General features: G+C 71.6%; 105 protein-coding genes, 1 tRNA gene and 1 other RNA gene (1 of these 107 only partly in view). 35 read left to right on the top strand and 72 right to left on the bottom strand.

What is annotated here, in order from left to right; genetic code table 11:
- The 3 genes from ACIBTX_RS16120 to ACIBTX_RS16110 form a co-directional block, all read right to left on the bottom strand.
- Positions 1-481: the 5' portion of a helix-turn-helix domain-containing protein gene (locus tag ACIBTX_RS16120; RefSeq protein WP_355051970.1), read on the bottom strand. Its footprint begins 77 nt before the window's first position; 481 of the gene's 558 nt are visible here — the first part of the coding sequence; the start codon lies at positions 479-481; its stop codon lies off the left edge, out of view.
- A gap of 134 nt (positions 482-615) precedes the next feature.
- Entirely contained in the window at positions 616-1959 is a 1344-nt protein-coding gene (locus ACIBTX_RS16115) for a class I SAM-dependent methyltransferase (RefSeq protein ID WP_357127921.1), read from the bottom strand.
- On the bottom strand, positions 1956-3353 hold the full coding sequence (locus ACIBTX_RS16110) for an FAD-binding oxidoreductase (protein ID WP_357127924.1): 1398 nt from the start codon (positions 3351-3353) through the stop codon (positions 1956-1958). The genes ACIBTX_RS16115 and ACIBTX_RS16110 overlap by 4 nt, the downstream gene beginning before the upstream one ends.
- Before the next feature lie 93 nt (positions 3354-3446).
- On the opposite strand from ACIBTX_RS16110, the gene ACIBTX_RS16105 reads away from it, so the two are divergent.
- Positions 3447-3917, top strand: a complete 471-nt coding sequence (locus ACIBTX_RS16105) for a YbaK/EbsC family protein (RefSeq protein WP_357127927.1) — start codon at positions 3447-3449, stop codon at positions 3915-3917.
- A gap of 62 nt (positions 3918-3979) precedes the next feature.
- Complete coding sequence (locus tag ACIBTX_RS16100) at positions 3980-4690, top strand: RICIN domain-containing protein (RefSeq protein ID WP_357127929.1); 711 nt, start codon at positions 3980-3982, stop codon at positions 4688-4690.
- On the opposite strand, the gene ACIBTX_RS16095 is transcribed toward ACIBTX_RS16100, so the two are convergent.
- Positions 4687-6042, bottom strand: coding sequence for an MFS transporter (locus ACIBTX_RS16095; RefSeq protein WP_357127932.1), 1356 nt, complete (start codon positions 6040-6042; stop codon positions 4687-4689). The genes ACIBTX_RS16100 and ACIBTX_RS16095 overlap by 4 nt on opposite strands.
- Before the next feature lie 19 nt (positions 6043-6061).
- Between ACIBTX_RS16095 and ACIBTX_RS16090 the strand changes: the two genes are divergently transcribed.
- Complete coding sequence (locus ACIBTX_RS16090) at positions 6062-7051, top strand: GlxA family transcriptional regulator (protein WP_396832651.1); 990 nt, start codon at positions 6062-6064, stop codon at positions 7049-7051.
- Between the two features lie 97 nt (positions 7052-7148).
- Here the strand turns inward: ACIBTX_RS16090 and ACIBTX_RS16085 are convergent, their stop codons facing one another.
- The 7 genes from ACIBTX_RS16085 to ACIBTX_RS16055 form a co-directional block, all read right to left on the bottom strand.
- Entirely contained in the window at positions 7149-7652 is a 504-nt protein-coding gene (locus ACIBTX_RS16085; RefSeq protein WP_396832650.1) for a hypothetical protein, read from the bottom strand.
- A 78-nt stretch (positions 7653-7730) separates the two neighbouring features.
- Entirely contained in the window at positions 7731-9683 is a 1953-nt protein-coding gene (locus ACIBTX_RS16080; RefSeq protein ID WP_357127939.1) for a VWA domain-containing protein, read from the bottom strand.
- 2 nt (positions 9684-9685) lie between these two features.
- Positions 9686-11182, bottom strand: a complete 1497-nt coding sequence (locus tag ACIBTX_RS16075; protein ID WP_357127942.1) for a sigma 54-interacting transcriptional regulator — start codon at positions 11180-11182, stop codon at positions 9686-9688.
- 66 nt (positions 11183-11248) lie between these two features.
- A complete protein-coding gene (locus tag ACIBTX_RS16070) occupies positions 11249-12325 on the bottom strand; it encodes a hypothetical protein (protein ID WP_396832649.1) in 1077 nt (358 codons plus the stop codon).
- Positions 12326-12450: 125 nt separating this feature from the next.
- Positions 12451-13101: a response regulator transcription factor gene (locus tag ACIBTX_RS16065; protein WP_357172851.1), complete on the bottom strand. Its 651-nt coding sequence runs from the start codon at positions 13099-13101 to the stop codon at positions 12451-12453.
- Positions 13098-14342 carry a histidine kinase gene (locus ACIBTX_RS16060; protein WP_357172848.1) on the bottom strand — a complete coding sequence of 415 codons (1245 nt, stop codon included), beginning with the start codon at positions 14340-14342 and terminating at the stop codon, positions 13098-13100. Before ACIBTX_RS16060 ends, ACIBTX_RS16065 begins: the two co-directional genes overlap by 4 nt.
- Positions 14343-14397: 55 nt before the next feature.
- Entirely contained in the window at positions 14398-14895 is a 498-nt protein-coding gene (locus ACIBTX_RS16055) for a hemerythrin domain-containing protein (RefSeq protein WP_357172845.1), read from the bottom strand.
- Between the two features lie 103 nt (positions 14896-14998).
- Between ACIBTX_RS16055 and mgrA the strand changes: the two genes are divergently transcribed.
- The gene (gene mgrA, locus ACIBTX_RS16050; protein ID WP_357172842.1) at positions 14999-15994 is read left to right on the top strand and encodes an L-glyceraldehyde 3-phosphate reductase; all 996 of its coding nucleotides are present in this window, start codon (positions 14999-15001) and stop codon (positions 15992-15994) included.
- A 24-nt stretch (positions 15995-16018) separates the two neighbouring features.
- Here mgrA and ACIBTX_RS16045 read toward each other — a convergent pair whose 3' ends face one another.
- Positions 16019-16921: a lytic polysaccharide monooxygenase gene (locus ACIBTX_RS16045; RefSeq protein ID WP_396832648.1), complete on the bottom strand. Its 903-nt coding sequence runs from the start codon at positions 16919-16921 to the stop codon at positions 16019-16021.
- Between the two features lie 139 nt (positions 16922-17060).
- On the opposite strand from ACIBTX_RS16045, the gene ACIBTX_RS16040 reads away from it, so the two are divergent.
- Complete coding sequence (locus tag ACIBTX_RS16040; RefSeq protein WP_030490864.1) at positions 17061-17183, top strand: 50S ribosomal protein L36; 123 nt, start codon at positions 17061-17063, stop codon at positions 17181-17183.
- A 150-nt stretch (positions 17184-17333) separates the two neighbouring features.
- Positions 17334-18632: a hypothetical protein gene (locus ACIBTX_RS16035; RefSeq protein WP_357172836.1), complete on the top strand. Its 1299-nt coding sequence runs from the start codon at positions 17334-17336 to the stop codon at positions 18630-18632.
- A gap of 56 nt (positions 18633-18688) precedes the next feature.
- Here ACIBTX_RS16035 and ACIBTX_RS16030 read toward each other — a convergent pair whose 3' ends face one another.
- Positions 18689-20071 (bottom strand): fatty acid--CoA ligase family protein, encoded by a 1383-nt coding sequence (locus tag ACIBTX_RS16030; protein ID WP_357172833.1) that lies wholly within the window; start codon positions 20069-20071, stop codon positions 18689-18691.
- A complete protein-coding gene (locus ACIBTX_RS16025) occupies positions 20061-21599 on the bottom strand; it encodes an NAD(P)-binding domain-containing protein (protein WP_357172830.1) in 1539 nt (512 codons plus the stop codon). The genes ACIBTX_RS16030 and ACIBTX_RS16025 overlap by 11 nt, the downstream gene beginning before the upstream one ends.
- Before the next feature lie 63 nt (positions 21600-21662).
- Here ACIBTX_RS16025 and ACIBTX_RS16020 point away from each other — a divergent pair, with 63 nt between their 5' ends.
- From ACIBTX_RS16020 to ACIBTX_RS15990, 7 genes are all read left to right on the top strand, one after another.
- Positions 21663-23180, top strand: coding sequence for an aromatic amino acid ammonia-lyase (locus ACIBTX_RS16020; protein ID WP_357127973.1), 1518 nt, complete (start codon positions 21663-21665; stop codon positions 23178-23180).
- The gene (locus ACIBTX_RS16015; protein WP_396832712.1) at positions 23173-24735 is read left to right on the top strand and encodes an FAD-dependent oxidoreductase; all 1563 of its coding nucleotides are present in this window, start codon (positions 23173-23175) and stop codon (positions 24733-24735) included. The genes ACIBTX_RS16020 and ACIBTX_RS16015 overlap by 8 nt, the downstream gene beginning before the upstream one ends.
- Before the next feature lies 1 nt (position 24736).
- Complete coding sequence (locus ACIBTX_RS16010; RefSeq protein ID WP_357127976.1) at positions 24737-25726, top strand: alpha-hydroxy acid oxidase; 990 nt, start codon at positions 24737-24739, stop codon at positions 25724-25726.
- A gap of 5 nt (positions 25727-25731) precedes the next feature.
- Positions 25732-26976: a cytochrome P450 gene (locus ACIBTX_RS16005; RefSeq protein WP_357127979.1), complete on the top strand. Its 1245-nt coding sequence runs from the start codon at positions 25732-25734 to the stop codon at positions 26974-26976.
- Entirely contained in the window at positions 26973-28232 is a 1260-nt protein-coding gene (locus ACIBTX_RS16000) for a cation:proton antiporter (protein WP_357127982.1), read from the top strand. The genes ACIBTX_RS16005 and ACIBTX_RS16000 overlap by 4 nt, the downstream gene beginning before the upstream one ends.
- Before the next feature lie 70 nt (positions 28233-28302).
- Positions 28303-28959 (top strand): response regulator transcription factor, encoded by a 657-nt coding sequence (locus tag ACIBTX_RS15995; protein WP_357127985.1) that lies wholly within the window; start codon positions 28303-28305, stop codon positions 28957-28959.
- Positions 28956-30209, top strand: a complete 1254-nt coding sequence (locus ACIBTX_RS15990) for a HAMP domain-containing sensor histidine kinase (protein ID WP_357127988.1) — start codon at positions 28956-28958, stop codon at positions 30207-30209. Before ACIBTX_RS15995 ends, ACIBTX_RS15990 begins: the two co-directional genes overlap by 4 nt.
- A 41-nt stretch (positions 30210-30250) precedes the next feature.
- On the opposite strand, the gene ACIBTX_RS15985 is transcribed toward ACIBTX_RS15990, so the two are convergent.
- Positions 30251-30323: transfer RNA gene (locus ACIBTX_RS15985), tRNA-Ala, on the bottom strand.
- Positions 30324-30410: 87 nt separating this feature from the next.
- Positions 30411-31001, bottom strand: a complete 591-nt coding sequence (locus ACIBTX_RS15980) for a YqgE/AlgH family protein (protein WP_357127995.1) — start codon at positions 30999-31001, stop codon at positions 30411-30413.
- Between the two features lie 172 nt (positions 31002-31173).
- On the opposite strand from ACIBTX_RS15980, the gene ACIBTX_RS15975 reads away from it, so the two are divergent.
- Both ACIBTX_RS15975 and mdlC read left to right on the top strand, forming a co-directional pair.
- On the top strand, positions 31174-31974 hold the full coding sequence (locus ACIBTX_RS15975; RefSeq protein WP_396832647.1) for an S-methyl-5'-thioadenosine phosphorylase: 801 nt from the start codon (positions 31174-31176) through the stop codon (positions 31972-31974).
- Between the two features lie 123 nt (positions 31975-32097).
- The gene (mdlC, locus tag ACIBTX_RS15970) at positions 32098-33693 is read left to right on the top strand and encodes a benzoylformate decarboxylase (protein ID WP_396832646.1); all 1596 of its coding nucleotides are present in this window, start codon (positions 32098-32100) and stop codon (positions 33691-33693) included.
- Between the two features lie 18 nt (positions 33694-33711).
- On the opposite strand, the gene ACIBTX_RS15965 is transcribed toward mdlC, so the two are convergent.
- From ACIBTX_RS15965 to pruA, 10 genes are all read right to left on the bottom strand, one after another.
- Complete coding sequence (locus ACIBTX_RS15965; RefSeq protein ID WP_357128004.1) at positions 33712-34671, bottom strand: hypothetical protein; 960 nt, start codon at positions 34669-34671, stop codon at positions 33712-33714.
- Between the two features lie 44 nt (positions 34672-34715).
- Positions 34716-35189 carry a hypothetical protein gene (locus ACIBTX_RS15960; protein WP_396832645.1) on the bottom strand — a complete coding sequence of 158 codons (474 nt, stop codon included), beginning with the start codon at positions 35187-35189 and terminating at the stop codon, positions 34716-34718.
- Between the two features lie 155 nt (positions 35190-35344).
- A complete protein-coding gene (locus tag ACIBTX_RS15955; protein WP_357172819.1) occupies positions 35345-35977 on the bottom strand; it encodes a hypothetical protein in 633 nt (210 codons plus the stop codon).
- A gap of 83 nt (positions 35978-36060) precedes the next feature.
- Positions 36061-36436: a transfer-messenger RNA gene (gene ssrA / locus ACIBTX_RS15950) on the bottom strand.
- A 104-nt stretch (positions 36437-36540) separates the two neighbouring features.
- Complete coding sequence (smpB, locus tag ACIBTX_RS15945) at positions 36541-37020, bottom strand: SsrA-binding protein SmpB (RefSeq protein WP_124775313.1); 480 nt, start codon at positions 37018-37020, stop codon at positions 36541-36543.
- Positions 37021-37324: 304 nt separating this feature from the next.
- On the bottom strand, positions 37325-38200 hold the full coding sequence (gene ftsX, locus ACIBTX_RS15940; protein WP_355052001.1) for a permease-like cell division protein FtsX: 876 nt from the start codon (positions 38198-38200) through the stop codon (positions 37325-37327).
- A 68-nt stretch (positions 38201-38268) separates the two neighbouring features.
- Positions 38269-38949, bottom strand: a complete 681-nt coding sequence (ftsE, locus tag ACIBTX_RS15935; RefSeq protein WP_007455859.1) for a cell division ATP-binding protein FtsE — start codon at positions 38947-38949, stop codon at positions 38269-38271.
- Between the two features lie 118 nt (positions 38950-39067).
- Complete coding sequence (gene prfB / locus ACIBTX_RS15930; protein WP_396832644.1) at positions 39068-40189, bottom strand: peptide chain release factor 2; 1122 nt, start codon at positions 40187-40189, stop codon at positions 39068-39070.
- Positions 40190-40361: 172 nt separating this feature from the next.
- The gene (locus ACIBTX_RS15925) at positions 40362-40877 is read right to left on the bottom strand and encodes a PadR family transcriptional regulator (protein ID WP_266249116.1); all 516 of its coding nucleotides are present in this window, start codon (positions 40875-40877) and stop codon (positions 40362-40364) included.
- 177 nt (positions 40878-41054) lie between these two features.
- Entirely contained in the window at positions 41055-42683 is a 1629-nt protein-coding gene (gene pruA, locus ACIBTX_RS15920; RefSeq protein WP_357134758.1) for an L-glutamate gamma-semialdehyde dehydrogenase, read from the bottom strand.
- A 634-nt stretch (positions 42684-43317) separates the two neighbouring features.
- On the opposite strand from pruA, the gene ACIBTX_RS15915 reads away from it, so the two are divergent.
- Positions 43318-44409 (top strand): hypothetical protein, encoded by a 1092-nt coding sequence (locus ACIBTX_RS15915; protein WP_396832643.1) that lies wholly within the window; start codon positions 43318-43320, stop codon positions 44407-44409.
- A 15-nt stretch (positions 44410-44424) separates the two neighbouring features.
- On the opposite strand, the gene ACIBTX_RS15910 is transcribed toward ACIBTX_RS15915, so the two are convergent.
- Positions 44425-44934, bottom strand: a complete 510-nt coding sequence (locus ACIBTX_RS15910; RefSeq protein WP_357134755.1) for a DUF6912 family protein — start codon at positions 44932-44934, stop codon at positions 44425-44427.
- A gap of 203 nt (positions 44935-45137) precedes the next feature.
- Between ACIBTX_RS15910 and ACIBTX_RS15905 the strand changes: the two genes are divergently transcribed.
- A complete protein-coding gene (locus tag ACIBTX_RS15905) occupies positions 45138-45365 on the top strand; it encodes a helix-turn-helix domain-containing protein (protein WP_357134753.1) in 228 nt (75 codons plus the stop codon).
- A gap of 212 nt (positions 45366-45577) precedes the next feature.
- A complete protein-coding gene (locus ACIBTX_RS15900) occupies positions 45578-46159 on the top strand; it encodes an Rv3235 family protein (protein ID WP_357134751.1) in 582 nt (193 codons plus the stop codon).
- Positions 46160-46328: 169 nt separating this feature from the next.
- Here ACIBTX_RS15900 and secA read toward each other — a convergent pair whose 3' ends face one another.
- Positions 46329-49256 carry a preprotein translocase subunit SecA gene (gene secA, locus ACIBTX_RS15895; protein ID WP_357134749.1) on the bottom strand — a complete coding sequence of 976 codons (2928 nt, stop codon included), beginning with the start codon at positions 49254-49256 and terminating at the stop codon, positions 46329-46331.
- Between the two features lie 168 nt (positions 49257-49424).
- Between secA and ACIBTX_RS15890 the strand changes: the two genes are divergently transcribed.
- Complete coding sequence (locus ACIBTX_RS15890) at positions 49425-50576, top strand: GNAT family N-acetyltransferase (protein WP_357134747.1); 1152 nt, start codon at positions 49425-49427, stop codon at positions 50574-50576.
- Positions 50573-51688 carry a GNAT family N-acetyltransferase gene (locus ACIBTX_RS15885; RefSeq protein WP_396832642.1) on the top strand — a complete coding sequence of 372 codons (1116 nt, stop codon included), beginning with the start codon at positions 50573-50575 and terminating at the stop codon, positions 51686-51688. The genes ACIBTX_RS15890 and ACIBTX_RS15885 overlap by 4 nt, the downstream gene beginning before the upstream one ends.
- A gap of 62 nt (positions 51689-51750) precedes the next feature.
- Here the strand turns inward: ACIBTX_RS15885 and hpf are convergent, their stop codons facing one another.
- The 8 genes from hpf to efeU all read right to left on the bottom strand — a co-directional run bounded on the left by hpf (position 51751) and on the right by efeU (position 61172).
- Positions 51751-52377 carry a ribosome hibernation-promoting factor, HPF/YfiA family gene (hpf, locus tag ACIBTX_RS15880; RefSeq protein WP_357134743.1) on the bottom strand — a complete coding sequence of 209 codons (627 nt, stop codon included), beginning with the start codon at positions 52375-52377 and terminating at the stop codon, positions 51751-51753.
- A gap of 247 nt (positions 52378-52624) precedes the next feature.
- Positions 52625-53332, bottom strand: coding sequence for a ComF family protein (locus ACIBTX_RS15875; RefSeq protein WP_357134741.1), 708 nt, complete (start codon positions 53330-53332; stop codon positions 52625-52627).
- 4 nt (positions 53333-53336) lie between these two features.
- Complete coding sequence (locus ACIBTX_RS15870; RefSeq protein WP_357134739.1) at positions 53337-55154, bottom strand: LpqB family beta-propeller domain-containing protein; 1818 nt, start codon at positions 55152-55154, stop codon at positions 53337-53339.
- Positions 55151-56902: an MtrAB system histidine kinase MtrB gene (gene mtrB, locus ACIBTX_RS15865; RefSeq protein WP_357394341.1), complete on the bottom strand. Its 1752-nt coding sequence runs from the start codon at positions 56900-56902 to the stop codon at positions 55151-55153. The genes ACIBTX_RS15870 and mtrB overlap by 4 nt, the downstream gene beginning before the upstream one ends.
- Before the next feature lie 12 nt (positions 56903-56914).
- Positions 56915-57604, bottom strand: a complete 690-nt coding sequence (gene mtrA / locus ACIBTX_RS15860; protein ID WP_355052014.1) for an MtrAB system response regulator MtrA — start codon at positions 57602-57604, stop codon at positions 56915-56917.
- Between the two features lie 121 nt (positions 57605-57725).
- The gene (gene efeB, locus ACIBTX_RS15855) at positions 57726-59003 is read right to left on the bottom strand and encodes an iron uptake transporter deferrochelatase/peroxidase subunit (protein WP_357172804.1); all 1278 of its coding nucleotides are present in this window, start codon (positions 59001-59003) and stop codon (positions 57726-57728) included.
- 25 nt (positions 59004-59028) lie between these two features.
- A complete protein-coding gene (gene efeO, locus ACIBTX_RS15850; protein WP_357172801.1) occupies positions 59029-60162 on the bottom strand; it encodes an iron uptake system protein EfeO in 1134 nt (377 codons plus the stop codon).
- A 23-nt stretch (positions 60163-60185) separates the two neighbouring features.
- Positions 60186-61172, bottom strand: coding sequence for an iron uptake transporter permease EfeU (gene efeU / locus ACIBTX_RS15845; protein WP_357134731.1), 987 nt, complete (start codon positions 61170-61172; stop codon positions 60186-60188).
- 169 nt (positions 61173-61341) lie between these two features.
- On the opposite strand from efeU, the gene ACIBTX_RS15840 reads away from it, so the two are divergent.
- Positions 61342-61491: a hypothetical protein gene (locus tag ACIBTX_RS15840; protein WP_357134730.1), complete on the top strand. Its 150-nt coding sequence runs from the start codon at positions 61342-61344 to the stop codon at positions 61489-61491.
- Positions 61492-61824: 333 nt separating this feature from the next.
- On the opposite strand, the gene ahcY is transcribed toward ACIBTX_RS15840, so the two are convergent.
- From ahcY to ACIBTX_RS15800, 8 genes are all read right to left on the bottom strand, one after another.
- Positions 61825-63324, bottom strand: coding sequence for an adenosylhomocysteinase (gene ahcY / locus ACIBTX_RS15835; protein ID WP_357174835.1), 1500 nt, complete (start codon positions 63322-63324; stop codon positions 61825-61827).
- 263 nt (positions 63325-63587) lie between these two features.
- Complete coding sequence (gene manA / locus ACIBTX_RS15830) at positions 63588-64751, bottom strand: mannose-6-phosphate isomerase, class I (protein WP_396832641.1); 1164 nt, start codon at positions 64749-64751, stop codon at positions 63588-63590.
- 4 nt (positions 64752-64755) lie between these two features.
- A complete protein-coding gene (locus ACIBTX_RS15825) occupies positions 64756-65763 on the bottom strand; it encodes a cation diffusion facilitator family transporter (RefSeq protein ID WP_357129874.1) in 1008 nt (335 codons plus the stop codon).
- Positions 65764-65821: 58 nt separating this feature from the next.
- The gene (locus tag ACIBTX_RS15820) at positions 65822-67018 is read right to left on the bottom strand and encodes an SIS domain-containing protein (protein WP_357129876.1); all 1197 of its coding nucleotides are present in this window, start codon (positions 67016-67018) and stop codon (positions 65822-65824) included.
- On the bottom strand, positions 67015-67200 hold the full coding sequence (locus tag ACIBTX_RS15815) for a Trm112 family protein (protein ID WP_007455824.1): 186 nt from the start codon (positions 67198-67200) through the stop codon (positions 67015-67017). The genes ACIBTX_RS15820 and ACIBTX_RS15815 overlap by 4 nt, the downstream gene beginning before the upstream one ends.
- A gap of 60 nt (positions 67201-67260) precedes the next feature.
- Entirely contained in the window at positions 67261-68646 is a 1386-nt protein-coding gene (locus ACIBTX_RS15810) for a phosphomannomutase/phosphoglucomutase (protein ID WP_357129880.1), read from the bottom strand.
- Positions 68647-68715: 69 nt separating this feature from the next.
- On the bottom strand, positions 68716-69783 hold the full coding sequence (locus ACIBTX_RS15805; protein ID WP_396832640.1) for a hypothetical protein: 1068 nt from the start codon (positions 69781-69783) through the stop codon (positions 68716-68718).
- Positions 69784-69888: 105 nt separating this feature from the next.
- Positions 69889-70542: an endonuclease V gene (locus tag ACIBTX_RS15800; protein WP_396832639.1), complete on the bottom strand. Its 654-nt coding sequence runs from the start codon at positions 70540-70542 to the stop codon at positions 69889-69891.
- 28 nt (positions 70543-70570) lie between these two features.
- Between ACIBTX_RS15800 and ACIBTX_RS15795 the strand changes: the two genes are divergently transcribed.
- The gene (locus ACIBTX_RS15795; protein ID WP_396832638.1) at positions 70571-70708 is read left to right on the top strand and encodes a hypothetical protein; all 138 of its coding nucleotides are present in this window, start codon (positions 70571-70573) and stop codon (positions 70706-70708) included.
- On the opposite strand, the gene ACIBTX_RS15790 is transcribed toward ACIBTX_RS15795, so the two are convergent.
- The 8 genes from ACIBTX_RS15790 to ACIBTX_RS15755 all read right to left on the bottom strand — a co-directional run bounded on the left by ACIBTX_RS15790 (position 70705) and on the right by ACIBTX_RS15755 (position 78056).
- Positions 70705-70956: a hypothetical protein gene (locus ACIBTX_RS15790; RefSeq protein ID WP_357129892.1), complete on the bottom strand. Its 252-nt coding sequence runs from the start codon at positions 70954-70956 to the stop codon at positions 70705-70707. The genes ACIBTX_RS15795 and ACIBTX_RS15790 overlap by 4 nt on opposite strands.
- An 83-nt stretch (positions 70957-71039) precedes the next feature.
- A complete protein-coding gene (locus ACIBTX_RS15785) occupies positions 71040-71696 on the bottom strand; it encodes a tetratricopeptide repeat protein (RefSeq protein ID WP_357174844.1) in 657 nt (218 codons plus the stop codon).
- Positions 71696-72289, bottom strand: coding sequence for a DinB family protein (locus ACIBTX_RS15780; protein WP_396832637.1), 594 nt, complete (start codon positions 72287-72289; stop codon positions 71696-71698). Before ACIBTX_RS15780 ends, ACIBTX_RS15785 begins: the two co-directional genes overlap by 1 nt.
- A 139-nt stretch (positions 72290-72428) precedes the next feature.
- The gene (locus ACIBTX_RS15775) at positions 72429-72809 is read right to left on the bottom strand and encodes a hypothetical protein (RefSeq protein ID WP_357394357.1); all 381 of its coding nucleotides are present in this window, start codon (positions 72807-72809) and stop codon (positions 72429-72431) included.
- Between the two features lie 116 nt (positions 72810-72925).
- Entirely contained in the window at positions 72926-73216 is a 291-nt protein-coding gene (locus ACIBTX_RS15770) for a hypothetical protein (RefSeq protein WP_357394360.1), read from the bottom strand.
- On the bottom strand, positions 73188-77288 hold the full coding sequence (locus ACIBTX_RS15765; RefSeq protein ID WP_357394362.1) for a toxin glutamine deamidase domain-containing protein: 4101 nt from the start codon (positions 77286-77288) through the stop codon (positions 73188-73190). The genes ACIBTX_RS15770 and ACIBTX_RS15765 overlap by 29 nt, the downstream gene beginning before the upstream one ends.
- 16 nt (positions 77289-77304) lie before the next feature.
- Complete coding sequence (locus tag ACIBTX_RS15760; protein WP_357129907.1) at positions 77305-77637, bottom strand: hypothetical protein; 333 nt, start codon at positions 77635-77637, stop codon at positions 77305-77307.
- Positions 77634-78056 carry a YbaB/EbfC family nucleoid-associated protein gene (locus ACIBTX_RS15755; RefSeq protein ID WP_357174850.1) on the bottom strand — a complete coding sequence of 141 codons (423 nt, stop codon included), beginning with the start codon at positions 78054-78056 and terminating at the stop codon, positions 77634-77636. Before ACIBTX_RS15755 ends, ACIBTX_RS15760 begins: the two co-directional genes overlap by 4 nt.
- 78 nt (positions 78057-78134) lie before the next feature.
- Here ACIBTX_RS15755 and ACIBTX_RS15750 point away from each other — a divergent pair, with 78 nt between their 5' ends.
- Positions 78135-79370 (top strand): SUKH-3 domain-containing protein, encoded by a 1236-nt coding sequence (locus tag ACIBTX_RS15750; RefSeq protein WP_357394364.1) that lies wholly within the window; start codon positions 78135-78137, stop codon positions 79368-79370.
- On the opposite strand, the gene ACIBTX_RS15745 is transcribed toward ACIBTX_RS15750, so the two are convergent.
- On the bottom strand, positions 79367-80806 hold the full coding sequence (locus ACIBTX_RS15745; protein WP_357129916.1) for an aldehyde dehydrogenase family protein: 1440 nt from the start codon (positions 80804-80806) through the stop codon (positions 79367-79369). The genes ACIBTX_RS15750 and ACIBTX_RS15745 overlap by 4 nt on opposite strands.
- A gap of 142 nt (positions 80807-80948) precedes the next feature.
- Here ACIBTX_RS15745 and ACIBTX_RS15740 point away from each other — a divergent pair, with 142 nt between their 5' ends.
- Positions 80949-82385 carry a gamma-aminobutyraldehyde dehydrogenase gene (locus ACIBTX_RS15740; RefSeq protein ID WP_357129919.1) on the top strand — a complete coding sequence of 479 codons (1437 nt, stop codon included), beginning with the start codon at positions 80949-80951 and terminating at the stop codon, positions 82383-82385.
- Between the two features lie 3 nt (positions 82386-82388).
- Positions 82389-83660: a 4-aminobutyrate--2-oxoglutarate transaminase gene (gene gabT, locus ACIBTX_RS15735; RefSeq protein ID WP_363660147.1), complete on the top strand. Its 1272-nt coding sequence runs from the start codon at positions 82389-82391 to the stop codon at positions 83658-83660.
- A 40-nt stretch (positions 83661-83700) separates the two neighbouring features.
- On the opposite strand, the gene ACIBTX_RS15730 is transcribed toward gabT, so the two are convergent.
- Positions 83701-84366 carry a hypothetical protein gene (locus ACIBTX_RS15730; RefSeq protein ID WP_357129925.1) on the bottom strand — a complete coding sequence of 222 codons (666 nt, stop codon included), beginning with the start codon at positions 84364-84366 and terminating at the stop codon, positions 83701-83703.
- Positions 84367-84608: 242 nt separating this feature from the next.
- Between ACIBTX_RS15730 and ACIBTX_RS15725 the strand changes: the two genes are divergently transcribed.
- Complete coding sequence (locus ACIBTX_RS15725) at positions 84609-85061, top strand: hypothetical protein (protein WP_396832636.1); 453 nt, start codon at positions 84609-84611, stop codon at positions 85059-85061.
- Between the two features lie 667 nt (positions 85062-85728).
- Here ACIBTX_RS15725 and ACIBTX_RS15720 read toward each other — a convergent pair.
- Genes ACIBTX_RS15720 through ACIBTX_RS15695 form a run of 6 tightly spaced genes read right to left on the bottom strand, consistent with a single transcriptional unit; the run spans position 85729 to position 92557 of the window.
- The gene (locus ACIBTX_RS15720; RefSeq protein ID WP_357129930.1) at positions 85729-86919 is read right to left on the bottom strand and encodes a saccharopine dehydrogenase C-terminal domain-containing protein; all 1191 of its coding nucleotides are present in this window, start codon (positions 86917-86919) and stop codon (positions 85729-85731) included.
- Positions 86919-88481: an FAD-dependent oxidoreductase gene (locus ACIBTX_RS15715; RefSeq protein ID WP_363660149.1), complete on the bottom strand. Its 1563-nt coding sequence runs from the start codon at positions 88479-88481 to the stop codon at positions 86919-86921. Before ACIBTX_RS15715 ends, ACIBTX_RS15720 begins: the two co-directional genes overlap by 1 nt.
- Positions 88478-89314: an ABC transporter permease gene (locus tag ACIBTX_RS15710; RefSeq protein ID WP_396832635.1), complete on the bottom strand. Its 837-nt coding sequence runs from the start codon at positions 89312-89314 to the stop codon at positions 88478-88480. Before ACIBTX_RS15710 ends, ACIBTX_RS15715 begins: the two co-directional genes overlap by 4 nt.
- Positions 89311-90219 (bottom strand): ABC transporter permease, encoded by a 909-nt coding sequence (locus ACIBTX_RS15705; RefSeq protein WP_357174871.1) that lies wholly within the window; start codon positions 90217-90219, stop codon positions 89311-89313. Before ACIBTX_RS15705 ends, ACIBTX_RS15710 begins: the two co-directional genes overlap by 4 nt.
- Positions 90216-91367, bottom strand: a complete 1152-nt coding sequence (locus ACIBTX_RS15700) for an ABC transporter ATP-binding protein (protein WP_357174875.1) — start codon at positions 91365-91367, stop codon at positions 90216-90218. Before ACIBTX_RS15700 ends, ACIBTX_RS15705 begins: the two co-directional genes overlap by 4 nt.
- A gap of 5 nt (positions 91368-91372) precedes the next feature.
- Positions 91373-92557 carry a spermidine/putrescine ABC transporter substrate-binding protein gene (locus ACIBTX_RS15695; RefSeq protein ID WP_357129945.1) on the bottom strand — a complete coding sequence of 395 codons (1185 nt, stop codon included), beginning with the start codon at positions 92555-92557 and terminating at the stop codon, positions 91373-91375.
- Between the two features lie 214 nt (positions 92558-92771).
- Here ACIBTX_RS15695 and ACIBTX_RS15690 point away from each other — a divergent pair, with 214 nt between their 5' ends.
- From ACIBTX_RS15690 to ACIBTX_RS15680, 3 genes are all read left to right on the top strand, one after another.
- A complete protein-coding gene (locus tag ACIBTX_RS15690; RefSeq protein WP_355053574.1) occupies positions 92772-93284 on the top strand; it encodes an Lrp/AsnC family transcriptional regulator in 513 nt (170 codons plus the stop codon).
- Positions 93285-93553: 269 nt separating this feature from the next.
- Complete coding sequence (locus ACIBTX_RS15685) at positions 93554-94900, top strand: aspartate aminotransferase family protein (RefSeq protein WP_357129950.1); 1347 nt, start codon at positions 93554-93556, stop codon at positions 94898-94900.
- Positions 94885-96279 carry an FAD-dependent oxidoreductase gene (locus tag ACIBTX_RS15680; RefSeq protein WP_357129953.1) on the top strand — a complete coding sequence of 465 codons (1395 nt, stop codon included), beginning with the start codon at positions 94885-94887 and terminating at the stop codon, positions 96277-96279. Before ACIBTX_RS15685 ends, ACIBTX_RS15680 begins: the two co-directional genes overlap by 16 nt.
- A gap of 10 nt (positions 96280-96289) precedes the next feature.
- On the opposite strand, the gene ACIBTX_RS15675 is transcribed toward ACIBTX_RS15680, so the two are convergent.
- Entirely contained in the window at positions 96290-96658 is a 369-nt protein-coding gene (locus ACIBTX_RS15675; RefSeq protein WP_355239687.1) for a DUF3499 domain-containing protein, read from the bottom strand.
- Between the two features lie 153 nt (positions 96659-96811).
- Here ACIBTX_RS15675 and ACIBTX_RS15670 point away from each other — a divergent pair, with 153 nt between their 5' ends.
- The gene (locus ACIBTX_RS15670; RefSeq protein ID WP_396832634.1) at positions 96812-97261 is read left to right on the top strand and encodes a metallopeptidase family protein; all 450 of its coding nucleotides are present in this window, start codon (positions 96812-96814) and stop codon (positions 97259-97261) included.
- Between the two features lie 52 nt (positions 97262-97313).
- Here the strand turns inward: ACIBTX_RS15670 and ACIBTX_RS15665 are convergent, their stop codons facing one another.
- The 6 genes from ACIBTX_RS15665 to ACIBTX_RS15640 form a co-directional block, all read right to left on the bottom strand.
- Complete coding sequence (locus ACIBTX_RS15665; RefSeq protein WP_007455784.1) at positions 97314-97571, bottom strand: WhiB family transcriptional regulator; 258 nt, start codon at positions 97569-97571, stop codon at positions 97314-97316.
- 458 nt (positions 97572-98029) lie between these two features.
- Positions 98030-98359 carry a phospholipase gene (locus tag ACIBTX_RS15660; protein WP_357129956.1) on the bottom strand — a complete coding sequence of 110 codons (330 nt, stop codon included), beginning with the start codon at positions 98357-98359 and terminating at the stop codon, positions 98030-98032.
- 20 nt (positions 98360-98379) lie between these two features.
- A complete protein-coding gene (locus tag ACIBTX_RS15655) occupies positions 98380-99774 on the bottom strand; it encodes a DUF4331 domain-containing protein (protein WP_357174882.1) in 1395 nt (464 codons plus the stop codon).
- 71 nt (positions 99775-99845) lie between these two features.
- On the bottom strand, positions 99846-100124 hold the full coding sequence (locus tag ACIBTX_RS15650) for a hypothetical protein (RefSeq protein ID WP_357129962.1): 279 nt from the start codon (positions 100122-100124) through the stop codon (positions 99846-99848).
- Between the two features lie 158 nt (positions 100125-100282).
- Entirely contained in the window at positions 100283-102826 is a 2544-nt protein-coding gene (locus ACIBTX_RS15645; protein ID WP_357394379.1) for a bifunctional FO biosynthesis protein CofGH, read from the bottom strand.
- A gap of 246 nt (positions 102827-103072) precedes the next feature.
- Positions 103073-104104: a hypothetical protein gene (locus ACIBTX_RS15640; protein ID WP_357129968.1), complete on the bottom strand. Its 1032-nt coding sequence runs from the start codon at positions 104102-104104 to the stop codon at positions 103073-103075.
- 98 nt (positions 104105-104202) lie between these two features.
- On the opposite strand from ACIBTX_RS15640, the gene cofD reads away from it, so the two are divergent.
- Together cofD and ACIBTX_RS15630 are read left to right on the top strand one after the other, a co-directional pair.
- Positions 104203-105174 carry a 2-phospho-L-lactate transferase gene (gene cofD / locus ACIBTX_RS15635; RefSeq protein WP_357129971.1) on the top strand — a complete coding sequence of 324 codons (972 nt, stop codon included), beginning with the start codon at positions 104203-104205 and terminating at the stop codon, positions 105172-105174.
- Positions 105171-106259 (top strand): coenzyme F420-0:L-glutamate ligase, encoded by a 1089-nt coding sequence (locus tag ACIBTX_RS15630; protein WP_357129974.1) that lies wholly within the window; start codon positions 105171-105173, stop codon positions 106257-106259. The genes cofD and ACIBTX_RS15630 overlap by 4 nt, the downstream gene beginning before the upstream one ends.
- A 122-nt stretch (positions 106260-106381) precedes the next feature.
- Here the strand turns inward: ACIBTX_RS15630 and ACIBTX_RS15625 are convergent, their stop codons facing one another.
- Positions 106382-107380 (bottom strand): winged helix-turn-helix domain-containing protein, encoded by a 999-nt coding sequence (locus ACIBTX_RS15625; protein WP_357129977.1) that lies wholly within the window; start codon positions 107378-107380, stop codon positions 106382-106384.
- A gap of 338 nt (positions 107381-107718) precedes the next feature.
- Between ACIBTX_RS15625 and ACIBTX_RS15620 the strand changes: the two genes are divergently transcribed.
- Positions 107719-108303 (top strand): NUDIX hydrolase, encoded by a 585-nt coding sequence (locus ACIBTX_RS15620; RefSeq protein ID WP_396832711.1) that lies wholly within the window; start codon positions 107719-107721, stop codon positions 108301-108303.
- Positions 108304-108352: 49 nt separating this feature from the next.
- Here ACIBTX_RS15620 and ACIBTX_RS15615 read toward each other — a convergent pair whose 3' ends face one another.
- Together ACIBTX_RS15615 and ACIBTX_RS15610 are read right to left on the bottom strand one after the other, a co-directional pair.
- The gene (locus tag ACIBTX_RS15615; RefSeq protein WP_357129983.1) at positions 108353-109444 is read right to left on the bottom strand and encodes a sugar phosphate nucleotidyltransferase; all 1092 of its coding nucleotides are present in this window, start codon (positions 109442-109444) and stop codon (positions 108353-108355) included.
- A gap of 64 nt (positions 109445-109508) precedes the next feature.
- A complete protein-coding gene (locus ACIBTX_RS15610; RefSeq protein ID WP_357129986.1) occupies positions 109509-110654 on the bottom strand; it encodes a glycosyltransferase family 1 protein in 1146 nt (381 codons plus the stop codon).
- A gap of 152 nt (positions 110655-110806) precedes the next feature.
- Between ACIBTX_RS15610 and ACIBTX_RS15605 the strand changes: the two genes are divergently transcribed.
- Positions 110807-111496: a TIGR03089 family protein gene (locus ACIBTX_RS15605; protein ID WP_357129989.1), complete on the top strand. Its 690-nt coding sequence runs from the start codon at positions 110807-110809 to the stop codon at positions 111494-111496.
- Between the two features lie 323 nt (positions 111497-111819).
- Here the strand turns inward: ACIBTX_RS15605 and ACIBTX_RS15600 are convergent, their stop codons facing one another.
- Both ACIBTX_RS15600 and ACIBTX_RS15595 read right to left on the bottom strand, forming a co-directional pair.
- Positions 111820-113790: an acetoacetate--CoA ligase gene (locus ACIBTX_RS15600; protein WP_357174891.1), complete on the bottom strand. Its 1971-nt coding sequence runs from the start codon at positions 113788-113790 to the stop codon at positions 111820-111822.
- A gap of 197 nt (positions 113791-113987) precedes the next feature.
- Positions 113988-114506, bottom strand: coding sequence for a hotdog domain-containing protein (locus tag ACIBTX_RS15595; protein ID WP_355048801.1), 519 nt, complete (start codon positions 114504-114506; stop codon positions 113988-113990).
- Positions 114507-114529: 23 nt separating this feature from the next.
- On the opposite strand from ACIBTX_RS15595, the gene ACIBTX_RS15590 reads away from it, so the two are divergent.
- Positions 114530-115195 (top strand): hypothetical protein, encoded by a 666-nt coding sequence (locus ACIBTX_RS15590; RefSeq protein WP_357129996.1) that lies wholly within the window; start codon positions 114530-114532, stop codon positions 115193-115195.
- Positions 115196-115343: the final 148 nt, after the last annotated feature.

The following is a 115343-nucleotide window of genomic DNA, read 5'->3' as shown; positions in this document are numbered from 1 at the left end:
TGAACAGGTCCTGAAGTGCGGTTTGCAGGTCGTGCAGGAACTCCTGGCGCTGCTCGGCGGGCACCCGGATCTCGCCGGAGACCCCGATCGAGGGCAGCTCGGGCGCCGCCCGGTCCAGGGCGGCGATGTCGGCCTGGACCTCCTCCATCAGGTCGAGCAGGTAGCCCAGGCTCAGCTCGTCGCGGGCCCGGCGCAGCCCGATGCGGCCGACCAGCCGCGGCGAGAGCCAGTAGGACCGGGCGGCGGCCTGGTAGATGCCCTCGGTGATCCCGCGAACCTTGCGCTCGTTGACCAGCTCGACCAGGCCGGCCGCGACGAGCTGCTTGACGTGGTAGTAGACGCGCTGCGGCGTCTGGTCGAGTCGGGCCGCGACCTCGGTGCAGGTGCGCGGCTCGGCCAGTTGCCGCAGCACCTCCACGCGCTGCGGCTTGAGCAGGACCTCGGCCTGCTCGATCTGCTCCAGGTACAGGACGTCTCTCATGGCAAAATCAGTTTGTACGTACAAAACTTGTTTGTCAATCGCTTCGCGAGAAGCCGCGCCGACTTTCTCGACGCGGCTTCCGGCGACGCTCAGCTTCAGGCGACGCTCACCCTCAGGCGACGCTCAGCGGATGATCAGGGCAACCAGTCCGGTCGCAGCGGATAGCCGTTCACGCCGTCCGGGCCGTTGTGGGTGGCCAGCACCTGGTGCAGTTGGATGCCGTTGCGCTCGAACGCCATCCGCGAACCGGCCATGTAGAGACCCCACACCCGGGCCGTCCCGGTGCCGACCTCCGAGACGCAGAAGTCCCAGTGCTCCACCAGGTTGCGGCACCAGGCGGCGAGGGTCAGCGCGTAGTGCTGGCGCAGGTTCTCCTCGTGGTGCACCTCCAACCCGGCGTCGTGCACCTCGCTGATCAGCCGACCCGGGCCGGCCAGCTCGCCGTCCGGGAAGACGTACCTGTCGATGAACGCGCCCGAGCGGTGCGGCGCCCGGTTGTCGGCGCGCGTGATCGTGTGGTTGAGCAGCCGTCCACCCGTGCGCAGGCGCGACCGCAGCGCCCCGAAGTACGACGGGTAGTTGCGCACGCCGATGTGCTCGGTCAGCCCGATCGAGGAGATGGCGTCGAACTGCTCCGCGGGCGCGTCCCGGTAGTCGAGGTGTCGCACCTCGGCCAACTCGCTCAGCCCTTCCCGCTCGATCGCGGCCTGCGCCCACTGCGCCTGCGCCTTCGACAGGGTCACCCCGAGCGCCTTGACCCCGTACTCGCGCGCGGCGTGCCGGACCATGCCGCCCCAACCGCAGCCCACGTCCAGCAGCCGCATGCCCTTCTTGAGTGCCAGCTTGCCGGCGACCAGGTCGTACTTCGCCACCTGGGCCTGCTCCAGGGTGTCGGTCGGGGACCGGAAGACCGCACAGGTGTACGTCATGGACGGGCCGAGCACCTTCTCGTAGAAGGCGTTCGAGACGTCGTAGTGGTGCGAGATCGCCGTGCTGTCGCGGACCCGGGAGTGCCGCAGCCCGTTCATCACCCGCTTCCAGCGCGGCTGGGCCTCCTGCGGAGGCGCCGGCGGCGGCATCAGCCGCTCCCAACCCAACCCCCGCACCAGCGCGACGCCGTCGGCCACCGACGGCGGGCGCAGCCGCAACTCGTCCTTGAGCACCCGCAACGCCTCGTACGGGTCACCCGGGTGCACCCCCTGCAACGCCAGGTCGCCGCTCACGTACGCCCGGGCCATGCCCAGGTCGCCGGGGGCGGTGAGCAGGTACGACAGACCCCGCTCGGTACGGATCGCCAGGGTGATGCCGGCATCGGTCGGGCCGACGGCGCTGCCGTCGTACCCGGTGATGCGGATCGGCAACGGCCCGGCGGTGACCGCGCGGACGACGTCCGCGACGGTCGGGCCGGTGCGCCGGCCCCCCGCCGGCGGGGTGGCGGGGACGCTCGCCGCCCCCTGATCTCGGTCGGTCAGGCTCATGCTCGTGCTACCGCCTTTTCGTACAGTCCCGTCAGCCGGTGGTCCGGGTCGTAGCGGTCTTTCACCGCGCGCCAGGTCTCGCCGCCGTAGAGGCGATCGAAGGCGTCCCGGTCGTAGTACGCGTCGGAGTAGAGCGACTTGTGCCCACCCAGCTCCGACACCCTGCGTTCGATCGTGCGGTTGACGTCGCCGTCGGCGGCGCCGGACGCGATCGGCACGCTCCCCCAGAAACCAATGTTGACGTAGTCCTGCCCCGGGTGGAGCGGATACAGCGGCCACGACCGCGCGGAACCGGGCCCCTCCGGCTCGCGCAACCGCAGCGGGCAGAGCCACACCGGGGTCATCCCCACGTCGGCCGCGAACCAGCGCAGGAAGTCGGCCATGCGGTCGAGCGGGATCTCCACGTCCTGCACGACCCGCTCCCGGGCCGGCTGGCCCCGCAGCCGGTCGATCCGGGCCGCCACCTGGTGCCGGTGTTCGAGGCGGACCAGTCGGTGGTAGACGTCGCTGCGTCGGTAGCGCGCCGGCCAGAGCCGGCGCACGACCGGGTGCTGCGCGCCGAACGCCGCCGAGCACCAGAACCAGTCGGTGTCCCAGCGCCACAGATAGTCGTACGCGGTCAGCACGTCGCGGGTGCGCTGACGCAGCGACCGGTAGTAGATCGCCTGGCCGGTGTAGTCGCTGGGCGGATCGGCGGTGTCGGTGAAGGTCCCCAGCACCAGGTACGCCTCACCGGGGCTGAACATCACGCCGTCCAGCACGTCGACCGGCTGGCCGGCCCACGACCGGGTGGCGCTCACCTCGGCGATCGCGTCGGTGAGCGCCTCCAGTTGGGTGAACCGGATGTTGCGCAACGCCACGTACCGGCCGACCGGCTGCAACTCGATGCGCAGCCTCGTCGCGTAGCCGAGGCTGCCCAGCGAGTTGGGGAACGCGCGGAACAGGTCGGCGTGCTCGGAGTCCGGGCGGGCGGTGACGATCGCGCCGGAGCCGGTGAGGATGTCCATCTCGCGTACCGACTCGTGGGGCAGTCCGTTGCGGAAGGACGTCGACTCGATCCCGAGGCCGGTCACCGCGCCGCCCAGGGTGATGGTGCGCAGTTGCGGCACCACCAGCGGCATCAGCCCGTGCGGCAGCGTCGCGTCGACCAGGTCCTCGTACGTGCACATGCCCTGCACATCGGCCGTACGCCCGGCCGGATCGACCGAGAGCACCCCGTTCAGGCCACTCACGTCGAGGCCCGGGGTGCGGGGAGCGGATCGGGGGCGGAACAGGTTGGAGGTGCGTTTGGCCAGCCGGACAGGCTCGCCCGTGGGCACCGCGGCGTACGACCGCCGCAACGTGTCCACCGCTTGATCATGGTCAATTGGGTGATCCACACGCTCAGCGCGCATGTGATCACCTTACGCCTGCACCCGGGAAATCGTGGGATGTCCTCGCCTGCCGTTTCCCGTCCGACAGCAGGCCCGGCGGTTACCGTGGCGGACATGCCGTCGCCCGCGATCGCCGCCCTGGACTCCGCCGGACTGCCGTACCGGTTGGTCAGTCACGGCGCGGTCGGCAGCCTCGCGGAGGCCGCCGCCGCCCGTGGTGTGGCCATCCCGGACGTGGTCAAGACGATCGTCGTCCGCCGTGGCGCGGACGACCACCTGTTCGTGCTCACCCCTGGTGACCGGGTCATCTCCTGGCCCAAGCTGCGCGCCCTGCTCGGGGTGCAGCGGATCTCCATGCCGGACGCGGCGGGCGCGCTGACCGCCACCGGGTACGAGCGCGGCACCATCACCCCGTTCGGCGCGAGCACGGCCTGGCCGGTGATCGCCGACGAGCGGCTACGGGGCCGGCAGATCACCCTGGGCGCGGGCGAGCGGGGTCTCGCCGTGGCGGTCGACGCCGACGCCGCGATCGCCGCCCTCGACGCCACTGTGGCCGACGTCACCGACCCGCAGCCCACCCGCTGAAACTCCGCCGCTGCCGTCGTCCGGCTGGCTCCGGCCCGCCGCCGTGGGTGAGGATGGCGGCTATGCCCGCCCCCGAGGAACGCCCCGACCCCGTCGGCACCGTCTACGGCGGCCGACGCCGAGCCAACTCGGGCCCGCTGGCCGACCCGCTGCTGCGGGTGGCGTTGGCGGTCGGGCTGGTGGGCGTACTCCTCGGTGTGGTCTTCGCCACCGGCCTGCTCGACGGGGACGACGAGCCGGTGGTGCCGGCGGCCGTCGGCACGCCGTCCAGCGCCGCCGAGCCGACCACCCCGGCGGCCGAGCCGACCCCGACGCCCTCGGTCGAGCCGTCGCCGACCCCGTCGGCCACCCCGGCCGTTCCCACCAGCGGCGCCCACGTGCTGCGGTCGCCCACCGGGCTCTGCCTCGGGCTCGACGGCGACGACGAGAAGGCCGAGGCCGAACTGGCCGCCTGCACCGGCGGCCCGGAGCAGCAGTGGATGGTCAACCCGGTAGCGACGGGAGCGGTGACGATGACCAACGCCGCCCACGGGCAGTGCCTCGATGTCGAGGGCGGCAGCGGTGACGACGGCGCGCGGTTGCAACAGTTCCCGTGCCACGGTCAGGCCAACCAGCAGTGGCGGCTGACCCCCACCGGCGCCGGCCCCGTGCTGCTGGTCGCGGTGCACAGCGGTAAGTGCGCGCAGGCCGACGACGACGGCGTCGAGGCCGGCAACGACATCCGGCAGCGGCCCTGCGACGGCCGGCCCGCCCAACAGTGGACGGTCGGCTAACCGCGGTAGCTCCAGGCGCGGGGTGCGGTCGCGGCGACGAGGACGGCCTCCGGCACCGGTCGACCCGGCCGTCGGCGCAGCAGCAGCGACAGCCCTGCCGCGCCGATCGACAGCGCACCGGCCACGTACCAGGCCACCGCGTAGTCGCCGAGTCGGTCGCGGACCAGCCCCGCGCCGGTGGCCGCGAGCGCCGCCCCGAACTGGTGGGCGGCGAACACCCAGCCGAACACGACCGCGCCCGCGCCACCGAAGTACTCCCGGCACAGCGCAACGGTCGGCGGCACGGTGGCCACCCAGTCCAGGCCGTAGAAGACGATGAACACCAGCATGCTCGGCTCGGCGGTACCCGCGAACAGGCTGGGCAGCACCAGCAGCGACAGCCCGCGCAGCGCGTAGTAGGCACCGAGCAGCAGCCGGCTGTCCACCCGGTCGGTCAGCCAGCCGGAGGCGATCGTGCCGACGATGTCGAAGAGCCCCACCAGCGCGAGCAGTCCCGCCGCCGTGGTCTCGGCCATGCCGTGGTCGTGCGCGGCCGGCACGAAGTGCGTACCGACGAGGCCGTTCGTGGTCGCTCCGCAGATCGCGAACCCGCCGGCCAGCAGCCAGAACGGCCGCGTCCGGGCCGCGGCGGCCAACGCGCCGAGCGCCCGCGTCGCCGCGCCGCCGGCCGGCGGCGGCGCCGCGACGACCTCGGTCGCGCCGTAGGCGGGCAGGTCGAGATCCGCCGGGTGTTCGCGCAGCAGCCACACCACCAGGGGTACGACAGCCAGGGCGGCACCGGCCACGACGAGTGCCGCCGTGCGCCAGCCGTGGTCGCGTACCAGCACGGCGATCAGCGGCAGGAAGATCAGTTGCCCGGCGGCCCCGCCCGCGGTCAGCACGCCGGTGACCAGGCCCCGACGACGGACGAACCAGCGCCCGGTGACGGTCGCCACGAAGGCGAGCGCCATCGAGCCGGTGCCCAGGCCGACGAGGACGCCCCAGCACAGCAGTAACTGCCAGCTCGCGGTCATGAACACCGTCAGACCGCTGCCGGCGGCGACCAGCAGCAGCGCCACCGAGACGACCCGGCGGATGCCGAACCGGTCCATCAGCGCGGCGGCGAACGGCGCGGTGAGCCCGTAGAGGAGCAGGTTGACCGAGACGGCCGCGGAGATGGTGGCCAGCGGCCAGCCGAACTCCGCGTGCAGCGGGTGCAGCAGCACCGACGGCGTGGCGCGGAACCCGGCCGCGCCGACGAGCGCCACGAAGGCGACACCGGCCACGAGCCAGGCGGGGTGCAGGCGACGATTCTTGCTCACGCGACCAGTCTGGGCCGCGCCTCCGGCTAGGACGAGTGGCCGGAAAGCCATCGTACGCAATAATCGGGCCATGAGTAGTGGCCCGCACCGGATCGCCGTCCTCGCCCTCGACCAGGTCGTCGGCCTCGACCTCGGCACCCCGTCCCAGGTCTTCAGCACCGCCCGGGGCGCCGACGACGCGTACCGCTACGACGTCCGGGTGTGCACCCCGGGCGGCCGGCCGGTCCGCAGCACCGCCGGCTTCCAGGTGCTCCCGGACCACGGGTTGGAGCTGCTCGACACCGCCGACACGGTGATCGTCCCGGGCATCCACGCCGGCGCGGCGCTCACCTCGGGCACCGTCGAGCCGGAGGTGGCCGAGGCGCTGCGGTCGGCGTACCAACGGGGCGCCCGGATCATGTCGATCTGCACCGGCGCGTTCGTGCTGGCCGCGGCCGGCCTGCTGGACGGACGCCGGGCGACGACCCACTGGGCGTACGCCGAGCGGTTCCGCCGCCTGCACCCCCGGGTGGACCTCGACCCGGACGTGCTCTTCATCGTCGACGACCGGGTGCTCACCTCGGCCGGAGTGGCCGCCGGCATCGATCTCTGCCTGCACGTCATCCGCCTCGACCACGGCAGCGACATCGCCAACCGGGCGGCCCGACGCTGTGTCATGCCGCCGTGGCGCGACGGCGGGCAGGCGCAGTACATCGAACAGCCGGTCCCCCGGGCCACCGATGCGAGCACCGCCGCCACCCGCGAGTGGGCCCGACAGCGCCTGCACGAGCCGATCGCCCTGCGCGACCTCGCCGAGCAGGCCCGGATGAGCGTCCGCACCTTCACCCGACGTTTCCGGCTGGAGACGGGACTGAGCCCCGCGCAGTGGCTACTGCGGCAACGGACCGACCACGCCCGACTCCTCCTGGAGACGACCGACCTCACCGTCGACCAGATCGCCCGCCGCTGCGGCTTCGGCACGACCGCAGCCCTACGTCAACAACTGCACCAACGCATCGGCGTGGCCCCGTCCACCTACCGCCGCACCTTCCACCCCCGCGAGGAGCTGGCCCGCGCCTGACCCCCCGCGATCTTGCACTTGCTGTCGTCGAGATGCCCGTTACACATGCCTTTGTCGCCGCAGAAAGTGCAAGATCGACGAGGGTCGTGGGGGGCGGTCAGGTCCGGAGCAGGTGGAGCTGGGCCTGGTGTTTGGGGAGGTGGACCCTCGCGTGCAGGTCCAGCGTGCGGGACCAGGGCAGCGGCTCGTCGACGATCAGGTCGAAGCCCTCGCGCAGGTGGGTCTCCACCGGCGCCTCCGCCGCCAGGCCGAGTTGGTCGACCAGCCCGCACAGCCGTTCGCTGGTGCCGTGCAGCAACGCCGCCAGGCCGCGCAGACCGCCCTGCTCGGCGACCAACGCGTCGAGCTGCGGACGGTGGATGTCCTCCTCCAGCTCGTAGTAGGCGAACGGCGACCCCGCGAGCAACGCCTCGCTGGCCTGGATCATCAGTTCGTCGTTCGCCACCAGGTGCGCCACGATCTGCTCGGCGCTCAACTGCCCCCGAGGGGCAGCCCCAAAAGAAACCCCGTCGATCTCGGCAAACACCGAGTCATAAGCCCGCCGCAACCCGCCACTCGCCACCACCACACCCCCACCCCACCGCCCCACCCCGTCGATCATGGCGTTGTGGTGCCCGATTCACCCGGACGAGCGGCATTTGCCACCCACCACAACTCCATGATCGACGGGGTGGTCCGTTCAGCGGCGGGACTGGCGGGAGCGGAGGTAGTCCGACACCACGTACTCGCCCAGGTCGTCGGTGTCGGGGGTGAACATGCGGCCACGGCTGCGTCTCGCCACCGCGTCGATGAAGCGGCGCAGGCCCTCGTCATCGCCGAGCATGAACAGGTTGAGGGTCGCACCGTAGCGGCTGAGCCGGTCCACCTCGCGGACCGTCGCCTCGATCGTCTCCGGCAGCGGCGGCCAGTGGAACAGCGCCTCCCCGTCGTCCGGGTCGAGGTGGGCGGTCGGCTCCCCGTCGGTGACCACCAGCACCACCGGCTCGGCATCCGGATGGCGGCGCAGGTGCCGAGCGGCCAACCGCAGCGCGTGTTGCAAGTTCGTCCCCTGTTGCAGGTCCGGCTCCACGGCCGCCAACTCCTGCTGGGTGAGCGTCGTCGCCTCCCGACCGAAGCCCACGATCTGCAGGGCGTCCTGTGGAAAACGGGTCTCCATCAGGTGCGCCAACGCCAGCGCCGTCTGCTTCATCGGCCCCCAACGACCCTGCGAGATCATCGAGTACGACAGGTCCACGCAGAGCACCACCGCCGCCGAGGCACGCTTCTCGGTCTCCACCACCTCGAAGTCGTCCGCTTCGAGTTGCAGCGGAACCGTCGGCCCGGCCCGGCGCACCGCCCGGGTGAGCGTACGAACCACGTCCAGCGGTTGCTCGTCGCCGTACTCCCACGGGCGGGACGCCCCGCTGACCTCGCCGGCCGCACCCGCCGAACGCAGGTCGTGCTGACCGCGCGGACCGGCCGTCAGGTCGGCGAAGACCCGCCGCAGCGCCGTGCCGCCGAGCCGGCGCAGGGCCTTCGGGCTGAGCGTGAGCCCGTCCGCGTCCCGGCCCACCCAGCCCTGCCGGCGCAGCTCGCGTTCCAGCTCGCGCAGCCGGCGGACGTCGTCGGCCGCGTCCCGGCCCAGCGTCCGGGCCACCGCGTCGACGTCCACGTCGTCAAGCGTGGCCCCGGGGTGTTCCTGGTCGAGCTGATCCAGCAGGTCGTCCAGCTCGCCGATCTCGCCGAGCGCGCCGGCCGCGTCGGCGTAGTCCAACGGCTGGTCGCCCCGGACCCGCTCGCCGCGCCCCCAGCGCAGATCCGGCCGCAGCGCCCGCAGGTTCGCGTCGAGCGCCGACAGCTCACCGGCGAGCCGGTCGCCGAGGGACTGCTGCATCAGACCGGCCAGCTCGGCGCGCTGCCGCTCGGACAGCGAGTTCATCAGCCGCTCACCGGCCGCCGAACGGCGGGCCAGCACGTCGATCAGCTCGTCGACCGTCTCCGGCTGCTCCGGGAAGAAGTCGCCGTGCCGGCGCATGAACTCGGCGAACGCGTCGGTGGTGTCCTCCGCGCGGCCGTGCCGGGCCAGCAGGTCGTTCAGGTCCCGCATCATCTCGGCGAGCCGCTGCTGCGCGGCCGGATCGGCGGACGCGCGCACCGCGTCCCGCAGGCCCGCGAACCGCTGACCGAGCACGTCGTCCCGGAGCTGGTCGAGAATCTGCTGGTACGAACGACGGGCGTCCTCGCTGGCCCACTGGTAGCCGGCCAGCTCCTCGACCGCACGGGCCGTGGAGCGGGGCAGATTGTCCAGCACCGACTCGGCGAACCGCGCGTCGTCGTCGTCGCGGCTCCGCAGCTCGTCACGTTCGGCGGCGAGAGCCTGGTCGAGCAGGGCCTGTGCGCGGGTCACCGCGCCGTCGAGGTCGCCGCGACGAAGCGCCTCGCGGCGCAGCCGTCGCGCCCGAGCCGCCAGGTCGTCCAGCCCGCCCCGCCCCTGCGGGCCACGGCGCAGCAGATCGCGCAGCGCCTGCCGCAGGCTGCCGCCGGCCAGCACCTCGGCGCCGACCGCGTCCACCGCCTCACGCACGTCGTACGGGGGTGCCAGCGGATCGGGGCCGCCGTTCCACTGGCCGTACCGGAACCGGTTGCCGGCCACAGTCAGCCCCGGCCGCCGTAGACGGTGCGCCCGGACTCGGTGACGTCCTTGCCGAGCCGGCGGGTAAGGTGCAGCCCCTCCAGCACGAACTCCACGGCCGCGGCGGCCTCCTCCGGGGTGGGCGCGTCGCCCAGGCCGAGCCGGTCGAGCACCTTGGCCAGACCGGGCACCGTGCCCACCTGGCGCAGCAGCTCGGCGGAGCCGACCAGCTCGCCGGTCTCGATCGCCGTCCCGTCCTCGACGAGAGCGGTGAACCCGGACAGGTCGAGGCCGGCCAGGTGGGCGCGGAACGTCTCGGCGGTCGCGGTCCGCAGCAGGTGGGCCAGGATCTCGACCTCCCGTCCCTCCTCGCCGCTCTCGAACTCCACCTTGCCGCGCAGCGTGCTGGTCACCGACACCGCGTCACCAACGCGAGCCACCGCCGCCTCCGATGCAAGGAAGGGCACCTTGTTATCGCTTGCGGTTGTAGAGGGGGCCCCTCCTAACACGTCGGCGGAGGCGGCGAGCAAGCCGGCACGACGCAGTGCGGCACCGGCCACCGTCTCGGCGGCGGCGATCGCGAACCGGGCGGAGACTCCGGAGCGCGGGTCCACCGACGGGGATTCCCGCACCGCGCGGGCGAAACGGGCCAGCACCTCCAGCACGTGCTCGGGGACGTCCGCGACCAGATCCGCCTCCTGGCGGATCAACGCCAGCTCCAACTCCAGGTCGACCGGGTAGTGGGTGCGGATCTCCGCGCCGAACCGGTCCTTGAGCGGCGTGATGATGCGACCCCGGTTGGTGTAGTCCTCAGGGTTGGCGCTGGCCACCAGGAGCAGGTCCAGCGGTAGCCGGAGTTGGTAGCCGCGGACCTGGATGTCGCGCTCCTCCAACACGTTGAGCAGCGCCACCTGGATGCGCTCGGCCAGGTCGGGCAGCTCGTTGACGGCGAAGATGCCACGGTTGGTACGCGGCACCAGCCCGAAGTGGATGGTCTCCGGGTCGCCGAGGGTGCGGCCCTGGGCGATCCGGATCGGGTCGACGTCACCGATCAGGTCGCCGACGCTGGTGTCCGGGGTGGCGAGCTTCTCGCCGTAGCGCATCGAGCGGTGCAGCCAGCCGATCGGCAGGTCGTCGCCGGCCTCGGCGACCTGGGCGACCGAGGCGGGGGTGAGCGGGCGCATCGGGTGTTCGTTGAGGACCGAGCCCGTGATGACGGGGGTCCACTCGTCGAGCAGCGAGCCCAGGGCGCGGATCAGTCGGGTCTTGCCCTGGCCGCGCTCGCCGAGCAGCACCATGTCGTGCCCGGCGAGCAGAGCACGCTCGACCTCGGGCAGGACGGTGTCGTCGTAGCCGACGATGCCGGGGAAACGGGTCTCGCCGGAGCGCATCCGGGCGAGGAGGTTGTCGCGGAGTTCCTGCTTGACGGTGCGGTACTGGTGACCGGCCGCCCGTAGCGCGCCGAGCGTGCCGGGCAGGTCGGCCGGTGGAACCGGGATTACCGGGGTAGGCGCAGTCACCCGAGTAACGCTAGCTCACATTTTCGGGGGCGCCTCCGGCTTCGGGTGGCACCCCCACGGCCACCCTCAGCCCTGGCCGCAGCGCCGGCAGGCGCCCCGGCGGCGCAGGTGGTACGCGTACGTGGCCGCGCCGAGCGCCACGCCCCACAGCGGCCAGAGCAGCATCGGCGCCCCGGTCAGGCTGGTCCCGCCGGTGAGCTCCCAGAACTGGGGGTTGCTGAGCAGGCCGAGGCTCGCCGCGGTGACGGAGATGGCGACCAGGGTCGCCGGCACCACGGCCAGCTTCACCGGCACCCGACGACCGGCGAGCCCGACCATCCAGCGGGGGAACGTTTCACCCCAACGCTGCACCAGCCCGAGGGTGAGGATCGCGCCGGCGGTGGCGAAGGCGGCCAGCCCGAACCCGGCCCAGACCAGCCCGCTGTCCTGCATCTCGGTCAGGAACTCCCGGGAGATGCCCAGCGGGATGCCCGCCGTCCAGGCGAACCGGATCGCCGCGTACGTCAACGGGATGATCGCCGCGATGCCGGCGGCCCACCGACCCCAGCGGGCGGCGGCGGCCGGGGTGGTCCAGCCACGGTCGGTGCCGTCCCGCCCGCAGGAGACGCAGCTTGCGGCGGTACGGCGTTGCCAGGCGAGCACCGCCCCGGCCAGCAGCAGCCCGCCGAGCAGCGCGGCGAAGCGGCCGAACAGGGCCCAGTTGAAGATGTCGGAGTAGTCGACCGGCGGCCAGCCGAACGGCGCGCCGACGATCAGGATCGGCAGGTAGCCGAGGATGACCAGCACGCGGACGTCCGGCACGACCACGGCGAGCAGGAACGCGACCGCCCAGCCGTAGCCGGCGAGCAGTGCCCGCAGCGGGCCGGGTGGCCGGACCGCCGGCCGGCTCATGGCGAGGGCGGCCACGGCGGCGCTCAGCAGGACTCCGGCGAAGAGCGGGGTGGCCACGTCCACCGGCACCAGGCGCAGCAGGCTGACGTCACCGCCGTGGAGGTCGTTCGGGCCGAACGGGTAGCCGGCGCCGGTGAGCGTGCCGAGCAGGGCGAGTACGCCCCACAGGCCGAGCCAACCGGCGGCGAGCGGGGCGAGCCGGTCGGGCCAGCGGGAGTCGGTACGGGCTCGAAGGTCATTGATCGTCGTCATGCTCTCAGCCTCGACCGATCGGCGACCGGTTCCCTCCCGGGCGGCGGTGAACCCGCTCCCCCGGCCGAGGGATCAGCCGGGAGCCCCTCGGCCGGGGGAACGGCCGGGAGCCCTCGGCCGGGGGATCAGCCGGACGGGGTGACGAAGCCGGACTCGTACGCGGCGATGACCGCCTGGGTACGGTCGCGGACGCCCAGCTTGGCCAGCACGTTGCCAACGTGCGTCTTGACCGTCTCCACCCCGACGACCAGGTGCGCGGCGATCTCCGGGTTGGACCGGCCGGTCGCCATCAGCCGCAGCACCTCGGCCTCCCGCTCGGTGAGGCGGGCGGCTTGCAGGCGGTCCCCGCCCACCGGCCCGTACGCCCCGACGAGCTGGCGGATCGCCGCCGGGAACAGCAGCGACTCCCCGGCCGCCACGACGCGGACCGCCTCGATGACCTCCGCCGGGCGGGCCCGCTTCAGCAGGAAGCCGGACGCGCCGGCGCGCAGCGCCTCGTAGACGTACTCGTCGTTGGCGAACGTGGTGATGACCAGCACCCGGGGCGGGTCGGCGGAGGTGGCCAGCAGGTGGCGGGTGGCCTGGATGCCGTCGATGCCGGGCATCCGCACGTCCATCAGCACCACGTCCGGGCGGTGCCGGGCGACCAGGGGCGGCACCTCGGCCCCGTCGGCGGCCTCGGCGAGCACTCGCAGGTCCGGTTGCGCGTCGATGATGGCTCGCAGGCCGACCCGGATCAGCTCGTCGTCGTCGACGATCAGCACGCCGGTGGTCATCGGGCGTCCTCGTACGGCAGGCGGGCTCGGACGAGCCACCGGTCGCCGTGCGGGCCGACGGTGAGCCGGCCGCCGAGCAGCAGCACCCGTTCCCGGATGCCGTCCAGGCCCCGCCCGCCCCGACCCGGATCGGAGCGGCGCTGTCGGCCGAGGGCATTTTCCATCTCCAACTCCAGGGCATCGCGGTGCAGGTCGAGCCGCAGCGTCACCGGCCCGTGGCCGTGGCGGGCGGCGTTGGTCAGTCCCTCCTGGACGATGCGGTAACCCTCCCGGGAGACGACCGCGGGCACCGCCGCGGGATCGCCGGCGCGGCTGTCGTAGACCGTCAGCCCGGCCGCGCGGGCGTCGGTGACCAGCCGGTCCAGGTCGGCGAGCGTACGCTGTGGCGCCACCGAGGGCCGGCCGCCGCCGGTCTCGCGGAGCAGCCCCAGCACGTGGTCCAGCTCGTCCATCGCGGTCCGGCCGGCGTCCTCGATGGCGGTCAGCGCGCGCCGGACGAACTCCGGGTCGGTGTCCAGCACCTCACGGGCGGCGCCGGCCTGGAGGGTCGCCACGGTCAACGCGTGACCGACGGAGTCGTGCAGTTCGCGGGCCAGCCGGTTGCGTTCGGCGAGCCGGGTGGCCCGCGCCTCCAGGGCGGCGATCCGCTCGGCCTGGGCGGGTCCGAGCAGCACCGGGGCCATCGAGACGGCGAGCGCGCCGAGCCCGGCCACGGCGTAGCCGAGGCCCACCAGCAGGGCGACCCCAGCGAGGGTGAGCCAGCCGCTGTCCCGCCCGTCCAGCGGCCCGAACCGTTCCCGGCTGGTCAGCTCGTCGCCCACACCGAACTGCTGCGCGATGAACGCGAGCGCCATCGGCAGGGCGCTGAACAGCGCGGTCATCACCAGCGCGCCGACGATGAGGTGCGTGGCGATCCAGAGCGCGCTGCGCAGGCGGCTCTCCCGATCGCCCCGGTGTCCCGGCGCCGGGTCGGGCAGGTCGACGCCGAGCAGCGCCCGTACGGCCGCGATCTCCAGGGCCCGGCTGCCGTCCAGCAGCAGCGGCACCACGGCGATCAGCGCCGCGACCACCAGCAGGACGTACACCAGCGGGCGGGGGATCTCCGAGTCGGTGAGCATCTGCGCGAAGGTCACCGCGAGGACCCCGTACGGCAGGGCCAGCACGCCGCCGAGCAGCAGGAACACGCCGCGTCGCCAGGTGCTGCCGGCGACCAGCGGGGCCAGCGCCGCGCGGAGGGTCATCCGGTCATTCTGCTGGCGTGGACCGGGTGCGCGACTCCCCCGCAGCGGGGAGATCTCAGCGGTGGTCGGCCACGTACCCCTGCGGGTCCTTGTCGCGGAACGGCAGGTCGCGGCCGTTCTTGTGCTCGCCGTAGAAGGTCAGCCAGCGCTGCCCCAGTTCGGCCCGCAGCTCGAAGCCGGCGTGCCGGCGGAAGTCGGGCAGCGCCTCGTCCTCCTCCTCGGCCAGGTGCTCGCTGTTCTCCCGGCGGGCCGTACCGACCGCGTCCCACCAGGGCTTCGAGCCGACCGGGTGCAGTTTGGACTCGGCGATGGCGTCCCGGATCTTGTTGTGGTCGCCGATCGCGTCTTCGGTCTCGTCCTCGCCGTCGTCGCCGTGCTTGACCAGGTGCGGGTAGAGGATCGCCTCCTCCGCCTCGGCGTGGATGTCCAGGTGCAGGGCGAGGGCGTCCCAGATGGCCAGCAGTTCCTGCTCGTCGCGGGCGTCGTCGAGGCGGGCGAAGCCGCGCCGGAAGGCGGCGTGGTCGTCCAGGATCAGTGCGGTGATGTCGTCCACGTCGCTCACTTTCCGCGGTGCAGGGCCGGTCGTCGGGTCGAAACTACCCCGATGTCCGGCTTTCCACGCCCGATCTCGGGCAGGCCGGACCGGGGCTAGGCTCATGATCGTGACCTACCTCGCCGCGGAAGACCGCTACGACACCATGACCTACCGGCGCAGCGGACGCAGTGGCCTGCGGCTGCCCGCCGTCTCTCTCGGCCTGTGGCACAACTTCGGCCCGGACCGCCCGTACGAGCGCCAGCGGGACATCGTCCGGCGCGCGTTCGACCTCGGCGTCACCCACTTCGACCTGGCGAACAACTACGGCCCGCCGCCCGGCTCGGCGGAGGAGAACTTCGGCCGGATGCTCGCCACCGACCTGAAGCCGTACCGGGACGAGTTGGTCATCTCCAGCAAGGCCGGATATCTGATGTGGCCCGGCCCGTACGGCGAGTGGGGCTCGCGTAAGAACCTGATCTCGTCGTTGGACCAGTCGCTGGGCCGGATGGGCCTCGACTACGTCGACATCTTCTACTCGCACCGGTTCGACCCGGACACCCCGCTGGAGGAGACGATGGGCGCGCTGGACGCCATCGTCCGCTCCGGCAAGGCCCTCTACGTGGGCATCTCCAACTACAACTCGGAGCAGACCACGAGGGCCGCGGCGATCCTGCGCGACCTGGGCACGCCGCTGCTGATCAACCAGCCGTCGTACTCGATGCTCAACCGCTGGACCGAGGACGACGGCCTGCTCGACACGCTGGAGCAGGTCGGCGCCGGCTGCATCGCGTACAGCCCGCTCGCGCAGGGCCTGCTGACGGACCGCTACCTCAAGGGCATCCCGGCCGACTCGCGGGTGCGGACCAGCGTCTTTCTCAACGAGAGCGACCTCGGCGACGAGAAGATGGCCACCATCCGGGGGCTCGGCGCGGTCGCCGAGCGGCGCGGTCAGTCCCTGGCCCAGCTCGCGCTGGCGTGGGCGCTGCGCGACGCGCGGATGACCAGCCTCATCATCGGGGCGAGCAGCGTCGAGCAGTTGGAGACCAACGTCGCCGCCGTGCACAACCTCGACCTGGGCACCGAGGATCTGGCCGAGATCGACCGCCTGTTGGGCTGACCGCCGGATCGCGGGCGGGCCGGGTCACCAGATCCGGCGCCGCCCGGCCCGGTGGTTGCGCACCTCGCACCGTGGTCCCGTCGGCGCGACGGGGTCGCGTCGCCGCCGACCCACGCCGACCAGTACCGCCAGGACCAGCACGACGGCCGCGCCGGCCAGCACCGGCCACCGGCCGTCGAGGTCGCGCACCGACGCCACCGGCACGCCCGGGTCGGCCGCCGCCGCCACCGCCGACTCGCTGGCGACCGGCCGGCTCGCGGGGGTACGCGCCGACGCCTTCGCCGACGCGCGCGTCCCGGTCCCGCCCGCGGCGGCGAAGACCACGTCGGAGCAGGAGTAGTAGGTGTCCGGGGTGTTGGAGTTCTGCCAGATCGTGTAGATCAGGTGACGGCCGGTACGCCCCGTGGGCAGCCGACCGGCCAGTTGGTACGCGCCGGCCCGCACCGGCGGGTCGGTCCGCGTCAGGAACGGCCGCAGCTCCAGATCTGCCCAGGTCAGCCGTTTACGCGGGTCGTAGTCGGGCGTGGTGACGTAGAGCCGGAAGGTGCCCCGGTGCTCGATGGTGGTCCGGTACCGGAAGGTGAACGTCACGCCGGTGGTCAACCGGGTGCTCGGCCAGTCGGTCCGGGGCAGGTCCAGCCCCTGGTACGCGGAGAGCCCTCCGCTGCACAGCTCCCCGTCCGGGATTCGTTCCCGGTCCCGACCGTTGATGGCCGCGACGCGTACGTTGTCCCATTCGCGCACCGCCGCGCCGGCCGCCACGGCCGCCCGGCAGGCGCTGGTCGACGCGTACCGGCCCTCGGGCCCACAGGCCGCCGCCCGGCTGACCGGGTCGGTGGGGGCGCCGTGCGCCCAGCCGGGCGCCGCGCCCAGCGGTGCCGCCGCCATGACGACGAGCACCACGACGAGCATCCGACGCACCCTCATGGCTTGAACCTCCCGCCACTGGTACGGGCGCGGGAGGTCAAAGGTTCGACGCCCGGGGCCTGGGAATCACGCGGCGGGCAACGGCGTTCCGATAACCGGTACGGATTTCAGGCCAGACCCCCAGGCCGAGGAGGCAGAGATGAAGGTACGTAGCTCGTTGCGTGCGCTCAAGCAGAAGCCCGGTTCGGTGGTGGTCCGTCGTCGCGGCCGGGTGGTCGTGGTGAACCGCGCGAACCCGCAGTGGAAGAGCCGCCAGGGCTGATACGCCTCTTAGCGGACATACAGTCGAGAACGCCCCGACCGGGACCATCCGGTCGGGGCGTTTCGCGTAGCCGTTCTCGACGAGCGGTGCGCGTGACTCGATGGCATCATCCCTCCTGATCAAGCATGTTCATCGATCGAGGGGGCGACGGTGCACGGACCAGACAGAACAGCGACCCGACGGCGTACACGACAGTTCACCGCCGGCGTGGTCGGCGTGTTGGCGGCCCTGGCGGCCGTGCCGGCACCCGCGTGGGCGGCCACCTGGTCGCCGATCCAGGTCGTGTCGGAGCCCGGCTGGAGCGGGCTGGACCAGCCCTTCGTGGCGGTCGACCGGCAGGGCGACTCGCTGCTCGCCTGGGCGGGCTGCGACAACAACGCGAGTAGCTGCAACGACCAGGTGAAGGCGCAGCTCGTCTCGGTCGACGGCACAGCCGGCCCGGTCCAGACGCTCTCGCCGCTCGGCGCGTCCGCCTTCTGGCCCAAGGTCGCGTCCGACGACGACGGCGACTCGGCCGTGGTGTGGACGCAGGACGGCCTCGTGGCCGGCCGGCGGGTGTCCGCCACCGGCGAGCTGGGTCCGCTGCAGATGATCGCCACGTGGCACGGGGTGAGTCCGGCCGTCGCGGTCGACCCGTCAGGGCTGGCGCTGGTCACCTGGACCGAGATCCGCGACGGCGCGTACACGACGAAGGCCCGCTACTTCGGCGCGGACAGCTCCCTCGGCCCCGAGCTGACCCTCGGTGTCGGCGTGGACCAGCCGGTAGTGGGCGTCGACCGCGCCGGGACCGCCGTCGTCGCCTGGACGGAGAGCTACGAGCGCGTCGTCGCGCGTCGGGTCCGCCCGGAGGGGGTCGCGCCGCTGCGCGTCATCGCCGGACGGGCCACCGATGTTAGGTACGCCAGCGTCTCGCTCGCCGTGGACCGGGACGGCGATGCGGTGATCAGCTACCGGTGGTCCAAGGCGGGTGAGCCGCCCCGCCTGCGGGCCCGGCACTACAGCCACGCCGACACGTTGGGCAGCGTCCTCAGCGTCTCGCCGGCCGCCCACGAGCTGAGCCTCTTCGACGAACTCGCCGGCGATCTCGACGGCGACGCGGTGCTGACCTGGGGCCGCTGGACTCCCGAGGGTATCCAGGTCTTCGCCCGCTCGATCTCCTCCACCGGAGTGCTCGGCACGGTCACCCGGCTCGGCGTCGGCGACTGGCCGAAGGTCGCCCTGGACGACGACGGCGACGGCCTGGTCACCTGGCAGGCTTGGGGTCCGGACGTCTCCACCACGCAGGTGCACGCCCGGACGATCGGCCAGGACGGCACGTTCGGGGCGGACGAGATCATCGCCCCCGACGGGCGGTACGCGCAGCCGGCGTCCAGCCCGACCGGCCGCTTCTCGGTGATCTGGCAGAAGGCGTCCTACGAGTACGACATCCGGGCGCGCTTCGGCCAGTAGCCCGACGGCGAGACGCCCTGACCGCCGCCTCGGTCAGGGCGTCTCGCGCAACTCCGCTACCGGAGCTGTCGGAGTTGACTCTTGTCGGGTTTGCCGCTGGCGGCGAGCGGGACCCGGTCGATGACCGTGACGGTGCGCGGCACCGCGAGGTCGCCCACCTGTGCGGCCACGAGCTTGCGCAGCAGGTCCGGATCGGGTGTCCTCCCGGCCGCCGGCACCACGAACGCGTGCACGGCCTCGCCGGTCGCCTCGTCCGAATCGCCGACGACGTACGCCTCGGCGATCGTGGGGTCAGCGGCGAGCGCCCGCTCCACCGCTCCGGCATGGACCAACTGCGCGTTGATGATGATCACGTCCCGGGTGCGCCCGAGCAGCCGCAGGTAACCGTCGGCGTCGAGTTCACCCAGGTCACGGGTCCGCACCCAGCCGTCCACGAACACCTCGGCCGACTCGTCCGGGTCCTGCCAGTACGACGATGCCTGCGCGGGTGTGCGGACGTAGATCTCCCCGTCGCGAAGAGCGACCTCCACGGCCGGGCGGCCGACCGTGGCGAGGGTGGCGGGGTCGGTCAGCATCTCGGCGGGGGTCACCATCGCGATCATCGACGTCTCGGTCTGGCCGTAGCCGTGGAAGAGCACCGGACCCAGCACGTCGAGCGCCTCGGCCAGTCGGCCCGGCGCGAGGGGCGAGCCGGAGACCATCAGCGCCCGCAGGTGACGCAGGTCCACCGGGTGGGAGCGCTGGTCCCGGATCAACTGGTGCAGCTTGCCGACCGTGATCACGCTCGCCGTGGCCCGGTGTTCGACCAGGGCGTCCGGGAAGACCGGCCGGGGCGCCACGACGAGGGTGCCGCCCGCCACGAGGGAGAGGATGCCGTACTCCAGCATCACCTGACTGGCCAGCGAGCCGAAGACCAGGTAGCGCTGCATCCGGGTGGCCAGTTCGGCGACGGCCGGGGGCCACCGGTCCGGGTACGGGACCCAGGACGCCGACATGGCGGCGTAGGTCTGGACCACGCCCTTCGGTGTTCCCGTGCTCCCACTGGTCCAGATGATCCGTGCGGGATCCTCGGCCCGTCCCGCCGCGACGAGTGCCAGCCCGTCGTCAGGCTGCTCGGTGAACGAGGCCAGCCGAGTCGGGTCGACCACGAGGGAGCCGGACAGTTGTGCCGGGCTCAGGTCCGCACGCCACCCGGACACCCGCGCGCCCACGGCGAAGGCGGCAACCGTGGCGGCGAAGGCCGCGGCGGTGACCGGCAGGTCGAGCGTGACACCCACGCCCGGCCCCGCGCCGCACGAGCGCAGCCCGGCCGCGATACGCCGGATCAGCCCCGCCATCTCCGACGCGGTCGTGACGACCGGCCCGTCCTCGAAGACCGGCCGGTCCCCGCCGGCGCTCAGGAGGTCCAGGACTGGTTGCGGCCAGACGTCAGCGGGCATCGGCGAGGACACCCTTGACGAAGACCTCAAGGGGCTGCTGATGCACGGTCGGCAGGTCCCAGGTGTTCTCCAGGTTCTCCGCCAGGTGGTGCTCGGCGACGACCTGCCCGTCGCGCCACACCCGCACCACCGGGTGGAGGTAGGTGGCGTCCTGGGCGGCCGTCGCGTCGTTCTCGGCCGGGCGCGGCACGGTGATGTCGAACGGGTCGACGTGGTCGTGGTCGGGGCCGTACTCGAGGGTGATCACGAGCGCGAACACGTCCGGCTCCGCGTCCCGCAGATAGGCGACCGGCACCTCCTGCCGGTAGCGGGCGGCCTCGCCCTCGACCGTGATCACGTCGCCGAGCACCGAGAACTGCTGCCACAGCGCCGAGGTCACGTTGATCCGGGCGATGATCGAGGCGGCGATCGCCTCCGGCGTCAGCGCGACCTGCCGGGACGGCCAGGGCTCACCGTGGTGCCGCTCGCGGATGATGTGGTGCAGTGCCCGGGTGGCGTAGCGGAAGCCGTGGATGAAGCCGTTCGTGGACTTCTTGAAGTCACGCTGCTGACTGAGGGTGCCGGCGAAGTAGAGGCCGGGAACGTTCACCGACTCGAAGGCCGGGGTCTGCGCCGGGAACCGATCGTTGATGACCAACTCCGGCCGGGCCGACTCGGCGAAGAGGGACGCGTCGAAGCGGAACCCGGTGCAGAGGATGATCCGGTCGTACTCGAGTTCGCGCAGATTCTCGACCGTCCGGGCGTACCGGAAGAGCACCCGGTACCCGCCGCCCTCCCGCTGACTGATCCGCTCCACCGTGCCGTCCAGGACGGCGTTCTGCGACTTCAACTGATAGGTGTCCAGGAAGTTGTTGTTCACCGCGCGCAGGTGACCGACGTAATGGGTCTGCCAGGCCAGCCTGATGGAGTGCGGTCCGGCGACATGAATCGTCGCGGCGGTCTCGATCAGCGCGTCAGCGGTCTCGAATGCCGAGTTTCCCTTACCGACGATCAACACCCGCTGGTTGACGAAATCGGCGGGGTCGACGCTCACCGTGTCGTAGCGTTCGACCAGTTCCACGCCCTCGATCGGCGGCACGTAGAGCTGGGAGACGCCGGTGGCGACGACGACTCTGCGGGCCTTGAAGACCTGGTCGCCGGCCTGCACCGTGAACACGTCACCGGTCTTCGACACCGCCGTTACCCGGGTGTCGTAACGGACGCGCAGACCTCGCGCGAAGTCGGCGAGATAACGCACCAGATCCTCAGCGGCGGGGAAGTAACGCGTGCTGTAGTTCTTGAACAGCAGCGCCGGATCGTCGGACAGCAGCGAGTTCCAGTCCGACCGTAGATTGAACTCGGGGTCCGCCGAGCCGGTCCACACCTTGTTGATCGAGATCAACTGGCGGTGCCGGGGATAGGTCTCGAAGAACATGCCCGGACGGGGGCCGCCCTCCAGCACCACATAGTCGTGACCGTCGCGCTCGAGCAGGGCCGCGAGCTGCAAACCCGCCGGTCCGGCTCCGATGATCAGGCAATCGTGCGTCATGCGGCGAAATGTACTGAGGCGATTTCAGAGCGCTCTGAGAAACTGTTTCTAGCATCCGGTTCCATGACGATTCAGGTGGATCTGGCAGCACCGCTGCGCCCCGCCGACCTGCGCCTCGCGGCCGGCCCGGTCACGCTCGTGATCAGCGACGAGGTGCGCGGCCGGGTGACGAGCGGCCGGACGTTCCTCGGCAAGGCACTCGGCGACGACCGGGCCATCTACGGCGCCACCACCGGCTTCGGGGCGCTGGTGGGGTACGCGGGCCGAGCCGACCAACGCGACCAGGCCGACAACACCCTCGCCCACCTCGGCGCGGGTCAGGGACCCGACCTCGCCCCGGATGTCGTACGCGCGACGCTGCTGGTCCGCGCCTGGTCCCTGGCCCGGGGCGCGTCCGGGGTCTCGCCGCACGTGATCGACGCGCTCGCGGCCATGCTCGGCACGACGTTCACGCCGGCGATGCCCCGGCTCGGCTCGGTGGGCGCCAGCGGCGATCTGATCCCGCTCGGTGCCGCCGCCCAGGCGCTGCGCGGCCGTGGACACGCCTATGTGGACGGCGTCCGGATGCCTGCCGGGGACGCGCTGACGAAGGCCGGGCTGGAGCCGCTGCCGCTCGACGGCCGGGACGCGCTCGCGCTCGTCAACGGCACGTCGCTGACCACCGCGGCGCTGACCCTCGCCCTGGCCCGGGTCCGCACCGCGCACCGTGTGGTCCAGACGCTGACGTGCCTCCTCGCGGACCTGCTCGGCAGCGACCCGCAGTTCCTCGACCCCGCCCTGCTGGCCGCCTACGGCCACTCCGGCGCCATCGACGTCGGCGCCGCGATGCGGGCGACCTGTGCCGGGCTGCGGCCGTCCGGCAGCAGACCCCTGCAGGAGCCGTACAGCATCCGCTGCGCGCCGCAGTTGCTCGGAGCGGCCGAGGACGCCCTGCGCTACGTGGACGGCGTCGTGGCGGCCGACCTCGGCGGGGTGAGCGACAACCCGCTGTTCTTTCCGGACGACGACAAGGTCGTGCACGGCGGTAACTTCTTCGGTCAGCCCGCCGCCTTCGCCGCCGACGTCCTGTCCATGGTGATCGCCCAGATCGGCAACCTCGCGGAGCGCCAGCTCGACCTGCTGGTGGATCCGGGTCGCAACGGCGGGCTGCCGCCGATGCTCGCGGCGGGGCCGGGGCAGCAGCACGGGTTACAGGGCGTCCAGCTCGCGTCGACGGCGCTCATCACCGAGATCAGACGGGACACCGTGCCCGCGAGCGCGCAGAGCCTCCCCACCAACCTGCACAACCAGGACGTCATCCCGCTCGGCACCCAGGCCGCGCTCCGCGCCCTGGACCAGGCGGAACTCCTGCGCCTGATCACCGGTTCGCTCGGACTGGGTCTGCGCCAGGCGGTGCATGTCGGAGCGCGCCGCCCGACGGCGGTGGGCTGCGACCGTGCTCTGCGGGCCCTGGAGGAGGCGATACCCCCGGTCGACCCGGACCGACCACTCGACGGGGACGTACGAACGGCGGTCGCGATTCTGGAAGAGCTTGAAAAATCTCTGATTTCCGACTCGTACGGTGAGCGCCGTGATGCTTGATTACCTGATCATCGGGGCCGGTCCGGCCGGTCTTCAGCTCGCCGCCCTGCTCGAAGCCGACGGCACGCGCGACTATCTGGTGCTGGAGGGCGCCGACGGGCCGGGGGCGTTCTTCGCCACCTATCCGCGGCACCGGACACTCATCTCGATCAACAAGCCGCACACCGGCACGGACGATCCTGAGCTGAATCTGCGGCTCGACTGGAACTCCCTGCTCACCGACGATCCGGCGCTGCTGTTCACGCAGTACACCGAGCGGTACTTCCCGGATGCCGACGTGATGGTGCGCTACCTCGCGGACTTCGCCGCGAAGACGGGCGTCAAGGTCAGGTACGGCACCCGGGTGACCCGGGTGTCCAAGCAGGACGACGTCTTCACGGTCGAGGCCGGCGAGCGGCGCTGGGAGGCCCGCGCGGTGATCGTCGCCACCGGCGTCTCGAAGACCTACGAGCCGGACATCGCCGGATTCGAGCTGGCCGAGGGGTACGACGTGATGAGCGTCGAGCCGCGTGACTATCTCGACCAGAAGGTTCTCATCATCGGCAAGGGCAACTCCGCCTTCGAGACCGCCGACAGCCTCATGGAGACCACGACACTGATCCACGTCGCAGGGCCCAGCTCGGTCCGGATGGCGTGGCGTACCCACTACGTCGGGCACCTGCGCGCGGTGAACAACAACTTCCTGGACACCTATCAGCTCAAGTCCGCGAACGCGATCCTCGACGGCACGATCAAGAGCATCGAGCGCGACGGTACGGGGTACAAAGTCACGTTCAGCTTCTCCCGGGCCAACGAGGTCGTGAAGGAACTGCACTACGACCGGGTGCTGGCGTGTACCGGATTCCGGTTCGATGCCTCGATCTTCGATTCCTCGGCCCGACCCCAGCTCGCCATCAGGGACCGATTCCCGGCCCAGACCGAAGCGTGGGAGTCGGTGAACGTGCCGGGGCTGTTCTTCGCCGGGACGATCTCGCAGGTACGCGACTTCAAGAAGTCCACGAGCGGTTTCGTGCACGGCTTCCGCTACGCCGTACGCGCTCTGCACCGGATCCTCTCCCGCCGGTACGACGCCACGGACTGGCCGTCGGACAGGCTCGCCGCCGAGCCGGCGGCCATGACCGCGGCCGTCATCGCAAGGGTCAACCGCAGCTCGGCCCTGTGGCAGCAGTTCGGGTTCCTCGCCGACGTGCTCACCGTCGCCGGAGACGAGGCCCGGTACCACGAGGAGGTGCCGGTGGACTACCTCGTGTCGACGGGCCTGCACACCGCCGACCACGAGTACGACCAGGCATTCGTCGTCACGCTGGAGTACGGGCCCGACCACGACCAGGTCGACCCGTTCGACATCACCGTGTCCCGGGTCGCCCAGGATGTCGTGGGGCAGGCGCACGACGCGGCGTACCTGCACCCGGTGGTCCGTTACCACCGCGATGGCCAGTTGATCAGCACCCACCACCTTGCCGAGAACCTGGAGAACCGGTGGGATCGGCCGGACGTCCACGTTGGGCCACTCGAGGAGTTTCTCCGCCGTTGCCTGTCCGGTGCCGAGGGCTGACATGGACCCCGTCCACCAGGACTTCTTCGAGGGCGGCGCCGGGCGGGAGCGCACCCTGGCCGGCAACGAGGAGGCCTTCGCGCGACGGTGGCTCGTGCCCCGGGTGCTCCGGGCGACCGGCGAGCGCGACCTGCGGACCACGGTGGCCGGTACGTCGCTGGCCGCACCGGTGCTGGTCGCTCCGACGGCCTTCCATCGGCTCGCGCATCCCGAGGGCGAGGTGGCCACCGCGCGGGGGGCTGCGGCGGCCGGCACGGCGATGGTGGTGAGCATGGCCGCCACCCAACCGGTCGAGAAGATCGCGGCGGCCGGCGGGACGCTGTGGTTCCAGCTGTACCCGCAACCCGACCTCGACTTCACGGAGTACGTGGTCAAGCGCGCCGAATCGGCGGGCTGCCAGGCGCTGGTGGTGACCGTGGACTCTCCGGTGTTCGGAAGGCGCGAGCGTGACCAACGCAACGGCTTCACGGACCTGCCGCCCGGCTACGCCTGCGAGAACATGCGCGACGCGACAGGGCGGGTGCGTTCGATCGCGATGGACGCGACGGCGGGGTGGGACCGGATCGGGTGGCTGCGCGGTGTCACGGGACTACCGATCCTGCTCAAAGGAATCCTGCATCCCGCGGACGCCCGCCTCGCGGTCCAGCACGGTGCCGCCGGTGTGATCGTGTCCAACCACGGCGGACGACAGCTCGACGGGACGGTTCCCACGCTCGACGCGCTGCCCGCGGTGGTGGCAGCCGTGCAGGGGCAGCTTCCGGTGCTGCTCGACGGGGGTGTGCGCGGCGGCACCGACGTGGTGGTCGCGCTGGCGCTCGGAGCGCGGGCGGTGCTGGTGGGGCGGCCGGTGGTGCGGGGGCTCGCGGCGGCCGGGTCGGTGGGCGTACGGGAGGTGCTCGAACGGATCACAGGCGAGCTGGATCATGCCCTCGCCCTGGCCGGAGCGCGGCGACCGGCCGACCTGACGCCGGATGTGGTGGTGACCCGGTGAAGGCCGTGGTCGACCTCCGAGAGTGGATCTTCCAACGGGTCAATGGGACCGAGGGCGTTCCCATCCCCGGGCCGCTGGTGGGGCCGGAGGACTTCGAGCGGGTCTACGGCGACCCGGCCGCCGACGGGCGCAGCCGCGGGGCGGGCCTGTCGGACCTGTTCTGGTACTGGCTCGCGCCCGGCCCGCACATGCATCAGGAGCACCTTGAGCCCGGTGAGCGGTACAAGACGGTCGCGCGGACGACACGTCAGGTGCTGGCCGTCCCCCACCCGCGCTCCGACGAACTGGCGACGGCCGCGACCCGGCGGATCCTCGACGCTCTTCCGACCGACCGGATCAGCCACGTACGGCTCCGGGACCTGATGATGCCGATCTGGGCCGAGGTCTCGTACGAGCTGGTGTTCGGCGCGGCCTGCCCGCGCGAGGTGCGGGACCTCGTCGTGGCGAACGCGGACGACGTGGTCACCGCGCTGAAGGGGATGGGTCTGCGGCACATGTCCCGGCGGGATCGGCTGACCCGCTACCTGCTGGACCGGATCGACGCGGGGACGTGCCCGGTCGTGCTGCCGCCGCCCTTCACCGCCCTGGAGACCGCCTGGTACCTGCAGGGCGCATTCTTCAACACGGCCGTGGTGCAGATGTCGGAGGCCATGACACACATCCTGCTGTGCGCCCGGTCCGTCGAGGACACGTCGGACGACTCCCTCGACCGGATCATCGACGAGACGCTCCGCGTGTATCCGCTGTTCGGTATCGCACACCGGATCACCTCCGGACCGATCACCGTGGGAGATCACGCCCTCCCCACCGGGTCGGTGCTGCTCTTCAACTACCCGGCGTACCAACGCACCGGTCCCGCCGCCGACGACGAGTTCGACCCGGACCGCTGGCTGTCGTTGCGTCGGCAGGACGCGCACTTCATCCCGTACGGCGTGAACGCCAACCGGGCCTGTCCAGCGCGCGGCGCGGCACCGGTCCAGCTCCGCGCGGCGACCCGGGAGGTGCTACGGCGCTTCTCGGTCAGCTCGTCGGCAGCGCACACCCGGTCGCTGCCCAGTCGCGGTCCGGCGTACCTGACGCCCCGGGGCCTTCCGGGGCCCGGCCGCAAGCGGCTCGCTCTCATGCGGCAGCGCGACCGGCTCTTCGACGTGGGCCGCTCGGTGAAGCAACTGGTCTGCGGGACGTGGATGGTCGTCGACGCCCGACGACAGAAATTGTGCACCCGATTCTTCGAGGAGGTCGGCTCGTGACGCCCACTCAACTCGCCCCGCGGTTCTTCATCGCGGTCGCGGTCATCCTGCTCTTCTGCAAGCTGGTCGCCTGGCTCCTCGGCAAGGTGGGCCAGCCCGCCGTCGTGAGCGAGATGCTCGCCGGGGTGCTGCTCGGCCCGTCGCTGCTCGGCCTGCTCTGGCCGGGCGCGCAGGCCGCGCTCTTTCCCGCGCCGCTGCTGCCGATCCTGTACGTGGTCGGCCAGGTCGGCCTGGTGCTGTTCATGTTCCAGGCCGGATACGCCTTCACCTCCCACCGGCTGAACAATCTCGCCGGCACGGCGGGAGCGGTGTCGCTCGCGGGTGTCACCGCGCCGCTGGTGTTGGGCATCCTGCTGGTCCTGGGCGTGGCGGGCTTCGTACCGATCCGTGCGGACGACGTGTCGCTCGGCGTGTCCGCGGCGTTCGTCGGCGTGGCACTGGCGATCACGGCCTTTCCGATGCTTGCCCGGATAATCACCGAGCGCGGCCAGACCGGTACCCGGCATGGGATGCTCGCCCTGGCCAGCGGCGCGATCGACGACATGGTCGCGTGGATCATGCTGGCGGTGGTGCTGGCGTTCGCCTCGGGCGAAGCCGGCCCGGCCCTGGTCACCGCGGGTGGCGCGGTGCTGTTCGGGGTGGCGCTGTGGCTGGGTGGGCGGCGGGTGACCGGCTACGTGATGGGGTTCCCGGGCGACCGCGCGCGGCTGCTCGGCACGGTGGCGCTGCTCTTCCTGGTCGCCTGGTACACCGACGAGATCGGGCTCTACGCGGTCTTCGGCGCCTTCGCGGTCGGCGTGGTGATGCCGCGCTCCGAGCAGACCGACAAGGTGGTCGACACGCTGTCGCCGATCGCCGCGACGGTGTTCCTGCCGCTGTTCTTCACCTACTCCGGGCTGCGCACCGAGTTCGCGCTGCTGGGCAATCCCGCCGTCCTCGGATTCGCCGCCGCGTGTGTGGCCGTGGCGATCGCCGGCAAGTACGGCGCCTGCTGGGCCGCGGCCCGGATGCGCGGTGAGCCGAACGGGGTCGCCCTGCGCGTCGGCGCCCTGATGAACGCCCGTGGCCTGATGCAGCTGATCGCGCTCAACGTGGGTCTGGAGGCGGGCATCGTCAACCCGTCGCTCTTCACGGTGTTGGTGCTGGTCGCGCTCATCACGACGCTGATGACGACACCGCTGCTGAGCTGGATCGAGCGGCGCGAGGCCCGCACTCGCGCCGCTGCGCCCTCGCTCGTCACCGCCGGAACCCCGTAGATTGTTGTTTGCGACGACAAGTTTTCCGAGACATAGAGACATCTCGATCTGCCGGTGTCACTATCTATACATGAATCGACTCCTGCTCGTCGAGGACGACTCGGAGCTACGCGGGATGGTGGCCGAGACGCTGACCGGCGAGGGATACGTCGTCGACCAGGCCCCCGACGGCCAGCGCGGTCTGCACCTGGGGCTCACCCGGCCGTACGACGTGATGGTGATCGACCGACGCCTACCCGCCCTCGACGGGCTGGACCTGGTCGTGCGGCTGCGCTCCCGGGCGGTGGCCGCCCGGGCGCTGCTGCTGACCGCGCTCGGCACCATCGAGGACCGGGTCGCCGGCCTCGACGCGGGCGCCGACGACTACCTCACGAAGCCCTTCGACCTGGACGAGCTGAGCGCCCGAATCCGGGCACTCTGCCGCCGGACCACCGACTCCACCGAGGTGCTGCGATTCGGGTCGGGCCAGCTCGACCTCTCCGCCCGCGACGCCGTCCTGCCCGACGGCACCCGGGTCGCCCTCTCCGCACGCGAGTTCGAGTTGCTCCGGGTGCTCGCGGCCCGGCCGCTCACCGTCCACTCCCGCTCCGAGTTGCGCAGCCGGGTCTTCGACGAGGCCGCCGCGGCGTCCCTGGTCGACACGTACGTCTACTACCTGCGCCGCAAGCTCGGCCGCTCGGTGATCCGGACCGTCCACGGTCTCGGCTACAAGCTGGGGACCCTGTGAGTTTCGAGGACACCATGCTGCGCCGGGCCAGGGCTCGGGTCAGCCTGCTCGTCGGACTCACGATGACGGCGCTACTCGCCCTGGGCGCCGCCATCTCCTACGTCGCTCTGCTGCACAACCAGCACGAACAGATCGAACGCGAGCTCAGCTACGGCGTGGTCCACGGCACCATCAACGGACCGCCGGCCTGCAGCTGGATCATCCTGTCCGACGGCGGCCGCATCGACCTGGGCCGGAACCCGCCCCCGCCGGGCTTCCCCCTGCGGTCCGCCATCGACGCGGCGGCCCTCGACGGCCAGGTCCACAGCGACAAGGTCGACCGCAACGGCACGACCTACTACGTCCGCACCCAGCCCCGCGGCACGGGAGTCGTGCAAGCGGTGTTCGACGCGCGTTTCCAGCTCTCCGACCGGCGTCACCTGCTCGCCGCCTTCCTCCTCGCCGCGATCGTCGGCCTCGCCGCGGCAGCGCTCACGGGCATCGCCGTGGGCCGCCGAGCCGTGGCGCCGCTCGCCGAGGCGCTCGGCCGGCAACGCCGGTTCGTCGCCGACGCCAGCCACGAGTTGCGCACCCCCATCGCTCAGGTACACACCCGCGCCCAGATCCTGGCCCGCCGCGCCGGCGCCGACCGTGCCGACTACGACCGCCTGATCGAGACCACCGGCCGGCTCGGTGAGATCGTCGACGAGCTCCTACTCTCTGCCCGCCTCGCCGCCACCCCGGTCGACCGGCACCCCGCCGAGCCCGTCAACCTGGCCCTCCTCACCGCCCAGGCCGTCGACTGCGAGGCCGACCGCGCCGGGGAGCAGGGCGTCCAGCTGCACATGACCGTCCCGGACACCCCGGTTCTCGTCTGCGGCATCGCCTCGGCCCTGCGCCGCGTGGTCGGCGAACTGCTCGCCAACGCCCTCACCCACACCCCGACCGGCGGTCGCATCGACGTCGCACTGCACACCTCGCGCCGGGGCGCGGACCTGGTGGTCATGGACAGCGGAGCCGGCTTCGACCCCGCCGACGCGTCACACCTCTTCGACCGTTTCCACCGCGGCGCCGGGGCCGCGGACCGCCGCTTCGGTCTGGGCCTGGCCCTGGTGAAGGAGGTGGTCACCAGCCACGGCGGGACGATCTCCACCGACAGCCGGCCCGGCGCCGGGGCGACCTTCATCGTCCGGCTACCGACAGTTCCGCCGCAGACTCCCCTGAGCGCCCCGATCGGGCGAGGTACCACGCGAAACAGCTCAGCGGCCTGATCGGTATCCCCGACCAAGCCGCTGAGCTGCACAAACAAGGGTGGAGCCGAGGGGACTCGAACCCCTGACCCCCACACTGCCAGTGTGGTGCGCTACCAGCTGCGCCACGGCCCCTTGCCTCGCCCCGGTCGCCCGGGCACTGGGAAACTATACACAGACCCGCCCGCATGGTCATCTCGCGGGGTCCCCACCGGGGCGGGGTCAGTTCAGCGCCACGTCCGGCGGGAAGTGGGCGACGGCGGCCATCATCCCGCCCTGCCGGCGCAGCACCATCGGCCACAGGTCGTCGGGGCGGTCGACGAAGGCGTCGCCGGGCAGGGCGTCCAGCACAAACCAGGACCCGTCGGCGATCTCCTGCTCCAACTGGCCGCTGCCCCAGCCGGAGTAGCCGGCGAACACCCGGATGCCTCCGATGCTCTCGCGCAGCTTCTCCGGGTCGACGGAGAGGTCGATCGTGCCGACCGCCCCGGACACCTGGTGGAAGCCCTTGAGTCGCCGTAGCGGCTGCCGCATCCGGGCCAGGCAGATCGCCGAGTCGGGTTGCACCGGGCCGCCCTCGAAGAGCACCGCCGGGTGGCGAGCCAGGTCGCTCCAGTCGCCCAGCACCTCGGCCACCGGCACCTCGGTCGCCCGGTTCAGGACGACGCCGAGCGCGCCGCCCGGCTCGTGGGCGACCAGCAGCACCACCGTACGGTCGAAGTTCGGGTCCTTGAGCGCCGGAGTCGCGACCAGCAGCCGCCCGGTCATCAACTCCATCGCTCGTCCGCCGATCGCCTGGCCCTCTCCCTGCATCCCACCTACCCGTCAGCCGTGAGCCCGCACCCGGGATCCGTCATCCGCCGCCTCCGCACGGTGCATCGGTATCAGCCGCGCTGTCAACGCCATGCCTGGCACCATAGCCTGCGTCCCGGGCGCTGGCTAAGGTCTGAGCGGCGGGTGATCGGACAGTTGCGACGGAGGTTCTATGGCACCGACGGCGGACCTCGCGGTGATCGGCGGCTCGGGGCTGTACGCGCTCCTCGACGGCACCCCCCATGAGCTGGGCACCCCTTACGGCCCACCGTCGGACGCGGTGACCATCGCGGAGGTGGCCGGGCGACGGGTCGCGTTCCTGCCCCGGCACGGTTCCGACCACCGGTTCCCACCGCACCGAATCCCGTACCGGGCCAACCTGTGGGCGCTGCGCTCGCTCGGCGTACGACAGGTGTTGGCGCCGTGCGCGGTCGGCGGGCTACGCCCGGAGCTGGGCCCGGGCACGTTCGTGGTGCCGGACCAACTCGTCGACCGCACCAGCAGACGGGTGCAGACCTACTACGACGAGGGCGCGGTGCACGTGCCGTTCGCCGACCCGTACTGCCCGAAGGGCCGGCACGCCCTGCTCACGGCGGCGGCCGGGCGGGACGTCACGGCGGTGGACGGCGGGACCGTGGTGGTGGTCGAGGGCCCCCGGTTCTCCACCCGTGCCGAGTCCCGCTGGTACGCGTCGATCGGCGGCACTGTCGTCAACATGACTGGCCACCCGGAGGCGGTGCTCGCCCGGGAGATGGCGCTCTGCTACTCCTCCATCGCGCTGATCACCGACCTGGACGCCGGGGTGCAGGCGGGCGAGACGGTGACCCAGGAGGAGGTGTTCCGGGTGTTCGCGGCCAACACCGACCGGCTGCGGGACGTGCTGCTGGACGCGTTGGCCGCGCTCCCCGCCGAGCAGGACTGCGCGTGTGGTCGGGCGTTGGACGGCATCAAACTGCCCTTCACGCTCCCCTGAGCGCTCCCGGACGACCTCCCCGGACGCCGGAAAAGCCCGAAAGGTCTGTCACATCCCGATAGATTCGGCTGATCGGGAGGGCGGCCCACGGTCGCCCCTGCGCGCGAGCGGAGGCAGGCGACGATGGCAACGGTCCGGGACGCGACGTACGACGTGCTCCGCACCCTGGGCATGACCACCGTCTTCGGCAACCCCGGCTCCACCGAGGAGCCGTTCCTGCAGGACTTCCCGGCCGACTTCCACTACGTCCACGCGCTGCACGAGGCCACGGCCGTGGCGATGGCCGACGGGTACGCCCAGGCCGCCGGCCGGCCCGCGCACGTCAACCTGCACACCGCGCCGGGCATGGGCAACGGGATGGGCAACCTGGTGACCGCCTGGCACAACAAGACGCCACTGATCGTCACCGCCGGTCAGCAGACCCGGGAGATGCTGCTGCTGGAGCCCCGGCTGACCAACCGACGGGCCGTCGAGCTGCCCGAGCCGTACGTCAAGTGGAGCTACGAGCCGGTCCGCGCGCAGGACATCCCGGCGGCGCTGCTGCGGGCGTACGCGACCGCCGTACAGCCCCCGGTCGGTCCGGTCTTCCTCTCCCTGCCGATGGACGACTGGGCCAAGCCCGCCGAGACGCCGCCCGCGGCGCGCTCGGTGGCGACCCGCTTCGGGCCGGACCCGCAGCGGTTGGAGATGTTCGCCCGGGTGCTGGCCGACAGCCGCGACCCGGTCCTGGTGTTCGGCCCCGGCGTGGACCGCTCCGGCAGTTGGCCGGCGGCCGTCGCGCTGGCCGAGCGACTTGCCGCACCGGTCTGGTCGGCACCGGCACCGGAGCGGGGCGTCTTTCCGGAGGACCACCCACAGTTCCGGGGCGTCCTGCCGTTCGCCATCGGGCCGCTCGCCGAGGCGCTGCACGGGCACGACACCGTCCTGGTCGTCGGCGCCCCGGTGTTCCGCTACTACCCGCACGTGCCGGGCAACCACCTGCCGGAGGGCGCCCGGCTGCTGCACGTCACGGACGACCCGGACGAGGCCGCCCGAGCCCCGGTCGGGGACAGCCTGCTCAGCGACCCCGGACTGGCCCTCACCGCCCTGCTCGACCTGGTGCCGGCCGCCGGCCGGCAGCCGCCGGCACCCCGGGCCGTCCCGCCGCCGCCGGCGGTCACCGTGCCGCTGAGCGCCGACGCGATGTTCGCCGCGCTGGCCGCGCACTGGCCGGCCGACGGCGTGCTGGTCCAGGAGTCACCGTCCAACCTGGCCGCGCTGCGCCGCAACCTGCGCATCACCCGACCGGCGTCGTACTTCACGATGGCCAGCGGCGGCCTCGGCTACGGCCTGCCGGCCGCGATCGGGGTGGCCCTGGCCGAACGGGACACCGGGCGCGGCCGGCCGGTGGTCGCGGTGATCGGCGACGGCTCGTTCCACTACTCCGTACAGGCGCTCTGGACCGCCGCGCGCCTGTCCCTGCCCGTCGTGGTCGTCGTGCCGATCAATCAGCAGTACGCGATCCTCAAGGCGTTCGCCGAGCTGAAGGACACACCGGGGGTGCCCGGGCTGGACCTGCCGGGCTTGGACGTCACGGCCATCGCGGCCGGCTACGGCTGCGCCACCGAGGTGGTGCGAACCCCCGACGAGTTCGGCGCGGCCCTCGCGGCCGGGCTGCGCGCCGGGGGTCCCACCGTACTGCCGGTGCCGATCAGCACCGACGTGCCCACGATCCTCTGACCGGCGTACGGGGCGTCGTCACCGCGGGGCGATCGACAGCGGAGCGCCGTTGACGACATCCAGCACGGGCCGTGCCCCCAGCGGCGCGTCCAGGGTGACGGTGACCGGCTGCAGCTTGAGCATGGCGTTGCAGACGCCGGTGGAGCGGGTGACCGTGCCGCCGACCACCACCACGTCCGGCCGTTCCGACACCAGCGGGCTGATGCCCGTGTCACAGGAGCCGACGCCGAGGCGGACGGTCAGTCGTGCGCCGTCCACCGCCACGAGGTCCTGTGCGGCGACCACCCCGTCCGGTGGCGGCTGCGTCGGTGGGGACACCGAGGGGACCGGTGTGACCGCCGTCGGCGCGACGGCGAGCTGGGCCACCGGGGTGGCCAACTCCTCCACCGTGAACAGCCACGCCGGGACCTGCGCCTCGCCCCGACTCGTACGGACGGGCACGGTGCCGAGGGTCACCCCGGTGACGGTCAGCGGGAGGCAGGCCGTCTGCGTCGTGCTGGTGGCCCAACCGTCCGGCCCAGGCTCGACCGTGGGACCGCCGGGGGTCGGTAGTCCGGGCCGCTTCGGCCGACCCGGGCAGGGCAGCGGGTCGCCCTGGGCGAGCTGCCGGTACGCCTCGGCGGCGCTGATGAGCGGCAGGGTCAACCGGCCGTCCGGAAAACGGATCTCGCCACTGACACCGGTCGACGGGATGGCGACCTGCGCGCGGTACCAGCCGGATCGGAAGGCCGTCTCGGTGTCCGGGGTGAAACGCGGATCGCCGGTGAGCACGGTCGGGGCCTGGAGAGGGACGTACCCGTCAATCCAACCGGGACCGGGCCGCCAGGCCGCAGCGACCGCGGCGGCCCGGTCGTCGAACGCACGGTGGGTCGACGCGGTGGGGCCGACGGCGGAATCGGCGGCGGGGCCGAGGCCGGGCGTGGCGCAGGCCACCATGGACAGCAGGGGCAGAACGAGCAGCAGGACCGGTCGACGCATGCCGGGTTCGACGGTGCCGCCGCGGCGTCGGTTCCGGCGTCGGCTCAGGTCTCGCCACCCAGATCCGTCTGGTACGCCTGCCACAGCAGGTTCGCGCCACGACGCCGGTGCCGGGCGAGCGCCCCCAGCAGGTGACCCGTGAAGTGGCGTAGCTCGTCGGGGCTGGCCTCGGGCCGTTCCGCGACCCGCTGCACGGCCAGGATCGCGGCGACGATCGCGGCGTGCTCCCGGGTCAGCAGCCGGATGCCGTGGTCGAGGCGGGGCGAGTGGGTGAGCAGTTCCCGATAGAGGCCGGCCGACCCCTCGGTGACCCGCACGTGCTCGGCGAAGTCCCGCCGGACCGGACGCAGGCGCAGGCGCACGGTATCGCGCCAACGAGGTTCGGTCGTCACGACGGCAACGGCCCGGGTCAGGGCGTGCAGGTCGGCGGCGAGCCCGGCGGAAATCGGCCCGGCGGCGAGGTCGGACGGATGCGGACGGGTCGCGCCCGACGGCTGCTGGACTCCACCGGTGACCATGGCACCTCCCGCGCCGCTACCCCATACCGTGATGGTGAACCCGCCCGTTCGCCCTGTCCAGGGTCCTTCTGGTGCTCATCCACCTCATCAGTCACAAGGCCCACTCGTGGCCCAGGGGTCGCGGATGTCGCAGCGCCGGCACCGGTCGCGGCAGCTCAGGCGTCCGCCAGTCGGCACAGTTGGGCGGCGACGGCGCGAGCGTCGGGTGCAGCCTCGGGCCCACCCGCGACGAACGCGTCGGCCAGCGCGCGCAGCTCGGGCGGCGGCAGGACCGGCAGACCCATGCCCCGAAGCGGGATCGTAGCCCGCTGCCCGCTGACCCGATCGGTGACGACGATGGCCGAAGGACCACCACGGCCCTCCGGGTCGCGGTACGGCCCGGGGTCGACGCGTACGTTGGCGAGATCGACGGTTCGGCTGCGCAGCGCACCTCGCACGTGCACCCGGCTCCCGTCCAACCACGCGGCCGTCCGCAGCACCCGCAGCACCAGGTAGACACCGAGCAGGACGAACGGGAGCCCACACAGCCCGAGGAACAGCCCCCGCCCCGACCCGCCTCCGGATTCCCGCAGCGCGGGCGGCAGCATGCCGGGCGGCAGATCGCGGGCCTCCTCGTAGGTGGCGAACCCGTCCCCGGGGCCGGTGAGGCGACGCAGCAGCCCGCCGGCGATCACCGGCCCCAGCACGAATGCCACCCCGACCGCCGCGACGAGCACCCCCGTCACCACCGCGAGCGTGCGTTGACCGGCTGACGCGCCGACCGACAGACGCAGTCCCTGGTTCGCCACAGCCGCAGCGTAGGCGGCGAAGCCCCACTCGTCACATACGACGATGCGCCCCGGCCGGTGGGCCGGGGCGCATCGTTTCGAGGTGGTGGAGGTGCCGGGAATCGAACCCGGGTCCTTCGCCGGTTTGTCAGGGCTTCTCCGAGCGCAGCTCGCTGTGCCTCTACTCGGCCCCACCGCTCACGCGAGCAAGTTGGTGTGACGGGCCCAGTCGCTGATTGATCTCGCCGCACGGACCCCGCGACCGGGTCCGATTGGCCAGCCTTCTAGCTGATGCCGGCTACTGGGACGAAGGCGTTCCCAGGCCGACAGACTTAGCTACTCGCCTCAGGCGGCGAGAGCGAAGTCAGCGCGAGTGTTCTTGGCGCTTATAAGTTTCCGACGACCGATTCTCGAGACGACGTCGGCTTCCTCGGCTCGCTTCCCCTGTCGCTGCGTACGAAGTCGAAACCAGTCACCCCCTCGACAGGCCACCGATGTGGTGGCACTGACAAGCCTAACGCCTGCCGCAACCGCTTTCATCCCGAGCCCCGGGGCGGCACGCCGACCCGGACAAACAGGATGAACTAGTCGTCCATTCCCTTGCCGCGTCGACCGGACACCCGGGCGATCTCCCGGTCCGCGTCCCGCTTGGCGAGGTCCTGCCGCTTGTCGTACGACTTCTTGCCCTTGGCCAGGGCGATCTCCACCTTGGCCCAACCGTCGGAGAAGTAGACCTGCAACGGGACGATGGTCAGACCGCCCTCCCGGGTCTTGCCGACCAGCTTGTCGATCTCGCCACGGTTGAGCAGCAGCTTGCGGGTACGCCGTGGCTCGTGGTTGGTCCAGGTGCCCTGGGTGTACTCCGGGATGTGCATCGCGTGCAGGTACAGCTCGCCGTCGCGCTCCTGGGCGAACGCGTCCACCAGCGACGCCCGCCCGGCCCGCAGCGACTTGACCTCAGTGCCGGTCAGTGCCATGCCCGCCTCGTACGTGTCGAGGATCGCGTAGTCGTGGCGCGCCTTCTTGTTGGAGGCGACCACCTTGCGCCCCTTCTCCCGTGGCATCGGCGCCACCCCCTTCCCTGGTTCGTCCGACCGCGGGTCACCCCGGCCGGACAACCGATCATGCTACCGGAGTAACAAGGACCCTCCCGCGCCGTTTATTTCCGGCGGCGGGAGGGTCCTTGTCAGACGACGAACCCGACTAGGTCCTGTTTCATAAGGGCGGTCGAGCCGAGGCGGAGTCCGGGCGGCGATCCGGCAAGGCGCGGGGGTGTCCGGATACCGGTGTTGTATCCGGACACCCCCGCAACGCCGCCGGTCGTCGTCCAGGTCCGCCGCAGGCCGACCAGTTCTTGTGAAACAGGACCTAGACCCGCAGGTAGAAGCGCAGGGTGATCCAGGCGGTGGCGGCGCTGACCAGGCCACCGACGAAGGCCATCAGCGGGAAGATGACCAGGATGTCGCCCCAGCTGATCGGCGACAGCAGACCCTGCAACGCCTTGAGTGACCCGTCGAAGAGCAGATATTTCGCTGCCACCAGCGCCACCAGACCGAGCAGTGCGCCGATCAGACCGGCTACCACGGCCTCCAACACGAACGGCGCCTGGATGAACCAGTTGGACGCGCCGACCAGCTTCATGACCGCCACCTCGCGCCGCTTGCTGTACGCGGCGACCTGGATGGTGTTGGCCACCAGGAGCAGCGCGGCGATCGCCATCACGACCGCGGCGGCCAGGGCGATGTTCTGGATCGCGGTGAGCACGTCGAAGATCTTGTCCAGGAGCCGGCTCTGGTCGACGATCTCGTCGACGCCCTCGGTCTCCTTGTACTGGTCGTAGATGTTCTTGTACTGCTCCGGGTTCTTCAGCTTGAGCCGGAACGACTCCGGAAGCTGATCCGGCTTGACCGCGTTCACCAGGTCCGGCGCGTCCTGGTACATCTCCTGGAACTTCTTGTACGCCTCGTCCTTGTTGACGTAGATGACGTCCTTGACCAGGGGGTCGTTCTTCAGCTTGTCGTTCAGGTCGGTGCGCTGCTGCTCGCTCACCTCCTGGGTCAGGAAGATCGAGACCTCGATGTTCTTGTAGTAGAGGTCCTTCATGTCGTCAACCTGGCGGTACATCAGACCGCTGGCACCGAGCATGGTCAGCGAGACCGCCATCGTGATGATCATCGCGACGGTCATGGTCACGTTGCGCCACAGTCCGACCAGTACCTCGGACAGGACGTATTTCACGCGCATCGGGATTTCCTCCGGGTCTCCGGCATGAGGTGTTCGTCGTCAGGCTGCGAAAGGGGTGAAGCGCCGGCTCACCCGTAGACGCCGCGGGCCTGGTCACGCACGATGCGGCCGCTCTCGATCTCGATGACGCGGCGGCGCATCTGGTTCACGATGTTGGAGTCGTGCGTGACCATCACGACGGTCGTGCCGGTGCGGTTGATCCGGTCCAGCAGACGCATGATCTCGATCGAGGTGTCCGGGTCCAGGTTTCCGGTCGGCTCGTCCGCCAGCAGGATCAGCGGACGGTTCACGAACGCCCGGGCGACGGCGACCCGCTGCTGCTCACCACCGGAGAGCTCGTGCGGATAGCGATGCTCCTTGCCACCGAGCCCGACCAGCTCCAGCACCTCCGGCACGACCCGGCGGGCGACCGCCTTGGTCTTGCCGATCACCTCGAGAGCGAACGCCACGTTCTCGTAGGCGGTGCGGTTCGGCAGCAGCCGGAAGTCCTGGAAGACGCAGCCGATCGAACGCCGGAAGTGGGGTCGCTTCCAGGAGCGCATCGACGTGACGTCCTTGCTGTTGACGATGACGCGTCCCTTGTTGGGGGTCACCTCGTGCAGCAGCATCTTGATGATGGTGGACTTGCCGGAGCCGGATGGACCGATGAAGAAGACGAACTCGCCCTTCTCGATCGAGACGGACACGTTGTCGAGCGAAGGCCGGGACGCCTTCGGGTACGTCTTCGTCACTTGCTCAAGCTGAATCACGGGTGGTGAGTCTACGCGGTGTAACAACTGAGCCAAGCCCCACGCCCCGCAGTTGGGGCGCGCGTCGTCGAATCAGGCTCTCACCTGGAGATCGATGACGCGCTCCGCCCACGCATCGTTACGCACTGTCGCTGGCGAGCTGCCGCTGCTTACGCCAACGGATACCGGCCTCGATGAAACCGTCCAGCTCGCCATCGAAGACGGCGCTCGGATTGCCGGTCTCCTGCTCGGTTCGGAGATCCTTCACCATCTGATACGGGTGCAGGACGTACGAGCGCATCTGGTCGCCCCACGAGCCGGCGGCGTTCTCCTTGAGGCCCTCCAGCTTGGCCTGTTCCTCCTGGCGCTTGCGCTCCAGCAGCCGTGCCTGGAGCACCCGCAACGCGGAGGCCTTGTTCTGCAGCTGGGACTTCTCGTTCTGGCAGGTCACCACGATGCCGGTCGGGATGTGGGTGAGCCGGACCGCCGAGTCGGTGGTGTTGACGCTCTGCCCACCCGGGCCGGAGGAACGGTAGACGTCGACGCGTACCTCGTTCTCCGGGATGTCGATGTGGTCGGTCTGCTCGGTCACCGGCAGCACCTCGACGCCCGCGAAGCTGGTCTGCCGGCGGCCCTGGTTGTCGAACGGGCTGATGCGGACCAGCCGGTGGGTGCCCGACTCGACGCTGAGGGTGCCGTACGCGTAGGGCACCTTGACCGCGAAGGTGGCCGACTTGAGGCCCGCCTCCTCCGCGTACGAGGTCTCGTAGACCTCGGTCGGGTAGCCGTGCCGCTCGGCCCAGCGCAGGTACATCCGCAGCAGCATCTCGGCGAAGTCCGCCGCGTCCACGCCACCGGCGCCGGCCCGGATGGCGACCAGCGCCTCCCGGGAGTCGTACTCGCCGGAGAGCAGCGTGCGGACCTCCATCTCCTGGATGGATTTGGTCAGGCCGGTGATCTCCACCTCGACCTCGGTCAGCACGCCGGGGTCGGACTCGGCCTCGGCCAACTCCAGCAGCACCCGGGCGTCGTCGAGCTGGGAGCGCAGACTGCCCAGCTTGCTGATCTCGCCGTTGACGTACGACAGCTGAGAGGTCACCTGCTGCGCCTTGGCCTGGTCGTCCCACAGGTCAGGGGCGGACGCCTCCTGCTCCAGGCGGGCCTTGTCCTCGTGCAGCCGGTCCAGATTGAGGACGGCCTCGATGTTGCGCAGGGTCGCGTCGAGTTCCTTGAGCTGTTCGGCGTAATCGGCAGCGGTCACGACAGACAAGCGTACTGCGCGGACGAGGAGTGAGCTTGCGAGCCCCGCAGGTCCGCGCCAAATAAACTCCGCGCGGACGAGGAGTGAGCTTGCGAGCCCCGCAGGTCCGCGCCAAATAAATTCCGCGTTCCGGAAGCCGCAGCCCGTTCGGTGTCCGTGAAACCGCCGACGGTCACCCGGCGGGGGCGGACTTCAGCCAGGACAGGGCCGCCCGGTGATAGGCGACGGCGAACTCCAGCGCGCTGGCGTCGTACGTCTCGCCGTCCCGTTTGGCGTTCTTGACCTGCTCCCGGACCTGGGCGAGGGCCTCGGTGTGGTATTCGTTGGCCGAGGCGTACAGGCTCTTGAGCTGGCTGGACGAGTGGAGGTTGCCGAAGGCCATCCGGAGCGCGATCGGGTTGCGGATGGTGTCCCGCCCCGGGTTCTCCGCCAGCCAACGGGAGAACGTCCGTTTCCCGCTGGCGGTGAGCGCGTACGGCTGGCTCATTCGGGGGCCCGGCTTGCCGAGCCGTACGTAGCCCCGCTCGGCCAGAACCGGCAACTCGCGGTAGACCTGACTACGGGTCATCGACCAGTAGGGCGCCAGCCGGCGCTCTGCGGCGGCCATCAACTGGCCGCCTGTCATGGGACCCTCGTGGAGCAGCCCGAGAAGGGCCGCCGCCGTGGGGTTGACTCCGGATTCCGCCATGCCCGTTACGCTGCCACTTTGCGCTGCCGGCGTCCAGGATTTGGCGGTTTGCCACCCAAGAAGGACTTCCTAAGTGCACTGTCGGCGACAGACTGTCCGTAGAGGACTATCGATGGACCGCCGGTGAAAGGAAGGGCCCCTTGTTATGCACCAGGCGTTAACAAGGGGCCCTTCCTTTCAGCCCATGTGGGGGTACGTGTGGTCGGTCGGCGGCACGAAGGTCTCCTTGATCGTGCGCGGCGACACCCAGCGCACCAGGTTGAGCCAGGAGCCCGCCTTGTCGTTGGTACCGCTGGCGCGGGCCCCACCGAAGGGCTGCTGCCCGACGACCGCGCCGGTCGGCTTGTCGTTGATGTAGAAGTTGCCGGCCGCGTACCGCATGCGCTCGCCGACCGCGTCGACGACCCGGCGGTCGGTGGCGAACACCGACCCGGTCAGCGCGTACGGGGCGATCGACTCGGCCTGCGCGACCACTTCGTCGAAGCGGGCGTCGTCGAACACGTGGACGCCGAGGATCGGCCCGAAGTACTCGGTGGTGAACGTCTCGTGCGCGGCGTCGGAGCACTCGAAGAGCGTCGGCCGGACGAAGTAGCCGACCGAGTCGTCCGCCGTGCCACCGGCCAGCACCCGGCAGCTGTCGTCACCGTTGATCAGCTCCAGCGCCGCAGTGTGCCGGGCGAACGCCTTGTCGTCGATCACCGCGCCACCGAAGTTGCCGAAGTCGGCCACGTCGCCGTAGGTCAGCGAGTCGGCGGTCGCGGCCAGACGGTCACGCAGGCCACCTTCCCAGATCGAGCGCGGCACGTACGCCCGCGAGGCGGCCGAGCACTTCTGACCCTGGTACTCGTACGCGCCGCGGATCAGCGCGGTGTGCAGGGCGTCCACGTCGGCGCTGGTGTGCGCGACCACGAAGTCCTTGCCGCCGGTCTCGCCGACCAACCGCGGGTAGCCCCGGTAGCGCGCGATGTTGTCGCCGACGGTCTTCCACAGGTGCTGGAACACCTTCGTCGAACCGGTGAAGTGGATACCGGCCAGGTCCGGGTCGGCGAGCACGACATCGGACACCTCCTCGCCCCGGCCGGTCACCATGTTGATCACGCCGGGCGGCAGGCCGGCGGCCTCGAAGAGCCGCATGGTGAAGTGCGCGGCGAACTGCTGGGTCGGGCCCGGCTTCCAGATCACGGTGTTACCCAGCAGCGCCGGCGCGGAAGGCAGGTTGCCGGCGATGGCGGTGAAGTTGAACGGGGTGACCGCGTAGACGAAGCCCTCCAGGGGCCGGTGGTCGAAGCGGTTCCACACGCCGGGCGACGACGCCGGCTGCTCCTCGAGCAGACGCCGTGCGAAGTGCACGTTGAAGCGCAGGAAGTCGATGAACTCGCAGGCCGAGTCGATCTCCGCCTGGATCGCGGTCTTCGACTGGCCGAGCATGGTGGCGGCGTTGAGGGTGTCCCGCCACGGGCCGGCGAGCAGTTCGGCGGCGCGCAGGAAGATCGCGGCGCGCTCCTCGAACGGCAGCGCCCGCCACATCGGCGCGGCGTCCTTGGCCGCCTTGATCGCGGCTCGGGCGTCGTCGTGGGAGGCGTGCGCGGTCACGCCCAGCACGTGCGCGTGCTTGTGCGGCTGCACCACGTTGATCGGGTCGCCCGCCGCCATCCGCTGCTGCCCGCCGATGGTCATCGGCAGGTCGATGCGCTCGGCGGCCAGCTCGGTCAGCCGCCGCCGCAGCCGCTCCCGGTCTGCGCTGCCCGGCTCGTAGTTGCGGACCGGCTCGTTGCGCGGCTCGGGAACGGAGAACACGGCATCCATCAAGGCTCCTGGCGATCTCGACAGCGGTGGCGAAACCGGACCCGCGGGCACCGACCGGATAGTCGGACACCGGACGCCGCGCGGGGTAGCCGAGCAGCGGCGGGACCTCCCGCGATTGTTTCACGCGTCGGTGCTGGCCCTGCCGCCGCCGTCACTGCCTGGCTCAGGACCGACTGGCCCTTCTCTCCTTACCGGTCGCGGCTCGCTGTGCGGCTCGCCGTGCGGCTCGCCGTGGTGGGGCTGGGGCGACCGTCCCCGGCTCCGGGCGGTCAGGCTTGATCCCTCCGCCGGGGACGCTCGCCCCAGCCCCGACGTTGGTTGCCGTCCGCGCGCCCGTCGCTGTTCTTCGGGGGTACGCCTTGACGCGCCCTGGGGTACGCCTTGACGAGCCCTGGGGTACGCCTTGACGCGCTGCCCATCCTGCGAACTCGACGCGCCGCCCGTCCTGCGGAGCTGCAGCCGTGCCCTACCCCTGGGGCGTTCGACGGCGCTCGACTTGTCCTGATGGCTCGACTGGTCCCAATGGTCGGCTGTGGCGGGCCGGCGTACCCCGGGGGTGTGGCTCGTACTCTGCGGGGCGCGGGGGTCCGCGTACCCTGAATGGTCGGTGACCTGGCGCCTCGAAGGGGAGACGATGACCAAGCAGCCCGGCCGCGACTCAGCCGCGGAGTCGGACCAGCCGGCGGTCGACGCGACCAGCCCGACCGGCCGGTCCCTCCCGGCGCCCGGAGCGGCGGTCCTCGCGCTGCTGGCGCTCGGCTGGCTGGCCGCCATGCTCTGGTCGACCCGGCAGGCCATCACCTCGGCGGCGGCAGGCATCACCGCGATCAGCCTGTCCGCGTTCGCCCTGCCCGGCGTGATCTCGGCCGCGCTCGTGGCCGGCGCGGCCACCGCGCTGGCCTTCGGCAACCTGCTGTCCCGCCGGTACGGCGACGGGACCACCCTGCGTTTCGTCGGCGCGATCGGGGCCGGGATGGTGGTCGGGCTGCTCGCCGCGCTGGCGATCAACCTCACCTACTTCGACACCTCGACCACCAACGTGATCGCCGGCACCACCGCGGCCGCCGCGATCATCGGCGGGGCGATCGCGGGCGCCCGGACCGCCCCGGCGGTCGGTGCGGTGGTGACCGCCGCGCTGGGCACGCTGGTCTTCGTAGTGGCGTTCAGCCGTGCCCGGGACCCGCTGTTCGACCTCTTCGGCGCGGGCGACACCCAGCAGTCGCTCGTCGACGCGGCCAAGTGGGTGTCCCGCACCGAGTCGCTCCTCGGCGGCCTGGTCGCCGGACTACTCGCCTTCGGTTACCTCACCTGGGCGCGGCGTCGAGCCCTGCGGCGTGATCCGCAGACGCGCGCGCTGCGCTGGCCGGCGTACCTGCTCGCGGGCGCCGGACCGGGCCTGCTCCTGCTGCTCGCCGAAGTGATCATCCGGATCGGCGGCCGCTCACTGCTCGACCTGGCCAGCGCGCTCAGCGAGGCGGACGCGGTGGCGCAGACGTCGCTGGGCACCTCGCGGGTGGACAACGGCATCTGGGTGCTGTTCGTGGGGGCGCTGACCGCGCTCGTCGCGTTCGGCCGAACGCTCGGCCCAGCACAGATCGACGACGAGCCGGCCCCGACCGGCCGACCCGGCACCGGGCAGGCGACCACCGCGAGCGCCACCGGCGACGTCGACGAGGACGAGCCGGACACGGCGGTCCGGGAGGCGGACGCCGACCCGGCCCGCTGAGACGCGTGCGGCTGCTCAGCCGGCGGCGCGCAGCAGGATGTCCAACTCCGTCACGTCGTACCACTCAAGCTCGTGATCCTCGGCGCCGTCGACGGTGAACTGCGCGTCCGGGTCACCGGCGGCGGCCTCGGTCACCACGTCGGCCGCTGCGGCGACCTCTTCGACGGCGTCCGTGCCGTCCACGTGGATCGCCGCGACAGCCCCCACCGGCACGGTGTCGGTCAACGTCACCAGGCTGGAGCCCAGCTCGCCGTCGCCACGACCGAGCGCGGCGGGCGACAGATCGACCGAGACGACCACGCGGCGGCGTGGCGCGGCCGGATCCTCCCGGAGCAGGTGCAGCGCGTCCTGGGCGGCCCGGGTGAACGCGACGTACTCCAACTCCTCCTCGTCGCCCTCGGCGTACCACTCGCGCAGCGCGGGCGTCACCGCGTGCGCGGTGTCGGCGGTCAGCCCCTCCTCGCGCAGGCGGGCCAGCATGGGTACGGTCGCCGGCACGTACACCCGGACAAGCTCGTCGGTCACCGGTCGTCTCCCCGCTCGATTCCGTGCCGGCGGTAGCCGGCACGGGCGCAGATCATGCCGCACGCCGTGACCGTCATACACCTCGCCTCCGGCCGGTGGAAGTTTCCCGCCGGTGTGTCCGCCACCGATGGCCGCAGCGATGTTGGGTGGTGAGCCCTGTCGGTGGCAAACTGAGGCAAACGACGTCAACCCCGGGAGTTCCTGTGGAGCCGAGGTTCCTGCTGCTCTCCGACGTGGCCGCCGAGCTGAACGTGTCGGACTCGCAGGTCTACCACATGGTCCGCAGCGGGGAGCTGCCGGCGATCAAGGTCGGTGGGCGCGGTCAGTGGCGGGTCGAGCGGGCCCGACTGGAGGAGTACATCGCGCAGAAGTACGCCGAGACCGCCGACTGGGTACGCGAGAACCCCCTCGTCGACCGCGACCCCGAGTAGCCACGCCCGGCCCTCCGCTCGGTGATCCACTCCAGATCACCGATGTCGCGCCGTTCGATCGGCCCGGATACCACCACCTCCGCGAACCCGAGTCGATCATGCAGATGCGCGGCCCATTCGCCGCAGGCGCCATTGACCGGGGCCACTCCATGTCCGAGAATCTAGTTAGTCGGAGGCAAACGAAGGCAAACGCAAGATCACGGGAGGCAGCGATGAGCGAGCGGCGACCCGGAGTCTCCCGACCACCCGTGCGCCTGCGTCCCGTCCCGCCCATCGACCCGCCGTACCAGGACGAGACGTACTGGCCGGGGCCGACCCACGGTCAGCTCGCCCTCGACCTCTTCGCCTCGACACGACCGGATCCCGTCCGGCCCGCGGTGCGCCGCACGGCCCCACGCCGTACGCCCGCGCATCCGGCCAACCAGCCGGGCACTCCCCTGCCCCCGACGACGGCGCCCGAGGCCACCCGGGCCGCGCACCGCTTCGTCGGCACCTGCCTTGAGGTGGTCAACGGCTACCGCTCGCCGGCACAGGTACGCCCTCTGCTCGACCCGGGCCGGGCGACCGACCTGCTCACCGAACTCGCTCGGGCCAGCGGGCGGGCCGGGCCGGCGCGGCGTCGGGCGACCCGGCCGGCACTGCGGCTCACCCGGCTGCGGGTCTGCGAACCTCGCGAGGCAGCCGTGGAGGCAGCCGCCGTGGTGAGTGGCCCTGGTGGCCGCAGCTGGGCCATGGCGGTACGCCTGGAGCACCGGCGGGGCCGCTGGCTGTGCACCGCCCTGCAGGTCCTCTGACCGCGTTGATCAGCTCGACGTCCAGGAAAGCGCGGCATCAACCGGCCGCTGACACACCGACTTCCCGGAAGCGGAGTCGATCTCACTCCCGGGCCAGACGCCGACCGGGGCCGGAGACGCCGATGGGCCCCGGCCTTGTCGGCCGGGGCCCATCGGGACGCGGTGTCGGTCAGTTGCCGCCGTTGGGTGCGCCGTGGCAGCGCTTGTACTTGCGACCCGAACCGCACGGGCACGGCGCGTTGCGGGACGGGCCGTTGCCGGCGTCGGCCTGGTTGGCGGCCGGACGCCGGGACCCCGCCGACGGGAGCGTCGGGCCGCGCAGCCCCGAGGCCGGCCGCTGCGGGGCGGACGGTGCGCCCTGCCCGGGTGCCGCCGGAGCGCCCTGGGCCGGGCGGCCCACGCCGAGCGCCGGCGCCTGCTGCTGCTCCTGTTCGAAGGCGACAGCACCGGGGCTGGCCTCGCCGTCGATGGTCGGAGCGGAGTACTGCAGACCCTGCCGCTGCGGCGCACGGTTCAGACCCTTGGCCCGGATCTCCACCGGCTTGTCGAGCAGCGTGACCTCTTCCGAGTCGGCTTCGGGCTCCGGCTCGGTGACCTGGACGTCCACGTTGTAGAGGAAACCGACGGTCTCCTCCTTGATGCCTTCCATCATGGTGGCGAACATGTCGAAGCCCTCGCGCTGGTACTCCACCACCGGGTCGCGCTGGGCGTACGCCCGGAGGTTGATGCCCTCCTGGAGGTAGTCCATCTCGTACAGGTGCTCGCGCCACTTGCGGTCGATCACCTGGAGCAGCACCATCCGCTCGAGCTGGCGCACCCCTTCGGTGCCGAGCTGCTCCTCGCGGCGGTCGTACGCGGCGTTGGCGTCATCCTTGAGGCGGGCGACGAGGAAGTCGGCGTCCATGCCGGCCCGCGAGCCGCCGGCCTCCTCCTCCAACTCCTCGATCGTCACGCCGACCGGGTAGAGCTGCTTGAGGCTGGACCAGAGCTGCTCAAGGTCCCAGTCCTCGCCGTAGCCGTCCGAGGTGGCACCCCGCACGTACGCCTCGACGGTGTCGTCGATCATGTTGCGGACCTGGTCGGACAGGTCCTCGCCGTTGAGCACCCGCAGCCGCTCGGCGTAGACGACCTGGCGCTGCTTGTTGAGCACCTCGTCGTACTTCAGAACGTTCTTGCGGATCTCGGCGTTCTGGCCCTCGATCTGGGCCTGGGCGCTCTTGATCTGGCGGGTGACCATCTTCGACTCGATGGGCACGTCCTCCGGGATGTTGAAGCGCTCCATCACGGCCTCGACCGCGCCGGCCCGGAAGCGGCGCATCAGCTCGTCCTGCAGGGACAGGTAGAACCGGGACTCGCCCGGGTCGCCCTGCCGGCCGGCACGACCGCGCAGCTGGTTGTCGATCCGCCGGGACTCGTGCCGCTCGGTGCCCAGCACGTACAGGCCACCGGCGGCGGCGACCTCGTCCGCCTCGGCGTCGCAGGCCTGCTTCCAGGTAGGCAGGACCTCCTCCATCGCCTTGGCGTAGTCCTCCTCGTTCTCCAGCGGGTCGAGACCGCGCTGGCGCAGCTCGTTGGCCGCCAGGAACTCGGGGTTGCCGCCGAGCAGGATGTCGGTGCCGCGGCCGGCCATGTTGGTGGCGACGGTGACCGCGCCCTTGCGCCCGGCCTGGGCGACGATCTCCGCCTCGCGGGCGTGGAACTTGGCGTTCAGCACGTTGTGCGGGATGCCCCGGCGGCGCAGCAGCTGGGAGAGGATCTCCGAGTTTTCCACCGAGACGGTGCCGACCAGCACCGGCTGGCCCATCTGGTGCCGCTCGGCGATGTCCTCGATGACGGCGTTGAACTTGGCCTTCTCCGTCTTGTAGATGACGTCCGGCCGGTCCTCACGGACCATCGGGCGGTGCGTCGGAATGCTCACGACGCCGACCTTGTAGACCTTGTTGAACTCGCTCGCCTCGGTCTGCGCCGTACCGGTCATCCCGGACAGCTTGTTGTAGAGGCGGAAGTAGTTCTGGAGGGTGATGGTGGCCAGGGTCTGGTTCTCCTGCTTGATCTCCACCCCCTCCTTGGCCTCGATCGCCTGGTGCATGCCCTCGTTGTACCGACGGCCGTGCAGGATGCGACCGGTGAACTCGTCGACGATCAGGACCTCACCGTCGCTGACGATGTAGTCCTTGTCGCGCTTGTAGAGCTCCTTGGCCTTGATGGCGTTGTTGAGGTAGCCGACCAGCGGGGTGTTCACCGACTCGTACAGGTTGTCGATGCCGAGCCGGTCCTCGACCTTGGCGACGCCGCGCTCGGTGACCGCGATGGTGCGCTTGGAGTGGTCGACCTCGTAGTCGCCCTCGCCATCCGTGCCGGGCTGGAGCCGGGCCACCACGCCCGCGAACTCGCCGTACCAGCGGGCCGAGTGCTCGGCCGGGCCGGAGATGATCAGCGGGGTGCGCGCCTCGTCGATCAGGATCGAGTCGACCTCGTCGACGACCGCGAAGTTGTGGCCCCGCTGCACCAGCTCGTCCTTCGACCAGGCCATGTTGTCGCGCAGGTAGTCGAAGCCGAACTCGTTGTTGGTGCCGTAGGTGATGTCGCACTCGTAGGCGGCCTTGTGCTCGGCGGCCGGCCGGTTGGGCAGCACGACGCCGACGGTCAGCCCGAGGAACTCGTGCACGCGACCCATCCAGGCCGCGTCGCGCTGGGCGAGGTAGTCGTTGACGGTGACCACGTGCACACCGTCGCCGGAGAGCGCGTTGAGGTAGACGGCCATGACCGAGGTCAGCGTCTTACCCTCACCGGTCTTCATCTCGGCGATGTTGCCGAAGTGCAGCGCCGCGCCGCCCATCACCTGGACGTCGTACGGCCGCTGGCCGAGCACCCGGGCGGCCGCCTCACGGGCCACCGCGAACGCCTCCGGCAGCAGGTCGTCGAGGGTTTCACCGTCGGCGAGCCGCTCGCGGAACTGCTCGGTCATGCCGCGCAGCTCCTCGTCGGTGAGGTTGACGTAGTCGTCCTCGATCGAGCTGACGGCGGCGGCGATGGCCTTGAGCCGGCGCACCATGCGGCCCTCGCCCGCGTTAAGGACCTTTTCCAGAATCGACACGGATCAACGCTCCCCTAGACAGTCTCGAACCATCGTAGGCGCAACATCGGCGCGATGGTCACTGGTGGCGGTGGTCCGCTCCGCCGAACCCGACATAACACGCGCACGGGCCGCGCCCGGGACGTTATCCGGTTACGCCCAGGGCGAACGTTCCGGCACGATGCACGGGTGGAGCCTGTGGAGATCATCGAGGACGGCGTCCTGCTGCGGCCCTGGCGGGAGGCGGACGCCGACGACGTGTACCGCGCCTGCCAGGACCGGGACATTCAGCGTTGGACCACCGTACCGCGCCCGTACCTTCGCGAACACGCCCACGATTTCGTCACGCGGCTGAGCCCGCGAGCATGGGCGGACGGCATCAGGGCGCCGTTCGCCGTCTGCGACGCGGCCAACGGCGACCTGCTCGGCTCGTGCGGGCTGATCTCCATCGACGACGCCGGCACCGGCGAGATCGGCTACTGGACGGCCCCGTGGGCGCGCGGCCGGGGGGTGACCGTGCGGGCCACCCGGGCGGTGTCCCGCTGGTCCTTCGAGAAGCTGGGGCTGCGCCGGCTGCTGTGGCAGGCGGAGGTGGGCAACCACGCCTCCCGGCTGGTCGCGCTGCGGGCCGGGTTCCGGATCGACGGCCGGGTACGGCGGGCGAACCCGGCGCCGGAGGGCGGCGTGGACGGCTGGATCGGCACACTGCTGCCCGGCGAGGTACCCGAAGCAGGGTCGACCGGGCCGGCCGCCCGAGGCACCCTGGCGGCACGCCGGGCCGCTGTCTTCGGTCGCCCACAGCCGACGCTGTTCGCCACCTCGGCCGGCAACGAGCTACGACTCCGACCGATGGAGGAGCGCGATCTCGACGCCGTGGTGCAGACCTGCCGGGACCCGGAGACGATCCGATGGACCACGGTCCCGGACCCGTACGACCTCTCCGACGCGCAGGGCTACCGGGGTTACGCCCAGGATGCCTGGGCACGGGGAGATTCCGCCTGCTTCGTGATCGCCGACCCGGACGACACCTACGTCGGCACTCTGGACCTGCGGCTCTCCCCCGCCGACCCGCTACTCGGGGACGTGGGCTTCATGGTCGCCCCGGCGGCACGCGGGCGGGGGTACCTGCCGGCCGCGCTCCTCGCGCTCAGCGCCTGGGGCTTCACGGCCCTCGGCCTGGCGCGCATCGAATGGAAGGCGAACGTGGGCAACACCTCCTCCCGGCGGGCCGCCGAAAAGGCGGGCTTCACCTTCGAGGGGACCGCCCGGGGCGGGGTCCAGCACCGAGGTGAACGAATCGACGCCTGGGTGGCCGCGCTGCTCGCCGAGGACCTGACGTGACGGTCCCGCCGCCGATCGTCGAGGCACACGGGGTACGGCTGCGGCCGTTCCGCGCCGACGACATCGCGGACCTGGTCGACGGGTGTGCGGACCCGCTCAGCCAGCGGTTCGTGTCCACCATGCCGTCCCCGTACACCGAGGTCGACGCCCGCTCGTGGGTGAAGGCCGGCGCGCCGGCGGTCTGGGCCGGCGGCGGCGCCGCGTACGCCATCGCGGACCCGGCCACCGACCGGCTGCTCGGCGCTACCGGGTTGAGCAACCCGATGCCCGCCCGGAGTCAGGCGGACATCGGCTACTGGCTGCGGCCGGCCGCGCGGGGACGCGGACTGGCCACCGCCGCGACCCGCGCGCTGAGCGAGCACGCCTTCGACATCGGAACGCGGCGGCTGGAGCTGCACACCGAGCCGGAGAACGCGGCCAGCCAGCGCGTCGCGCTGGCCGCCGGCTTCCGCTACGAGGGCCTGCGGCGGTCCGCCGGTCAGGACCGGAACGGCAGACGGTACGACCTGCTGACGTGGGTACGCCTCGCCGAGGATCCGCCCGGCCCGACCCCTCGGCTGCTGCCGGACCTGCCCGACGGGATGCTCACCGACCAGGTGGTGGCGCTGCGCCGGCTCGCGCCGCAGGACGCGGAGATGATGTACGGGCTGCACAGCCGGCCGGAGGTGGTCGCCAACCAGGCGCCGCCGGTGCCGCCGACGCGGGAGTCGATCGAGCGGCGCTGCCGGCTGGCCGAGAGCGCGTGGCTGACCGGCGACATCGCCCGGCTCCTCATCGTCGACGTGGCCACCGGCGAGCCGGCGGGCAGCTGCGGACTGTCGTACACCGAGGTGACCAGCGGGGAGGGGTCGATCGGCTACGCGCTGCTCCCCCGGTGGCGGGGGCACGGCTACGCCACCCGGGCGGTCCGGCTGCTCGCGGCCTGGGCGTTCGGGCCGGCCGGCCTCGCCCGGCTGACGGCCGGCACGGTGCCGGAGAACACCGCCTCGCACCGCGTGCTGGAGCGGGTCGGCTTCCAGCGCGAGGGCCTGCAACGGGGGCGTCTGCCCGGCCTGGCGGGCACTCGCCTCGACGACCTGACCTTCGCCCTGCTCCCCGCCGACCTGGGCTGACGGAGCACGGGGGCCGTGACGGACGACCGCCACGACCCCCGCGCTCGACGGGTCGAACCGCCTCAGGTGTCGAGGGAGATGATGCCGTAGTCGTAGGCGTGACGTCGGTAGACGACGCTGGGGCGGCCGGTCTCCTTGTCCTGGAAGAGGTAGAAGTCGTGGCCGACGAGTTCCATCTGGAACAACGCGTCGTCGATGGTCATGGGCTCGGCCGGGTGAACCTTCTCCCGGGCGAGGTGCCACGGCTGGTCGTACTCCTCCTCGACGCGCTCCGCGACGGCGGTGCCGGCGCGGGCGTTCGACGCGGACAGCGGGGCGGCCACCAGGTCGGTGACCGGCAGGTCGGCGGTGGCGGCGGCCACGGAGATCGGCGCGTGCCGACCACGGTGTACGCGCCGGCGGTCCGCCGCGCGGCGTAGCCGGGTGTCGAGTTTCGCGATGGCGGCGTCGAGCGCGCTGTAGAAGTCGTTCGTGCAGGCCTCGGCCCGGATTACCGGACCACGCGAGACGCAGGTGATCTCCACCCGCTGGCAGTGGTCGGCCTGGCGCGGATTGCGCTCGTGAAACAGCTCGACATCGATGCGAATAATCTTGTGGTCGTAACGTTCGACCTTTGCGAGTTTCTCGGCTACGTGTACCCGGTAATGGTCCGGCACTTCGACGTTGCGGCCCTTGACCACGATGTCCACGTGACCTCCTTTGTTCGGACGTCTTCGATCCGGTTTCTCCCGGTCGTGCGCCTCAGGAAGACCCGCTGGCGTCGACCGGTCAGTACGGCTACGCCTCCTCTCACCGCCCGGGGCGGGATGGAACGACCTCCTACCCCCGACAGCGAAACGCTAACTCCTGTTCGCCCGGCAGTCACCCCTTGTTGCCAAGACCGCCCGGTATTTTTCGCACCTCATACACCAACGGGTGAAACGGAAACACGGTCTGTTACAAACGGAGTCTTTTCTCGGTTGCGGCGAGAACCGCGGCGACACCCGGTCGCCATCCGGTCGCGGTCAGCACCCGGGCCGCCGCGGCCAGTGTCACGCCGGTCGTGACGATGTCGTCGAGCAGCACCACGGCGGGCCCACCGTCCGACGGGCGCGGCCCATCCGACGCGCCGGAACGGGGGCGGAACGCCGCCTCGGCGGCCGCCGCACGGCCCGCGCTGTCCAGGGTCACCGAGTCGGGCCGGGGCAGGGCACGCAATGGCCGGTGCACCCGTACGGGCCAGCCGCACCGGCCCAGCCGGGCCGCGCAGTGCCGGGCCAGCCGGTCCAGGTGGTCGCCGTAGCGGCCACGCGCCGCAGCCGCGGTGTCCGGCACCGGCACCAGCGCCAGCGGACGCACCTCGCCGACCGCCGCCGCGACCACCTCGGCCAGCAGCGCGCCGAGCGGACGGGCCAGACCGTGCCGGCCGTGTTCCTTGTACGCCAGCAGCGCCTCCCGTAGCGGACCGTCGTACGGGCCGAGGGCGACGCAGCGCGGCAGGCCGGCCGGGGCGGGGGTGGGGCGGGTCACCCGGGGACGCAGCGCGCTCAGCGCCGCGACGCAGGAGGGGCAGACCCCCTGCCGCATCCGTTGGCGACGCTCCCGGCAGCCGGCGCAGTCAGCGGGGAGGACCAGGTCGGCGAGGTCCGCCCAGAGCCCGCGCACGACGTCAGTAGAGGAAGAACGGAGCCGACGGGTTGCTCGGGCGGACTCCGGCCGGCGGCGTGGGAACGTCGCGGACCTGCTCGGGCGCGATCCGTTCGAACGGGCTGCTGCGGTACGCGACCTTGTTGGCCTCGTACATGTACGACCCGGTGGGCACGCGCACACTGCGGTTGGTGGGGTACGCCGTCAAATGGTTGACCTTGGCGCCGACATCGGTGCGCAGCGGCGTCTCCAGGGCGCCGTCCACGCTGATCTCGTAGATCGCCGGCTGGCCCGCCGAGCCGGCTACCACCAGCCGGTCCTCCCCGATCCAGTCCACCGCGGTCAGGTTCGTCAACGAGGTGACCAGCGCCCGGGGCGGGCCGATGGACACCCCGCTGCCGGAGCCGTCGAGGTTCAGCGCCGCGACGTAGAGCCGCCCACCGGCGATCAACGCGACCCGCTGACCGTCCAGCGCGGAGGCGACCGCGGTGACCTCCGGCGAGGGCAGGTTGAGCGGCACCTCGGCCATCCCGGCGGCCTCGTCGAAGCGGTAGAGGCGACCGTCGGCCACCACCAGCCCCTGCGCGGGACGCGTGTCGACGGTACGCAGCCAGACCGGGCGCCCGATCGAGGCGTACTCCCCGGCGCTGCGGCCGAGGGTGGCCACCGTGTCCGCCCCCGTGCCCACCGCGAGTCGCTGCCGGTCCTTGCCCCCGGTCACCACCAGCGCGGCGAGCACCCGGTTGACGCCCCGCGCGAGACCGGCCGACACGATGCCGCGGTTGACCTCCGGCGTGAGGGGCACCGCGCCGCTGGGCTCGCCGGCGAAGTCGAGCGGGCGGATCGCGCCCTCGTAGACGCCGTACCGCTGCGGCTCCTCCCGGACGGGGTAGAGCTGCTGGGCCGTCCGAAGCTCGTCGAGGTCCCGCACGGGCTGGGAGTTGTTCCTGATCTTCAGCTCCAGCTCGCCCGGCAGGTCACCCAGCGACCAGGCGAGCTGCGTCATCACCTGGTCGATCCGGCTCTGGTCGTCGCCGGACATGTCCAGGTTGACTTCCCACCGGTTGTTCGCGCCGGTGGCGTTGTTGATCAGCTCGGTGCCGTCCGGCAGACCGACGACACCCGGCCGCAGCCAGTCGGACGGGCCGCCGACCAGCCACCGCACGACCTCGTTGACACGGCGCTCGTCTGGCACCGCGTACGGCAGGTAGCGCTGGTCGGGCACGAGCCGGGTGCGGTCGGAGCTCCAGAAGTAGATCGACTCGTCCTGGTAGTACTGCTGGAGGGCGACGTCGCTGAGCAGCAGCACGCTCGGCGGGTCGAGCAGGTACTGGCCGGCGCGCTCGTCGCTGCCGGCGCCGCCGAGGGCCGCGCTGCGCAGCCGGAACTCGTACTGGGTCTCGGTCGCGACCGGGGGCGCCAGGGTGCCGTTGGTCCGCAGCACGCCGATCTGCTGCACCGTGATCTTGACGGTCGTGGTGGAGTCGCTGTTGAAGGTGAAGACGGTCTCGCGCAGCCGCACCACGTTCAGCGCGACCTCGCTGCCCTTCTTGTCCTGCAGGCGGGGCCGGTGTTCGGGGGCGATGAACGCCTTCACCCGCTCGTACGCCCGGTCCGGCTCGCCAGCGGCGGCGGACAGGAAGTTGCGCACGAAGGCCGCGTTGTCGCTGCCGCTGGCGGCCCGCGACGGGGGCTCGCTGCTGCGGCCGTTGCTCGATCCGGCCTCGGTCGCGGTGCCGGCCTTGCCGTCGACCCGCACGTCGGAAGAGGCCGGGATGCCGCAACCGGCACTGAGGAGCAGCGCCGCGCCGAAAGCGCCGAGCAGTGGTCGAGCCCTCACGATCGCACCTCCTCCCGCTCGCCGCTGTCGGTCGGCGCCGGGCCGATCGCCAACGCTCCGCCGCTGCCCGGTCCGATGGCCAGGGGGCCGCCGTCGCGTGGGCCGCCGAACGGCAGCGCCGCGTCGGCGGGCACCAGCCGCAGCGGCGAGGTGGTGAGCCGGTCGCCGGCGCGGGCCGGCAGGGTGAGCCGGAACTGGGCGCCCTGACCGGGCGCTCCCCAGGCCTCCAGCCAACCACCGTGCAGACGGGCGTCCTCCAAGCTGATCGACAGGCCCAGCCCGGTGCCGCCGGTCTGGCGGGCCCGCGACGGGTCCGCCCGCCAGAACCGGTTGAACACCAGCTTCTCCTCGCCCACCTTCAGCCCCACCCCGTGGTCGCGGACGGTGATCGCCACGGCGGTCTCGTCGATGCCGAGGGTGATCAGCACCGGCCGGGCCTCGCCGTGCTCGACGGCGTTGCCGACCAGGTTGCGCAGCACCCGCTCCACCCGGCGGGGGTCGACCTCGGCGATCACCGGGGTGCTGGGCAGGTCCAGCTCGATCTCCACGCCCACCCGCTCGGCCAGCCCGGCCAACCGGTCGACGACCCGGTGCACCACCGGCACGAGGTCGGTCGGCTCGGCGTCCAGCATGGCGAAGCCCGCGTCGAACCGGCTGATCTCCAACAGGTCGGTGAGCAGTTCCTCGAAACGGTCCAGCTCGGCCTGGAGCAGCTCGGCGCTGCGCGCCACCGCGGGATCGAACTCGTCGCGCTCCGCGAAGATCAGGTCGGCGGCCATCCGGACCGTGGTCAACGGAGTCCGCAGCTCGTGCGACACGTCGGAGGTGAAGCGGCGCTGCAACCGGGACATCTCCTCCAGGCGCAGGATCTGCCGCTGCAGGTTGGTCGCCATCTGGTTGAACGAGGCGGCCAGCAACGCGAGGTCGTCCTCGCCGTTGACCACCATCCGCTGGTCGAGGAGGCCGGCGGAGAGCCGCTGGGCGGTCCGCGCGGCGACCCGGACCGGGTTGACCACCAGCCGGGTGACCAGTGCGGCGAGCAGCCCCAGCAGGATCACCAGGGCGATGCCGGTGCCGACCACGGTCGCCCGGGCGTCGGCGGCGGTGTCGTCCTGACGGGTCAGCGGCACCAGGTAGTAGAGCTCGATCTGCCCGAAGCGGGTCGGCACCGGCGAGCCGTAGACCAGGTACTTCGTCGGCTCGCCGGTGAGCCGCCCGGTCTGGATCTGGCTGGCCACCTTGCCGCTGGCGACCGCGGCCCGCAACTCCTTGCTGATCAGGGGCTGGACGTTGGCCGCCGGCGCGGTGCGGGTCTGGATCATCGTCGGGTAGTCGGCGGCGGTGATGGCCACCACCACGCCACTGGTCTGCTGGGGGTCACCCCCGGCCAGGTAGTTGACCGTGCCCTCGATGGTCTCCTGGAGCTGCGCCTCCTGCGGCTGGCCGTAGAGGGAGACCTGCTTGGCCGCGTACCCGGCGCCGCCCTTGAGACGCAGCTGGACGTCGGTGCGCGCGTTGTCGAGCAGGATCGTCGTGATCTTGTCAGCGATCAGGTACGCGAATCCGCCCACCAGCAGGCTGGAGGCGACCAACGTGATGGTGACCACCCGGACCTGGAGTGAACGCCGCCAGGTCTGGTGCACCCGGGCCAGCAGCCGCGCGACCCGGCCGCTCAGCACACGCCAGACCTCCCGACCGGCAGCGAGCCGGCGGGCTGTGGTGTTCTGCGGGGGCGGCGAGGTCGACACAGTGCGACCAGGCTATCCGGTGCCCGCCTTGTAACCCACGCCCCGCACGGTGAGGATGATTTCCGGTCGCTCCGGATCTGGCTCGATCTTGGCGCGCAGCCGTTGCACGTGCACGTTGACCAGTCGGGTGTCGGCCGCGTGCCGGTAGCCCCAGACCTGCTCCAGCAGCACCTCGCGGGTGAAGACCTGACGCGGCTTGCGGGCGAGCGCGACCAGCAGGTCGAACTCCAGCGGCGTCAGCTTCACCTCCTCGTCGTTGCGGCTGACGGTGTGGGCGGGCACGTCGATGCTGATCTGGTTGCCGGGCGGCCCGATGGTCAGCATCTCCGGTGCGACGTCCTCGCCACGGCGCAGCCGGGCCCGCATCCGGGCCACCAGCTCCTTGGGCTTGAACGGCTTGACCACGTAGTCGTCGGCGCCGGATTCGAGCCCGAGGACGACGTCCACGGTGTCGCTCTTGGCGGTCAGCATCACGATCGGCACGCCGGACTCGGCACGAATCGACCGGGCCACGTCGATACCACTCATTCCGGGCAACATGAGGTCGAGCAGGACGATGTCCGGACGACTGTCACGAAACGCGGCCAACGCCCGCTCGCCGTCGGCCACGAACGAGGGCAGGAAACCCTCACTGCGCAGCACGATGCCGAGCATCTCGGCGAGTGCGGGGTCGTCGTCGACCACCAGGACCCGGGCTCTCATGGGATTAATATTGCATCCCCGTTCAGTTCGGTGGGACCGGTGTCACCCGGCACGGACAGCCTCATGATCCCCCCTCGACGCGGTCCGCCGCCACCACAGCTCGGACGGGTCGCGTCGCCGGTCAGCCGAAGAGCACCCGGCCCCAGTGGTCGCCACCGTCGCGTACGCCGGGCGGGCAGGCGAACAGGCCGCTGGAGACGTGCCGCAGGTACTCGTTCATCACGTCGTGGCGGGCCAACTGGGTCTGGATCGGCACGAACTGCTTGCGCGGGTCCCGCTGGTACGCGATGAAGAAGAGACCGGCGTCGAGCCGGCCGAGACCGTCCGAGCCGTCGACGAAGTTGTAGCCCCGGCGCAGCAGGTGCGCGCCGTTGTTGCGGCTCGGATGGGCGAGGGCGACGTGGGCGTGCTCGGCGATCAGCGGCTTGCCGTCGTCACCGCGCGCCGCGAAGTCCGGCTCGTCGAACTCCTTGCTGCGCCCCAGCGGGGCGCCGCTGCCCTTGGTCCGGCCGACGATCTCCTCCTGCTCGACCAGGGAGGTCCGGTCCCAGGTCTCCACGAGCATCCGGATCTTGCGGGTGACCAGGTACGACCCGCCCGTCATCCAGTCCGGCCCGTCGCCGGGCTGCACCCACAACTGGTCGCGCAGCAGGTCGGTCTCCTCGGCCTTGAGGTTGGCCGTGCCGTCCTTGAAGCCGAACAGGTTGCGGGCGGTCGCCTGGTCCCGGGAGGTCGACGACGTACGACCGAAACCGAGCTGCGACCAGCGGACGCTGACCACCCCCATGCCGATGCGCGCGAGGTTGCGGATCGCGTGCACCGCCACCTGGGGATCGTTGGCGCACGCCTGCACGCACAGATCGCCACCGGAGATCGGGGCCTGCAACGCGTCGCCGGGGAACTTCGGCAGCTCCGCCAGCGCGGCCGGGCGGCGGTCGGCGATGCCGAACCGGTCCCGCCCGTCGGCGTCGCGGAACAGCGTGGGCCCGAAACCGATGGTCAGGGTGAGCTGCGACGGCGGGAGGCCGAGCGCCTCGCCGGTGTCGTCCGGCGGGGCCTCGGGCATCCCGCCGACCGCCCCGAGGACCCCGGCGTCCCGGCCGGCGGTCATCCGGGCGGCGGCGGCCGTCCACTCCTCCAGCATCGCGACCAGGCGGGCCCGGTCCTTCGTGATGACGTCGAAGGCGACGAAGTGCAGCCGATCCTGCGCGGGGGTGACGATGCCGGCCTGGTGCTCGCCGAAGAACGGCACCGCGCCCGCCGGGTGGTCGCTGGCCGCCGCCGGACCACGCGAGTCGCCGACCAGCGCGCCCGCGCCGGCGGCGACGCCCGCGACTCCGGCCACCCCGGCGCCGGCGAGCGTGATAGCCCGCCGACGGGTCAACCTGCGTACGCTCATCGACTCGACTCCCCCTGCGTCCCGGTCACTTCGCGACGACTGCGGCGACCTTGCTGATCGGCTCGGCGAGCGCGTTGATGCCGTCCGAGAGTTCCTTGAGCTCGGCCTTGCTCAACGCGGTGTGCAGCTTCCACCCGTCGCCGTCGCGGTGCTTGCCGAGCTGCGCCTCGACGTTCGCGAACTCGGTGTCGAGCTGCTTGACCAGCTCCGGCGCACGCTGCTCCAGCGCGGGCCGAAGGGCCGACAGGGCCGCCTTGGAACCTTCCAGGTTGGCGGCGAAGTCCCACAGGTCGGTGTGCGAGTAGCGGTCCTCCTCGCCAGTGATCTTGCCGCTGGCAACCTCGTCGAGCAGCTCCTTCGCGCCGTTGGCGAGCTGGAGCGGGGAGAGCTTCTCGGCGTTGGCCTTCGCCACGATCTCCTTGACGTCGGCCAGCAGCCGGTCGGCGATCGGACCGTCCTTGCTGATGTCGCCGGACTGCCAGAGGTCCTTCTCGATCCGGTGGAAGCCGGTGAACTCCATCCCCTCCTCGATGACCTCCTCGCGGCCGTCGATCTTGGGGTCGAGGTCGCCGAAGATCTCCGCCACCGGCTCGATCCGCTCCCAGTAGGTGCGCGCGACCGGGTACAGCGTCTTGGCCTTCGCCACGTCGCCGGCCTTCACGGCGGCGACGAAATCCTCGGTCTTCTCCAGCAGCGCCCCGGTCTGGCTCTTGACGTAGCGCTGGTAGTTGTCGGTGGCGCCGGCCAGGGCGGCGTCGGCGGTAAGCGGCTGCGCGGACCCGCTGACCTTGAGCGCGCCCCGGATGCCCTTGCCGCTCATGCCCGGCTTGCAGGCCGTCTCGTACGTGCCGGCGGGCAGCTCGACGTGCAGCTCACGGCTCAACCCGGGCGCGATGTTCTCCACCTCGCCCATGACCCGGTCGCCGGAGGCGTACACGTAGAACTCGGTGACCTTCGCGCCCGAGTTGGTGATCTTGAAGGTGGCCGTTCCGGCGCCGAGGTCGGTCGTGGCGACGTCGCAGGCCGTGTCGGTGGCCTTGACCACGATCGGGCCGCCCGCCGCGTCGGACTTATCGCTGTCGGCCTTGGAACAGGCGGCGACGCCGGCCGTCGCCAGCACGCCGGCAGCGGCCAGCGCGAAGAATCGGGTGGTACGCATCTGTGCTGTCTCTCCTCGTGGGGTCAGGCACGCTGCGGCGCGGATGCCGCCTCTGCCTCGGCGCCGGTGTCGGCCCCGCGTTCGGTGACGGTGGTGGTGGACGGCGACGTGCGCTCGGACGCCTCGACACCGGGCCCCGAGGCCGCGGCCGGCGCCGGCGTGGCGGGCGCCGCCGGGCCCGTCGTGGCCGCGCCCGATGCCGGGGTACGGCGGGTCGGGCGCAGGAAGAGCAGCAGGACGGGTACGGCGTACCCGATCCAGGCGATGGTCTCGAGCACGGTGGGCGCGGGGGTCACGTTGAACATGCCGGCCAGCAGCGCCGCGTACCAGGTGGTCGGGTCGAGCACGGCGGTGATGTCGAACGCCAGGTCGCCGAGGCCGGGCAGGACACCGGCCTCCTGGAAGTCGTGCACGCCGTACTTGAGGATGCCGGCGGCGACCAGGATCAGCAGCGCGCCGGTCCAGGTAAAGAACTTGCTGAGGTTGATCTTGAGGGCGCTGGCGTAGAGCAGCACGCCGAGGACCACGGCGGTCACGATGCCGCCGATGAGCGCGAGCAGCGGCCCACTGTCCCCGGCCGCGCCCTGAGCCGCGGAGTAGAAGATCAGCGCGGTCTCCAGGCCCTCGCGGATCACGGCGAGGAAGGCCATCCCGGCGACGGCGAGCGACCCGACGGCGAGCGCCTCGGTCAACTTGCCGCGGAGTTCACCCGCGATGGTGCGGGCCGCCTTGCGCATCCAGAAAATCATCCAGGTGACGAACACCACGGCGGCGACGGAGGTGATCGCCTCGAACAGCTCGCGATCCTCGGAACGCGCCAGCAGCGAGGTCGAGGTGTACTCGATGAGCCAGCCGAACAGCACGGAGAGCGCGACGGCCAGGCCGACGCCCGCCCACACCTGGGGCAACCGGTCCCGGCGCTGCGACTTCACCAGGAAGGCGACCAGGATGCTGACCACCAGGGTCGCTTCCAGGCCCTCCCGCAGGCCGATCAGGTAGGTGGCGAACATCCCCGCTCCGTGTTCATTAGGCACGCCTTCACTAACTTAGGGCAGCCATACCTTCCTCCAGTTCAGCAGCCTCGTCAAGTTGTTCATGGCAAGCTCACTCTTCCCGTGACCTGGCCTTCGACGCCCCGCCGCACGCCGTACACCGACCGGCCGTGCGAGGATCCCCGTCGTGAAAGCCTTCCTGCCGTGGCTGGCGGTGCTGGCCGTGGTGATGCTGCTCAGCGCGCTACGCCAGCGAACCCTGGCCACCGTCGTGTCGCTGGCCTGGCTGGCCTGGTGCGCCTGGACCTGGCTACGCCCCACCCGCCGCCGCAACTAACCCGCGCCCCGCGCCCCGCGCCCCGCGCCCCGCGCCCCGCGCCCCGCGCCCCGCGCCCCGCGCCCAAGATCGTCGCAGTTTCGGGGATGTTGCTGCATCCGCCACGCGGGAGGCAGCAACATCCCCGAGGTTGCTGCCATCCCCCGCCCCGCCCGCCCACAGCCCGCGCGATCTTGCACTTTCGGTGGTGACATAGCGGTTCAGAAGGCGCAAATCCCCAACCGAAACTGCAAGATCGCGGGGCGAGGCGGGGCGGGGCCGGACGGAGTGGGTGGGGTGGAGACGACGAACCGGGCCGGCTGTTCGCAGCCGGCCCGGTTCAGGAGAGGTTGATCAGTAGCGGTAGTGGTCCGGCTTGAACGGGCCCTCGGGGGACACGCCCAGGTACGCGGCCTGCTCCTTGGTGAGCGTGCTCAGCTTCGCGCCCAGCGCACCGAGGTGCAGGCGGGCCACCTTCTCGTCCAGGTGCTTGGGCAGCACGTAGACGCCGACCGGGTACTCCTCGGTCTTGGTGAACAGCTCGATCTGGGCGATCGTCTGGTTGGCGAACGAGTTCGACATGACGAAGCTCGGGTGCCCGGTGGCGTTGCCCAGGTTCAGCAGGCGCCCCTCGGACAGCACGATGACGGCGTGCCCGTCGGCGAAGCGCCACAGGTCGACCTGCGGCTTGATGTTGACCCGCTCCACGTCGGAGCGCTTCGCCAGGCCGGCCATGTCGATCTCGTTGTCGAAGTGGCCGATGTTGCCGACGATGGCCTGGTGCTTCATCCGGGCCATGTGCTCGTTGGTGATGACGTCGAAGCAGCCGGTGGCGGTGATGAAGATGTCCGCCTGCTCGACCACGTCGTCCAGGGTGGCGACCTGGTAGCCGTCCATCGCCGCCTGCAGGGCGCAGATCGGGTCGACCTCGGTCACCACGACCCGGGCGCCCTGACCGCGCAGCGACTCGGCGCAGCCCTTGCCCACGTCGCCGTAGCCCATCACCACGGCCATCTTGCCGCCGATCAGCACGTCGGTGGCCCGGTTGATGCCGTCGATCAGGGAGTGCCGGCAGCCGTACTTGTTGTCGAACTTGCTCTTGGTCACCGAGTCGTTGACGTTGATGGCCGGGAAGAGCAGCGTGCCGGCGCGGTGCATCTCGTAGAGGCGGTGCACGCCGGTGGTGGTCTCCTCGGTCACGCCCTTGATGCCGGCCGCGATCTGAGTCCAGCGCTGGCCGTCCTCGCCCAGCGAGCGGTGCAGCAGCTCGAGGATGACCGCGTACTCCTCGGAGTCGGCGGACTCGACCGGCGGCACGACGCCGGCCTTCTCGAACTCGGCGCCCTTGTGCACGAGCAGGGTGGCGTCACCGCCGTCGTCGAGGATCATGTTGGGGCCCTGCCCGTCCGGCCAGAGGAGCACCTGCTCGGTGCACCACCAGTACTCGGGCAGCGTCTCGCCCTTCCAGGCGTACACCGGGACGCCGGCGGGGGCGTCGGGGGTGCCGTCCGGGCCGACGACGATCGCGGCGGCGGCGTGGTCCTGGGTGGAGAAGATGTTGCAGGACGCCCAGCGAACCTGCGCCCCGAGGGCGACCAGCGTCTCGATCAGGACGGCGGTCTGGATGGTCATGTGCAGCGAGCCGGTGATCCGCGCGCCGGCGAGCGGCTGCGCCTCGGCGAACTCCCGCCGGATCGCCATCAGACCGGGCATCTCGTGCTCGGCGAGCTGGATCTCCTTGCGCCCGAACTCGGCGAGCGACAGATCCGCCACCTTGAAGTCGCCCTCGGCGAGCGTGCTCGGCCGGGCCTCGGACGGCGTACCGCTGGCGGCCGCCGGGAGGGTGCTGGTCATGAAAGCTCCTGTCGAACGATGTCTGCGCCGATCCTCCACCTTACGCGCGCCAGCGACGTCCGCCGGGGGACGGGCGGCGGACAGCGCACGGGGCGGTCGGTGGTGGACAGACCCGCTGCCCACCTCCGCCCGCCCCGCGCATCCCCCCGGTTTGGTTCCCCGCACGTTGCCGGACCGTCGTCGCGATAACGCTGCGTACTCATAGAGTCACACTCAGGCAAAGCTGAGTCAAGCTATTCCGGGAAAGTCGGACTTGTGTCGAGTCAGCGTAGGCCCGACGTCGCCACGTACGCCTCGCCGTCGCCGCTGATCCGCAGCGGCTCGCCGGCCGCCGTGCCGATCGCCGCCGTGCCGGACGTCAACGTCAGAGCGCCCGCCCCGTCATCGACCGTCACCGAGCCCGCGCCGCAGAGCACCACCCGGGGACCGGGCAGGGCCAGCGTGGCCTCCGGCACGTCCGCGCCGACCCGCACCCGGTGCAGCGCGAAGTCGTCCACCGGCACCGCCCAGCAGTCCACCCCCGGGGCGACGTGCCGGGCGGCGCGCACCGGATCGTCGAGCACCTCGAAGCGCAACACCCGCACCAACTCGTCCACGTCGACGCGCTTCGGCGTGAGACCGCCGCGCAGCACGTTGTCGCTGGCCGCCATGATCTCGACGCCACAGCCGCTGAGGTACGCGTGCAGGTTGCCCGCGGGCATCCAGATCGCCTCGCCCGGCACCAGCCGCACATGGTGCAGCAGTAGCGCCACCAGCACGCCCGGGTCGCCCGGATAGGCCTTCGCCAGCCGGCGGGCCAACTCGGCGTCCGGGCCGTCGGCCGCCGACGCCAGGACGGCCCGCAGCAGCCCGTCGCGCTCCGCGACCGGCCAGCCGAGCAGCGTGGCCACCGCCGTGCGCAGGCCCGCCGGCCCGATCCGCAGCGCGTCGACCACGGGCCCCAACTCGGGTACGCCGAACGCGGCGAGCGCCTCGGCCGACTCCACCGGATCGCGGAAGCCGCACAGCGCCTCGAACGGGGTGAGCGCGACCAACAACTCCGGCTTGTGATGCGGGTCGGAGTAGTTGCGCTCCCCCGCCGGAAGGTCCGCCTCCGCCGCGAACCCCGCCCGGGCCTGCTCGGCATCCGGGTGGGCCTGCAGGCTCAGCGGCGAGTCGGCGGCGAGGACCTTGAGCAGGAACGGCAGCCGGCTGCCGAAACGGCCGGCCACCCGTTGGCCCAGCCACTGCCCCGGCTCGTCGCGTACTAGGTCACAGAGGCTCACCCGGGCTCCGGCGCGCTCCACGCTGGCCGGGGCGCCCGGGTGGGCGCCCAACCACAGCTCCGCCTCCGGGCCGGGGCTGGGCACCGGTCGCCCCTGCAACAGCGCGAGGGCGGAGCGGGACCCCCAGGCGTAGTCCCGGATCGGTCCGTACAGCGGTTCCACCGTGTCAGACCCCGGGCCGCCCGACCGCCTCGCCCGCGGACTCCTCCGGCTGCGGTACGGCGGTGTCGGCAGCGGCGCCGGTGCCCGCCTTGGCGGCGGCGACGCTGTAGATGTCCGGCTCCAGGTAGATCACCCGGGCGATCGGCACGGCGGTACGGATACGCGCCTCGACCGCGTTGATGCCGCGGGCCAGGTCGTGCGCGCTCTCGCAGGCCGGTACGCCGATCTTCGCGGCCACCATCAGCTCTTCCGGGCCCAGGTAGAGCGTCTTCATGTGGATGATCCGCTCCACCTCGGGGCCCTCGGTGATGGCCCGCTCGATGGCCGCCAGGTCCTGCTGTTCGGCACCCTCACCGAGGAGCAGGCTCTTGGTCTCGATGGCCAGCACGATGGCGATGACCACCAGCAGGACGCCGATCATCGCGGTGCCGGCGGCGTCCCACCGACCGTCGCCGGTGGCCAGGGTCATGCCGACGCCGAACAGCGCGAAGACCAGACCGACCAGGGCGCCGAAGTCCTCCAGCAGCACCACCGGCAACTCCGGCGCCTTGGCCCGCCGGATGAAACGCACCCAGGACTGCTTGCCCCGGATGTGGTTGGACTCCTTGATCGCCGTCCGGAAGGAGAACGACTCCATGGCGATCGCCGCCAGCAGCACCGCCACCGGAAGCCACTGCCACTCGGTGATGCCGTGCGGATCCGACCACTTGTGGTACGCCTCGTAGAGGGCGAACAGGCCACCGATGCTGAACAGCACGATCGACACGATGAACGCGTAGATGTAGCGCTCCCGGCCGTACCCGAACGGGTGTTCCGGCGTGGCCGCGCGCTTCGCCCGCTTGCCACCGAGCAGCAGCAGACCCTGGTTGCCGGAGTCGGCCACCGAGTGGACCGCCTCGGCCAGCATCGACGAGGACCCGGAGAGCAGGAACGCGATGAACTTGGTGACGGCGATGCCGACATTGGCCAGCAGGGCGGCGACGATCGCCTTCGTCCCGCCGTTCGCGCTCACGCCGCCACTCCGCTTCGCGTCGTGGTGACGTTCGTGCCGCGCCGCCCCCTGCTTTCGTTCACTGGTTCGACAGCTCCTTCATCTCGGTGATGGCCGGTACGGCCATCGGGTCCAACCCATGTGCCAGAGCAAGATAGATCGAGGCGAAGTCCGGTACGGCGATCAGCGAGGCCAGCCGCTCCAGAGCCGACCCGCCCTCGGCGGTCACCACGTCACACCGCACGCCACGACGCTCGGCGAGGGTCTGCACCGCGTCCGCGCGGCGCTCCTCGACGGCGAGCGGCTCGTCCGTGTCGTCGTCGGCGTTGAGCCCACCGTCGCGCAGCAGCACCAGCCGCAGCCGGGTGCCCTCGCCGTCGTCCTCCGACGGGTCGGCGAAGATGTCCCGCTCCCCCTCGGCCAGGCCGCCGAAGACGCCGTCCAGCAGCCCGACCCGCCCCCGCCCGGCCTCGCCCAGCGCCCCGGTGACCACCGGGTAGCGGGCGTTCGCGGACAGGGTGTCGCCGAACCGGCGGGCCGCCACGGTCGCCAGCGGCGACGAGCCCCACACGATCGGGATCGAGCCGGCCAGGCCCAGCGCCAACGACTTGGCCGGGTTGACGAACGACTCGGCGGTGGACCGGCAGCGGTCGGCGTCCGCGTCGAGCCGGGCCGCCGTCTCCGCCAGGTCCGCCTCGTTGACCTTCACCAGGCCGAGCGACCGCGCCGCCAGCAGGACCGGCACGGTGAGCGCCCAGAGGCTGGCCCGGGCCGGTGCCCGTCGGGGCACCGGAATGAACGGCGCGCGGGCCCGCTCGGCCACCGACTGCAACTGCGAGTCCGGCGCGCCCACCGCGACCAGTCGAGCGCCGCGCCGGTGCGCGGCCTCGGCGGCGCCGAGCGCCTCCGGGCTGCGACCCGACGCGCTCACCGCGATCACCACGTCGGCGGCGCCCACCCAACCGGGTACGCCCGAGCTGCGGTGCCCGATGATCGGGACCGGGCAGCGCGGCCCGGCGACCGTGGCCAGCACGTCACCGGTACGCCCGGCCGTGCCGATGCCGGCGATCACCACGGCCCGGGGCCGCCCGTCGTCGGCGAGCACCGCGAGGTTCGCCTCGGCGGCCAGCGCCGCGCTCTCGCGTACCTGGGCGCCACCCGAGGCGGTGTGTCGCAGCATGTCGCCCGGGTCGTGCTCGGCCAGCGCGTTCGGGTTGTCGAGCAGGGCCTCGTCGGCGTCGCGCCGACCGCTCACCCCGGCCGTACCGTCGATCATGACTGCTGCCCGGGGCCGCCACGCGCCTCGTCGAGGAGCAGCACCGGCACATCGTCGCGGACCTCGAAGATCCGACCGCACTCCGTGCAGGTCAACGTCTGCGCCTCCGCGTCGTAGGTCAGCGGGGCGTGGTGCGTGTCCGGGCAGGCGAGGATCTCGAGCAACTGCGGATCCAGGGCCATGGCACGGCTCCTTCCACGAGTGCGGGTCACCGACGGCGGTGCCGACCGGCGCAGGCGATCTTATCGGCGAACGCGGTCGAGCACCTCGTCCCGGAGCGAGACCATCCGCTCGCGGGTGGGCGCCTCGACGTTGAGCCGCAGCAGCGGCTCGGTGTTGGAGGCACGCAGGTTGAACCACGCGCCGTCTTCGAAGCGCAGCGTCAGCCCGTCCATCTCGTCGGTCGTCGCGTCCGGGTACGCGGCCCGCACGTCGGCCACCGCCGCGGCCTGGTCGGCGACCGTCGAGTTGATCTCGCCGGAGGCGACGTAGCGCTCGTACTCGCCGGCCAGCACGGACAGCGGCAGCGACTGCTCGCCCAGGGCGGCCAGCGTGTGCATCGCGGCGAGCATCCCGGTGTCGGCGAACCAGAAGTCCCGGAAGTAGTAGTGGGCGGAGTGCTCCCCGCCGAAGACGGCGTTGGTGCGGGCCATCTCCGCCTTGATGAAGGAGTGCCCGACCCGGGCCACCACCGGCTCCCCACCATGCTCACGGATGATCTCCGCGACCGCGCTGGAGGTGATCAGACCGTGGATCACGGTGGAGCCTGGATGCTTGGCCAGCTCCCGCGCCGCCACCAGCGCGGTGATCGCCGACGGCGAGACCGGCTCGCCGCGCTCGTCAACCACGAAGCACCGGTCGGCGTCGCCGTCGAAGGCCAAACCGATGTCGGCGCCGTGCTCGACCACGGCACGCTGGAGGTCGACCAGGTTCGCCGGGTCCAGCGGGTTCGCCTCGTGGTTGGGGAAACTACCGTCCAGCTCGAAGTAGAGCGGCACGATCTCCAGCGGCAGGGCCGACAGGGCGGCCTCGCCGAGCACGGTGGGGACGGTGTAGCCACCCATCCCGTTTCCGGCGTCGACAACCACCTTCAGCGGCCGGATGCCGGAGAGGTCGACCAGCTTGCGCAGGTACGCGGCGTAGTCGGGGAGCAGGTCGCGCCGCTCGGCCGGCCGGGTCGGCTCGCCCGCCGGGCGGGACGCCCCCGAGTCCAGCATCGCCTGCGCCCGGTCACGGATCTCCGCCAAGCCGCTGTCCTGGCCGATCGGCCGCGCGCCGGAGCGGCACATCTTGATGCCGTTGTACTGCGCCGGGTTGTGACTGGCCGTGAACATCGCCCCGGGCAGGCCGAGCGAGCCGGAGGCGAAGTAGAGCAGGTCGGTGGAGGCGAGCCCGATCTCGATCACCGAGCGCCCCTCGGCCCGTACCCCGGCGGCGAAGGCGGCCGCCAGGCCGGGCGAGCTGGCCCGCATGTCGTACCCGACGACGACGGCGTCACCGGGCTCGTCAGTGGCGTTGAGCAGCTGGGTGAAGGCGGCCCCGAGCGCCTCGGCGACCCGTTCGTCCCACTGGTCCGGCACCGTCCCTCGGACGTCGTACGCCTTCACGATCTGGGACAGATCAGACACTAGTTCCGCTCCTTGGCCGCAGGTTTCCAACGAACCTGAGCGTATCGGAGCGACCGGGCCGCGCCCCGCTCAGCCGGGGAGCCGGGGCATGAACACGGTGTGGTCGCCGCCGTCCGGGTCGTCCGGCCGGGGCCGAGCACCCGGATCGGCGGGTGCGCCCGGCATGACCTGGGTGGCGTCCGGCATGACCTGAGTGGCGTCCGGCGCGGGCGTGGCGGGTCGTGCCCCGTAGACGCCGCCGGGAGCGGGTCGCGGGACGGGTACCGCCGGCGGCTGCTGGCCGTACACCGGGCCGGGGTGACCGGGCGCGGCCGGCGACCCACCACCGGCGCGGTAGGTGGTCCCACCGGGGTTGCCCGGCAGCGGGCCGGGCTCGTCGGTCGGCGTGCGGTCCTGCCGGGAGCGGCGGACCAGCAGCACGATCAGCAGCACACCCACCGCCACCATCGCGATGCCGAAGAACATGATCAGCGAACCACCACCACCGGCCTTGGCGGCCACCGCCGTCGTCGAGGGCGCGACGGAGGCCGGGCCCAGTGCGGCCGGGTCGACCACCTCGCCCGCCGTCGCGGCCTCGGTCGGGGTCGGGGTCGGGGTCGGGGTGGGCTTCTTCGATGGCGTCGGCGTCGGCGACGGGGAGAGCCGCCCGGCGACCTTGGCCGTATCGGTGCCCTGCCCCAACTGCTGACCGGCGGCGGTGAGACCCACACCGGTCACGGAGAGCCGACCACCCGGCGTACCGGCGGCGAACGCCACCCGGTACCGCACGGTGATGCCCTTGCCCTTGCACAGCGTCGGCTTGGCCGGCGAGGTCTGCGCGGTCGTCACGCTGCCACCACCGCCGGACACGCCCACCGGAAACCAGCGCCCGCCCGCGTTGACCTGGACCGCCACCTGATCCGGCTGAAGACCCTCAAGGCTCAGGCCCAGAGCCGTACGCAGCAGGACGCATCCCTCGGAACGCTTGCGCACCGCGACGTTCACTCCCTGAGGGGAACCTCCGGCGGCGAAGCTGCTGGCCGCACCCACACGGACCGAGTCCTCGTCGGCCAGCGCGGGTGACGCACCGAGCATCACCAGGCCGACCAACAGACCGCAGACCGTCGCGAGCCGTGCGGCACGTCGACGCAGCGTCATGATCACCTCACCGTTCCTCCCCGGGTGGGGTCCGCCGGACAGGCTACTACCGGGCCACTCCCACCACCGGTCATAGAGCGGTCGGTATGTGTGCGGCGTTACGGTCTACGCCCCGCGTCCGCCGCCGTCTCCGGCCCGGGCGAGAGCGTCGCGGCAGAGCCGGTCGGCGGTGCGCGTCGTCTCGGGAAGGCGATAGCGCGGAGTCAACGCGAGCACCCGGGCAGTGGCGTTCTCCAGACTCATCCGGTGCCCGACGCTCACGAAGACCGGCTTGACGCCGTCCCGGGTACGCACCACCCGACCGAGCACCTCACCCCCGTCGCGCAGCGCCGACCAGGCGCCCCGCTCGGCGGCCGGGGCTTCCCACTCGCCGACCAGCGGCGTCTTCCCCACTCCGATGGCGGGCAGGCCGGTGACCACCCCGAGGTGACAGGCCAGCCCGAACCGGCGCGGATGCGCCAGCCCGTGCCCGTCACAGACCAGCAGGTCCGGGACGGTCTTCACCGCGTCGAGGGCGGCGAGCAGAGCCGGTGCCTCGCGGAAGGCGAACAACCCCGGCACGTAGTCGAACGCGGGCCGGCCGACGCTGACCGCCGAATCCACCACGGTCAGCGTCCGAGCATCCAACACGGTCACGGCCGCCGCGAGGAGGTCACCGCTCTCGGCGTACGCCACGTCCAGGCCGGCCACCGTGTCCGGCGCGAGCGGGCCGGGCCCGACCAGGTCGACCAGCGGCCGCAACTCCTCCTGTACGGCCACCGCCTCGGCGACCGAACGTGGAGTCCGGGTGAGCGCCGCCCTTGATCCACTCGATTTCGGCGACGTCGCGGTATCCCGCGCCCCCGGACAGCCCGACATCGGCGATGTCGAGTCGATCACGCTCGGCGACTCCATACCGGTCACCTTGACGCCCGACCTGCTCTAGCGGGAGGACCGGCTCGCATCGCCGTCCTCGGCTGGAGTCGACGCCTCGACAGGTTCCCCATCGGCGCCGTCGTCGACCCGCCTCCGGGTAGCACCGAACGCGACACCGACGACGACGGCCATGGCGACACCGAACGCCACCCCTCCCTTCGGGCCGAACGAAGGGATACCGATCGCCAGGCCGAACAGGAGGCCGACCGCCCACGCCCAGAAACCGGAGCTGCTGCTGCCCGTAGTGGATCTCGCCATGGAGCGATGTTAATAAACACGGTCAACCGCCGTTCGGCGCTACGGAGCGGGCCGCGCCGCGCACCGGTGCGCCCACAGGATGCTCAGGCGAGCTTCAGCTCGTCGCGGGCCTCGTCGATCCACCGGACGATGCCGTACGCGCCGCTGCCGGTAGCCAGTGACGTGGCCTCGTCGAGCAAGCCACGGGCGGCGTCCCGGTCACCGTCGCTCGCCGCCAGGTCCGCCAGACCGATCAGATTCGCCGCCACCCCCGGCGTGAAGGACACCTTCCGGCGCAACCGCGTCGACTCCTCCAGCAACTCCCGCGCCGCCTCGACCCGGCCGGCGGCCTGCTCGCCGAAGCAGAGGTGCCGCAACACGTACGAGAGGGTCAGCTCGTCCCCCGCCTCCGTCGCCAGCTCACGCGCCCGCGCGAAGGCCGGGTCGGCGGCGGCCTGGTCCTGCCGGATCACCTGGTGGACCGTGCCCACCCAGAACAGCGCCTCACCCTCGCCACGGGCGTCGCCCACCTCGCGGTAGAGCTGCGCCGCCCGCTCGAAGAGCGGCAGCTCGGCCGCGTCCTCCGTGCCGGTCTCGAGGAAACGGGCGTGCAACAGCCGTCCACGAGCCAGGGCCGTGTCCGCCTCCACCGCGACGAGATCCCGCTCGGCCTCGTCCAACGACGTCGAGTCACCACCGAAGACCGCCTGCTCGTAGCGCTCCTGCGCCCGCGTCAACCGGACGTCGAACCCCTCGGCCATCACTGACCCACCCTTCCGTCAATACGCTCGCGTAGGAGATCGGCGTGGCCATTGTGCCGCGCGTACTCCTCGATCATGTGCACCAGAAGCCTGCGCAGAACGATGACGTTGCCGTCGCGTTGCCGCCCCTGCACGTCGAGATCCGCAGCCTCGCTCACGAACTGTTCGGCGAACGCCACCTCCGCACGCCAGGCCCGGTACGCCTCGTCGACCACCGTCGGATCGGCGACCGCGCCGTCGAAGTCGCCGTCCGGATCGTCGTCCGAGCAGTACCGCTGGGGCGCGACCTGGCCGGCCATCGTCCTGCGGAACCAGCCGCGCTCCACCTCGGCCAGGTGACGGATCAACCCGAGCAGCGACATCGTCGACGGTGGCACCGACCGCCGGGCCAACTGCTCGGCGTTCAGGCCGTCGCACTTCAACTCGAAGGTGAGGCGTTGGTCGCGCAGGTACTCGACGAGAACGGCCCGCTCGTCGGCGAAGTTACCGTCCGAGCGTGGGTCGTCGTCCGGATGGACGAACAGGTACGACCAACCGAAGGTCCGCGTGGGTTCGCCGTCGGAGGTCGCCGCCTCGTCGCGTGAATCAGCCATACGGCGACTCTCGTCGATACCCGCCCACACCGGCAACCGGGAACCCACTCGGTCGCCCGCGCCGGTCAGCGGGACACCGTGACAGGAGAGCCGGCGGCGCACCCCCGTGCGGGCCCGCGACGAGCGCGATGATCCGCAACTAGCGGGCAGCCAGATCGGGATCGGCACCCGGATCGCCGGCCGCACGAAGTTGCTCCTCGAACATCACGAACGACCGCTGCCGGATCCCCCGGATGAGAGCCTGCTCGCGCGGCGTCAGGTGCCGCCCCTCGGCGGCTGCCAGATCCTCAATCGATCGCACCGTTTCGTACAGCGCGAAGATCGGCCCGTCGCCCTCCAGGTAGTAGGCCCGGAACGCCTCTACCTCCTGAACGAAGTCCGCCTCGGAACGGCGAAAGATGTCCCCGCCGACCGCAAGCATGATCTCGGTGAAGAGGCTGGGCTTGGCCTGCCATCCCCCCGTGTCGATGGCAACTCGCCAGACCCGGGCACCACCATCGGGTGTCTCCACGATCTTCACCGGTGCCTGGTGGTAGAGGTAGTAGGACGGGAGCACCAGACCCTCAGCCATTAGGCGCACACCGGAGCGCTTTTCGCATCGCTAGACACTTGCCGTCAGCGCGGCACATGCTCCAATCAGCGATCATCGGCGCCACCGACAAACATGGCACGGATCGAACTCTCGTCCGGCAACTCGCCGTTGCCCGTCACCGTGGGCGCAACCGCCTCAGCGGCAGCACGGCTTACGTTCCTGTAGCGGTCCGCGTTCCGGTAGTCGTCGAGAAAGCGCACCACGAGGTCGGGGTTATACGTCCACTCTCCAGCGCGGTGATCCCACAGAACGGCATCGCCGATGCCCGCATCCACGACAAAGAGACCCGACGGCTCATTGTGTTCGTCATTCCGGTAGATCACGTAGTAGCTCAACAAACCCCTGCTCCAACTCTCCGACAACCTGTGGCGTTACGGGGAAGTCCCGACGCGCCAGCCCCAACTCTCGCACTACGCCCGCGAAATCCTCTCCTTCGCGAGCCAGCCAAGCCAAGTACTCGTGCCACACTCCGCTGTTCCGACTCACCCACTTCGCGAACGTCGCGTCCTTGGGTGGGAAACGTAGATCGAGCTCCGCTGGCAGCGCCTCCGGCAGGCCTCTGGCCCGATTCGCAGCCAGCATTCTCAAGAGCGCCCCCACTCGTCGCTGTGGACTGTTCGAGGGGCGCCGGACAACCTCGTAATCCTCATGAGTCGCTAACCACACTTCTCGAGATGCGGGAGTGTGGAGCTGCAACTCGATCAACATCCCGTCCGTTGATCGGAGGGTGCAGTTAACTCCGTAGAAGCGGTTACCCTGCCGCCAGAAGTTCTTGCAGGCCGAGGGTGCGACCGAGTAGCCGGCGTCGACCAATCCCGCAAGAACCAAGTCAACGGCCTGGCTGTACTGCTGCCCCGATGGAAGCTCGAAGCAAAAGCGGAGGACGTCGTTGACGCTCGCCGCAAAATCGGTCACGTCCTTGCCGTCGATGCTTGCCTCGTCGAGATACTTCCGCATCAGCGAATCGAGCGGCTTGACGCGAGACTCGCGCTCCCGCAACTCGATCGGCGCGCTGAGGCCGAGTGTGTTGGTCACGCGTCGCGCGACCTGAACCAGGGAGCCCTCGGTTCGGTCCGCGTTTGCCAGCGCGCTCTCGTGCAACTCGGTCAGCGTAGCCAACTCCGCTGGTGTGAGCCGGGCGGTGACTGGGAGCGCTGGTTGCCTTGGTGTTGACGGAGTTCCGCCGCTCGCATCCGTCGAGCCGGGGCCGTCCAGCAACAGGTACATGCGGTTGACGTACGGGTCGCCGTGGCCGCCGTCGTCGTACCCGGGTGGGTGGGTCGGCAGGTCGGGGCGTTCACTGAACCGGCCCCGGGGCAGTCCGCCCAGCGGCATCGGCCGGCCGTCTCCGCCCAGGACGAGCGCGTCGATGCCGACCACGTCGGGATACAGCGGATGGTCGCGGACGAGGCCGGTCTGCGGGTCGACGTAGAGGACGGTGCCGTTCTGGTTGAGTGCCACCCAGGCGTGCGAGCCACCACCGGCCCACTCGGTGATCAGGAACGCGTAGCTGCCGTGGCCGCCCAGCAGCAGTTGGTCGTGCAGATTGGCATACCCCTGCCGGGCCTGCGCCGGGTCTGACGGCTGACCGGGGGTGAGTACGCGTTGGAAGCGGCCGCCGGTGGCGTCCTCCACCCGGCCGGGGCCACCGGCCTCACCACGGATCGGGCGTCGGATGTCGCCGTCGAGGTAGCCGTCGAAGGTACGCGGCGCGGACACCCGCGGTCGCCCGTGCACCCACGTCTCGAAAAGCGACAGGGTGCAGTCCAGGCAGTTGATGCCACGGGTGGCGTCGGCCTGGGGGCCGCCGTCGTTCAGGAGGCGGAACCAGCCGCCCCGGCGCGGATCGGCGGTGCGTCGGACGGTGCCGTCGCGTTCGCGCGGCATCTGTCGTTCGACGTCGACCTGGTGCAGCGCCAGTGGTGGCCGGAGCCCGCCCGGCTGCCCGTACGGGCGGGAGTCGTCGATCGGCGGGGGGACGTCGTCGCCGGTGAGCCGGGACGGGCCGCCGGTCTCCACCGCGCCGAGCGCCAGAGCGCCCACGTCGCTGTTGGCGTGCGCGAAGGCCCCGTCGGCCAGGTCGACGACCGGCGGCGCCGTGATGCCCGCCAGTACGTCGTTGGCCAGGTCACGCCAGTGGGCGTACGCGCGCGTCTCGTCGTTCGCCGCCCGCTGCCAGCCGTCGGCCCACTGCCGGTGGCCGGTCTGGTGCAACTGTCGGGCGTAGTTGGCGTACTCGACAGCCCGGCGGTCGTGCTCCGCCGCCCGCGCCCGCAGGCGGACGGCCTCGGCCTGCCTGCGGTTGTTCTCGAAGCCGATCCGCTGTGCCTCGAAGTGGCCCTGGTAGCGCCGCCGCTCGGCGGCCTCCGCCTCGGCGAGCCACTGGGCCGCGTACCAGTCGTCGACGTCGGCCGTGGACTCCATCGGATCGCCGAACGCCACCACGTCGACCGGCGCCGACGTGCGACCGGCGGTCCTCTGCCGGGGTACGCGGGGTGGCGCGATCGACTCCCGCGTCGCGGTCGACTCGGGTGCGGAGTGCCGGCCCGTCGGCGCGACCACCGTGCTCCCGTCTGCCGGGGTCAGGGCTGCGCCGTGCCGGCCGGCGACGTCGGGGGACGCGCCGGCCGTCGGCCCGGTGGACGTGAACGGGGACGCCAGCGGAGGCGCGATGGCCGGGGCGGGGACGGCGGAAGCGGTCGGCGTCGGAAGCCCGGCAGTGCTCGCCGCCGGGCCGACCGGAGGCACCGCCCCCACGGCCGGCACCGGCCCGGTCGTCGGGGTCACGGAAGTAGACGAGGACCCGACCGACGAAGGCAGCGGGCCCGACGACGGCCCGAGCGCTGTGGGCGGGGATGCTGCCGAAACCGGCGACGACACGGCCGCGGCGGACCCGGGCAGACCGGTCGACGAGGGTACGGGGCCGCTGACGCCCGGGGCGACGCCGGCCGGCTCGACCGCCGGGGCGACCGCCGGGGCGACCGCCGGGGCGACGCCGACCCCTGGGCCGCCGGCCGGGTCGACGACACCGGCGACGGGCGCGGTGACCCCCGGGAGCGGGGGCGCAGCCGCGTGAGGTCCCGGCTCCGCGACGCCCGCGAGCCCGACATCACCCCCCACCGCCGGCCGGGCTGCACTCGCCCCGGGCCCGTCGGCTGGCAGCCCAGGCGCGCCGGCTGCTGCCGACACCGACGAATCGGCGACGTCCGCGCCATTCCCCGTCAGACCCGACGAAGAAGACACCGCCCCGGAGCCCGCCGGCCCGGAAGACACCGTCCCAGTGGCCGGCCCTGGCGAAACCGGCCCAGACGACACGGGCGTGGACGTCGCGAGTTCCGGTGGTGGGGGCGGGATCGGAAGCGACGGGCCGGCGAGGGACGCTCCGGCCAGAGCGTCGGCCTGTGCGCGAAGGCGTGCCTGCAGAGCGTGGTCGGTCTGCGCGGTCGTCGAGCCGGTGACGCCGGACGCGGCGGCGCGTACCACGTCGTCGACCGAGGCCATGCCCTGCCCGGTGGCGACGCTGGCGGCGCTCTCGGCCAGCATCTCGCCGGTCATCTCCCGACCGAGGTGCTCGCCGATACGTGCCGCGCGGCCGGTCACGTGGCGGCCCAGGGCGGCCAGCGGCGCGACCGCACCGCCGGCGAGCCCGCCGACCGCCGAAGCGCCCAGATCGGTCAGGTCGACGCCGTGTGCCCGGCCCGTCGAGTTCTGGTACGTCTGCGTGGCGAGGCTGATCCCGGACTCCTCGGCCGCCTCCTCCAACCCTTCCCGGGTGGCGCGCTTGGCGAGCCCACGTACGCCGCCCTTGGCGACCTCCTTGGCCGCGCGTTCGCCGGCCTCCTTGAGCCCGCGCCGCAGCGCCTTACTGGCCAGTTGCCCCATGAGGCGTTTGAAGATCTGCTGGATGAGTAGCCGGGTCGCGGTGACGGCCGCGCCGGCCGCCGGAGACGCCGCCCCGGCGGTGAGCAACGCCGCCACCGCCACCGAGATCAGTTCGACGACCAGGATCCCCAGCTCGATCCAGACTTCGATCTTGGCACCCTCGATGTCGCAGCCGCACTCCTCGACCAGGCGGCCGAGGTCGGCGGTGACCGCGAGCAGCACCGGCAGGGGTGCGTCGGCGCCCTCGGCGATGCCGCGCCAGGCCGCCTCGAACGCGGCGTCGACAGCTCCCACGCCGCCGTATCCGCCGCGTACCTCGGTGGCGGCCGCCGCGGCGTCGGCGTGCGGGCCGGCGAGGACGGAGGCGACCGCGTACCACTGGTCCGCGACGTCCCAGACGGCCCGTTCGTTGCCCTCCGGCCACTGCACACCGACGGCCCAGTCGAGGGCCTCGTAGATCCAGCCCGGTACGTCCCAGGGCGCGTAGTCGAGTGGGTGCGGGATCGGGCTGGGCAGCACGCTCATCGGGATCGCCCCGCCGTCAGCGCTGGTCGGCGGCGCGGTCGAGCCGGGCGGCGCTGCTCTGGTCGGTCTGCACGCTGGCGTCGACCGCGCTGACCACGTCGACGCCCAACTCGGTGAGCCGCTGACCGACGCCCGCCCAGGCGCGCAGCACGGTCTGCTCGATGCCGCGGTAGCTCCGCTCGAACGCCGCGCCGATGTCGTCGCGCCCCCACGGACGGGCGCCGCTGGCGGCCTCGATCTCGCCGCCCTCCGCCGCGCGACGGGCCGTCACCGCCTCGCCGGACAGGGCCAGGTCGGCGCCGCCACGCCGCGCACGGGACGCGTCCAGCCAGAGCTGCCCGTCGGTCATGCCGACCCCTCGCGGCGGCCGAGCACGGCGTCGGCGCGGCCGAGCAACGCGCCGAAGTCGCCGGTACGCAGGAAGTCCGCCGAGCCGGAGCCGGCCGGCATGGTCTCGGCGACCAGGGCCTGGGTGGCCTGGCTGGCGGCGGCCACGGCGGCCCGGATCGTCTCGGTGATCTTCCGGCTCAGCGCCTCGGCGTCCCGGGCCCGGTAGGCGGCCGGCGCCAGGACGACCTCGATGACCTGGCCCTGCGCGTCGACCGTCGCCGTGACGTGCCCATCGGCGCAGCGGCGGGTCACCCGCAGCTCGGCGAGCCGTGCCGTCAGAGTGTCCAAACCGGACCTGAGCTGCTGGTACTGGCCGTACACGTCGTCGAATCGGGCTCGTAGCTCGCGATTGGCGTCCCGGTCCGCGCGTTCGCTCACCGCCACTCCTCCCGTCACCGTCGGTATCCAGGACCATACCGGCCGCCATCGATCCGCGTAGTCCGGTAGTTTCGGTGTGTGATCGACCGTCAGCAGGCTGAGCAGCTCGCGTCCGCCTGGGCTCGGCGCGACTCACAGCGCCTCGGCCACGAGTGCACCCCGCTGGTCGACGAGTTCGACCTGGGCTTCGTCGTCACCTCGATCGTGTCGAGCGGAGTGCGGGCGATCCCCGGCGACCTGCCGACGACCGTCATCGACAAACGCACCGGAAAGGTCACCACCTGGCCCCGGGTGCCGAGCGCCGTCGTGGCGGACCTGTACCGGCGTAGTCAGCCCAGCGGGCCGACCGCGCCGCGCACGATCGACGCGTCGAGCCTGCTGATCCGGGAGATCCACCGGGGTCCGACGCCGAACACGGTGGCGCACCTGACCCTCGACGGTCGCATCTGGACGGCCCAGGGCACGAGAGGCCCCGCGACCCTGAACCACCATCCGCTCGTGCGCGCCTACCTGGACGAGAGGCAGCCGGGCGAGCTGGTACGCGGCGTCGAATGTCACGCCGAGCTGATCGTGGTCTCCGACGTGCTGCACGAGTACGACCACCGACGGGCCGCCGAGGGTATCGAGCCGATGGGTCGGGCCGAGGCGGCGGCCCTGCTGGACGCCGCCCGCTTCGAGATCTTCCGGATCCGTGAGCCGGGTGATCCGGCCGGCGGCGTCGCCGAGCTGCCCTGCGACTCGTGCATCACGTTCCTGGTGCGCGCCAACGTCCTGCCGGAGGCGGCGCGGGCCTACACCGAGACGTGGCGGGCACCGGCCGCGCCCGACCCCGACCCGGGGCGCTTTCCGCCCGAGGTGACGAACGCGCTGGTGGCGGCGGGATGGCGTCCGCACATCGGCGACCAGATCATGGCGGCGGCCGGGGTACGGGACGTCACCGCCGTGCCCGGGAGGACGCATCGACACGAGGCCTTCCCCGCCGCCGTGGAGGCGTTGACGGCGTTCCCGAGCCTGGTGGGCGCCCGGCGCGGCCCGGGCGAGCAGGTGTGGATCTCCCGCTTCGACATCCGTCCGCACCTGATCGCGCACACCGCCGACACGCTCGCCGACTTCGGCGCGGTCCTCGGCGTCCGGCTCTTTCCGATCGGCACCGAGCAGCAGGACAGCATCCTCGCCGTCGACGAGCGGGGCCGGGTCTTCGCCCTCGACCAGGCCGGCGACTGGTTCCTCGGCGATAGCGTCGACGCGGCGCTCACCACGTTGCTGCTCGGCCGCGCCCCCGCCCGGGTTCGCGACGACGGCACCTGGTCCTAGAGCGCCAGCCCGGTCAGCACCATCACACGCGGTTCGGTGTAGTCGTCCATCGCGCTGCGCAGCCCTTCCCGGCCGACGCCGCTGCCCTTCACCCCGCCGTACGGCATCTGGTCCGCCCGGTACGACGGCACGTCGCCGACGATCACGCCGCCCACCTCCAGGACTCGCGCGGCGGCGAAGGCCACGTCCAGCCGCCGGGTGAACACGCCCGCCTGCAACCCGTACGCCGAATCGTTGACCGCGGCGAACGCGGCCTGGTCGTCGGCGACCGGGGTGACCACCAGCACCGGCCCGAACACCTCCTCGGCGACGACCTTGGCGTCCGCCGGCACGCCGGTGAGGACCGTCGGGGGGTACGTAGCACCGTTGCGGACGCCGCCCACCTCGACCGTGGCGCCGGCCGCGACCGCCTCGGACACCCACGTCTCGACCCGGCGGGCCGCGTCCTCGGACACCATCGGTCCGACGTCGGTCAGCTCCGACGTGGGGTCGCCGGTGCGCAGCGCGCGTACCGCCGCCACCAGCCGGGGCAGGAAGCCGGCGTGCAGCGCGTGGTGCACGTACACCCGTTGCACGGCGATGCACGACTGGCCGGCCTGGTAGTTGGCGAACGTGGCGATGCGCTGCGCGGCGAAGTCCAGGTCCTCGTCGGCGGTCCAGTCCGCGCAGAGCACCGCCGCCGCGTTGCCGCCCAGTTCCAGCGTCACGTGCTTCTCCGGTATTTGCCGCCGGATCGCCGCGCCGACCGGCCCCGACCCGGTGAACGACACGACCGGCAGCCGGGGGTCGGCGACCAGTTCGGCGGCGCGGTCGTTGGGCAGCGGCAGCACCGAGAACATGCCGGCCGGGAGGTCCGTCTCGGCCAGCAGTTCGCCGAGCAGCAGCGCGGACAGCGGCGTCGCCGGGGCCGGCTTGACGATGATCGGCGCGCCGACCGCGATGGCCGGGGCGACCTTGTGCGCGACCAGGTTGAGCGGGAAGTTGAACGGCGCGATGCCGAGCACCGGCCCTCGGGGCGCCCGTCGGACCAGGGCGATCCGGCCGGTGGCGGCCGGATCGGTGTCGAGTCGTTGCAGCTCACCGGAGAAGCGCCGGGCCTCCTCGGCGGCCCACCGGAAGGTGGACACCGCCCGTCCGACCTCGGCGCGCGCCCACTTCACGGGCTTGCCGTTCTCGGCGGTGATGAGCGCCGCGACCTCGTCGGCACGCTCGGCGAGCCGCCGGGACACGTGGTCCAGGGCCGCCGCGCGGGCGTGCGCGGGCAGGGCCGCGGCCTGCGCGGACACCCCGGCCGCTGCCGCGACAGCGGCCTCGACCTGGTCACTGGTGGCAAAGGTGGTACGCCCCACCGCGCGACCGTCGTACGGGTGGTGGACGGTCAACTCGCCCGTGCCGGAGGCGGGACGGGAGGCGACGAAGAAGGGTGCGGGCTCCACGCCGTGCAGCGTAGACGAGTCAGCAGTCGACGGAAACAGTCGCCGCAGCCCTTGTCTGCTGCGGATTCAGTAGCGAAGATGGCAGGAAGATTGCGATAACCGCCGCAGACCTCACCCCCGGCCCCCTCGGAGTGATCCCGTCATGAGTGACCAGCAGCAGCTGCGCAACTTCGTCAACGGCTCCTACGTCGACCCGGCCGACGGCGGCTACGCCGACCTGGTCGACCCCTGCACCGGGGAGGTGTTCGCGCAGGCGCCGGTCTCCGGCCCCGCCGACGTCGACGCGGCGATGAACGCCGCCGCCACCGCCTTCGAGAGCTGGCGGGAGGTCACCCCCGCCGAGCGGCAGCGGGCACTGCTCAAGCTCGCCGACGCCGTGGAGGCACGGGCCGCCGAGCTGGTCGACGCCGAGGTACGCAACACCGGCAAGCCCCGCCAACTGACCGCCGAGGAGGAGTTGCCCCCGGCGGTGGACGAGTTCCGGTTCTTCGCCGGGGCCGCCCGGATGTTGGAGGGGCGCTCGGCCGGGGAGTACCTGGCCGGGCACACCTCGTACGTGCGGCGCGAGCCGATCGGGGTCTGCGCCCAGGTGACCCCCTGGAACTACCCGCTGATGATGGCGATCTGGAAGATCGCCCCGGCGCTCGCCGCCGGCAACACGGTCGTGCTGAAGCCGTCGGACACCACTCCGGTGTCGACGCTGCTGCTCGCCGAGATCGCCGCCGAGTTCTTCCCGCCGGGGGTGTTCAACGTGGTCTGCGGCGACCGCGACACCGGTCGTACCCTCGTGTCGCATCCGACCCCACAGCTCGTGTCGATCACCGGCTCGACCCGCGCGGGCATGGAGGTGGCCGCCGCGGCGGCCCCGGACCTGAAGCGCACCCACCTGGAGCTGGGCGGCAAGGCCCCGGTGGTGATCTTCGACGACGCGGACGTGGCGGCGGCGGCCGAGGCCATCGCCGTCGGCGGCTACTTCAACGCCGGGCAGGACTGCACGGCGGCGACCCGGGTACTGGCCGGTCCCGGCGTCCACGACGACTTCGTGGCGGCGCTCACCGAGCAGGCCCGCGCCACGAAGACCGGCGCGCCGGACGACGCCGACGTGCTCTACGGCCCGCTGAACAACGCCAACCAGCTCGCCCGGGTCAGCGGTTTCGTCGACCGGTTGCCCGACCACGCGGCGATCCAGACCGGCGGCTCCCGGCAGGGCGAGCGCGGCTACTTCTACACGCCCACCGTCGTGTCCGGGCTGCGGCAGGCCGACGAGATCATCCAGGACGAGGTGTTCGGTCCGGTCATCACCGTGCAGCGCTTCTCCGACGAGGACGAGGCGGTGCGCTGGGCCAACGGCGTCGACTACGGCCTGTCGGCGTCGGTCTGGACCCGCGACCACGGCCGGGCGATGCGGATGACGCGACGGCTCGACTTCGGCTGCGTCTGGGTCAACACGCACATCCCGTTCGTCTCCGAGATGCCGCACGGCGGCTTCAAGCACTCCGGGCACGGCAAGGACCTGTCGGTCTACAGCCTGGAGGACTACACCCGGATCAAGCACGTCATGCACAACATCGAGGGCTGACCCTTGCCGTCCTCGGAAGAACTGCACAAGCGCCGCAGTGGTGCCGTCGCCCGTGGCGTGGGCAGCGTCATCAGCTCCTATGTGGACGCCGCGTCGGGCGGCACGCTCACCGACGTCGACGGACGGGAGTGGATCGACTTCGCCGCCGGCATCGCCGTCACCAGCGTCGGCAACTCCGCGCCGAGGGTGGTCGAGGCCGTCCGCGCCCAGGTCGAACGGTTCACCCACACCTGCTTCATGGTCGCGCCCTACGAGTCGTACGTGACGGTGTGTGAACAGCTCAACGCGTTGACGCCGGGCGCATTCGAGAAGCGCTCGGCGCTGTTCAACTCCGGTGCCGAGGCGGTGGAGAACGCCGTCAAGATCGCGCGGCACGCCACCGGACGACCGGCGGTGGTGGTGTTCGACCACGCGTACCACGGCCGGACCAACCTGACCATGGCGTTGACCGCGAAGAACATGCCGTACAAGCACCGGTTCGGGCCGTTCGCCGGGGAGATCTACCGGGTGCCGATGTCGTACCCGCTGCGCGACGGCGGGCTCACCGGCGCGGAGGCGGCGGCGCGGGCCATCGAGGTGGTCGAGAAGCAGGTGGGTGCCGAGAACGTCGCCGCGCTGCTCATCGAGCCGATCCAGGGTGAGGGCGGTTTCGTCGTACCCGCGCCGGGTTTCCTGCCGGCGCTGCGGGAGTGGGCGACGGCGGCCGGGGTGGTCTTCGTCGCCGACGAGATCCAGACCGGCTTCTGCCGGACCGGCGACTGGTTCGCCTGCCAGCACGAGGGCGTCGAACCCGACCTGGTCACCCTCGCCAAGGGCATCGCCGGCGGGCTGCCCCTCGCGGCGGTCACCGGTCGGGCGGAGCTGATGGACGCGGTGCACGTCGGCGGGCTCGGCGGCACGTACGGCGGCAACCCGATCGCCTGCGCCGCCGCGCTGGCCACCATCGAGACCATGCACGAACTGGACCTGGCCGGTGCGGCCCGCCGGATCGAATCCGTGCTGGCACCCCGCCTCCGGGCCATCGCCGAGCGGGATCCCCGGATCGCCGAGGTACGCGGCCGGGGCGCGATGCTCGCCGTCGAACTGGTCCAGCCCGGGTCGCTCGTCCCCGACCCGAGCGCCACGGCCGCCATCTCGGCGGCCTGCCACGCCGCCGGCCTGCTCACCCTGACCTGCGGCACGTACGGCAACGTGCTGCGCTTTCTACCGCCGCTGGTCATCTCCGACACGCAGCTCACCCGGGGCGCCGACATCCTCGACGCGGCGTTCGCCTGACGTGGGTGCAGGGGCCCGCGTCGGGCCCCTGCACCTTCCGTCAGCGCAGCACCTCGACCGTGTTGTTGCGCACGAGGTTCTTGCCCGGCTCGCGGATCTGGTCCATCGCGGCGGTGTTGAGCAGCACACAGCTCCCGGACGGGCCGGTCACCGTCACCGTGGTCGCCCGGTTGTTGTCCAGATTCGTCACCCGCAGCCGCGTGCCGACGGGGAACTTCCCGCTGGTCGCCGCCGGCGCGGCGTTCTCGGCGAAGAAGGTGATCGCGCCGGAGCAGGCCGAGCCGGGCACCGGGCGCGGCGCGGCGGGCGAGGCGGCACCGGGGCGTACGCCACCGGGGGCGGGCTGGGCTGCCACGCCGTCCAGCCGCTCCACCACGTTGCGGCGGATCACGTTCTTGCCCGGCTCCCGCACCAACTCCATGGCGGCGGCGTTGAGCAGCACACAACTCCCCGACGGGCCGGTCACCGTCACCGTGGCCGCGCGGTTGTTGTCCAGATTGGTCACCCGCAGCCGCGTACCCACCGGGAACCGGTCGCTGGTCGCCGCCGGCGCACCGGCCTCCGCGGAGAACGTCACCGAGCCGGAGCAGACGGACGACCGTGCCGGGGCGGTGTCGGCGAACCCGAACCCGGTCCCCACCGCCACCCCTGCGGCGGCAACCACCGCCACGGTAGCCGCCAGCACATGCTTCCGCTGCACCCTCATCGCCGAAACTCCCGCCCTAGCCAATGTCCGTCAGCCCCTGATACGGAAACCACCCCCCAACCGTTCACCCGCGCCCCCCGCGCCTCACCCCAGACCCCGTCGATCATGGAGTCATGGTGGGCGTTACACGCTGGTTTGCACTTCTTCAGGAGCACCACAACTTCATGATCGACGGGGCCTGGGGTCTGGGGTCTGGGGCCTGGGGCCTGGGGTCAGGGGCCTGGGGGGCGGGGACGCTAGGGGTGGAGGAGGGGGGCCAGGGTTTGGATGATGTGGGCGGGGCGACGGTAGAGGTCAAGATCGGTGAAATAGCGCATTTGCCACCCGTTGTCGGCGAGCCAGTTCATTCGAGAGCGATCGCCCTGGAGGCGGGCGCGGTCCAGATGGGACACGCCGTCGTACTCAACACCGACCCGGTGTTGCCGGTAGCCAAGGTCCAGGCGGTAGAGCGGTATCCCGTTGTTGTCCGACACCCACAGCTGAGGCTCCGGCGGTGGCAGGCCGCCGTCGATCAACACAAGGCGAAGCTGACTTTCCTGTCGGCACTCCGCCCGGGGATCGGCGTGGCTGACGAGTTCGCGCGCCTGACAGATCCCCCGCAGGCGCTCGTGCCGAGCGACTTCGACCAGGAGTTCGTCAGGTTGGCAAGCGCCGACCCCGAATGTGTGGCACGCGCTCCCCCGCTGGAACGATGACGTGCACGTCGGGGCTGCGGAGGTCGCCGAAACCGTGTAGTTGTGCGCCGGTGTGATATCCGACCACAGCAGTGTCGGGCAGACGCCGGAAGATCGCCGGCAGGTGCCCACTCCGGTCGGCCGATGGCGCGTAGATACTCCGCGACAGCCGGTGCAGCTGGGATAGCCCAACGATCCTGCGCACCTGCTCGCGACTGAGGCCGGCACTGAGTAGCTCCGAGTATCGATAAAGACGCTCCGCCATACCGCGGAATCTGCGTCACGGAGCCCCGACCCTCCACCCCACCCCAGCCCCCTGTGGATAAAGTCCAGCCCTGTGCAAAACCCCCAAAAAAGCGTCCAACGTGCTATGCCCTGACTCGCCAACGGGGCCGATCATGGAGTTGTGGTGCCGCCAGAAAGCCTCGAATCGGCTTCTTCTGCCCACCACAACTCCATGATCGACGCGACTGGGCGGGGCGCGACTGGGCGGGGCGCGACTGGGCGGGGCGCGACTGGGCGGGGCGGGGGTTAGTCGCAGCCGTAGCCGTCGTTGTCGCGATCCAGGTCGTAGACGTCTTCGCCGATCACCTTGACTACTCCGCTGACGTAGGCCGGGCCGTTGCCGCGGCCGCCGGCGCAGTCGACGTCGCTGGCGATCGGGACGCAGGGGCGCGGGGCGGGCAGCTCACGCTGCTGAGCGCTCCTGTGTCCCCCATGGTGAGCCGTAGGCGGTGAGGAGGTCGAGGAACGGCACCGGGGGCAGCGCCTCCGGCCCGAGCACCCCCACGCCGGTCCACGCGCCAGTGGCGAGCAGTTCGAGCGCCACCACCGGGTTGACGGCGGTCTGCCAGACAACCGCCTGGTGGCCGTACTCGCTCATCGACCACTCGTTGTCGACCACGTGGTAGAGGTAGACCTCCCGGGGTTGGCCGTCCGGGCCCAGGCCACGGACCCAGGTGCCGGCGCAGGTCTTGCCGCGCATCCGCGCGCCGAGGGTGGCCGGGTCGGGCAGGCAGGCCGCCACCACGTCGCGCGGGGACACGTCGACCCCGCGTATCCGGACCGGGGAGACGCCGTCCAGGCCGAGCTTGTGCAGCGTCTTCAGGACGTCGATGAACTCCTCGCCGAGCCCGTACTTGAAGGTGACCCGGCGGGCCTTCACCCAGCGCGGGATGAGCAGCACCTCCTCGTGCTCCACGTTGACGCACTCGACCGGCCCGATCCCCTCCGGGAAGTCGAAGACCTCGGGCTCGCTGAACGGCTCGGTGGTGTACCAGCCGCGGTCGGCCTCCCAGATCACCGGCGGGTTGAGGCATTCCTCGATCGTGGTCCAGATGGAGAACGAGGGAGCGAAGTCGTAGCCGTCGACGGTGAGGTTCGCGCCGTCCCGCACGCCGATTTCGTCGATCTCGCTGAACAGCTCGTCGGCGGCGTACCGGGCGAACACATCGGACAGTCCCGGTTCGACGCCGATGCCGGCGAGCGCCAACCTACCGGCCGCCGACCAGGCGTCGGCCTGCGCGAACTGTTCGTCGCCGAGCCGCACGCCCGTGTCGGCGTGCGAGAGCGACATCGCCATGTCCAGGTAGTCCGCGCCGGCCGCGAACGCGCCGTCGAAGATGGGCATGACGAAGCGCGGGTCGACGGCGTTGAGCACGTGGGTGATCCGGTGTTCCCGGCACAGCGCGGTGATCGCGTCGGCCGAGGAGGCGTCGACCTGGGCGGCGACGAAACGGCCGCCGTGCGCGGCCACCGCGCGGGCCGCGCGCTGCGGGTCGTGGTCGGCCACGACCATCGTCTCGAAGAAGGCCCGTCGGGCGGCGATGGCTACGGCGGCGGAGCCGACGCCACCGGCGCCGACGAGCAGGACACGCATCAGGAATCAAACCCCAAACCAAGACGATCGAGAGTACGGAGCCACAGGTCACGCCGGCCCCCACGCGCATCGGCACGGGCCATCGACCGGCGGGTGAGATTGATGCCGACCGCGCGGACGGGTTCCGGCGGGAACGGCAGGGGCTTGCGGCGGACGAGGTCGAGCCGGGTCAGCGGGGTGTTTCCGCCGGCCAGCAGGTCGAGGAGGACCCGGGCGGAGAAGCGGGTCGCGCCGACGCCGAGACCGGTGTACCCGGCCGCGTACGCCAGCCGACCGCCGAAGGCGGTGCCGTAGAACGGGCAGAACCGGGTGCAGGTGTCGATGACGCCGCCCCAGCGGTGGCTGAAGCGCACGTCCGCGAGCTGCGGGAACGTGGTGAAGAAGTGCTGCGCGAGGGTGGTGAAGGTGGCTGGGCGCTGTTCCAGCTTCGGGGCGACCCGGTTGCCGTAGTGGTAGACGGCGTCGTAGCCGCCGAAGAGGATCCGCCCGTCGCGGGTGATCCGGTAGTAGTGGAACTGGTTGCCGGTGTCGGCGAGCCCCTGCCGGTTGCGCCAGCCGATCGCGTCGCGCTGCGCCGGGCTGAGCGGTTCGGTCATCAGCACGTGGTCGTAGACGGGCACCACGTACGCGCGCAGCCGGCGCAGCAGCGGCGGGAACGCGTTGGTGGCGAGCACGACCCGTCGGGCGCGGATCACGCCGGGGCGGCCCGGGGCGGCTACGGCAGAGCCGGCCAGGCCGGCAGGTGCGGCAGTGCGGGCCAGGCCGGCGGGTGCGGCAGAGCGGGCCAGGCCAGCAGGTGCGGCAGAGCGGGCCAGGCCGGCAGGTGCGGCAGAGCGGGCCAGGTCGGCGGGATCGCTGCCGAGGGTGTCCGCCCGTAACGCGACGCCGTCGGCGCGCAGCCCGGTGACCCGGGTGTGCTCGTGCACGCGTACGCCCAGGGCGAGGCAGGCGCGGCGCAGTCCCCAGGCCAGCTTCGCCGGGTCCACCATGGCGACCCGGTCGGCGTCAACCATCCCGCCCAGGTAGGTCGGCGAGTTGACCTCGGCGCGGACCTCGGCGGCGTCGAGCAACCGCACCCGGTGGCCGTACCGGCGGGCCAGCTCCGCGTCGGCGACCAGCCCGTCGAGCTGGTACGGCTCGACGGCGACGGCCAGCTCACCGGTGCGCTCGAAGTCGCAGTCGATGTCGAACTCGGCGACGGTGGCGGCGATCGCGTCCAGGTTCTCCCGGCCCAGGCGTTCCAGCTCGCCGACCTCGTCGGGGAACCGGTCGACGCCGTTGGCGAGACCATGGGTGAGCGAGGCGGCGCAGAACCCGCCGTTGCGCCCGGAGGCGGCCCACCCGCAGGTGCCCGCGTCGACGAGCAGCACGTCCCGCTCCGGGTCGGCGCGCTTGGCCTCCAGGGCGGCCCAGAGCCCGCCGTACCCGCCGCCGATGACGAGCAGGTCGGCGGTCTGCGCGCCGGTGAGCGGCGGCAGCGGGTCGGGGCGCTCCCTGCGGTCGAGCCAGTACGGCACGGGTGCCGCGTCGGCCAGCGCCCGGCCGACGTGCGCGGGCGTCATGACGGCCGCCGCGCCTGCGGTGTCGGAACGGCCAGCAGGTTGGCGCGGCGCTCCCGCCGCCCGCGCAGCGAGCTGAGCCCCACCAGCAGCAACGCGATCGCGAACATCGCGGTGCCGATGACGTTGACCTGCGGCGGGATGCCCCGCTGGGCGGCGCCCCAGACGTACATGGGGAACGTGACCGTCGTGCCGGCGTTGAAGTTCGTGATGATGAAGTCGTCGAAGCTCAACGAGAACGCCAGCAGCGCGGCGGCCACGATGCCGGGCAGCACCAGCGGCAGGGTGATCCGCCGGAAGGTCTGCCACTCGCTGGCGTAGAGGTCCATGGCGGCCTCCTCCAGCCGCCGGTCCATCCCGGCGAGCCGCGCCTTCACGGTGACCACCACGAACGACACGCAGAACATGACGTGCGCGATGACGATGGTCCAGAAGCCCTGCGGCACCCCGGCCGAGACGAACAGGGCCAGCAGCGACGTGCCCATCACCAGCTCGGGCGTCGCCATCGGCAGGAAGATCAGCACGTTGACGCCGGCCCGACCCCGGAAGCGGTGCCGGACCAGCGCGAACGCCATCAGCGTGCCAAGTACGGTAGCCACGACCGTGGCGATGAAGCCGATCTGCACGCTGCGGACGACCGCGTCGCACATGTCCGAGGTGGCGCAGGGCTGCCGCCAGTTGTCGAGGGTGAACTCGTTGAAGTCGTACGACAGTCGGCTCGACGGGCGGTTGAACGACAGCCCGGCCACCACCAGGATCGGCAGCGACAGGTAGCCGAGCACCAGCAGCGCCACGATCATCACCCAGCGGTCCGCCAGCCAGCGCGAGATCCTCACAGCACCTCCTCCGTGCCAGCCCGCCGCAGGTAGCCGAAGACCACCGCGAGGATCGCCGCCATCAGCAGGAACGACAGCGCGGCGCCCTGCGGGTAGTCCAGCCGGACCAGGAACGCCGAGTCGATGACGTTGCCGACCATGTACTCGTTGGGGGTGCCGAGCAGTTCGGCGTTGATGTAGTCGCCGCTGGCCGGGATGAAGAACAGCAGCGTGCCGGCGACCAGGCCGGGCATCGACAGCGGCAGGGTCACCCGGCGGAATGCCTGCGCCGGGCTCGCGTACAGGTCGCCGGCCGCCTCCAGCAGCCGCCCGTCGAGCCGCTCCAGGCTCGCGTACAGCGGCAGCACGAGAAACGGCAGGAAGTTGTACGTCAGGCCGAGCACCACCGCGAACGGCGTGGCCAACAGTCGGCCGTCGGGGGCGAGCAGGTGCACGTCGCGCAGCAGCCCGACGAGCGCGCCGTTGTCCGACAGGATCGTCTTCCAGGCCAACGTACGGACCAGGAAGCTGGTGAACATCGGCGCGACGACGCACACCAGCAGCAGGTTCTTCCACCGGCCCGCCTTCTGCGCGATGGCGTACGCCAACGGGTAGCCCAGCAGCAGCGCCACCACCAGGGCCAGCCCGGCGTAGCCGAACGAGCGCAGAAGCTGCGGCCAGTACGCCTGCACCACGTCCGGGTAGTTGCCGAACGCCCAGGTCATCGCGTACCCGGTGGAGAGCGAGCCGCCGGGGTCGTACAGGCTCGCGGCGGCGAGCTGCAGCAGCGGCACACCGAAGAAGACGAGCAGCCAGGCCGCGCCGGGCAACAGCAGCAGGTACGGCAGGAGGCGGTACCGCCCGGACCGGGCTGCCGGTGCCGTGGGCGGCGGCTGACCCGCCTTGGTGGGCGCCAGGAGGGTCACGAGGACGCACCCACCGGCTCGTCGAGCACCGGCGATGTCCGGTCGGTGTCGGCGGCGTCGCGCGGCAGCAGGAACGCGTGCCGTGGATCCCAGTACGCCACGGCCTCGCCGCCGACCGGGACCTGGGTCGCGGCACCGCTGTTGGCGGCGAAGACCGACAACTCGGTGCCCCAGCCGGTGCGCAGCAGGTACTGCGTGCTGACGCCCACGTAGGAGGCGTCGGTGACCACACCGGTGACCAGTTGGTGTCCGTGGGGGACCTGGTCGGCGGAGCCGACCAGTTGCAGCTTCTCCGGGCGTACCCCCAGGTGGACCGGACCCCGGTCGGCGCGTGAGCGGCCGGCGGGCACGGTGAAGCGCGAACCGTGCGCCGTCACCGCGACCTCGCCGCCGCTGGTGCCGGCGGCCTCGCCGGCGAGGAGGTTGGACTGGCCGAGGAAGTTCGCCACGAACGCGGTGGCCGGGAACTCGTAGATGTCCGCCGGGGCGCCCTGCTGCTCGATGCGGCCGGCGTTCATCACCGCGACGGTGTCGGCCATGGTCATGGCCTCCTCCTGGTCGTGGGTGACGTGCACGAAGGTGATGCCCACCTCGGTCTGGATGCGCTTCAGCTCGATCTGCATCTGCCGGCGCAGCTTCAGGTCGAGCGCGCCCAGCGGCTCGTCGAGCAGCAGCACCTGCGGCTTGTTGATCAGCGCGCGGGCCAGCGCGACCCGCTGCTGCTGGCCGCCGGAGAGCTGGGCCGGGCGGCGCGGGCCGAAGCCGTCGAGCTGCACCAGCGACAGCATCCGCCGCACCTCGTCGTCGACCGAGCGGATGCCGCGTCGGCGCAGCCCGAAGGCCACGTTCTCGAAGATGGTGAGGTGCGGAAAGAGCGCGTAGCTCTGAAAGACCGTGTTGACCGGCCGCTTGTACGGCCGCAGCCGGGCGATGTCGGTGTCGCCGAGCAGCACCTGACCGCTGGTCGGCTCCTCCAGCCCGGCGATCATCCGAAGGGTGGTGGTCTTGCCGCAGCCGGACGCGCCGAGCAGCGCGAAGAACGAGCCCTGCGGAATCGTCAGGCTGAGGTCGTCGACGGCGGTGAAGATGCCGAACCGCTTGGTGAGGTCGGCCAGGCGCAGATCGCCGGCGGGTGTCTCGCGCGTCATCGGAGTCACGCCCCGATGACCTGTTGGAACTTGCCCTCGTACTCCTTCTCCTGCTTCTCGTCCAGGGCCATGAAGACCTTGGACTTCGCCAGCAGCGCGTCGTCCGGGAAGATCAGCGGGTTGGCGGCCAGATCCGGGTCGATCTTCTCCATCTCGGCCTGGGCGCCCTTGACCGGGCAGATGTAGTTGACGTACGCGGCGAGCTTCGCGGCGACGGCCGGCTCGTAGTAGTAGTTGATCAGCGCCTCGGCGTTGCCCCGGTGGGCGGCCTTGTTCGGCACCATCATGTTGTCGCTGTAGAGCATCACGCCGGAGTCGGGCGCGACGAACTGCACCTTTTCGTTCTCACTGGCGAGCTGGATGACGTCCCCGGACCAGCCGATACACGCGGCGATGTCGCCCTTGGCCAGGTCGGGCGCGTAGTCGTTGCCGGTGAACTTGCGGATCTGCCCGGAGTCGACGGCCTTCTTGAGCTTGTTGAGCGCGTCGTCGAACTGGGCCGCCGTGAAGTTGGACGGGTCGTGACCGTTGGAGCCGAGCAGCAGACCCATCGTGTCGCGCATCTCACTCAGCGCCGTCACCTTGCCCTTGAGGTCGGGGCGGGTCAGCAGCTCGTCGACGGTCCGCAGCTCCTTGGTGACGCTGCCGTTGTACGCCAGCCCGGCCAGGCCGGACTGCCACGGGATCGAGATCCGGTTCTCGGTGTCGAAGGGGCGCTTGAGCAGCGACGGCAGCAGGTTCGCCGCCACGTTCGGGATCTTCGCCGGGTCGAGCTTCTGGATCCAGCCGAGCCGGATCATCCGGGCCGCCATCCAGTCGGTCAGCACGATGATGTCGCGGTCGGTGCTCTGACAGGCGGCCAACTGGTTCTGCACCTTGCCGAAGAACTCGTTGTTGTCGTTGATGTCCTCGGTGTAGGTCACCTGGATGCCGGTCTTCGTGATGAACTCGTCCAGGCTCGGCCGCTTGGACTCGTCCTTCTCGTCGACGTCCATGTACTGCGGCCAGTTGGAGAAGGCGAGCTTCTTCTCCGTAGCGGACAGGTCCTCGCTGACGCAGCCGGCCTCGGTCTGCTGGGCGCCCTTGGTGCCACAGCCGGCGAGGCTGCCGCCCGCGGCGAGGAGAGCGGCCGAACCGAGGGTGCCGGTGAGCAGTCCACGCCGGGAGAGGGGCCGGAGGGGAGTACGCATGACGACTCCTAGGGGGTCATCGTCGGCGGCGGGACGGGGGAGGCACGCCGGCGGGAATGTCGGGAGGGTCGAGTGCCAGGGAGCACTGATCCTGACATGAGGAAACCTCCCTTACAAGGGATTCCGTTGCGGGATTAGCAGTTGACGACGAAATACGCCAGACTGCGCGGGGACACACGCGCGACATCACGATTCGGGACATGGGGAGCGCACGATGACGAACCGGCAGCACGAGAGCGGCGGCGGCGGTCGCCGTGTCGCTGTGCGTGAAGGTGCCAACCACGCTCTGCTGGACGACGTGGCCAAGCAGATCATCGAGCAGCTTCAGGAGGACGGCCGCCGGCCGTACGCCACCATCGGCAAGGCGGTCGGCCTGTCCGAGGCGGCGGTCCGCCAGCGGGTACAGCGACTGCTCGACTCCGGCGTCATGCAGATCGTCGCCGTGACCGATCCCCTCCAGCTCGGCTTCCCCCGCCAGGCGATGATCGGGCTGCGTACCGACGGCGACCTGGAGGCGGTCGCCGACCGGCTCGCCGAACTGGACGAGGTCGACTACGTCGTCATCACCGCCGGGTCGTTCGACCTGCTCACCGAGGTCGTCTGCCGCAACGACGACCACCTGCTGGAGATCCTGCAACGGCTACGCGCGGTGCCCGGGGTGCTCTCCACCGAGGCGTTCGTCTACCTCAAGCTCCGCAAACAGACCTACACCTGGGGTACGGCCTGACGACTCTCGGTTGATCGACCCGGGTTGCAGGAAGTCGGGGTGTCCGCGCCGCTCTGATGGCCCCGGCTTCCGGGAACCCGAGTGCCCTGATCCGACCCCGCGCGTCGATGCGGAATCCGTTGCCCAGACTGCCGTCACTCGCTGATTCCGTCGCACTCGGGCATCTAGGCCACTGATAACACTTGCCGAAGGGCACCGGACTGTGCGATAACCGTGGGCAGAGCGGCCGGCTTCACCCCTTGACCGGCCCGACGATCGATGGGGCTGACATGGCCGACGCCACCGACCACCTCTGGATGCACTTCACCCGGATGGCGAGCTACTCCGCCGGCGAGGTGCCGACCATCGTGCGCGGCGAGGGCGCGTACATCTGGGACGCGCAGGGTCGCCGCTACCTCGACGGGCTCGCCGGACTGTTCGTCGTCAACGCCGGTCACGGCCGCACCGAGCTGGCCGAGGCCGCCGCCAAGCAGGCCGGTGAGCTGGCGTACTTCCCGCTCTGGTCGTACGCCCATCCGACGGCCGTCGAGCTGGCCGAGAAGATCGCCTCGCTCACCCCGGGCGACCTGAACCGGGTCTTCTTCACCACCGGCGGCTCCGAGGCCGTCGAGGCGGCGTGGAAGCTGGCCAGGGCGTACTTCAAGCGCACCGGCCAGCCCAACAAGTACAAGGTTGTCAGCCGCTACATCGCCTACCACGGCACCTCGATGGGCGCGCTGTCGATCACCGGTCTGCCGGGCATCAAGAGCGACTTCGAGCCGCTGGTGCCGGGCGGGATCAAGGTGCCGAACACCAACTTCTACCGGGCCCCGGAGCACGGCGACGATCCCGAGGCGTTCGGCCGTTGGGCCGCCGACGAGATCGGCCGGGCCATCGAGCGCGAGGGGCCGGACACCGTCGCCGCCGTCTTCCTGGAGCCGGTGCAGAACTCCGGCGGCTGCTTCCCGCCCCCTCCCGGCTACTTCGAGCGGGTCCGGGAGATCTGCGATGCGTACGACGTGCTGCTCGTCTCCGACGAGGTGATCTGCTCGTGGGGTCGGCTCGGCGAGTACTTCGGGGCGGTCCGCTACGGCTACCAGCCGGACATCATCACCACCGCCAAGGGCATCACCTCCGGGTACGCCCCGCTCGGCGCGATGATCGCCAGCGACCGGCTCATGGAACCGTTCCTGACCGAGACCGGCATGTTCGCCCACGGGGTGACCTTCGGCGGGCACCCGGTGTCCTGCGCGGTGGCGCTGGCCAACCTCGAGGTGTTCGCCCGCGAGGACCTCGTCGGGCACGTACGCGCCAACGAGGACGCGTTCCGCGCCACCCTGGAGAAGCTGCACGACCTGCCGATCGTCGGCGACGTCCGGGGCGACGGCTACTTCTACGGCATCGAGCTGGTCAAGGACAAGACCACCCGGGAGACCTTCGACGAAGCCGAGTCGGAGCGGCTGCTGCGCGGCTTCCTGTCCACCGCGCTGTTCCAGGCAGGCCTCTACTGCCGGGCCGACGACCGGGGTGACCCGGTCATCCAGCTCGCCCCGCCGCTGATCGCCGAGCAGCGACACTTCGACGAGATCGAGCAGATCCTCCGCACGGTGCTGACCGAGGCGTGGACACGGCTCTGACCGTGCGCTACCAGGAGCTGTCGTACTGGCTGTCCAGCCTGGACGAGCCGCTGACGCCTCGGCCCCCGTTGCCCGGCGACGCGGACGCCGACGTGGCGATCGTGGGCGGCGGCTACACCGGGCTGTGGACGGCGTACCACCTGGCTCGGGCCGACCCGACGCTGCGGGTCGTCGTCCTGGAGAAGGAGATCGCGGGGTACGGGGCGTCCGGGCGCAACGGCGGCTGGTGCTCCGCGCTCCTGCCCACGTCGCTGACCGGGTTGGCCCGCCGGCACGGCCGCGACGCCGCGGTCGCCATGCAGCGGGCGCTGCATGACACCGTCCGCGCGGTGGGCCGGGTGGTCGCGGCCGAGGGCATCGACTGCGACTGGGCGGACGGCGGCACCGTCACGCTCGCCCGGACCGGTCCGCAGCTCGTCCGGGCCCGGGCCGCCGTGGACGAGGCCCGCGCGTTCGGCTTCGGCGACGACCACCTGACGCTCCTCGGCCCCGGCGAGGCCGCCGCCCGTTGCGCCGCCGAGGGGGTACGCGGTGGGACGTACACCCCGCACTGCGCGACCGTGCACCCGGCGAAGCTGGTGCGTGGTCTCGCGCGGGCGGTGGAACGCCTCGGGGTGAGGATCCACGAGCGGACCACGGTGACCGCGATCCGGGCCGGTGCGGCGGTCGCCGAGGCGGGCAGCGTGCGGGCGTCGGTGGTGGTCCGGGCCACCGAGGGGTACACGCCCATGCTGCCTGGCCTGCGTCGCACGGTGGCACCGGTGTACTCGCTGATGGTGGCCACCGAGCCGCTGCCGGAGCACGCCTGGGAACGGATCGGCCTGGCGGAGCGGGAAACGTTCTCCGACCACCGGCACGTGATCATCTACGGCCAGCGGACGGCCGACGGGCGGTTGGCCTTCGGCGGGCGCGGAGCGCCGTACCATTTCGGGTCCCGGATCTCTCCCGGCCACGACCGGGAGCCACGGGTCTTCGCGGCGCTGCGGCGGACCCTGGGCGAGCTGTTCCCGGTGCTCGGGCCGGACGTTCCGGTGGCGTACACCTGGGGTGGACCGCTCGGGGTGGCCCGGGACTGGACCGCCTCGGTCGGGTTCGACCGGGCCAACGGGCTGGCCTGGGCGGGGGGCTACGTCGGGGACGGCGTGGGTGCCAGCAACCTCGCCGGCCGCACCCTGGCCGACCTGATCCGCGGCGAGCGCACCGAGCTGACCAGCCTGCCCTGGGTAGGCCACCGCTCCCCGAACTGGGAACCGGAACCCCTGCGCTGGCTGGCGATGAACGCGGCCCTGCGCCTCATGACCAGCGCCGACGCCAAGGAAACCCGAACCGACCGCCCCTGCCGAAGCGCCAAAACCCTCGCCCGCCTCCTGGGCCAGTAACCGCTGCGGCTCAATGGTTGGGGGGGATTACCCGGAGGTGGCCTCGGCGGCCGGTCTGGTGGGGGTTTTCCGGGCGGGGCTGGTCGGGCTCCGGGGGGCGGGGCGCCGGGCGGGCCGCCTCCCGGACCGCCTCGGCCAGCGCGACCAGGTCGTCCGTGGTGGGCGGGGGCGGCTCGAACTCACCCTCGTGCCGGACCACGTCCCAGCCGCGCGGCGCGGTGAGGCTGCGGGCGTGCTGCTCACACAGGTCGTACGTGTGTGGCTCGGCGAACGCCGCCAACGGGCCGACCACGGCGGTGGACTCGTTGTAGACATAGGTCAATGTGGCGACCGCTTGCCGGGGGCAGCCGTTACGGGAGCAGCGCCGTGGTGACCTCACGTGCGGCAGGGTATCCCCATTACCGGGTCCGGCGCACCGGTTCGCGTTGCGACACGCCCGTCGCGGTGATCACAATTCGCGGTTCGGGTCGCGCCGCGCCACGCTGGCGGCGGTGCCGCTGGCCGACCCGGCACGGGGGCTACCCTTTGCCTCATGACGAGCCCGGAACACCGCCGCCCCGACCCCGGCCGGCGTGCGCACCGCGACCGGCACGGGCGTGGCCTGCGCGGGCGCCTGGTGCCGGCGACGGTGCCGCTGGCGCGGACCAAGGCGGAGGTCTTCGACGACCTGGTGTTGGACACCGTCGAGACGTTGGAGCGACGCTTCGCCAAGGAGTTGGCCGGCGTCGAGTTCGCGGTCGAGGACGTCCCGCCGGACCTGAACGTCTACGACTCGGATGTGCTGGAGGACGGCGAGGTGCCGCTGGCCCGGCTGCTGCCGGGTCGCCCCGGCCGCCAGGAGGTGCCGCCCCGGATCGTGCTGTACCGCCGACCCCTGGAGTTCCGGGCGATGGACCGCGAAGATCTCGCCGACCTCGTCCATGACGTGATCATCGAGCAGGTGGCGAACCTGCTCGGGGTCGACCCCGACGAGCTGGCCTGAGCCGGGCGGCCCCCACCGCCTCGACTCCGCACCACCCCCGACGCCGTACCGATCAGGCGGCGCGCCGCTTCAACTTGCGCCGTTCCCGCTCCGAGAGCCCACCCCAGATACCGAACCGCTCGTCGTGGCCGAGAGCGTATTCGAGGCATTCGGTCTTGACCTCGCAGCGCGAGCAGATTCGCTTCGCCTCGCGGGTCGAGCCGCCCTTCTCGGGAAAGAACGCCTCGGGGTCGGTCTGCGAGCACAAGGCCCGCTCCTGCCACTCCGGCGCGTTTCCGAGCAGGTCGGCCACCTCAAGCTGGCCGTCCATCAAATGCCTCCTTGTCGCGCACCGGCGTCATCGCCGCTGCAACCCCCCACGCGAAAGGCGTGCGTGTCCGTCCGGTCCCGTTTTGTTGCGTTCCGTGCGAACAACCCCATTCAAATTACACGCGTGTAATGCGTGCGCCGTCAAGCCAAACTTGATAATGGAGTCGCCCTCCCGACAACCCTGGCCGGCCACCAGGACCGTCCAGCCTCGCAACCTGCCCTATCGATTCAGACCCCGGCCGAGTAACGCCCTCTCCGGCGAGTTGCCCGACTTTTCTGCCGTGGCGCTCCCCCGGACGGCCCGCCGACCGTGGAGCACGGGTACCCCCTCCGCAAAGCTGATCTTGGTGGGGGACAGGTTAACGCGGCGCGACGCAGACCGCCCGTCCAGCCGTGGACAGCGTTCGCACCCCGCCCACAATGTGGACGGGGTGCGAGGGGAAACAGGGTCCGTCGAGGTCAGCCGGTAGCCCCAAAACCGCTGCTCGGCCAGGCGAACTCGGCTATTGCTCCACCATGGACAGAAACCGTCCCCGCTGACGTGTTTTCATCCCACCAGACGGTATACATGCCCTCGGGCAGATCGGGGTAGACCGCACTGTGGAACGAGCCGTCCCGGACCCGGCGCTCCCGGACCGCCGAGTGGACCCGCCGATCGTCACCGCGGCTGATCTCGATCTCCCGGCCGTGCAGATCCCGACCGGTGTAGATGATCAGGGCGCCGGTGTCGCCGCCCAGGTCGAGGACGACACTCCCCGTCTCCGACGGACCGTACGTGTGTTCGTGCATCGCCACTCCCCCGCCCGACGTCAGGACGACGCCGGCGGGTTGTTGAACCCGTCGTACGGCGTACCCAGGTAGGGGAAGTTCGCCAGGAACGGCGCCGTCACGTCGGCGGCGCTGAGCCCCGGGGTGACCGCGCCGGCCGCCGCGTCCGGGCGGAACGTCTTGTCCACCAACGGTACGGTCACCCCGGCGATCGCCCGCAGCGCGATGCTGACCACGTCGTCACCGACCCGCCGCCCGTTCGGGAAGCCGGCCAGGTCGCCGCCGAGCACCCCGAACCGGTCCGGCCGCCGGTTCGGCGCGATGGCCGTGTTCAACCGCAGCATGTCGGCCTGCACCTCGCCGGTGGCGTTCGTGAAGCCGTCGATCAGACCAGCGGGTACGCCGGTGAGCAGGATCGCCACCAGGTCGGCCCGCGCCTTCTTGGACTTGTTGAGCTTGTCCAGGTTGGGGAAGACGTCCGGGTAGAGGGCCGGCAGCAGGGCGGCCAACTCGGGCTGCTCGACGAAGCGGGCGAACCGCTTGTCCTCCGACGGTGGCAGCGAGTTCCACAGGTCCTTCTTGGACATCGGCACGATGACCTCGTTGAACAGCGGATTGCCCAGCCGGGAGACCTGGGTGAACGGACCGGTGGAGGTGTCCGCCCCACCCCGGTCGCCGAGCACCCGGACCTGCCGGCGCGACGCGGACGTCCACACCCCCAGCACCGACGCGGCGTCCGCCGGACCGTACCGGTTGGCGCGACGACGTACCTGCTTCAGCGGCACCTGCAGGGCGATGCTGTGCACGTTCATCCGGTCGGTGGCGTTGACCGGCTCCCCCTCGGCCTTGAAGATCTTCTTGCCGGCCACGTGCAACTGCTGGAACGGCCGCAGCGTACCGAGATCGAAGATCGCTCCCAGGTCGACGAAGAAGCCGTCCGCGCGTTGCCCGGCGAAAACCCGCTCCCCCGTCGACAGGGTGTACGTGGCCTGGCGTACGAGGTCGGCGTACTTCGGCGTGGACAGCGGTCCGACGTTGCACGGCGGGCAGGGGAGCTTGTGCGCGAGCCGGTGCTCCTTGCCGTCGGTGATCCGGGTCAGGCTGTAGAACTGCCGGCGGTTCCAGTTCTTGCTGTCGAGCGACTCGATCGGCCCGGTGTTGTAGAGGAAGCTGTTCGGGTTGGTGATCTCGGTCGTGAACTCGAACCGGTAGGTGACGTCGGGATGACCGTCACCGTTGTTGTCGATGTGGATCTCGTAACGCACGTCGTCGCCGAACTCGAAGAAGTTCGGCCCCCCGGACGGAAGCTGCAACGGCACGTAGTTGGCGATCAGCGTGACCGTGTCGGGCTTGTCGGGGCTCACGAACGCGTAAAGGTCGGAGCTGTCGGCGACCGGATCCTTGGCTATCTCCGGGGCCTCGCGGTGGGAAGACATGGCGGACCAACCTCACTGGGCGGGGACTGTTGGCGGACGGGGCGCTGGTCAGCGCCGGGCGAAGGCGCTGGTCAGCGCTTGGCGGCGCGGCGCAGCCGGTCCGCGAGGCCGCGGTCGCGTACCTCGATCCGGGACTCACCGACGAAGACGTCCATCGTTCCCGACGCGGCGTCGCGCAGGTGCACGACGATCGGCTCGTCGGCCCGACCCGCCGCGCCCGGCGCGTTCTGGGCGGCCGACAGGCCCGGCACGGTGAGCGCGGCGGCGCCGAGGGTGGCGCTGGCCGCGGCGGTCAACGTCTGCCGGCGGGTCAGTCGCGGCCAGGGCCGCTTCCGCTGATCAGTGGTCATGGGGAACCTTTCCGGCGGCGGCGCGCACGCGCCCGCGGTGACGGGTCCGGTGCCGCCGACCGACGTCGCCGGGCCCCTGGGGGAACACCGGCGGCGGCCCTCGCCGCGACCGCCGCCGGCACCGCTTGGTACGGCCGACGGCGGGAAAAGGTTCGACCTCAGCGCCGAGCGTGACCGTATGCGGTCGTCCGCTTGCGCGCCGGCCGCCCGGCCGCCGTCGCGATGGCCCGCAACTGCTCCTCGGTACGCGCCGAACCGTTGCCGGACCCCGCCATCCGGGAGATGGTCTCCTCCATGAGCGTGCCGCCCAGGTCGTTGCAGCCGCCCTGGAGCATCGCCACCGTGCCCTCGTCGCCGAGCTTCACCCAGGAGCACTGGATGTTGTCGATCCGGCCGTGCAGCAGCAGCCGGGACATCGCGTGCACCACCCGGTTCTCCCGCCAGGTCGGTCCGGGACGGGCGATGCCGGCCAGGTAGATCGGCGCGTTGGTGTGCACGAACGGTAGCGCCACGAACTCGGTGAACCCACCGGTACGGTCCTGCACGCCGGCCAGCACCCTAAAGTGCGCCAGCCACTGCCCCGGGTGGTCGACGTGGCCGTACATCATCGTGGAGCTGGACCGGATGCCCAGCTCGTGGGCCGTGCTGACCACGTCGACCCAGGCGGCGGCCGGCAGTTTGCCCTTGGTGAGCACCCAGCGCACGTCGTCGTCGAGGATCTCCGCGGCGGTGCCCGGGATGGTGTCCAGCCCGGCCTCGCGGAGCTGGGTCAGCCACTCGCGGACCGGCACGCCCGCCTTGGCGGCGGCGGTGACGATCTCCATCGGGGAGAAGGCGTGCACGTGCATCTCGGGCACCCGGGCCTTGATGGCGCGGACGATGTCGGCGTACCCGGTGACCGGCATCTTCGGGTCGATCCCGCCCTGGAGGCAGACCTCGCTGGCACCGGCCGCCCATGCCTCCTCGGCCCGGTCGGCGACCTGGTCGACGGAGAGCCGGTAGGCGTCGGCGTCCCGCTCACGCTGCGCGAACGCGCAGAACCGGCAGCCCACGTAGCAGACGTTGCTGAAGTTGATGTTGCGGTTGACCACGTAGGTCACGTCGTCGCCGACCGCGTCCCGGCGCACGTCGTCGGCGAGCCGGCACAGCTCGTCCAGCGCCGGCCCGTCCGCGGCGAACAGCGCCAACGCCGCGTCGGTGTGGGCCGGGTCGAGCAGCGCCGCCGGGTCGTCGGCCGCGAGCCGCAACCCGGCCGTAAGGTCGCGGTCCGCGCCACTGCCGGCCGTCATCGGGGGTACGGCGACCCGTTGCGCTGCCGCCTCCGGGGTCACCTTGCCGGCGACCTCGGCCCAGTCGCCGTAGACGCTGTCGAAGTCACCGCGCCGGTCGTCAGTGCGGCCGGTGGTGTCGATGGTGGCGTGCAGATCGGTCCGCCCGCCGAACACCTCCTCCGGCTCCTGCCAGGGCCGGCCCTGCGGGAGGGCCGACTCGACCGCCATGCCGGTCGCCGGGTCGGCGAGGGCGGACACGTGCGGCAGCAGCCTCGGGTCGAGCCACGGGTCACCCGCCCGCACGTACTCGGGGTAGATCGTCAACCGCTCCCGCAGCGTGAACCCGGCCAACTCGGTGTGCCGGGCCAGCTCCTCGATCTGCGGCCACGGGCGCTCCGGATTCACGTGGTCCGGGGTGAGCGGCGAGACGCCGCCCCAGTCGTCGATACCGGCCCGCAGCAACAGGTCGTACTCGCCGGCGATGAGGTTCGGCGGGGCCTGGATGCGGGCCTTCGGGCCGAGCAGCAGCCGGGCCACGGCCACCGTGGCGGCCAGGTCGTGCAGCTCCGCGTCGGGCATCCCCCGCATCGCCGTGTCCGGCTTGGCGCGGAAGTTCTGCACGATCACCTCCTGGAGGTGGCCGTACTCGCGGTGGGCGCGACGGATCGCGAACAGCGCGTCCACCCGCTCGGCCGGCGTCTCGCCGATGCCGATGAGCAGCCCGGTGGTGAACGGCACCCCGACCCGCCCGGCGTCGTCGAGCACCCGCAGCCGGACCGCCGGCTCCTTGTCGGGTGAGCCGTAGTGCGGGCCGCCCGGCTCGGACCACAGGCGGGTCGCGGTGGTCTCCAACATCATGCCCATGCTCGGCGCGACCGGCTTGAGCCGTTGCAGCTCCGACCAGGACAGCACCCCCGGGTTGAGGTGCGGCAACAGGCCCGTCTCCTCCAGCACGGCCACCGCGCAGGCGCGCAGGTAGTCCAGGGTGGAGTCGTAGCCGCGCTCGTCCAGCCACGTACGGGCCGCCGGCCACCGCTCCTCCGGCCGGTCACCGAGAGTGAACAGGGCCTCCTTGCAGCCCTGCGCGGCGCCCTCGCGGGCGATGGCCAGCACCTCGTCGCGGTCCAGGAACGGCGCCGGCAGGCGGTGCGGCACAGTGGCGAAGGTGCAGTAGTGGCAGCGGTCCCGACAGAGCCGGGTCAGCGGGATGAAGACCTTCTTCGAGTACGTGACGACACCCGGCCGCCCCGCCTCCCGCAGCCCGGCGTCGCGGATCTGACCGGCCACCCGGAGCAGCTCGTCCAGCGCCTCACCACGGGCGGCGAGCAGCGCGGTCGCCTCGTCAAGGTCCAGCGCCCGGCCGGCGGCGGCCCGACCCAGGGCCCGCCGCACGCTCGCCTCGCTGGGGCCGGATTGGGTGCGATCAACCATCCGCTCACCCTATGCGCCCCAAACCCCCACCCAACCCACCCCCGCCCCGACAGCCCGCGACCCCGGCCCTCGCCGATCTTGCAGTTGCTGTGGCGACACGAGGGGCATCGCACTCATAACGACAACAGAAAGTGCAAGATCGGCACCCGCTCGCCGATCTTGCACTTTCTGTGGTGGCACCTGGGGTATTTCACGCGAACCGACAACCGAAAGTGCAAGATCGGCGCGAGGTTGGCGGTGTGCAGGTCAGCGCGGGCCTTCGGGGTTGATGTGCTGGGTGCGGTCGTTGTCCTCGTTCGCGGGACGCGGGATCGCCTGGGTCGGGTCGGCAGGGCTCGGCTCGGCCGACTGACGCGGGATCGCCTGGGTCGGGTCGGCCGACGGCGGCTGCCCGAACGGTGGCGCGGGCTGCGCGAACTGCGGTCCCGGGTTGCCCGGCGGGGCGGACTGCGGGCTGGTGTGGGCCGGCGGCGCGGACTGCGGGCCCGGGTTGGCCGGCGACGCGGACTGCGGGAACGGCGGTGCTGACTGCGGGTGCGGCGGCGCGGACTGGGGGAACGGCGGCGCGGACTGCGGGGCCTGGAACGGCGGCGACGGCTGGCCGTACTGGCCCGGGAACTGCGCCGGCGGGTAGCCGCCCGGCTGACCCGCCTGCGGGTAGCCGCCCGGCTGGCCGGGGGCGGCCCAACCGGCCTGCGGCTGACCACCGGGCTGACCGGGGGCCGGCCAACCACCGGGCTGCTGCGGCCAGCCCTGCGGCGGCTGCCCGTAGACGCCCTGCTGCGGCTTGGGCTTGGGCACGTAGTAGAACGCCCGCCAGATCGTGAACACCACCCAGGCGGCCACCGCGAAGATCACCAGCCAGGCGAAGCGGGTCAGCACGCCGAGCAGCGCGTCGAGGATCTCCGCCTCGGCGAGCCGGCCGACCGTCCAGATCAGCATGGTGAGCGTGCCGAACAGCGCGCTGACCGCGTACTCGCCGAGCGCCACCTGCGTGATGAGCTTCGCCTTCGGCAGCACCGGCGCGACGTGGGTCGCCAGCAGCACGGCCAGCAACGGCAGGACCACCGCCTCCACCCCGATGAACGAGAAGAAGGAACTGCCCGCCCGACCGGTGAAGTCGGTGTAGTCGGCCGGAATGAGCAACCGGAGCAGCCCCACGAAAAGGAACACGGCGTTCGCGCCGAGCAGGGCGAGCGCACCCAGTTCGCGCAGTGGCTTGGTCAGCTGGCGGGCCTGCGTCGCGTCGGCGGACGCGGGCTCGGCGGGGCTGGTCACGAGCTCCCCCTCGGGGCATTGACGGACAGGGCGCACGTGAGCCTAGTCTCCCCGGGCACCGGCGGACCGGAGGCGTCACGTACGCGAGGATGGTCGACATGCGCATCGTGGTTCTGGCCGGCGGCATCGGGGGCGCCCGGTTCCTGCTCGGCGTCCGGGCGTACGCCCGCGAGGTCGACGCCGAGGTGACCGCCGTGGTCAACGTCGGCGACGACCTGTGGCTGCACGGGTTGAAGATCTGCCCCGATCTGGACAGCGTCATGTACACCCTCGGCGGCGGCGCCGACCCGGAGCGGGGCTGGGGCCGGGTCGGTGAGAGCTGGACGGTCAAGGAGGAGCTGGCCGGGTACGGCGTCGAGCCCACCTGGTTCGGCCTCGGCGACAAGGACATCGCCACCCACCTGGTCCGCAGCACCATGCTCAACGGTGGTTACCCGCTCAGCGCGGTCACCGAGGCGCTGGCGAGCCGCTGGCAACCGGGCGTACGCCTGCTCCCGGCGACCGACGACCGGCTGGAGACCCACGCCATCGTCAGCGGCGGCGGTGAGCCCGCTGCCGAGGACGACCAGGGCCAGCGGGCCATCCACTTCCAGGAGTGGTGGGTGCGGTACCGGGCGAACATCCCGACCCACCGTTTCGTGTTCGTGGGCGCGGAGACGGCGAAGCCGGCACCGGGTGTGCTGGACGCCATCGGGGCGGCCGACCTGGTGCTGGTCGCCCCGAGCAATCCGGTGGTGAGCGTCGCGCCCGTGCTCGCCGTACCCGGGATGCGTGAGGCCGTGGTGGACGGCCCGGCGCCGGTGGTGGGGGTCTCGCCGATCATCGGCGGCGCGCCGGTACGCGGGATGGCCGACCGCTGTCTCGAGGTGCTCGGGGTTGAGTGCAGCGCCGCGGGGGTGGGCCGCCTGTACGGTGGCCGGTCGGCCGGCGGCCTGCTGGACGGCTGGCTGGTCGCCGAGGAGGACGCCGACACGCTGGTGCCGGAGGTGACGGTCCGCGCGGTGCCGCTGCGGATGACCGACGAGGCGGCGACGGCGGCGATGGTCCGCGCCGCGGTGGAGTTGACGTGAGGCTGGAGATCCTGCCGGTGCTGGGCATCGGCCACGTGACCGAGGGCGACGACCTGGCGGCGTTGATCGCCACCGCCGCGCCGTGGCTGCGCGACGGCGACGTGCTGGTGGTGACCAGCAAGATCGTCTCCAAGGCGGAGGGGCGCCTGGTCGACGTCCCGGCGGACGGGCCCGAGCGGCTCGCCGCACGCGAGGAGGTGCTGGCGGCCGAGACCGCGCGGGTCGTGGCCAGCCGGGGCGCGACCCGGATCGTGCAGACCCACCACGGGTTCGTGATGGCGTCCGCCGGGATCGACGCGTCGAACGTCGACAAGACCCGGCTGGTGCTGTTACCCGTGGACCCGGACGCGTCGGCACGGGAGCTGCGCGCCGCGCTCCGGGAACGGTACGACCTCGACGTCGCGGTGATCGTCAGCGACACCATGGGCCGGCCCTGGCGGAACGGGCTGACCGACGTCGCGCTCGGGGTCGCCGGCATGCCGGCCATCCGCGACCACCGGGGCGAGGTCGACCCGTACGGCAACGAGCTCCAGCTCACCCAGATGGCCGTGGTGGACGAGCTGGCGGGCGCCGGCGAGTTGATCAAGGGTAAGTGTGACCAGGTCCCGGTGGCAGTGGTGCGGGGCTACCTCACCGCCACCGGCGCGGACGACTCCGGTGGCGCGCGTGCGCTGGTCCGGGACGCCGCGCAGGACCTCTTCTCGTTGGGCACCGCCGAGGCCCGGGCCGCCGGGCTGGCCGACGCCGCGACCCTCGTCGAGACCGTCGGCCCCGAGCCGATCGACCCCGCCACGGTGCGGCGGGCGCTCGACGCGGTGGCCGAGGTGGTCACCCCGGGCACGGTCTTCACGCTCGTCGACGAGGCAGAGGTACGCGCCGGCCTGGTCGCCGAGGTGCCCGGCTGGCCCACCGACGCCACCGCGCTGGTACTCGGCACCGCCCCGGCGCCGGTCGACCCGATGGACCTGGTCCGCTTCGGCGCCGACCTGCACCGGCTGCGCATCGCCCTGGCCGCCGAGGGCGTCGGCTCGACGCTGCTGCCCCCACCCGCCGGCAGCCCAGCAAGCGCCGCCCTAGCCCTGTAATCCCGCCACCCGGCCGCCCGGCCCCGCCCGGCCCGGCCGACCTCGGCATTGATCATGAAGTTATTACCCGCTGCCTCGGCGTGTCCGGGCAATAACTTCATGATGAATCGGGTGGGGTGGGGTTAGGCCTCCAGGACGGCTCGGCCCAGCGGGGTCAGCGTGTGCAGCACGGTGTTGCGGTCGCGGTGGCTGACGAGCAGGCCGGCGTTGCGCAGCACGGTGGCGTGCTGGCTCGCCGCCGCCGGGGAGATGTCGAGCCGACGGGCCATCTCACCCGTCGTACAGCCGTCGTCGCTGGCCTGTAGCACCGCGGCCCTGGTCCGGCCGAGAAGCGCGGCCAGCGAGTCACGGCCGGTACCGGTCGCGGCCGACGCCTCGCCGTCGGCGGCGGCGAGGCCGCCCAGCCGGTCCACGGGATAGACCAGGACGGGCGGCAGCGCCGGGTCGAGCAGGGCGACCGGCGTGGGTGCGCAGAAGAACGACGGCACCAGCAGCAGCCCTCGCCCGTCCAGGTGCAACTCGCGGCTGTGCGGGTAGTCACGCACCTCGAGCACCCCGCCCGACCAGCGCATGGTCGGGCGCAGGCTGGTCAGGAGGGCCTCGACGCCGCCGTCGAGGAGGGCGCGCGCACGACGGTTACGGTCCGCCGCGACGGCGGCCTGGATCCGGCTCCAGTACGGGCCGATCGCCAACGCCCGGTACTGCTCCATCGAATCCGCGAGGTGCCGCAGTGTCGCCACGTCGCCACGGGCCAGCGCGGCGGCCGAGGCGGGCAGCGGGTTCTCGGCGGCCACCAGGGTCAGGTCCCGCTGGAGCACCTCGATCGGCGTGCTGCGAACCGCTTCCAAGCCTGCCTCGAAACCTTCCACACTGGCGTACGGGGTGAGGAAGTCGGGAAAGTAGCCGCGCGGCGGATTCAGGGCGAAGAGCAGTCGGAGCTGGTCGGAGGCGATGTCCCGGCGTAGCCCGCGGGTCACGGTGTGCCGCCACGCCGACGTCAGCGGGTCGCGGTTGCGGCTCTGCAACGCGTGCAGGCTGAGGACCAACTCCCAGACCGGGTCGGCCGCCGGTGCCACCCGGGTCCGGAGGATGTCCTCGCCGGAAAAGTGGATCTTCAGCATGGAGCACTCCCGTGCCGCCGGCAGAGGGATGCCGGACGGCCATTTCGACTCTACCTGGCCGGCAGTTATCTCCATCTTTAAGCCTGGACTGAAAAACCTCGACGCCCTCGGGGACGGTTAGGCATGCTTCCAGTGCCCGCGCACGGCACCGACGCGTCCTTGACGCGTTCGACGCCGGGGCACCGGGACTGGGGAGGACCGGTGATCGGGCGGCACCACGAGGGTCTGCGGCCCTTGCTCCGCAGAGGTGTCGTCCGGTCACCCCGCCGCCGTGGTACGCGTCGCCGGCCAGGCCGAGAGCCGACCGCTCGTAGAGTGACGGGATGCCCGACACCGCGATGACCGGACCCACCGTCGACCCCATCGATCCCACGACGTTCGCGGCACTGCACGCCGACGCGGTCGCGCTGCTCGAAGGTTGGCAGCCGACCAGCTCGGCGTCGGCCGAGGCACGGGATCGCACCCTCGCATTGCTCGCCGCCGGGCCGATCGCGATGAGCCGACAACACCGCCCCGGCCACGTCACCGCGAGCGCGCTGGTGCTGGACCCGACCGGGGCGCGGGTACTGCTCTGCCTACACGCCAAGTTCAGCCGGTGGGTGCAGCTCGGCGGGCACTGTGAGCCGGTCGACCGGACCCTTGTCGGGGCCGCGCTGCGCGAGGCCACCGAGGAATCCGGCATCACCGGGCTGCGCATCGACCCGGTGCCGATCGACATCGACGTGCACGAGGTGCAGTGCCAGGGCGGCTCGCGCCACTACGACATCCGGTTCGCCGTGGTCGCCCCGGCCGACGCGGTCGAGCAGGTCAGCGACGAGTCCGAGGCGCTGGGGTGGTTCCCGCCCGACCGGCTGCCCGAGCCGCTGGCCGGCGGGACCGCACAACTCGTCGAGCCGGCCCTCACCGCCCTCCAAAGGTGGTGACGCAGCGCTGGCGACGGGAGTTCCCGTCGCCAGCGTCACGCACCGGACGTCAGATGTAGCCCTCTTCGCCGCGCTCCTTGAGCTCGTCGACCAGCAGCTTGACGTCCTGGGCCCGCTCGCGCGGACAGACCAGCACCGCGTCCGGGGTGTCCACCACGATCAGGTCACGCACACCGATGACCGCCACCAGCCGACCCGACTGTGGCACCACGACCAGGTCGGCGGTGTCCCGCAGCAGCACGCCCGGCTTGGCGTCCGTACCGAGCACCACGTTGCCCGCGTCATCCGCGGGGAGCACGTCGCCGAGGGTGTGGAAGTCGCCGACGTCGTTCCAGCCGAAGTCACCCGGCACGGTGGCCACCCGGCCCGCGGTGGCCGCGCCCTCCATCACCGCGTAGTCGACGGAGATCTTCGGCAGCGTCGGCCACACCGTGCCGAGGACATCGTCCTGCTCCGGCGTGCCCCAGGCAGCGGCGATCGCGGTGACCCCAGCGTGCAGCGCCGGCTGCTGACGGGCCAGCTCGGCGAGGAACACGTCCACCCGCCAGACGAACATGCTGGCGTTCCAGAGGTGTCGACCCGATCGGACGTACGCCTCGGCGACCTCGGCTGCCGGCTTCTCCTTGAACTCGGCCACCTGCCGCCACGGGGCGCCGTCGGTGGCCTCGTCGGTCTCCAGATAGCCGTACCCGGTCTCCGGCCTGGTCGGGGTGATCCCGACGGTCATCAGCATGCCCTGCTCGGCGCCCCGGACCGCCTCCTGGACCGTACGCACCCAGCTGTCCGGGTCACGGATCAGGTGGTCGGCCGCGAAGCTGCCCATCACCGCCTCCGGATCGCGGACCGCGATCACCGCCGCGGCCAGCGCGATCGCCGCGCAGGAGTCCCGGGGGGACGGCTCGACCAGGATGTTCTCCTCCGGCAGCCCGGTGAGCTGCCGGGCGACCGCCGCGACGTGCGCGGCGCCGGTGACCACAAGGGTCCGATCCGGCGTGGTCAGCGGCGCGAGCCGCTCCACGGTCGCCTGCAACAGCGAGGAACTGGTGCCGGTCAGCGGGTGGAGGAACTTGGGGTGGCCGGCGCGGGACAACGGCCACAACCTTGTGCCGCTGCCACCTGCCGGGATGACCGCATAAAGCATCCGCACATCATGCCCGACGCATCGTCCCGCAGTGGCACGGGTCACCACGAGGGCGCCCGAACGGTCACGAACGGGCACGACTCCACGCAGCGATGTGCACCTCGGCGCTGGACTCCCAGGTGAACTCCTTGGCCCGGTCGAAGCCGGCCTTCGCCAGCGACAACCGGCGCTGCTCGTCGTCCAGCAGGGCGGCCAGGTCGGTGGCGATCTGGTCCGGGTCCTCCGAGGTGTACGCGACCGCGTCGCCACCCACCTCGGGCAGCGACAGGCGGGGCGTGGTCAGCACCGGGGCGGCGCACGCCATCGCCTCCAGGATCGGCAGGCCGAACCCCTCGCCGTACGACGGGTAGGCGGCGACCAGCGCACCGCCGAGGAAGCCGGGCAGGTCGGCGTACCGCAGATAACCGGGACGCAGCAGGCGCAGGTGCGACGGCACCTCGGCCACCGCGCGGTCGATGTCGTCGTCGTGCCCCTGCCCGCCGGCGATCACCAGCGCCGGCGGGTCGGTCCGCTCGGACACCGCGCGAGCCCAACCCCGGATCAGATTGGGTACGTTCTTGCGCGGCTCCTTGGCGCCGAGGAAGGCGACGTAGCTGCTGTTGCCCAGCCCCAGCCGAGCACGTACGCGGGCCTTCTCATCCTCGCTCGGCGCGTGGAAGGCGGCGTGGTCGACGCCGTGGTAGGCCACGTCGATGCGGGTCGGGTCGGCGTCGAGCAGCCGGATCAACTCGTCACGGGTGGCCTTGCTGGGCACGATCACCCGGTCGGCGCGGCGCATCGACGTCTTGATGGCGCTGCGGAAGAACGTCCGGCGAGACTTGTCGTAGTGCTCCGGCTCGGTGAAGAACGTCGCGTCGTGCACGGTGACCGTCACCGGGCACCCGGCCCGCAGCGGGCAGGTGTAGAAGGGCGAGTGCAGCACGTGCGCGCCGACCTGCTGGGCGAGCAGCGGCAGGCCGGTCTGCTCCCAGGCGAGGCGGGCCGGGCGGTGCGCCACCGCCGCCGGGGCGGGGATGATCTCCGCGCCGGGCAGCATCCGGGTGTAACGCTCCTGGTCGGTGCGGAGGCTCACCACGGCCAGCTCCACCCCCGACCCGCACACCTTGCCGAGGGCGCCGAGCAGACCGTCGACGTATCGACCGACACCACCACGGTCGGCGGGGACACTCGTGGCGTCGATGAGCACGCGGGGCGGGCGACCGGCGGTCACGGGGCGACTCCTTGCGGGTGGGTCTGTGGGGAACAACACTCCGGGGGTAAAGCCTACGCCGGAGTACGGGGCGGACGCTGACTGCGACCCGACCGTACGCCGACTTGTCATCGTCATCGAGTACGGGGCGCGGAGGCGTATCGTTCGCGCCGATGGCCGACAACATTGCCCGGGTCTTCGCCGACGCGATCGCGACCGACCCGACTCGACCGCTGCTGACCTGGTACGACGACTCCACCGGAGACCGCACCGAACTCTCCGGCGCGACCCTGGCGAACTGGGTGTCGAAGACCGCCAATCTCCTCGTCGACGAGGTCGGCCTCGCGCCGGGCACACCGGCCGGCGTCCTGCTCCCTCCGCACTGGCAGACCGCCGCCGTGCTGCTGGGCTGCTGGTCGGCCAAGCTGAGCGTCCTCGACACGCCGGGAAACGTGGACGTCCTCTTCGCCGCCGCCGACCGGTTCGACGAGGCGCAGTCCTGGCCGGCGGACGAGCGCTACGCCCTGGGCCTCGCCCCGCTCGCCGCCCCACTGCGGCAGGCGCCGCCCGGTTTCGCCGACTATGTGGTCGAGGTACGCGGGCACGGCGACCACTTCACCCCACAGCCGGGTCCGGGCCCCACCGACGCGCACCTGCTGAGCCGAGCCGAGGCCCGCGCCGGCGAGCTGGGCATCGAGCGGGGCGCGCGTCTCCTGGTCGACGCCGCCCGCTACCCCGACCCGGTCGACTGGCTCCTCGCGCCGCTGACCCGGGCCGCCACGGTGGTCCTCTGCGCCAACCTGGACCCAACCCGTCTGGCTACCCGACTGTCCAGCGAAAAGGTCACCCACTCCCTCCCGTAGCCCGCACCCGCACCCCGCCCCCACACCCCCCGCACCCGCACCCGCACCCGCACCCGCACCCGCACCCGCGATCTTGCAGTTTCGGTTGCCGATACGCGTGGAATGCCCCTTAGGCGGCGACAGAAAGTGCAAGATCGCGGGGCTCCAGGGCCAGGCCGGGTCGATCATGGAGTCGTGGTGGCCGAATGGCAGGGATATGCACCCCTTACGGGGCACCACAACTCCATGATCGACGCGTGCGGGGGCGGGAGCCCTGCGCGGAGCCGGGGCCTGTGGGGGTGGGGGCGATGTGGGGGCGGGGGTCGGGCGTCCGGAGCCCCGGGTCAGGGGTGGGGGCGGGACTGGGCGAAGGTGGCGAAGGCGGTCAGGGACTCGGGGTTGGCCAGGGCACCCTTCGCCGCTGCGTCGTCGACCGGGGTGCCGGTGAGGATCTTCTTGACCGGTACCTCAAGCTTCTTGGCCGAGAGGGTTCGGGGTACCGCGCGCACCTGGTGGATCTCGTCGGGGACGTGCCGGGGGGAGAGCGCCGTACGCAGCTCACGGCTGATCTTCGTGCGCAGCGCGTCGTCCAGTTCCAGGCCGTCGGCCAGCACGACGAAGAGCAGCAGCTCACCTGCGCCGCCCTCGTCGTCCTCCAGGTGCACGACGACCGAGTCGACGACCTCGTCGAGCCCTTCGACCACCGAGTAGAACTCGGCGGTGCCGAGTCGTACGCCGCCGCGGTTGAGGGTGGCGTCGGAGCGTCCGGTGATCACGCAGCCGCCTCGGTCGTTGATGGTGATCCAGTCGCCGTGCCGCCACACACCGGGGTAGACCGAGAAGTACGCCTCGGAGTAGCGGACGCCGTCCGGGTCGTTCCAGAAGCCCACCGGCATGCTCGGCATCGGCTCGGTGATCACCAACTCGCCCAGTTCACCGATCACCGGGGTGCCGTCGGCCGAGCGGGCCTCCACCTTGGCGCCCAACGCACGGCAGGCGATCTCTCCGGCGTACACGGGCAGCAGCGGCACTCCGCCGACGAAGCCCGTGCACACGTCGGTGCCGCCGGACAGCGACTGGAGCTGCACCTGGTCGCCGACCGTGTCGTACACCCATTGGAAGCCCTCGGCGGGCAGCGGCGCGCCGGTGGAACCGACGCCGCGCAGCGCGGACAGGTCCGCGATCTCGCGCGGCACCACGCCGGCCTTGCGGCAGGCCAGCAGGTACGGCGCCGAGGTGCCGAAGTAGGTGGTGCCGGTCTCGGCGGCCAGTCGCCACAGCCCGCCGAGGTCGGGGTGGCCGGGGTTGCCGTCGAAGAGCACGATGGCCGCGCCCACCGCCGGCCCGGAGACCAGGAAGTTCCACATCATCCAGCCGGTGGTGGTGAACCAGAAGAACCGGTCGGACGGGCCGAGGTCGTGGTGCAGGGCGAGCATCTTCAGGTGTTCCAGCAGGATGCCACCGTGGCCGTGGACGATCGGCTTGGGCAGCCCGGTGGTGCCTGAGGAGTAGAGCACGTACAGCGGGTGGTCGAACGGGACCGGCGTGAACGTCAACGGCTCGTCGGTGGGCGCGGCCAGGTCCGCCCAGTCGAGGACGCCGTCGGGCGTCGGGCCGTTCGGGTCGAGGTACGCGATGCCGACGGTGTGCCGTACCGACGGAAGGGCGGCCCGGATGGCCTTGACCTCGGCCCGCCGGTCGACGGGCTTGTCGCCGTACCGGTAGCCGTCCACGGCGACCAGCACCGTCGGCTCGATCTGCTGCCACCGGTCGGTGACGCTGCGGGTGCCGAACTCGGGCGCGCAGGACGAGAAGACTGCGCCCAGGCTGGCGGTGGCGAGCAGCAGGACGTACGTCTCGGCGATGTTCGGCGCGTACGCCGCCACCCGGTCCCCGGCGGTGACGCCGAGCCGGCGCAGACCGGCCGACACCCGGCGGACCTGCTCGCGCAGCTCGGCGGCGGTGAGGGTGACCGGCGGTCGGGTCTGGCTGTGCGCGATGACGACCGGGTCGTCGTCGGCGCGGCCCGGCATGCGCAGCACGTTCTCGGCGTAGTTGAGGGTGGCGTCGGGGAACCAGTGGGCGCCGGGCATGGTCCGCTCGGCCAGGGTGGCCGTCGGCGGGGTGTGCGCGATGACCTCGAAGTGGTCCCAGATCGAGCGCCAGAACCCGTCCAGGTCGGTGACGGACCAGCGCCACAGCGCGTCGTAGTCGGCGAAGTCCAGCCCGCGGTGCTCCCGCAGCCAGCGCAGGTAGCCGCCGATCCGGGACCGCTCGAGCACGTCCGCCGGCGGCGTCCACAGCACGTCACCCACTGCTCCACCCTCCCCCCGGCCGCACGACACTGTGCATGGGCCGTGGCGCCATCTTGCCCTACCTCGAAGCGCCATTCTGCGCACCGGGTGGGCCGATCGACGCGTGCCCGGCCCACACTCCACCGCGCCAACCCATGTGGGTGAAGGAAGGGCCCCTTCCTAACGCTTAGCGTTAGGAAGGGGCCCTTCCTTCGAGCTCAGCCGGCCCGGTGCGCCTGGATGGCCCGTCGGCGGGCCAGGCGGTGCTCGCGGCGGATCTCCGCCTCCCGGTACCGGCGTTCGTCGTCCGGCGTCTCCGGCAGCACCGGGCGGACCGTGCGCGGCGCGCCGCCGACGTCCACCCCGACGAAGACCAGGTACGCCGTGGCGACCCGGACCGGCGCGTCCTCGGCCGAGTCCCACCGCTCGGCGACCACCCGCACCCCCACCTCCATCGAGGTCTGCCCGGTCCAGTTGACCTGGGCGTGCGCGTGCACCAGGTCACCGACCCGGACGGCCTCGGAGAAGACGATCTCGTCGATCGCCGCGGTGACCGCCGTCCCGCCGCTGTGCCGGGCGGCAGCGGCACCGGCCACGTCGTCGACGAACTTCATCAGGACCCCGCCGTGGACGGTTCCGTAGAGGTTGACGTCCACCGCAGTCATGATCTTGCTGAGGGTGACCCGGGAGTACGACGTCGGCTTGCCGGTCGGAGCGGCGGAGAGGTGCTCGGTCATGCCGGAAACGGTACGGTGCGCGGATGCGACATCTCTGGAGCTTCCTCGCCGGGTTGGTGGTGGCACCCATCACGTGGGTGCTTGTCACGCTCGGGCAGGACGGGTCGAGCCGGACGGTCGACCGCTGGGTGGAGATCGGCACCTTCAACACCGCCAACCTGATCGAACCGGCCGTGTACCTCGGTGTCGGCGGTGTCCTGCTCGGGCTGCTCGGCACACTGCGTTTCTCGCCGGCGGGGCCACTGCTGGCCGGGCTGCTGCTGGTCACCCCGTACATCGGGATGTTCGTGGCACCGTTCGAGGTGCGCGACGCCATCCCGCACGAGTGGAAGGTGTTCGGTGACCCGCTGCCGCTGCGGCTGCCGGTCGAGAACGGCACGCTCTTCCTGATCGGTCTGCTGCTGCTGATGGCGACGTTCAGCGGTCAACGCTGGCGGCGGTGGCCGCAGCCGGTGACCGTGCCGGCCGCCGCCCCGGCCCCGGTGGACGCACCGCGCGGCGACGACTTCACCCTGACCGACTGGTCGTCGTCCGAACCGGCGGAGCGCGAAACCGCGCCGCTGACCCTGGGCTACCCGGCCGATCCGACGCCGACCGAGCCGCTGCCGCGCCGGGTGGGCGGCGAATCGCCGTGGTCCGCGCCGCCGCGCGGTCAGTCGCGGCCCGAGGACACCACCGAGATCCGCTGACCGTCGGGGGGGGGGGGGGCCCCCCCCCCCCCCCCCCCCCCCCCCCCCCCCCCCCCGGGGCGGGGGGGGGTGGGGGGGGGGCCCCCCCCCCGGCCCCCCCCGCGCGCGGCGGCGGGGCCGGCCCCCCCGACGGACGTCAGAAGACCTG

This window comes from Micromonospora sp. NPDC049359 (genome assembly GCF_044466585.1).
Taxonomy (GTDB): domain Bacteria; phylum Actinomycetota; class Actinomycetes; order Mycobacteriales; family Micromonosporaceae; genus Micromonospora.
Note: the sequence above shows the minus strand (reverse complement) of the source record. Positions and strands in the feature narration are given on the sequence as shown.

Bases quoted from the DNA above. Each gene is read 5' to 3' on its own strand.
- ACIBTX_RS16115 (WP_357127921.1), bottom strand. From the start codon at position 1,959: ATGAGCCTGACCGACCGAGATCAGGGGGCGGCGAGCGTCCCCGCCACC.
- ACIBTX_RS16110 (WP_357127924.1), bottom strand. From the start codon at position 3,353: ATGCGCGCTGAGCGTGTGGATCACCCAATTGACCATGATCAAGCGGTG.
- ACIBTX_RS16105 (WP_357127927.1), top strand. From the start codon at position 3,447: ATGCCGTCGCCCGCGATCGCCGCCCTGGACTCCGCCGGACTGCCGTAC.
- ACIBTX_RS16100 (WP_357127929.1), top strand. From the start codon at position 3,980: ATGCCCGCCCCCGAGGAACGCCCCGACCCCGTCGGCACCGTCTACGGC.
- ACIBTX_RS16095 (WP_357127932.1), bottom strand. From the start codon at position 6,042: ATGGCTTTCCGGCCACTCGTCCTAGCCGGAGGCGCGGCCCAGACTGGT.
- ACIBTX_RS16090 (WP_396832651.1), top strand. From the start codon at position 6,062: ATGAGTAGTGGCCCGCACCGGATCGCCGTCCTCGCCCTCGACCAGGTC.
- ACIBTX_RS16085 (WP_396832650.1), bottom strand. From the start codon at position 7,652: ATGATCGACGGGGTGGGGCGGTGGGGTGGGGGTGTGGTGGTGGCGAGT.
- ACIBTX_RS16070 (WP_396832649.1), bottom strand. From the start codon at position 12,325: ATGACGACGATCAATGACCTTCGAGCCCGTACCGACTCCCGCTGGCCC.
- ACIBTX_RS16065 (WP_357172851.1), bottom strand. From the start codon at position 13,101: ATGACCACCGGCGTGCTGATCGTCGACGACGACGAGCTGATCCGGGTC.
- ACIBTX_RS16060 (WP_357172848.1), bottom strand. From the start codon at position 14,342: ATGACCCTCCGCGCGGCGCTGGCCCCGCTGGTCGCCGGCAGCACCTGG.
- mgrA (WP_357172842.1), top strand. From the start codon at position 14,999: ATGATCGTGACCTACCTCGCCGCGGAAGACCGCTACGACACCATGACC.
- ACIBTX_RS16045 (WP_396832648.1), bottom strand. From the start codon at position 16,921: ATGAGGGTGCGTCGGATGCTCGTCGTGGTGCTCGTCGTCATGGCGGCG.
- ACIBTX_RS16040 (WP_030490864.1), top strand. From the start codon at position 17,061: ATGAAGGTACGTAGCTCGTTGCGTGCGCTCAAGCAGAAGCCCGGTTCG.
- ACIBTX_RS16030 (WP_357172833.1), bottom strand. From the start codon at position 20,071: ATGCCCGCTGACGTCTGGCCGCAACCAGTCCTGGACCTCCTGAGCGCC.
- ACIBTX_RS16025 (WP_357172830.1), bottom strand. From the start codon at position 21,599: ATGACGCACGATTGCCTGATCATCGGAGCCGGACCGGCGGGTTTGCAG.
- ACIBTX_RS16020 (WP_357127973.1), top strand. From the start codon at position 21,663: ATGACGATTCAGGTGGATCTGGCAGCACCGCTGCGCCCCGCCGACCTG.
- ACIBTX_RS16015 (WP_396832712.1), top strand. From the start codon at position 23,173: ATGCTTGATTACCTGATCATCGGGGCCGGTCCGGCCGGTCTTCAGCTC.
- ACIBTX_RS16010 (WP_357127976.1), top strand. From the start codon at position 24,737: ATGGACCCCGTCCACCAGGACTTCTTCGAGGGCGGCGCCGGGCGGGAG.
- ACIBTX_RS15995 (WP_357127985.1), top strand. From the start codon at position 28,303: ATGAATCGACTCCTGCTCGTCGAGGACGACTCGGAGCTACGCGGGATG.
- ACIBTX_RS15980 (WP_357127995.1), bottom strand. From the start codon at position 31,001: ATGCAGGGAGAGGGCCAGGCGATCGGCGGACGAGCGATGGAGTTGATG.
- ACIBTX_RS15975 (WP_396832647.1), top strand. From the start codon at position 31,174: ATGGCACCGACGGCGGACCTCGCGGTGATCGGCGGCTCGGGGCTGTAC.
- mdlC (WP_396832646.1), top strand. From the start codon at position 32,098: ATGGCAACGGTCCGGGACGCGACGTACGACGTGCTCCGCACCCTGGGC.
- ACIBTX_RS15965 (WP_357128004.1), bottom strand. From the start codon at position 34,671: ATGCGTCGACCGGTCCTGCTGCTCGTTCTGCCCCTGCTGTCCATGGTG.
- ACIBTX_RS15960 (WP_396832645.1), bottom strand. From the start codon at position 35,189: ATGGTCACCGGTGGAGTCCAGCAGCCGTCGGGCGCGACCCGTCCGCAT.
- smpB (WP_124775313.1), bottom strand. From the start codon at position 37,020: ATGCCACGGGAGAAGGGGCGCAAGGTGGTCGCCTCCAACAAGAAGGCG.
- ftsX (WP_355052001.1), bottom strand. From the start codon at position 38,200: ATGCGCGTGAAATACGTCCTGTCCGAGGTACTGGTCGGACTGTGGCGC.
- ACIBTX_RS15925 (WP_266249116.1), bottom strand. From the start codon at position 40,877: ATGGCGGAATCCGGAGTCAACCCCACGGCGGCGGCCCTTCTCGGGCTG.
- pruA (WP_357134758.1), bottom strand. From the start codon at position 42,683: ATGGATGCCGTGTTCTCCGTTCCCGAGCCGCGCAACGAGCCGGTCCGC.
- ACIBTX_RS15915 (WP_396832643.1), top strand. From the start codon at position 43,318: ATGACCAAGCAGCCCGGCCGCGACTCAGCCGCGGAGTCGGACCAGCCG.
- ACIBTX_RS15900 (WP_357134751.1), top strand. From the start codon at position 45,578: ATGAGCGAGCGGCGACCCGGAGTCTCCCGACCACCCGTGCGCCTGCGT.
- mtrA (WP_355052014.1), bottom strand. From the start codon at position 57,604: ATGAGAGCCCGGGTCCTGGTGGTCGACGACGACCCCGCACTCGCCGAG.
- efeB (WP_357172804.1), bottom strand. From the start codon at position 59,003: ATGAGCGTACGCAGGTTGACCCGTCGGCGGGCTATCACGCTCGCCGGC.
- efeO (WP_357172801.1), bottom strand. From the start codon at position 60,162: ATGCGTACCACCCGATTCTTCGCGCTGGCCGCTGCCGGCGTGCTGGCG.
- efeU (WP_357134731.1), bottom strand. From the start codon at position 61,172: ATGTTCGCCACCTACCTGATCGGCCTGCGGGAGGGCCTGGAAGCGACC.
- ahcY (WP_357174835.1), bottom strand. From the start codon at position 63,324: ATGACCAGCACCCTCCCGGCGGCCGCCAGCGGTACGCCGTCCGAGGCC.
- ACIBTX_RS15820 (WP_357129876.1), bottom strand. From the start codon at position 67,018: ATGATCGACGGTACGGCCGGGGTGAGCGGTCGGCGCGACGCCGACGAG.
- ACIBTX_RS15815 (WP_007455824.1), bottom strand. From the start codon at position 67,200: ATGGCCCTGGATCCGCAGTTGCTCGAGATCCTCGCCTGCCCGGACACG.
- ACIBTX_RS15805 (WP_396832640.1), bottom strand. From the start codon at position 69,783: ATGACGCTGCGTCGACGTGCCGCACGGCTCGCGACGGTCTGCGGTCTG.
- ACIBTX_RS15790 (WP_357129892.1), bottom strand. From the start codon at position 70,956: ATGGCGAGATCCACTACGGGCAGCAGCAGCTCCGGTTTCTGGGCGTGG.
- ACIBTX_RS15785 (WP_357174844.1), bottom strand. From the start codon at position 71,696: ATGGCCGAGGGGTTCGACGTCCGGTTGACGCGGGCGCAGGAGCGCTAC.
- ACIBTX_RS15780 (WP_396832637.1), bottom strand. From the start codon at position 72,289: ATGGCTGATTCACGCGACGAGGCGGCGACCTCCGACGGCGAACCCACG.
- ACIBTX_RS15765 (WP_357394362.1), bottom strand. From the start codon at position 77,288: ATGAGCGTGCTGCCCAGCCCGATCCCGCACCCACTCGACTACGCGCCC.
- ACIBTX_RS15760 (WP_357129907.1), bottom strand. From the start codon at position 77,637: ATGACCGACGGGCAGCTCTGGCTGGACGCGTCCCGTGCGCGGCGTGGC.
- ACIBTX_RS15740 (WP_357129919.1), top strand. From the start codon at position 80,949: ATGAGTGACCAGCAGCAGCTGCGCAACTTCGTCAACGGCTCCTACGTC.
- ACIBTX_RS15730 (WP_357129925.1), bottom strand. From the start codon at position 84,366: ATGAGGGTGCAGCGGAAGCATGTGCTGGCGGCTACCGTGGCGGTGGTT.
- ACIBTX_RS15720 (WP_357129930.1), bottom strand. From the start codon at position 86,919: ATGCGTGTCCTGCTCGTCGGCGCCGGTGGCGTCGGCTCCGCCGCCGTA.
- ACIBTX_RS15715 (WP_363660149.1), bottom strand. From the start codon at position 88,481: ATGACGCCCGCGCACGTCGGCCGGGCGCTGGCCGACGCGGCACCCGTG.
- ACIBTX_RS15700 (WP_357174875.1), bottom strand. From the start codon at position 91,367: ATGACGCGCGAGACACCCGCCGGCGATCTGCGCCTGGCCGACCTCACC.
- ACIBTX_RS15695 (WP_357129945.1), bottom strand. From the start codon at position 92,557: ATGCGTACTCCCCTCCGGCCCCTCTCCCGGCGTGGACTGCTCACCGGC.
- ACIBTX_RS15690 (WP_355053574.1), top strand. From the start codon at position 92,772: ATGACGAACCGGCAGCACGAGAGCGGCGGCGGCGGTCGCCGTGTCGCT.
- ACIBTX_RS15685 (WP_357129950.1), top strand. From the start codon at position 93,554: ATGGCCGACGCCACCGACCACCTCTGGATGCACTTCACCCGGATGGCG.
- ACIBTX_RS15670 (WP_396832634.1), top strand. From the start codon at position 96,812: ATGACGAGCCCGGAACACCGCCGCCCCGACCCCGGCCGGCGTGCGCAC.
- ACIBTX_RS15665 (WP_007455784.1), bottom strand. From the start codon at position 97,571: ATGGACGGCCAGCTTGAGGTGGCCGACCTGCTCGGAAACGCGCCGGAG.
- ACIBTX_RS15660 (WP_357129956.1), bottom strand. From the start codon at position 98,359: ATGCACGAACACACGTACGGTCCGTCGGAGACGGGGAGTGTCGTCCTC.
- ACIBTX_RS15655 (WP_357174882.1), bottom strand. From the start codon at position 99,774: ATGTCTTCCCACCGCGAGGCCCCGGAGATAGCCAAGGATCCGGTCGCC.
- ACIBTX_RS15650 (WP_357129962.1), bottom strand. From the start codon at position 100,124: ATGACCACTGATCAGCGGAAGCGGCCCTGGCCGCGACTGACCCGCCGG.
- ACIBTX_RS15645 (WP_357394379.1), bottom strand. From the start codon at position 102,826: ATGGTTGATCGCACCCAATCCGGCCCCAGCGAGGCGAGCGTGCGGCGG.
- cofD (WP_357129971.1), top strand. From the start codon at position 104,203: ATGCGCATCGTGGTTCTGGCCGGCGGCATCGGGGGCGCCCGGTTCCTG.
- ACIBTX_RS15625 (WP_357129977.1), bottom strand. From the start codon at position 107,380: ATGCTGAAGATCCACTTTTCCGGCGAGGACATCCTCCGGACCCGGGTG.
- ACIBTX_RS15620 (WP_396832711.1), top strand. From the start codon at position 107,719: ATGACCGGACCCACCGTCGACCCCATCGATCCCACGACGTTCGCGGCA.
- ACIBTX_RS15615 (WP_357129983.1), bottom strand. From the start codon at position 109,444: ATGCTTTATGCGGTCATCCCGGCAGGTGGCAGCGGCACAAGGTTGTGG.
- ACIBTX_RS15605 (WP_357129989.1), top strand. From the start codon at position 110,807: ATGGCCGACAACATTGCCCGGGTCTTCGCCGACGCGATCGCGACCGAC.
- ACIBTX_RS15595 (WP_355048801.1), bottom strand. From the start codon at position 114,506: ATGACCGAGCACCTCTCCGCCGCTCCGACCGGCAAGCCGACGTCGTAC.
- ACIBTX_RS15590 (WP_357129996.1), top strand. From the start codon at position 114,530: ATGCGACATCTCTGGAGCTTCCTCGCCGGGTTGGTGGTGGCACCCATC.